This window comes from Methanocaldococcus infernus ME (genome assembly GCF_000092305.1).
Lineage (GTDB): Archaea > AGJL01 > Methanococci > Methanococcales > Methanocaldococcaceae > Methanocaldococcus > Methanocaldococcus infernus.
In genome coordinates, this window is the sequence record NC_014122.1 from 171,776 (window position 1) to 284,721 (window position 112,946).

General features: G+C 33.5%; 129 protein-coding genes, 2 tRNA genes and 2 CRISPR repeat arrays (2 of these 133 running past the window's edge). Of the genes, 49 read left to right on the plus strand and 82 right to left on the minus strand.

Annotation, left to right across the window (positions count from 1 at the left end):
* A protein-coding gene (gene modA, locus METIN_RS00895; protein WP_013099599.1) for a molybdate ABC transporter substrate-binding protein crosses the window boundary here: on the minus strand, positions 1-605 show its 5' portion. It extends 160 nt beyond the left edge of the window; 605 of the gene's 765 nt are visible here — the first part of the coding sequence; the start codon lies at positions 603-605; its stop codon lies off the left edge, out of view.
* A 114-nt stretch (positions 606-719) separates the two neighbouring features.
* Between modA and METIN_RS00900 the strand changes: the two genes are divergently transcribed.
* Complete coding sequence (locus tag METIN_RS00900) at positions 720-1,313, plus strand: MBL fold metallo-hydrolase (RefSeq protein ID WP_013099600.1); 594 nt, start codon at positions 720-722, stop codon at positions 1,311-1,313.
* On the opposite strand, the gene METIN_RS00905 is transcribed toward METIN_RS00900, so the two are convergent.
* The 3 genes from METIN_RS00905 to rpe are packed head-to-tail and all read right to left on the minus strand — an operon-like array spanning position 1,310 to position 3,801.
* The gene (locus METIN_RS00905) at positions 1,310-2,206 is read right to left on the minus strand and encodes a D-glucuronyl C5-epimerase family protein (protein ID WP_013099601.1); all 897 of its coding nucleotides are present in this window, start codon (positions 2,204-2,206) and stop codon (positions 1,310-1,312) included. The two genes, METIN_RS00900 and METIN_RS00905, sit on opposite strands and share 4 nt — an antisense overlap.
* Position 2,207: 1 nt before the next feature.
* Positions 2,208-3,149, minus strand: coding sequence for a transketolase family protein (locus METIN_RS00910; RefSeq protein ID WP_013099602.1), 942 nt, complete (start codon positions 3,147-3,149; stop codon positions 2,208-2,210).
* The gene (gene rpe, locus METIN_RS00915; RefSeq protein ID WP_013099603.1) at positions 3,127-3,801 is read right to left on the minus strand and encodes a ribulose-phosphate 3-epimerase; all 675 of its coding nucleotides are present in this window, start codon (positions 3,799-3,801) and stop codon (positions 3,127-3,129) included. Before rpe ends, METIN_RS00910 begins: the two co-directional genes overlap by 23 nt.
* Before the next feature lie 348 nt (positions 3,802-4,149).
* Here rpe and radA point away from each other — a divergent pair, with 348 nt between their 5' ends.
* The 4 genes from radA to METIN_RS00935 are packed head-to-tail and all read left to right on the plus strand — an operon-like array spanning position 4,150 to position 7,388.
* Complete coding sequence (gene radA / locus METIN_RS00920; RefSeq protein WP_013099604.1) at positions 4,150-5,112, plus strand: DNA repair and recombination protein RadA; 963 nt, start codon at positions 4,150-4,152, stop codon at positions 5,110-5,112.
* Entirely contained in the window at positions 5,109-5,747 is a 639-nt protein-coding gene (gene bioD / locus METIN_RS00925) for a dethiobiotin synthase (RefSeq protein WP_013099605.1), read from the plus strand. Before radA ends, bioD begins: the two co-directional genes overlap by 4 nt.
* Positions 5,744-6,598, plus strand: a complete 855-nt coding sequence (sucD, locus tag METIN_RS00930) for a succinate--CoA ligase subunit alpha (protein ID WP_013099606.1) — start codon at positions 5,744-5,746, stop codon at positions 6,596-6,598. The genes bioD and sucD overlap by 4 nt, the downstream gene beginning before the upstream one ends.
* Positions 6,599-6,614: 16 nt before the next feature.
* Complete coding sequence (locus METIN_RS00935) at positions 6,615-7,388, plus strand: isopentenyl phosphate kinase (RefSeq protein ID WP_013099607.1); 774 nt, start codon at positions 6,615-6,617, stop codon at positions 7,386-7,388.
* A 51-nt stretch (positions 7,389-7,439) separates the two neighbouring features.
* Here METIN_RS00935 and METIN_RS00940 read toward each other — a convergent pair whose 3' ends face one another.
* Positions 7,440-8,135 carry a PHP domain-containing protein gene (locus METIN_RS00940; protein ID WP_013099608.1) on the minus strand — a complete coding sequence of 232 codons (696 nt, stop codon included), beginning with the start codon at positions 8,133-8,135 and terminating at the stop codon, positions 7,440-7,442.
* 117 nt (positions 8,136-8,252) lie between these two features.
* On the opposite strand from METIN_RS00940, the gene METIN_RS00945 reads away from it, so the two are divergent.
* From METIN_RS00945 to rnhB, 6 genes are read left to right on the plus strand one after another with little or no spacing between them, the layout of a single operon-like run.
* The gene (locus tag METIN_RS00945; RefSeq protein WP_013099609.1) at positions 8,253-8,834 is read left to right on the plus strand and encodes an anthranilate synthase component II; all 582 of its coding nucleotides are present in this window, start codon (positions 8,253-8,255) and stop codon (positions 8,832-8,834) included.
* On the plus strand, positions 8,835-9,503 hold the full coding sequence (locus METIN_RS00950; protein WP_013099610.1) for a 6-hydroxymethylpterin diphosphokinase MptE-like protein: 669 nt from the start codon (positions 8,835-8,837) through the stop codon (positions 9,501-9,503).
* Positions 9,504-9,507: 4 nt separating this feature from the next.
* On the plus strand, positions 9,508-10,137 hold the full coding sequence (locus METIN_RS00955; RefSeq protein WP_013099611.1) for a metallophosphoesterase: 630 nt from the start codon (positions 9,508-9,510) through the stop codon (positions 10,135-10,137).
* 2 nt (positions 10,138-10,139) lie between these two features.
* The gene (locus METIN_RS00960) at positions 10,140-12,119 is read left to right on the plus strand and encodes an ATP-binding protein (protein ID WP_013099612.1); all 1,980 of its coding nucleotides are present in this window, start codon (positions 10,140-10,142) and stop codon (positions 12,117-12,119) included.
* A gap of 5 nt (positions 12,120-12,124) precedes the next feature.
* Positions 12,125-13,441, plus strand: a complete 1,317-nt coding sequence (locus METIN_RS00965; RefSeq protein WP_013099613.1) for a prephenate dehydrogenase — start codon at positions 12,125-12,127, stop codon at positions 13,439-13,441.
* Entirely contained in the window at positions 13,425-14,096 is a 672-nt protein-coding gene (gene rnhB, locus METIN_RS00970) for a ribonuclease HII (RefSeq protein ID WP_013099614.1), read from the plus strand. Before METIN_RS00965 ends, rnhB begins: the two co-directional genes overlap by 17 nt.
* 1 nt (position 14,097) lies before the next feature.
* Here the strand turns inward: rnhB and METIN_RS07515 are convergent, their stop codons facing one another.
* From METIN_RS07515 to METIN_RS01010, 8 genes are read right to left on the minus strand one after another with little or no spacing between them, the layout of a single operon-like run.
* Positions 14,098-14,898, minus strand: coding sequence for a DUF2085 domain-containing protein (locus METIN_RS07515; RefSeq protein WP_013099615.1), 801 nt, complete (start codon positions 14,896-14,898; stop codon positions 14,098-14,100).
* Positions 14,898-15,488, minus strand: coding sequence for a flavodoxin family protein (locus METIN_RS00980; RefSeq protein WP_013099616.1), 591 nt, complete (start codon positions 15,486-15,488; stop codon positions 14,898-14,900). Before METIN_RS00980 ends, METIN_RS07515 begins: the two co-directional genes overlap by 1 nt.
* Complete coding sequence (locus METIN_RS00985; protein ID WP_013099617.1) at positions 15,485-16,249, minus strand: aspartate dehydrogenase; 765 nt, start codon at positions 16,247-16,249, stop codon at positions 15,485-15,487. Before METIN_RS00985 ends, METIN_RS00980 begins: the two co-directional genes overlap by 4 nt.
* Before the next feature lie 24 nt (positions 16,250-16,273).
* Complete coding sequence (locus METIN_RS00990; RefSeq protein ID WP_013099618.1) at positions 16,274-16,531, minus strand: PRC-barrel domain-containing protein; 258 nt, start codon at positions 16,529-16,531, stop codon at positions 16,274-16,276.
* Positions 16,532-16,822: an MTH1187 family thiamine-binding protein gene (locus tag METIN_RS00995; protein ID WP_013099619.1), complete on the minus strand. Its 291-nt coding sequence runs from the start codon at positions 16,820-16,822 to the stop codon at positions 16,532-16,534.
* Positions 16,819-17,199: a DUF126 domain-containing protein gene (locus METIN_RS01000; RefSeq protein WP_013099620.1), complete on the minus strand. Its 381-nt coding sequence runs from the start codon at positions 17,197-17,199 to the stop codon at positions 16,819-16,821. Before METIN_RS01000 ends, METIN_RS00995 begins: the two co-directional genes overlap by 4 nt.
* 6 nt (positions 17,200-17,205) lie before the next feature.
* Positions 17,206-17,643, minus strand: a complete 438-nt coding sequence (gene pyrI, locus METIN_RS01005) for an aspartate carbamoyltransferase regulatory subunit (protein WP_013099621.1) — start codon at positions 17,641-17,643, stop codon at positions 17,206-17,208.
* Entirely contained in the window at positions 17,627-18,265 is a 639-nt protein-coding gene (locus METIN_RS01010; protein ID WP_048203273.1) for a protein kinase domain-containing protein, read from the minus strand. The genes pyrI and METIN_RS01010 overlap by 17 nt, the downstream gene beginning before the upstream one ends.
* Between METIN_RS01010 and METIN_RS01015 the strand changes: the two genes are divergently transcribed.
* Both METIN_RS01015 and purT read left to right on the plus strand, forming a co-directional pair.
* Complete coding sequence (locus tag METIN_RS01015) at positions 18,255-19,340, plus strand: DNA cytosine methyltransferase (protein WP_013099623.1); 1,086 nt, start codon at positions 18,255-18,257, stop codon at positions 19,338-19,340. The two genes, METIN_RS01010 and METIN_RS01015, sit on opposite strands and share 11 nt — an antisense overlap.
* A complete protein-coding gene (gene purT / locus METIN_RS01020) occupies positions 19,337-20,494 on the plus strand; it encodes a formate-dependent phosphoribosylglycinamide formyltransferase (RefSeq protein WP_013099624.1) in 1,158 nt (385 codons plus the stop codon). The genes METIN_RS01015 and purT overlap by 4 nt, the downstream gene beginning before the upstream one ends.
* Here the strand turns inward: purT and METIN_RS01025 are convergent.
* Genes METIN_RS01025 through METIN_RS01035 form a run of 3 tightly spaced genes read right to left on the minus strand, consistent with a single transcriptional unit; the run spans position 20,478 to position 21,563 of the window.
* On the minus strand, positions 20,478-20,729 hold the full coding sequence (locus tag METIN_RS01025; RefSeq protein WP_013099625.1) for a pro-sigmaK processing inhibitor BofA family protein: 252 nt from the start codon (positions 20,727-20,729) through the stop codon (positions 20,478-20,480). The genes purT and METIN_RS01025 overlap by 17 nt on opposite strands.
* Before the next feature lie 5 nt (positions 20,730-20,734).
* Positions 20,735-21,172 (minus strand): methanogenesis marker 5 protein, encoded by a 438-nt coding sequence (locus METIN_RS01030; RefSeq protein ID WP_013099626.1) that lies wholly within the window; start codon positions 21,170-21,172, stop codon positions 20,735-20,737.
* A 4-nt stretch (positions 21,173-21,176) separates the two neighbouring features.
* Positions 21,177-21,563, minus strand: a complete 387-nt coding sequence (locus METIN_RS01035) for a DUF2111 domain-containing protein (RefSeq protein WP_013099627.1) — start codon at positions 21,561-21,563, stop codon at positions 21,177-21,179.
* 52 nt (positions 21,564-21,615) lie between these two features.
* Between METIN_RS01035 and METIN_RS01040 the strand changes: the two genes are divergently transcribed.
* A complete protein-coding gene (locus METIN_RS01040; RefSeq protein WP_013099628.1) occupies positions 21,616-21,972 on the plus strand; it encodes a molybdenum cofactor biosynthesis protein MoaE in 357 nt (118 codons plus the stop codon).
* 10 nt (positions 21,973-21,982) lie between these two features.
* Positions 21,983-22,780 carry a hypothetical protein gene (locus METIN_RS01045; RefSeq protein ID WP_013099629.1) on the plus strand — a complete coding sequence of 266 codons (798 nt, stop codon included), beginning with the start codon at positions 21,983-21,985 and terminating at the stop codon, positions 22,778-22,780.
* Here the strand turns inward: METIN_RS01045 and truD are convergent.
* The gene (gene truD, locus METIN_RS01050) at positions 22,777-23,922 is read right to left on the minus strand and encodes a tRNA pseudouridine(13) synthase TruD (RefSeq protein ID WP_013099630.1); all 1,146 of its coding nucleotides are present in this window, start codon (positions 23,920-23,922) and stop codon (positions 22,777-22,779) included. The genes METIN_RS01045 and truD overlap by 4 nt on opposite strands.
* A gap of 26 nt (positions 23,923-23,948) precedes the next feature.
* Between truD and METIN_RS01055 the strand changes: the two genes are divergently transcribed.
* Both METIN_RS01055 and METIN_RS01060 read left to right on the plus strand, forming a co-directional pair.
* Positions 23,949-24,323, plus strand: coding sequence for a dihydroneopterin aldolase family protein (locus tag METIN_RS01055; protein ID WP_013099631.1), 375 nt, complete (start codon positions 23,949-23,951; stop codon positions 24,321-24,323).
* Complete coding sequence (locus METIN_RS01060; RefSeq protein ID WP_013099632.1) at positions 24,320-25,882, plus strand: hypothetical protein; 1,563 nt, start codon at positions 24,320-24,322, stop codon at positions 25,880-25,882. Before METIN_RS01055 ends, METIN_RS01060 begins: the two co-directional genes overlap by 4 nt.
* Here the strand turns inward: METIN_RS01060 and METIN_RS01065 are convergent.
* The gene (locus METIN_RS01065) at positions 25,879-26,712 is read right to left on the minus strand and encodes a radical SAM protein (protein WP_013099633.1); all 834 of its coding nucleotides are present in this window, start codon (positions 26,710-26,712) and stop codon (positions 25,879-25,881) included. The genes METIN_RS01060 and METIN_RS01065 overlap by 4 nt on opposite strands.
* Positions 26,709-27,335, minus strand: a complete 627-nt coding sequence (locus METIN_RS01070; protein WP_013099634.1) for a DUF116 domain-containing protein — start codon at positions 27,333-27,335, stop codon at positions 26,709-26,711. Before METIN_RS01070 ends, METIN_RS01065 begins: the two co-directional genes overlap by 4 nt.
* A 29-nt stretch (positions 27,336-27,364) precedes the next feature.
* On the opposite strand from METIN_RS01070, the gene comB reads away from it, so the two are divergent.
* From comB to METIN_RS01110, 8 genes are all read left to right on the plus strand, one after another.
* Positions 27,365-28,006, plus strand: a complete 642-nt coding sequence (comB, locus tag METIN_RS01075; protein WP_013099635.1) for a 2-phosphosulfolactate phosphatase — start codon at positions 27,365-27,367, stop codon at positions 28,004-28,006.
* Positions 27,994-28,680 (plus strand): ribonuclease P protein component 3, encoded by a 687-nt coding sequence (rnp3, locus tag METIN_RS01080; RefSeq protein WP_013099636.1) that lies wholly within the window; start codon positions 27,994-27,996, stop codon positions 28,678-28,680. Before comB ends, rnp3 begins: the two co-directional genes overlap by 13 nt.
* A complete protein-coding gene (locus METIN_RS01085; protein ID WP_013099637.1) occupies positions 28,677-30,185 on the plus strand; it encodes a radical SAM protein in 1,509 nt (502 codons plus the stop codon). The genes rnp3 and METIN_RS01085 overlap by 4 nt, the downstream gene beginning before the upstream one ends.
* Positions 30,178-30,921: a UDP-galactopyranose mutase gene (locus tag METIN_RS01090; protein ID WP_013099638.1), complete on the plus strand. Its 744-nt coding sequence runs from the start codon at positions 30,178-30,180 to the stop codon at positions 30,919-30,921. The genes METIN_RS01085 and METIN_RS01090 overlap by 8 nt, the downstream gene beginning before the upstream one ends.
* Positions 30,918-31,844, plus strand: a complete 927-nt coding sequence (locus METIN_RS01095; RefSeq protein WP_013099639.1) for a sulfotransferase family protein — start codon at positions 30,918-30,920, stop codon at positions 31,842-31,844. The genes METIN_RS01090 and METIN_RS01095 overlap by 4 nt, the downstream gene beginning before the upstream one ends.
* Positions 31,845-33,336: 1,492 nt before the next feature.
* Positions 33,337-34,254, plus strand: coding sequence for a sulfotransferase domain-containing protein (locus METIN_RS01100; protein WP_013099640.1), 918 nt, complete (start codon positions 33,337-33,339; stop codon positions 34,252-34,254).
* Between the two features lie 188 nt (positions 34,255-34,442).
* Positions 34,443-35,144, plus strand: coding sequence for a TIGR00703 family protein (locus tag METIN_RS01105; protein WP_013099641.1), 702 nt, complete (start codon positions 34,443-34,445; stop codon positions 35,142-35,144).
* Between the two features lie 15 nt (positions 35,145-35,159).
* The gene (locus tag METIN_RS01110) at positions 35,160-35,408 is read left to right on the plus strand and encodes a hypothetical protein (RefSeq protein WP_013099642.1); all 249 of its coding nucleotides are present in this window, start codon (positions 35,160-35,162) and stop codon (positions 35,406-35,408) included.
* On the opposite strand, the gene METIN_RS01115 is transcribed toward METIN_RS01110, so the two are convergent.
* The 14 genes from METIN_RS01115 to mvp all read right to left on the minus strand — a co-directional run bounded on the left by METIN_RS01115 (position 35,405) and on the right by mvp (position 49,894).
* Positions 35,405-36,922 carry a dihydropteroate synthase-like protein gene (locus METIN_RS01115; RefSeq protein WP_013099643.1) on the minus strand — a complete coding sequence of 506 codons (1,518 nt, stop codon included), beginning with the start codon at positions 36,920-36,922 and terminating at the stop codon, positions 35,405-35,407. The two genes, METIN_RS01110 and METIN_RS01115, sit on opposite strands and share 4 nt — an antisense overlap.
* A complete protein-coding gene (gene pfkC, locus METIN_RS01120) occupies positions 36,919-38,262 on the minus strand; it encodes an ADP-specific phosphofructokinase (RefSeq protein WP_013099644.1) in 1,344 nt (447 codons plus the stop codon). Before pfkC ends, METIN_RS01115 begins: the two co-directional genes overlap by 4 nt.
* On the minus strand, positions 38,238-39,335 hold the full coding sequence (gene pgi / locus METIN_RS01125) for a glucose-6-phosphate isomerase (protein WP_013099645.1): 1,098 nt from the start codon (positions 39,333-39,335) through the stop codon (positions 38,238-38,240). Before pgi ends, pfkC begins: the two co-directional genes overlap by 25 nt.
* The gene (locus tag METIN_RS01130) at positions 39,336-40,865 is read right to left on the minus strand and encodes a glycogen synthase (protein WP_013099646.1); all 1,530 of its coding nucleotides are present in this window, start codon (positions 40,863-40,865) and stop codon (positions 39,336-39,338) included.
* A gap of 99 nt (positions 40,866-40,964) precedes the next feature.
* Positions 40,965-42,806 (minus strand): methyl-accepting chemotaxis protein, encoded by a 1,842-nt coding sequence (locus METIN_RS01135; RefSeq protein WP_013099647.1) that lies wholly within the window; start codon positions 42,804-42,806, stop codon positions 40,965-40,967.
* Positions 42,807-42,878: 72 nt separating this feature from the next.
* A complete protein-coding gene (locus METIN_RS01140) occupies positions 42,879-43,403 on the minus strand; it encodes a tRNA (cytidine(56)-2'-O)-methyltransferase (RefSeq protein ID WP_013099648.1) in 525 nt (174 codons plus the stop codon).
* Positions 43,393-44,256, minus strand: coding sequence for a diaminopimelate epimerase (gene dapF / locus METIN_RS01145; RefSeq protein WP_048203277.1), 864 nt, complete (start codon positions 44,254-44,256; stop codon positions 43,393-43,395). Before dapF ends, METIN_RS01140 begins: the two co-directional genes overlap by 11 nt.
* A gap of 11 nt (positions 44,257-44,267) precedes the next feature.
* Positions 44,268-44,552, minus strand: a complete 285-nt coding sequence (locus METIN_RS01150; RefSeq protein ID WP_013099650.1) for a PRC-barrel domain-containing protein — start codon at positions 44,550-44,552, stop codon at positions 44,268-44,270.
* Positions 44,510-45,055 (minus strand): NTP transferase domain-containing protein, encoded by a 546-nt coding sequence (locus METIN_RS01155; protein ID WP_013099651.1) that lies wholly within the window; start codon positions 45,053-45,055, stop codon positions 44,510-44,512. Before METIN_RS01155 ends, METIN_RS01150 begins: the two co-directional genes overlap by 43 nt.
* Complete coding sequence (gene sepS, locus METIN_RS01160; protein WP_013099652.1) at positions 45,052-46,668, minus strand: O-phosphoserine--tRNA ligase; 1,617 nt, start codon at positions 46,666-46,668, stop codon at positions 45,052-45,054. The genes METIN_RS01155 and sepS overlap by 4 nt, the downstream gene beginning before the upstream one ends.
* Positions 46,635-47,684: an MnmC family methyltransferase gene (locus METIN_RS01165; protein WP_048203279.1), complete on the minus strand. Its 1,050-nt coding sequence runs from the start codon at positions 47,682-47,684 to the stop codon at positions 46,635-46,637. Before METIN_RS01165 ends, sepS begins: the two co-directional genes overlap by 34 nt.
* A gap of 4 nt (positions 47,685-47,688) precedes the next feature.
* The gene (locus METIN_RS01170) at positions 47,689-48,291 is read right to left on the minus strand and encodes a ThiF family adenylyltransferase (RefSeq protein ID WP_013099654.1); all 603 of its coding nucleotides are present in this window, start codon (positions 48,289-48,291) and stop codon (positions 47,689-47,691) included.
* 3 nt (positions 48,292-48,294) lie between these two features.
* Positions 48,295-49,290: a potassium channel family protein gene (locus METIN_RS01175; protein ID WP_013099655.1), complete on the minus strand. Its 996-nt coding sequence runs from the start codon at positions 49,288-49,290 to the stop codon at positions 48,295-48,297.
* A complete protein-coding gene (gene mvp / locus METIN_RS01180) occupies positions 49,277-49,894 on the minus strand; it encodes a hyperpolarization-activated voltage-gated potassium channel (protein WP_013099656.1) in 618 nt (205 codons plus the stop codon). The genes METIN_RS01175 and mvp overlap by 14 nt, the downstream gene beginning before the upstream one ends.
* Before the next feature lie 30 nt (positions 49,895-49,924).
* Here mvp and METIN_RS01185 point away from each other — a divergent pair, with 30 nt between their 5' ends.
* Together METIN_RS01185 and METIN_RS01190 are read left to right on the plus strand one after the other, a co-directional pair.
* Positions 49,925-50,434: a hypothetical protein gene (locus METIN_RS01185; protein WP_013099657.1), complete on the plus strand. Its 510-nt coding sequence runs from the start codon at positions 49,925-49,927 to the stop codon at positions 50,432-50,434.
* Between the two features lie 2 nt (positions 50,435-50,436).
* Entirely contained in the window at positions 50,437-50,949 is a 513-nt protein-coding gene (locus tag METIN_RS01190; protein WP_013099658.1) for a hypothetical protein, read from the plus strand.
* Between the two features lie 39 nt (positions 50,950-50,988).
* On the opposite strand, the gene METIN_RS07785 is transcribed toward METIN_RS01190, so the two are convergent.
* The 4 genes from METIN_RS07785 to pyrG are packed head-to-tail and all read right to left on the minus strand — an operon-like array spanning position 50,989 to position 54,989.
* A complete protein-coding gene (locus METIN_RS07785) occupies positions 50,989-51,330 on the minus strand; it encodes a M48 family metalloprotease (RefSeq protein WP_083771757.1) in 342 nt (113 codons plus the stop codon).
* Positions 51,306-52,562 carry a M56 family metallopeptidase gene (locus METIN_RS07790; protein WP_048203284.1) on the minus strand — a complete coding sequence of 419 codons (1,257 nt, stop codon included), beginning with the start codon at positions 52,560-52,562 and terminating at the stop codon, positions 51,306-51,308. The genes METIN_RS07785 and METIN_RS07790 overlap by 25 nt, the downstream gene beginning before the upstream one ends.
* A 1-nt stretch (position 52,563) precedes the next feature.
* A complete protein-coding gene (locus METIN_RS01205) occupies positions 52,564-53,382 on the minus strand; it encodes an SDH family Clp fold serine proteinase (protein ID WP_013099659.1) in 819 nt (272 codons plus the stop codon).
* A complete protein-coding gene (gene pyrG / locus METIN_RS01210) occupies positions 53,379-54,989 on the minus strand; it encodes a glutamine hydrolyzing CTP synthase (protein WP_013099660.1) in 1,611 nt (536 codons plus the stop codon). The genes METIN_RS01205 and pyrG overlap by 4 nt, the downstream gene beginning before the upstream one ends.
* Positions 54,990-55,130: 141 nt before the next feature.
* Here pyrG and METIN_RS01215 point away from each other — a divergent pair, with 141 nt between their 5' ends.
* The 4 genes from METIN_RS01215 to METIN_RS01230 all read left to right on the plus strand — a co-directional run bounded on the left by METIN_RS01215 (position 55,131) and on the right by METIN_RS01230 (position 58,091).
* A complete protein-coding gene (locus tag METIN_RS01215) occupies positions 55,131-55,838 on the plus strand; it encodes a V4R domain-containing protein (RefSeq protein ID WP_013099661.1) in 708 nt (235 codons plus the stop codon).
* A gap of 16 nt (positions 55,839-55,854) precedes the next feature.
* Positions 55,855-56,892: a CheF family chemotaxis protein gene (locus METIN_RS01220; protein ID WP_013099662.1), complete on the plus strand. Its 1,038-nt coding sequence runs from the start codon at positions 55,855-55,857 to the stop codon at positions 56,890-56,892.
* Positions 56,893-56,912: 20 nt separating this feature from the next.
* Positions 56,913-57,290: a response regulator gene (locus tag METIN_RS01225; protein WP_013099663.1), complete on the plus strand. Its 378-nt coding sequence runs from the start codon at positions 56,913-56,915 to the stop codon at positions 57,288-57,290.
* Between the two features lie 69 nt (positions 57,291-57,359).
* Entirely contained in the window at positions 57,360-58,091 is a 732-nt protein-coding gene (locus tag METIN_RS01230; protein WP_048203285.1) for a chemotaxis protein CheC, read from the plus strand.
* Between the two features lie 3 nt (positions 58,092-58,094).
* Here the strand turns inward: METIN_RS01230 and METIN_RS01235 are convergent, their stop codons facing one another.
* The 5 genes from METIN_RS01235 to METIN_RS01255 all read right to left on the minus strand — a co-directional run bounded on the left by METIN_RS01235 (position 58,095) and on the right by METIN_RS01255 (position 66,484).
* Entirely contained in the window at positions 58,095-59,852 is a 1,758-nt protein-coding gene (locus METIN_RS01235) for a ribosome biogenesis/translation initiation ATPase RLI (RefSeq protein WP_013099665.1), read from the minus strand.
* Entirely contained in the window at positions 59,849-62,422 is a 2,574-nt protein-coding gene (locus METIN_RS01240; protein ID WP_013099666.1) for a DEAD/DEAH box helicase, read from the minus strand. The genes METIN_RS01235 and METIN_RS01240 overlap by 4 nt, the downstream gene beginning before the upstream one ends.
* Before the next feature lie 24 nt (positions 62,423-62,446).
* Positions 62,447-62,665: a winged helix-turn-helix domain-containing protein gene (locus tag METIN_RS01245; RefSeq protein WP_013099667.1), complete on the minus strand. Its 219-nt coding sequence runs from the start codon at positions 62,663-62,665 to the stop codon at positions 62,447-62,449.
* Complete coding sequence (locus METIN_RS01250; RefSeq protein WP_013099668.1) at positions 62,646-63,821, minus strand: glycosyltransferase family 4 protein; 1,176 nt, start codon at positions 63,819-63,821, stop codon at positions 62,646-62,648. The genes METIN_RS01245 and METIN_RS01250 overlap by 20 nt, the downstream gene beginning before the upstream one ends.
* 158 nt (positions 63,822-63,979) lie before the next feature.
* A CRISPR array of direct repeats spans positions 63,980-64,608; the repeat unit is 30 nt; unit sequence GTTTCCATCCCCTTAGGGGCGTTATTTTAC.
* A 424-nt stretch (positions 64,609-65,032) separates the two neighbouring features.
* On the minus strand, positions 65,033-66,484 hold the full coding sequence (locus METIN_RS01255; RefSeq protein ID WP_013099669.1) for a replication factor C large subunit: 1,452 nt from the start codon (positions 66,482-66,484) through the stop codon (positions 65,033-65,035).
* Between the two features lie 25 nt (positions 66,485-66,509).
* On the opposite strand from METIN_RS01255, the gene ttuA reads away from it, so the two are divergent.
* The 3 genes from ttuA to METIN_RS01270 are packed head-to-tail and all read left to right on the plus strand — an operon-like array spanning position 66,510 to position 68,546.
* Positions 66,510-67,382, plus strand: coding sequence for a tRNA-5-methyluridine(54) 2-sulfurtransferase (gene ttuA / locus METIN_RS01260; RefSeq protein ID WP_013099670.1), 873 nt, complete (start codon positions 66,510-66,512; stop codon positions 67,380-67,382).
* Positions 67,379-67,984 carry an METTL5 family protein gene (locus tag METIN_RS01265; RefSeq protein ID WP_013099671.1) on the plus strand — a complete coding sequence of 202 codons (606 nt, stop codon included), beginning with the start codon at positions 67,379-67,381 and terminating at the stop codon, positions 67,982-67,984. The genes ttuA and METIN_RS01265 overlap by 4 nt, the downstream gene beginning before the upstream one ends.
* A 4-nt stretch (positions 67,985-67,988) precedes the next feature.
* Positions 67,989-68,546, plus strand: a complete 558-nt coding sequence (locus METIN_RS01270) for a zinc protease (RefSeq protein WP_013099672.1) — start codon at positions 67,989-67,991, stop codon at positions 68,544-68,546.
* On the opposite strand, the gene METIN_RS01275 is transcribed toward METIN_RS01270, so the two are convergent.
* From METIN_RS01275 to METIN_RS01285, 3 genes are read right to left on the minus strand one after another with little or no spacing between them, the layout of a single operon-like run.
* Positions 68,532-69,248, minus strand: coding sequence for a CheF family chemotaxis protein (locus METIN_RS01275; RefSeq protein WP_013099673.1), 717 nt, complete (start codon positions 69,246-69,248; stop codon positions 68,532-68,534). The genes METIN_RS01270 and METIN_RS01275 overlap by 15 nt on opposite strands.
* Before the next feature lie 2 nt (positions 69,249-69,250).
* A complete protein-coding gene (locus METIN_RS01280) occupies positions 69,251-69,460 on the minus strand; it encodes a hypothetical protein (protein ID WP_013099674.1) in 210 nt (69 codons plus the stop codon).
* Complete coding sequence (locus METIN_RS01285; RefSeq protein WP_013099675.1) at positions 69,438-69,782, minus strand: DUF2304 domain-containing protein; 345 nt, start codon at positions 69,780-69,782, stop codon at positions 69,438-69,440. Before METIN_RS01285 ends, METIN_RS01280 begins: the two co-directional genes overlap by 23 nt.
* A gap of 26 nt (positions 69,783-69,808) precedes the next feature.
* Between METIN_RS01285 and pyrB the strand changes: the two genes are divergently transcribed.
* A complete protein-coding gene (pyrB, locus tag METIN_RS01290; RefSeq protein WP_013099676.1) occupies positions 69,809-70,723 on the plus strand; it encodes an aspartate carbamoyltransferase in 915 nt (304 codons plus the stop codon).
* Here pyrB and METIN_RS01295 read toward each other — a convergent pair.
* Complete coding sequence (locus METIN_RS01295) at positions 70,695-71,576, minus strand: CBS domain-containing protein (RefSeq protein WP_013099677.1); 882 nt, start codon at positions 71,574-71,576, stop codon at positions 70,695-70,697. The two genes, pyrB and METIN_RS01295, sit on opposite strands and share 29 nt — an antisense overlap.
* Before the next feature lie 151 nt (positions 71,577-71,727).
* Between METIN_RS01295 and METIN_RS01300 the strand changes: the two genes are divergently transcribed.
* Positions 71,728-73,251 carry a homocysteine biosynthesis protein gene (locus tag METIN_RS01300; protein ID WP_013099678.1) on the plus strand — a complete coding sequence of 508 codons (1,524 nt, stop codon included), beginning with the start codon at positions 71,728-71,730 and terminating at the stop codon, positions 73,249-73,251.
* Complete coding sequence (locus METIN_RS01305) at positions 73,248-73,646, plus strand: 4Fe-4S binding protein (protein ID WP_013099679.1); 399 nt, start codon at positions 73,248-73,250, stop codon at positions 73,644-73,646. Before METIN_RS01300 ends, METIN_RS01305 begins: the two co-directional genes overlap by 4 nt.
* A gap of 517 nt (positions 73,647-74,163) precedes the next feature.
* Positions 74,164-75,841: a CRISPR direct-repeat array (repeat unit 37 nt; unit sequence GTTTGAATCGCCAGTCCATTAAAACAAGGATGGAAAC).
* A 43-nt stretch (positions 75,842-75,884) separates the two neighbouring features.
* Here the strand turns inward: METIN_RS01305 and twy1 are convergent.
* Positions 75,885-76,802, minus strand: coding sequence for a 4-demethylwyosine synthase TYW1 (gene twy1 / locus METIN_RS01310; RefSeq protein WP_013099680.1), 918 nt, complete (start codon positions 76,800-76,802; stop codon positions 75,885-75,887).
* Positions 76,799-77,470: a diphthine--ammonia ligase gene (locus tag METIN_RS01315; RefSeq protein ID WP_013099681.1), complete on the minus strand. Its 672-nt coding sequence runs from the start codon at positions 77,468-77,470 to the stop codon at positions 76,799-76,801. The genes twy1 and METIN_RS01315 overlap by 4 nt, the downstream gene beginning before the upstream one ends.
* Positions 77,471-77,494: 24 nt before the next feature.
* Between METIN_RS01315 and METIN_RS01320 the strand changes: the two genes are divergently transcribed.
* From METIN_RS01320 to METIN_RS01335, 4 genes are all read left to right on the plus strand, one after another.
* Positions 77,495-78,175, plus strand: a complete 681-nt coding sequence (locus tag METIN_RS01320) for a TrmJ/YjtD family RNA methyltransferase (RefSeq protein ID WP_013099682.1) — start codon at positions 77,495-77,497, stop codon at positions 78,173-78,175.
* Between the two features lie 4 nt (positions 78,176-78,179).
* Positions 78,180-79,178 (plus strand): RNA 3'-terminal phosphate cyclase, encoded by a 999-nt coding sequence (rtcA, locus tag METIN_RS01325; RefSeq protein WP_048203288.1) that lies wholly within the window; start codon positions 78,180-78,182, stop codon positions 79,176-79,178.
* Positions 79,171-79,575 carry an archease gene (locus METIN_RS01330; protein ID WP_013099684.1) on the plus strand — a complete coding sequence of 135 codons (405 nt, stop codon included), beginning with the start codon at positions 79,171-79,173 and terminating at the stop codon, positions 79,573-79,575. Before rtcA ends, METIN_RS01330 begins: the two co-directional genes overlap by 8 nt.
* Before the next feature lie 131 nt (positions 79,576-79,706).
* The gene (locus tag METIN_RS01335; RefSeq protein ID WP_013099685.1) at positions 79,707-79,904 is read left to right on the plus strand and encodes a hypothetical protein; all 198 of its coding nucleotides are present in this window, start codon (positions 79,707-79,709) and stop codon (positions 79,902-79,904) included.
* On the opposite strand, the gene METIN_RS01340 is transcribed toward METIN_RS01335, so the two are convergent.
* From METIN_RS01340 to METIN_RS01430, 19 genes are all read right to left on the minus strand, one after another.
* Positions 79,891-80,211 carry a hypothetical protein gene (locus METIN_RS01340; protein ID WP_013099686.1) on the minus strand — a complete coding sequence of 107 codons (321 nt, stop codon included), beginning with the start codon at positions 80,209-80,211 and terminating at the stop codon, positions 79,891-79,893. The two genes, METIN_RS01335 and METIN_RS01340, sit on opposite strands and share 14 nt — an antisense overlap.
* A gap of 5 nt (positions 80,212-80,216) precedes the next feature.
* Positions 80,217-80,849, minus strand: coding sequence for a hypothetical protein (locus METIN_RS01345; protein WP_013099687.1), 633 nt, complete (start codon positions 80,847-80,849; stop codon positions 80,217-80,219).
* A complete protein-coding gene (gene mobA, locus METIN_RS01350) occupies positions 80,821-81,405 on the minus strand; it encodes a molybdenum cofactor guanylyltransferase (protein ID WP_013099688.1) in 585 nt (194 codons plus the stop codon). The genes METIN_RS01345 and mobA overlap by 29 nt, the downstream gene beginning before the upstream one ends.
* 21 nt (positions 81,406-81,426) lie before the next feature.
* Entirely contained in the window at positions 81,427-82,386 is a 960-nt protein-coding gene (gene mtrH / locus METIN_RS01355) for a tetrahydromethanopterin S-methyltransferase subunit H (RefSeq protein ID WP_013099689.1), read from the minus strand.
* A 23-nt stretch (positions 82,387-82,409) separates the two neighbouring features.
* The gene (gene mtrG, locus METIN_RS01360) at positions 82,410-82,667 is read right to left on the minus strand and encodes a tetrahydromethanopterin S-methyltransferase subunit MtrG (RefSeq protein ID WP_013099690.1); all 258 of its coding nucleotides are present in this window, start codon (positions 82,665-82,667) and stop codon (positions 82,410-82,412) included.
* The gene (locus METIN_RS01365; RefSeq protein ID WP_013099691.1) at positions 82,668-82,892 is read right to left on the minus strand and encodes a tetrahydromethanopterin S-methyltransferase subunit F; all 225 of its coding nucleotides are present in this window, start codon (positions 82,890-82,892) and stop codon (positions 82,668-82,670) included.
* Positions 82,893-82,902: 10 nt separating this feature from the next.
* Complete coding sequence (gene mtrA, locus METIN_RS01370; protein WP_013099692.1) at positions 82,903-83,628, minus strand: tetrahydromethanopterin S-methyltransferase subunit A; 726 nt, start codon at positions 83,626-83,628, stop codon at positions 82,903-82,905.
* A 22-nt stretch (positions 83,629-83,650) separates the two neighbouring features.
* Complete coding sequence (locus METIN_RS01375) at positions 83,651-83,965, minus strand: tetrahydromethanopterin S-methyltransferase subunit B (RefSeq protein WP_013099693.1); 315 nt, start codon at positions 83,963-83,965, stop codon at positions 83,651-83,653.
* A 12-nt stretch (positions 83,966-83,977) separates the two neighbouring features.
* On the minus strand, positions 83,978-84,775 hold the full coding sequence (gene mtrC / locus METIN_RS01380) for a tetrahydromethanopterin S-methyltransferase subunit MtrC (protein ID WP_013099694.1): 798 nt from the start codon (positions 84,773-84,775) through the stop codon (positions 83,978-83,980).
* A gap of 28 nt (positions 84,776-84,803) precedes the next feature.
* Positions 84,804-85,496: a tetrahydromethanopterin S-methyltransferase subunit D gene (mtrD, locus tag METIN_RS01385; RefSeq protein ID WP_013099695.1), complete on the minus strand. Its 693-nt coding sequence runs from the start codon at positions 85,494-85,496 to the stop codon at positions 84,804-84,806.
* A 22-nt stretch (positions 85,497-85,518) separates the two neighbouring features.
* Positions 85,519-86,418, minus strand: coding sequence for a tetrahydromethanopterin S-methyltransferase subunit E (gene mtrE, locus METIN_RS01390; protein WP_013099696.1), 900 nt, complete (start codon positions 86,416-86,418; stop codon positions 85,519-85,521).
* 156 nt (positions 86,419-86,574) lie between these two features.
* Positions 86,575-88,236 (minus strand): coenzyme-B sulfoethylthiotransferase subunit alpha, encoded by a 1,662-nt coding sequence (mcrA, locus tag METIN_RS01395; RefSeq protein WP_013099697.1) that lies wholly within the window; start codon positions 88,234-88,236, stop codon positions 86,575-86,577.
* 30 nt (positions 88,237-88,266) lie between these two features.
* A complete protein-coding gene (mcrG, locus tag METIN_RS01400) occupies positions 88,267-89,052 on the minus strand; it encodes a coenzyme-B sulfoethylthiotransferase subunit gamma (RefSeq protein WP_013099698.1) in 786 nt (261 codons plus the stop codon).
* Between the two features lie 10 nt (positions 89,053-89,062).
* Positions 89,063-89,668: a methyl-coenzyme M reductase I operon protein C gene (gene mcrC, locus METIN_RS01405; protein WP_013099699.1), complete on the minus strand. Its 606-nt coding sequence runs from the start codon at positions 89,666-89,668 to the stop codon at positions 89,063-89,065.
* Positions 89,659-90,156 (minus strand): methyl-coenzyme M reductase operon protein D, encoded by a 498-nt coding sequence (mcrD, locus tag METIN_RS01410; RefSeq protein ID WP_013099700.1) that lies wholly within the window; start codon positions 90,154-90,156, stop codon positions 89,659-89,661. Before mcrD ends, mcrC begins: the two co-directional genes overlap by 10 nt.
* A 10-nt stretch (positions 90,157-90,166) precedes the next feature.
* The gene (gene mcrB / locus METIN_RS01415; protein WP_048203290.1) at positions 90,167-91,501 is read right to left on the minus strand and encodes a coenzyme-B sulfoethylthiotransferase subunit beta; all 1,335 of its coding nucleotides are present in this window, start codon (positions 91,499-91,501) and stop codon (positions 90,167-90,169) included.
* A 93-nt stretch (positions 91,502-91,594) separates the two neighbouring features.
* Entirely contained in the window at positions 91,595-92,611 is a 1,017-nt protein-coding gene (locus METIN_RS01420) for a flippase-like domain-containing protein (protein WP_013099702.1), read from the minus strand.
* Positions 92,604-93,635 (minus strand): homoisocitrate dehydrogenase, encoded by a 1,032-nt coding sequence (gene aksF, locus METIN_RS01425; protein WP_013099703.1) that lies wholly within the window; start codon positions 93,633-93,635, stop codon positions 92,604-92,606. The genes METIN_RS01420 and aksF overlap by 8 nt, the downstream gene beginning before the upstream one ends.
* On the minus strand, positions 93,610-95,370 hold the full coding sequence (locus tag METIN_RS01430; protein ID WP_048203291.1) for an acetolactate synthase large subunit: 1,761 nt from the start codon (positions 95,368-95,370) through the stop codon (positions 93,610-93,612). Before METIN_RS01430 ends, aksF begins: the two co-directional genes overlap by 26 nt.
* Positions 95,371-95,449: 79 nt before the next feature.
* Between METIN_RS01430 and trpD the strand changes: the two genes are divergently transcribed.
* The gene (gene trpD / locus METIN_RS01435) at positions 95,450-96,448 is read left to right on the plus strand and encodes an anthranilate phosphoribosyltransferase (RefSeq protein WP_013099705.1); all 999 of its coding nucleotides are present in this window, start codon (positions 95,450-95,452) and stop codon (positions 96,446-96,448) included.
* Here the strand turns inward: trpD and METIN_RS01440 are convergent.
* Genes METIN_RS01440 through arfB form a run of 5 tightly spaced genes read right to left on the minus strand, consistent with a single transcriptional unit; the run spans position 96,436 to position 100,096 of the window.
* Complete coding sequence (locus METIN_RS01440) at positions 96,436-97,161, minus strand: MJ0144 family RNA dihydrouridine synthase-like protein (protein ID WP_013099706.1); 726 nt, start codon at positions 97,159-97,161, stop codon at positions 96,436-96,438. The two genes, trpD and METIN_RS01440, sit on opposite strands and share 13 nt — an antisense overlap.
* Positions 97,151-97,948 carry a GTP cyclohydrolase III gene (locus METIN_RS01445; RefSeq protein WP_013099707.1) on the minus strand — a complete coding sequence of 266 codons (798 nt, stop codon included), beginning with the start codon at positions 97,946-97,948 and terminating at the stop codon, positions 97,151-97,153. The genes METIN_RS01440 and METIN_RS01445 overlap by 11 nt, the downstream gene beginning before the upstream one ends.
* Entirely contained in the window at positions 97,917-98,552 is a 636-nt protein-coding gene (gene trmY / locus METIN_RS01450; protein WP_013099708.1) for a tRNA (pseudouridine(54)-N(1))-methyltransferase TrmY, read from the minus strand. The genes METIN_RS01445 and trmY overlap by 32 nt, the downstream gene beginning before the upstream one ends.
* On the minus strand, positions 98,549-99,385 hold the full coding sequence (locus METIN_RS01455) for a PhoU domain-containing protein (RefSeq protein ID WP_048203293.1): 837 nt from the start codon (positions 99,383-99,385) through the stop codon (positions 98,549-98,551). Before METIN_RS01455 ends, trmY begins: the two co-directional genes overlap by 4 nt.
* Positions 99,386-99,427: 42 nt before the next feature.
* Entirely contained in the window at positions 99,428-100,096 is a 669-nt protein-coding gene (gene arfB, locus METIN_RS01460; RefSeq protein WP_013099710.1) for a 2-amino-5-formylamino-6-ribosylaminopyrimidin-4(3H)-one 5'-monophosphate deformylase, read from the minus strand.
* Positions 100,097-100,114: 18 nt separating this feature from the next.
* Here arfB and METIN_RS01465 point away from each other — a divergent pair, with 18 nt between their 5' ends.
* Genes METIN_RS01465 through METIN_RS01475 form a run of 3 tightly spaced genes read left to right on the plus strand, consistent with a single transcriptional unit; the run spans position 100,115 to position 103,142 of the window.
* Positions 100,115-100,837, plus strand: a complete 723-nt coding sequence (locus METIN_RS01465; protein ID WP_013099711.1) for a YchF/TatD family DNA exonuclease — start codon at positions 100,115-100,117, stop codon at positions 100,835-100,837.
* Positions 100,837-102,255, plus strand: a complete 1,419-nt coding sequence (locus tag METIN_RS01470; protein ID WP_013099712.1) for a bifunctional ADP-dependent NAD(P)H-hydrate dehydratase/NAD(P)H-hydrate epimerase — start codon at positions 100,837-100,839, stop codon at positions 102,253-102,255. Before METIN_RS01465 ends, METIN_RS01470 begins: the two co-directional genes overlap by 1 nt.
* Before the next feature lie 2 nt (positions 102,256-102,257).
* Complete coding sequence (locus tag METIN_RS01475; protein WP_013099713.1) at positions 102,258-103,142, plus strand: PHP-associated domain-containing protein; 885 nt, start codon at positions 102,258-102,260, stop codon at positions 103,140-103,142.
* On the opposite strand, the gene METIN_RS01480 is transcribed toward METIN_RS01475, so the two are convergent.
* From METIN_RS01480 to METIN_RS01495, 4 genes are read right to left on the minus strand one after another with little or no spacing between them, the layout of a single operon-like run.
* Positions 103,104-103,790 carry a stage II sporulation protein M gene (locus METIN_RS01480; RefSeq protein ID WP_013099714.1) on the minus strand — a complete coding sequence of 229 codons (687 nt, stop codon included), beginning with the start codon at positions 103,788-103,790 and terminating at the stop codon, positions 103,104-103,106. The genes METIN_RS01475 and METIN_RS01480 overlap by 39 nt on opposite strands.
* A gap of 1 nt (position 103,791) precedes the next feature.
* Positions 103,792-104,214, minus strand: a complete 423-nt coding sequence (locus METIN_RS01485) for a translation initiation factor IF-2 subunit beta (RefSeq protein WP_013099715.1) — start codon at positions 104,212-104,214, stop codon at positions 103,792-103,794.
* A 22-nt stretch (positions 104,215-104,236) separates the two neighbouring features.
* Positions 104,237-105,208: a flap endonuclease-1 gene (gene fen / locus METIN_RS01490; protein WP_013099716.1), complete on the minus strand. Its 972-nt coding sequence runs from the start codon at positions 105,206-105,208 to the stop codon at positions 104,237-104,239.
* Positions 105,209-105,210: 2 nt separating this feature from the next.
* Entirely contained in the window at positions 105,211-105,681 is a 471-nt protein-coding gene (locus METIN_RS01495; protein WP_013099717.1) for a deoxyuridine 5'-triphosphate nucleotidohydrolase, read from the minus strand.
* A 42-nt stretch (positions 105,682-105,723) separates the two neighbouring features.
* Between METIN_RS01495 and METIN_RS01500 the strand changes: the two genes are divergently transcribed.
* The 4 genes from METIN_RS01500 to METIN_RS01515 all read left to right on the plus strand — a co-directional run bounded on the left by METIN_RS01500 (position 105,724) and on the right by METIN_RS01515 (position 108,452).
* Positions 105,724-107,517, plus strand: coding sequence for a hypothetical protein (locus METIN_RS01500; protein ID WP_013099718.1), 1,794 nt, complete (start codon positions 105,724-105,726; stop codon positions 107,515-107,517).
* Positions 107,518-107,592: 75 nt separating this feature from the next.
* Positions 107,593-107,670: transfer RNA gene (locus METIN_RS01505), tRNA-Arg, on the plus strand.
* 20 nt (positions 107,671-107,690) lie between these two features.
* Positions 107,691-107,765 (plus strand) — tRNA-Glu (locus tag METIN_RS01510).
* A 54-nt stretch (positions 107,766-107,819) separates the two neighbouring features.
* A complete protein-coding gene (locus METIN_RS01515) occupies positions 107,820-108,452 on the plus strand; it encodes a protein-L-isoaspartate O-methyltransferase (RefSeq protein WP_013099719.1) in 633 nt (210 codons plus the stop codon).
* On the opposite strand, the gene truA is transcribed toward METIN_RS01515, so the two are convergent.
* From truA to cbiQ, 6 genes are all read right to left on the minus strand, one after another.
* Positions 108,445-109,221: a tRNA pseudouridine(38-40) synthase TruA gene (gene truA, locus METIN_RS01520; RefSeq protein ID WP_013099720.1), complete on the minus strand. Its 777-nt coding sequence runs from the start codon at positions 109,219-109,221 to the stop codon at positions 108,445-108,447. The two genes, METIN_RS01515 and truA, sit on opposite strands and share 8 nt — an antisense overlap.
* Before the next feature lie 25 nt (positions 109,222-109,246).
* Entirely contained in the window at positions 109,247-110,005 is a 759-nt protein-coding gene (phnE, locus tag METIN_RS01525; protein WP_013099721.1) for a phosphonate ABC transporter, permease protein PhnE, read from the minus strand.
* Positions 110,006-110,022: 17 nt separating this feature from the next.
* Positions 110,023-110,796, minus strand: a complete 774-nt coding sequence (gene phnC / locus METIN_RS01530; RefSeq protein ID WP_013099722.1) for a phosphonate ABC transporter ATP-binding protein — start codon at positions 110,794-110,796, stop codon at positions 110,023-110,025.
* Between the two features lie 59 nt (positions 110,797-110,855).
* Positions 110,856-111,761, minus strand: coding sequence for a phosphate/phosphite/phosphonate ABC transporter substrate-binding protein (locus METIN_RS01535; protein ID WP_013099723.1), 906 nt, complete (start codon positions 111,759-111,761; stop codon positions 110,856-110,858).
* 239 nt (positions 111,762-112,000) lie between these two features.
* A complete protein-coding gene (locus METIN_RS01540; RefSeq protein WP_013099724.1) occupies positions 112,001-112,828 on the minus strand; it encodes an energy-coupling factor ABC transporter ATP-binding protein in 828 nt (275 codons plus the stop codon).
* Positions 112,812-112,946, minus strand: partial view of a cobalt ECF transporter T component CbiQ gene (cbiQ, locus tag METIN_RS01545; protein ID WP_013099725.1) — the 3' end only. The gene runs 681 nt beyond the window's last position; 135 of the gene's 816 nt are visible here — the last part of the coding sequence; the start codon falls outside the window, past its right edge; its stop codon occupies positions 112,812-112,814. The genes METIN_RS01540 and cbiQ overlap by 17 nt, the downstream gene beginning before the upstream one ends.

The following is a 112,946-nucleotide window of genomic DNA, read 5'->3' on the forward strand; positions in this document are numbered from 1 at the left end:
TCAACCTTATTTTCATAACCTGTTACACTTGACTTCCACACTATTCCAGCATCAGCATCACCTTCAGCAACATAAAGAAGAACTTGGTTAACTGTAGCCCCCTTAACAACAATATTTTTCTCTATTTTTTCTTTTAGTGTTGGATAGTCTTTTCCAAACTTTTCCATGATTTTTTTAAAGGCTCTACCAATAGCTATATGCTCATCTCCAACAGCTAACTTAATATTAGGCTTAGCTAAATCCTCTAAACCTTCTATATGCTTAGGATTTCCTTTTTTAACAACAATAACAGGAATGTGCTTAGTTAAATTTGCATATTTTAAAATATAGCCCTTCTCTTTTAATTTTTCAACATAAAAATAAGCTCCAGGCATGAAGATGTCTCCTTCCTTGGTGGCTAAGATCTTAGCATATAGGTAGCCAGAGCCTGCATAGTCAAATTTAACCTTAACTCCATACTTCTCTTCAAACAACTTCCCAATCTCATCCATAGGCTTCTGCATCCCAGCCCCAACATAGGCATGAATCTCTTTCTCTTCTTTAGTAGTAGTACAGCCACAAATTAAAACTAAAAGAAGTAAAATAATAAGAAGGAGTTTCTTCAATATAGCCCACCTATATAGTTTATATAGTTTTCGGAATAAGGAAACTTATTTCCTATATAGTATAGAAAATTATATATAAAACTTACGGCAATAGTTTTCCTTAAAGGTGGTACTATGCTAAAGCTTCTATATAATGGAGAGCTAATAAGAGAAAATGATATCATAAAGAAAGCTTCTTCCTCAGTAACTCTAATTCAGACAAAGGAGCATAATATTATAGTAGATACTTCAACAAAGGATAAGAGAGAATTAATAATAAAAGAGCTAAATAAGCTAAATTTGGAGCCAAAGGATATAGATGTTGTCATCAATACACATAGGCACTATGATCACATAGAAAATAATGATCTATTTAAGGAAGCTATAGTTTATGCCTCTCCAAAGGAGTGTGTAGAGAGGTGTAAAGGCTGCTTAGTGTATAAAAAATTAGATGAGATAGAAGAGTTTGAGCCCATAGAGAACTTTAAAGATGATGAGATAACAATTATAAATACTCCTGGGCACACCTATGGCTCTATCTCTGTTATTTATAAAGACTATGTGGTTGTTGGAGATGCCATTCCTTTAAGAGATAATCTATTTAAAAATATCCCTCCAAGGGTTAGGGTTGATTATAGATCAGCTATGGGAAGCTTAAAGAGGATAAAGATGTTAAAAAAGAATATTGTTACTGGCCATGATGGAATCATCTATAAGGATGAGTATTAAGTCCATTTATTATAATATTTTAAGTAAATTTTATCTCCTGTTAAATTATAGAGAGTTAATAAGAGTTGCTTATGCAACTTCTCATAATGCTTATTACAGAGCTTATTAAGAGAGTCATAATAACTCCAAGTTCCAGCATCATATTGAGGGAGAAATGCTTTTATTGACTTTAATCCCTCTTCATATAAGAACTTAGCTTTTTCATTCCCTGTTTTGTTGGCAAACTCTCCTATCCAAATAACAGAGGTTATAAAGCCATTTAATACATAAGGAGGATTTTTAGAAGCATACTCTGGGAACCAGTAATAGCTTTCATTTCCAAGCTTCCTTATTTTTAATAATCCACCATTTTCAACTGGAACTGTAAAGGCATTTAAGGCTTCATTTGCTAACTTTAAATATCTTTTCTCTCCAGTGGCTTCATAAGCAAGATACAAAGTTTTTAAACATCCTGCTTGACAAAGAGATCCAGCCCAACCCTTTGATAAGTTGTAAATAGGAAAGTCAAAGTTATATCTCCAAATAATAAATGTTGTGCCATTAACTTCACAATGATCAGCCTGAGAAATTAAATACTCTGTTAGAAATAAGGCTCTTTTTAAATATTCCTGAGCCTTCTCAGGGTCTTTATCCTTTAGTTCAAAGTATTTATAAAAGCATCTTCTTGCCTCATCATTTACATTATGAGGAGTTATCTGATATCCTATATATTCTCCCTTAATAGTTCCATAGTAAGTAACTGGCATTAGAACATCTTCAACCTTAAAAGGAGTTGGATTTTTAAAGTACATGGAGCAATTATTAACTTCTTTATGACTTGAATATCCTAAGAGAAGTCCTGAAAGAAAAGAAATAGGAATAAGGAAAATTAAAAATAAAACTTTTTTATCCATTTTATCCCTTTATCCACTTTATAATTCTCTTAGCTATTCCCTCTCCATCTAAGCCATAGTATTTTAAAAGCTCATCAGCCTTTCCACTTCTTCCAAACTCATCAGGAATTCCTATTCTTAATAGCTTTTTCCCTCCAATCTCAGCTAAAACCTCTGAAACTGCTCCACCTAAGCCTCCTATAATGCTGTGGTCTTCAACAGTTACAATTAAGTCATTAGCCTCCTTTATGGCTTTCTCATCTATTGGCTTAATGGTAGCCATCTCTATGACTTCAGCATCAATTCCTTTCTCTTTTAATATTTCCTTAGCCCTTAAAGCCTCTGGAACCTCTTCTCCAGTGGCTATTATTGTTAAGTCTTCTCCCTCAGCCAAAACCTTAGCTTTTCCTAATTTAAACTCAGCCTCTTCCTCACTTTCATAAATAATTTCAGTATCTCTCCTTGGCATCCTTACATAGAAAGGTCCATCTATATTGGCTATCTCTCTAATTATATTCTTTGTATGGTAGTAATCAGAAGGAGCTATAACTCTCATGTTTGGGATAGCTCTCATTATTGCTATGTCCTCACACATCTGATGAGAGGCTCCATCTTCACCAACTGTTATCCCTGCATGTGTAGCCACAACTTTAACATTTAGCTTAGGATAGGCTATTAAATTTCTAATAATCTCCCAAGCTCTTCCAGAGGCAAACATGGCAAAGGAAGAGGCAAAAACTATTTTTCCAGTTGTTGCCAACCCTGCAGCCATTCCTATCATATTTTGTTCAGCAACTCCAGCATTAAAAAATCTGTCAGGGAATTTCTTAGCAAACATAGCTGTCTGTGTTGAGGATGAGAGATCAGCATCTAAGACAACCAAATTTTTATACTTCTCTCCAAGCTCAACCAATGTTTCTCCATAACCTTTTCTCATTCCTTTATATAATCCTGTCAATTTCATTTTCTCCACCTACACTTTCTCTTAAAGCTTTTACAGCCTCTTTTATATCCTCTTTTCCAAATATTGCTGAAGCAGCTATGATAGCATCAGCTCCAGCTTTTACTGCTAAAGGGGCTGTTTCAGTATTAATTCCTCCATCAACAAATATCTTAACATCATGCCCTCCTTCTACTATCATGCTCTTTAACTTCCTTATCTTCTTAACCATAATTGGAATAAACTTCTGCCCAGCAAATCCTGGCTCAACTGTCATAACCAAAACTCCATAGACTTCATCTAATATATACTCTATCCTTCCTATTGGAGTTGCTGGATTTAAGGCAACAATTGGCTTAGCTCCAATTTCATTAATCTTATTTATTATTCTAAATGGAAACTTAACAGCTTCAATATGGAAAGAGATATAATCCATATCTTTAAACTCATTTATGAATAGATCTACATTCTCAACCATTAAATGAACTTCCACTGGAAGAGAGGTTAGCTTTTTAACATGCTTAGCTATTCCAATTCCCATACTTATGTTAGGAACAAAGTGGCCATCCATCATATCCACATGGAAGAAATCTACCCCAGCCTCTTCAGCTTTTTTTAATTCCTCTTTCAAATTACTGAAATCAGCTGACAATATAGAGGCTCCTATTAAAACCAAATTCTCACCTTTTAGTAAAAATTTTAAATCCTAAATGCAAATTATGTAAGGTTTATAATTATAAAAATTTTAGTTGATATTAGGAAAATTTAAAAATTAAAAATTGTAGATAATACAATATAAAAGTGAACCCTATAAAAAAGATTGTCTAAGTTATCTTGGCTTATAATATCCTTAACCTTAGCTCTCTATTTTAAAAAGTAATAAGCCATAGAACAACCTAAGCTATTTTCTAAATTCAAAAATTAAAATTTACTTATCCAAAATGAATACTTTCATATAACACTAAGCCCTATATCTTCATGTCATAAGTATAATTTAAAAATCTACATATATTAAGGTGGTAGTATGGATGATCTAACTAAACTTCCTGGAGTTGGGCCTTCAACAGCTGAAAAGCTTAAAGAAGCTGGTTTTACTGATTTTATGAAGATAGCTACAGCTTCCATAGGGGAGCTTTGTGAAGCCACTGGCTTAGGGGAGAAGGCAGCAGCTAAGATAATAGAGGCTGCAAGAGAGCTATGTGACTTAGGATTTAAAGATGCCTTAGAAATTTTAGAGCAGAGAAAAAACCTATGGTGGTTATCTACAGGAAGTAAAAACTTAGACTCCATCTTAGGAGGAGGGTTAGAGAGCCAGTCAGTTATTGAATTTGCTGGGCCTTATGGTTCAGGGAAGACACAGATAGCACATCAGGCATGTGTTAATTTACAGTGTCCTGAAAGGATTATAGCTGATGAAAAACTTAAGGAAGAGATTTTAGATAATCCAAAGGCTGTTTATATAGACACTGAAGGAACCTTTAGGCCAGAGAGAATTATAGAGATGGCTGAAGCTATTGGCTTAGATGGAAAAGAGGTTTTAAAGAATATAAAAGTTGCAAGAGCCTATAACTCAGATATGCAAATGCTATATGCTGAAAAGGTTGAAGAGCTTATACAGAAGGGAGAGAATATAAGGTTGGTTATAGTTGATTCCCTAACATCTACATTTAGAACAGAATATACAGGAAGAGGGAAGTTAGCTGAGAGACAGCAGAAGTTAGGTAGGCATATGGCTACATTAAATAAGTTAGCTGATCTCTACAACTGTGTAGTCCTTGTCACCAACCAAGTGGCTGCAAGGCCTGATGCAATCTTTGGCCCAGCTGAGCAAGCCATTGGTGGGCATATAGTTGGGCATGCTGCAACATTTAGAGTATTTCTAAAGAAGACTAAAGGAGATAAGAGGTTAGCTCGTCTCTATGATTCCCCATACTTACCAGATGCTGAAACAACCTTTAGAATAACAGAGAAGGGGGTTCATGATTGATCTTTATAACTGGCACTGATACAGGAGTTGGGAAAACTTATGTCTCTTCAATTATTGGGAGAGAGCTGAAGAAAGAGCTTAATGTTGGCTACTTAAAACCTATAGAGACTGGAGGGAGAGAAGACACTTTAAAGTTAAAGAAGACTTTAAATTTAGAGGATCCACTGGAAATAATTAATCCAATAAACTTATCTCTCCCTCTATCCCCAAATATTGCCTTTGAAGTAGAAAATTATAATATAAGTTTAGAGGAAATACTGAAGAGGATTGAAGAGGCTTACAATTATTTAAAAAATAAGTATGATTTCCTAATTGTTGAGGGTGCTGGTGGAGTCTGTGTTCCTATTAAGGGGAACTTTTTAATGTCAGATTTAATAAAGTTTTTAGGGTTACCAGCAATAATAGTTAGTAGGCCAAACTTGGGAACTATAAACCATACTCTTTTAACTATAGAGCATCTAAGAAATAAAGGAATAGAAGTGAGAGGAGTTATTATTAACTGTATAACTCCACTTAAGGAAGTTCTCTATTATGAAAAAACCTTTGAAACCATAGAAGAGGTTGGAGATGTAGAGATTATAGGAGTTGTAGAAAGTGACAAATACTGGATAAGGATGGAGAAGGTGAAATATTGATTCTATTAAATGAGAAAACAAGGGCTATAGTCCAGGGAATCACTGGGAGACAGGGAAGTTTTCACACAAAAAAGATGTTAGAAGCTGGAACTAAGATAGTTGGGGGAGTTACTCCAGGAAAAGGAGGGCAAGAGGTTCATGGAGTTCCTGTTTTTGACACTGTTAAAGAGGCTGTAGATGAAACCAATGCCAATGCTTCAGTTATCTTTGTCCCTGCTCCCTTTGCTAAGGATGCTGTATTTGAAGCTATGGATAGTGGGATAGAGTTAATAGTTGTTATAACTGAGCATATTCCAGTACATGACACTATGGAGTTTGTAAATTATGCTGAAGACTATGGAGCTAAGATCATAGGCCCCAATACTCCTGGGATAGCTTCTCCAAAGGTTGGGAAGTTGGGAATTATCCCTATGGAGGTTCTCTCTGAGGGGAATGTAGGAATTGTTTCAAGGAGTGGAACCTTAACTTATGAAGTAGCCAATCAAATAAAGAGCTTTGGAGTTTCCACCTGTGTAGGGATTGGTGGAGACCCAATAGTTGGATTGTCATATGTTGATATATTAAAGATGTTTGAAGAGGATAAGGAGACTGAGGCAGTTGTATTAATAGGAGAGATTGGAGGCTCTGCAGAGGAGAGAGCAGCTGAGTATATAAAAGAGATGAGTAAGCCAGTTATAGCATATATAGCTGGAAGATCTGCTCCAGAAGGGAAGAGAATGGGACATGCTGGAGCTATTATAGAGGGAGGAAAAGGAACAGCTAAGAGTAAGATGGAAGCCTTAAAAAAGGCTGGAGCTTATGTAGCCAACTCTATCATAGACATTCCTAAGATATTGGAAGAAATTCTTTAAAATTTTTAGGGATAGAATGTTAGCCATCTTAAAGTTAGGGGGGAGTATATTATCAAATAAAAAAATTCCTTTCTCTGTAAATTGGGATAACTTAGAGAGAATTGGGTTAGAGGTTAGAGAGGCTTTAAATTACTATAGAGAGAAAGGGGAGAAGTTAAAGTTAATTATTATCCATGGTGGAGGCTCTTTTGGCCACCCTATTGCAAAGAAATATTTAAAGGAAGATAAGTTTTTAAACATGGAAAAAGGATTTTGGGAGATTCAGAGAGCTATGAGGAGGTTCCATAATATTATTTTAGACACTCTCCACTCCTATGATCTTCCAGTTGTTTCTATTCAACCATCTTCCTTTTCCTTCTTTGAGCATGGTAAGTTAATGTTTCCAACAAGAACAATAGAAGAGTTTTTAAAGAGAGACTTTATTCCAGTGGTTCATGGAGATATTGTTTTAAATTTAGATGGGAACTATAAAATTTTGTCAGGAGATCATATACTTCCCTACTTAGCTAAGGAGCTAAAGGCTGACATTAATCTACATGCTTCCAATGTTGATGGAGTTCTTGACAGTGAAGGAAAAGTGATAGAGGTTATAAATAAAAATAATATTGATAAAATCTTAAGCTCTTTAAGAGATGCTGAAGGCATAGATGTTACTGGAGGCATGTACTTAAAGGTTATGGAAACCTTTAATTTAAAAGTGAGAGCCATTATTTTTAATGGGAACAAAAGAGGAAATATTTATAAGGCACTGATTGGAGAGAAGGTAGGAACCTTAATAGATCCCCAATGATGAAAGTTACCCCCACTGATTGATGATGAAATCGGCACTAACTGAGGGGCACTAAATATTTAAGATGTTCCTTACCTTCTTCAAATACTTACTATAAATATCTTTATTTTTACTATCTCCCAACCTTCCAAAGAACCTCTTCCCCTTCCAAGAATTCTTTTCTACATTCTTATAAGAAAAAATTTCTTTCTTAACCTTCTTTAACTCTCTTAATAACTCTTTTGGATTTTCCTTATCAAAATCATCCACCAATAAATAAGCATTCCCTAACTCCCAAAAAAAGTGGGAATCACTTCCAAATGATACATAGAGATCATGTTTTTTAGCATACTCCAAAGCCTTTATGTTAGGCTCTAAATTTTTACATCTACTATTAAAGACTTCAACTATGTCAATATATTTTATAAATTCCCTGTCCTCTAAGATGTTGGATTTCCCTAAACTCCTTCCTCTTTTATAGTCAAAGGGATGAGGTAGACAAATTAATCCATCTTGCTCCTTAACTTTGTCAAAGGCTTCATAGATATTTAGCCCCTTAGGGATCTCTTCCTGAATAAAGAGGGCTAAGAACTCTCCTTTATCTGTGGCCACCTCTTCCCCAGAAATGGCAAAGTCAAGCTTTGTTAGATGGTTATGGTCACAAACTGCTGGTAAAATTTTATACTTTCTACAAAGCTTCCTTAAGAGCCAGATAGGGTTTAGGGAGCATTTACTTTTAATAGTATGGACATGTAAGTCTAATTTCATCTACTCTCTCCACCTTAAGAGCTTTTATATAATTAAACAATTTTTTAAATTTATAATAAAAGACTATTTATTATATTTTCTTAAGCTACAAAGATTTTTTATTATTTTGGTGGGAGGATGAGGGTTTTAATTATAGATAATATAGACTCATTTGTCTGGAACTTGGTTCAGTATGTTGGAACCTTAGGCTGTAAGGTTAAGGTTGTAAGTAATAAAGTAAGTTTGGAAGAGATTAAAAAGATTGACCCTGATAGAATCATTATAAGCCCTGGACCAAAGACTCCAAAGGAGGCTGGGAATTGTATAGAGGTTATTCAAGAAGTTGATATCCCAATCTTAGGAGTTTGCTTAGGGCATCAGTGTATTATAGAGGCATTTGGAGGAAAGGTTGGAAGGGCTGAGAGAGTTGTGCATGGAAAGGCAAGTTTAATAGAGCATGATGGAGAGGGAATATATAAAGATCTCTCCAACCCCTTCTTTGGAGGAAGGTATCATTCATTAGTAGCTAAAGAGGTTCCAAGGGAGTTAAAGGTTACTGCAAGGAGCTTAGATGACAACTATGTAATGGGAGTTAGGCATAAGAAGAGGATGATAGAGGGCTTACAGTTTCATCCTGAGAGTATATTAACAGAATCAGAAACTTTGAAGTTTCCTAACTTTGGGCTTAAGATGATAAAAAACTTCTTAGAGTGGGAGTAAATGTATTATTATGAGATACTGAAAGACTTTAACTTCAGCATGGAGAAAGATATTGAAAGTGCCAAAATTCTAAATTCAATGATAAAGAGAGATGAAGAGCTTCTAAAAGAGGTTGAGTCAATAATTAAAGATAGAGTGGTTTATGTTTATGGAGCTGGTCCCTCTCTATTGAGGCATATAGAATATTATAAACATCCTTTAGTTGTGGCTGATGGAGCCTGTAAAGCTTTTTTAGAGAATGATATTATCCCAGATATAATAGTCTCTGACTTAGATGGAGACCTAAATGCTTTAAAAGAGTGTAATAAAAAAGGCTCTATTGTTGTTGTCCATGCACATGGAGATAACATAGAGAGAATAAAAAGTGAAGTGCCTAAGTTAAAAGATGTTATTGGAACCCATCAAGTTCCTGATCTTAAGTTAGAGAATTTAATTTATGTTGGTGGATTTACTGATGGAGATAGGGCTTGCTACTTCTCTAAATACTTTGGAGCTAAAAAGCTAATACTTGGAGGCATGGACTTTGGAGAATTTATAACCAAATACTCAAGACCTAATTTAAAGAGAGATGTGGAGAGGGGAGATGAGATTAAAATTAAAAAGTTGAGGTGGGCTAAGAGATTGATAGAGCTGTTAAGTAGAGAGATAGAGATTGAATTTTTAAGGTGATTTTATGAACATATATGGGATAACCGACTTACATGGAAGGTTTCCAAGTAGGATAAGGGAGATGAGGGATAAGATAGATGTCTTAATAGTTTCTGGAGACATAACCCACTTTGGAGAGGGGTTAGAGGTTATAGAAAAGTTAGCTGAGCTATCTGACTATATGGAAGTTCTCTGTGTTCCTGGGAACTGTGATAACTTAGAGGTTGTTGACCTCTTAGAAGAGTATAAGTTAAATGTAGATGGAAGGGTTAAGAAGATAGAGAATTATAACTTTGTAGGAATAGGGGGAAGTAATGAAACTCCTTTCAACACACCCTTAGAGTTTAGTGAAGAAGACTTATATGATAAGGGTAAGAAGCTATGTAAAGGCTTAAAAAATATTATTTTAATTACCCATGCCCCTCCCTATGGCACTATGTTAGATTTAGTTGGAGAGAAACATGTGGGAAGTAAAGCCATAAGGAAGATTATTGAAGAAGAAAATGTTATTTTTAATGCCTGTGGGCATATACATGAGTGTAGGGGGATAGATAAGATAGGGAAAACAATAATTGTTAACCCCTCACCAAAAAGCTTTTTTGTTTATCAGCCAAGTAAGAGAGTTGTTATTTTAGAAGATTACATAGGTTTATAACCATGGAGGAATTTAGAGATAGCTTAGTTGAATTCTTAAGAAACTCTTACTTAAATGAAATTATAGAGGAGGAAAAAGAAGTAACAATAGATTTAAATAAGCTTTATCTTAGTGGCTTTATGGAGGTTGTTGAGTTCATAGTAAATAATCCCTTTGATGGGCTAAAGTTTATTGAAGAATGTTATAAAGAAGCCTATTTCATCTTAAAAAGTGAAACCTTAGATGAGGTTAAGATAAAATTTAAGAATATTCCTAAGATCTTTAGGGGAGAGAGGTTTAACATAAAGGATATTGGGAGTAAATACATAAATAAGTTGGTTGAGTTTGAAGCTCTCATTATCTTAGCCTCCAAGAGAAAACCTATTTTAAAAAAAGCTTACTACTACTGTGAAAAGTGTGGCTCAAGCTTAAAAGAAGAAATTGACATATTCAACTTCTCTGAGGAAAGGGTTTGTAAGTGTGGCTCAATAATGAAGCTAATTGAGGATAAATCAGAATTTACAGACTTTCAAGAGCTTAAGGTTCAAGAGCCTTTAGATCTCTTAGAAAATCCTGATGAGCCACCTAAGTATATAACTGTTATCTTGGAAAACTCTCCTGGAATCTATGCAGGAAGGGTTAGAATTGTAGGAGTTCCAATAAAGATAAGGAAGTCTAAGAAGTTGCCAGTCTATGACTTGGTTGTTAAAGCCTTAAGTTGTGAAGTACTTGATGGAGAAGTGAAGATTAAGCTCAGTAAGAAAGATGTGGAGAAGATAAAGAAGTTGGCTAAGAGAGATGATATAATAGATATCTTATCAGATAAGCTAATCCCTGAAATTAAAGGACACTCAATAATAAAGAAAGCTATCTTCTTACAGCAAATTAAGGGGGTTAAAAAACCTGGGAAGAGGGCTGATATTCATATCTTACTAATAACCGACCCTGGGATTGGGAAGACTGTAATGCTGAGAAAAATAGCAGAAATTCCTGGAAATATATATGGCTCTATCACCACAGCTACAGGGGTAGGGCTAACTGCAGCAGTTGTTAAGGAGAAGACTGAGATAGGGGAAGAGAGTTGGGTTATTAAACCAGGTTTGTTGGTAAAGGCTAATAAAGGAACAGCCTGTATAGATGAGCTAACAGTGAATAGAGATATATTAAGCTATGTCCTGGAAGCTATGGAGAGTCAAACTATCCATATAAGTAAAGGAGGAATCAATGCCAAACTACCAGCTGAATGCTCTGTCTTAGCAGCTTGTAATCCAAAGTATGGAAGATTTGACCCTGATAAAAGTGTATCTGAGCAAATAAATATTCCAGCTCCTCTATTAAGTAGATTTGATCTGATCTTTCCACTAAAGGATGTTCCAAATAAAGATGAAGATAGGGAGATAGCTGAGTATATAGTAGATTTACATAGAGCTTACTTAGATAAAGAGGTTAGTAAAAAGATGGGATTGGAAGAGTTTGAGGTTGATGGGATTAAGATAGATAAAGATTTATTGATAAAATATATTTTCTATGCAAGAGCTTTAAAACCAGTGATTAGCGAGAGGGCTAAAGAGCTTTTAATAAACTACTATGTAAATATGAGAAAGAAACACCAGATAACTGCAAGGCAGATAGAAGCAGCTATAAGAATAGCTGAGGCTCATGCTAAAGCTAAGTTAAAGGAAGAGGTTGATGAGGAAGATGTTAAAGTAGCTATCAATATTATAACTGAGTGCCTAAAAGAGATTGCCTATGATCCAGAGGAAGGAATTTATGACATTGATAAAATTGTAGGAATGTCAAGAAAAGATAGGGAGAAGGTAGAGATTGTTTATAATGCTATAAAAGAGCTCTCTAAGAGGAATGAGTTGGTTAGTTACTTGTCAATAGTGGAGATGGTTAAAGACAAAATTAAAGAAGAGGAGATAGACAGCATTATAAAGAGACTAATAAAGTATGGAGACATAGATGAGCCAAAGCCTGGGAGATTTAGAATTTTGGAGTGATTTAAATGAAAATCTCTATCATAGGAGGAACTGATGGGCTTGGGAAATGGTTGGCTAAGTTTTTGAAGAGTAGAGGATTTGAGGTTATAGTTACTGGAAGAGATATAAAGAAGGGTAAAGAGGTTGAGAAGGAGTTAGGAGTTAGGTTTTTAAATAACAATGTTGAAGCCGCTAAGTTGGGAGATATTGTTATTATTTCAGTTCCTATAAATGTCACTGAGAGGGTTATTAAAGAAGTAGCACCTCATGTTAGAGAAGGCTCTCTTTTAATGGATGTCACATCAATAAAGGAAATTCCTTCCAAGGCTATGGAGAAGTATGCTAAAGAAGGAGTTACAGTTATTCCTTCTCATCCAATGTTTGGCCCTACAGCTCCATCTCTTGAGAGGCAGGTTGTAATATTAACTCCTTCAGAGAAGCATAAAAAGAGTGAGTGGTTCAATAAAGTTTATAACTTCCTTAAGAAAGAGGGGGCAAGGGTTTATATCCTAAAGCCAGAGGTTCATGATAAAATTATGGCTGTTGTTCAAGGTTTAACCCACTATTCAATAATCTCTTTAGCTTCAACTTTGAAAGAGTTGAATGTAGACATTAAAGAGTCAAGAAAATTTGCCTCTCCTGTTTATGAACTCATCCTCTCCCTAATAGGTAGAATTATAGGGCAAAACCCCTACCTATATGCTGATATCCAAATGTTTAATCCAAGGATAGAGAAGATACATAAAACATTTATAAATGAATGTATAAAAATACATGAGTTAGTTAAGAGCAAAGATAGAGAGGGCTTTGTTAAGCTGATGAAAGAGGCAGCTAAGCACTTTGGTAATGAAGCTAAGAGAGGAGCTTACTACTCAGATAAGGCCATCTTTGCCTTAACAAGAGAGATAGAGGAGTTGAAGAAGAACATAGGGAAAGAGATAGCTGTGAAAAACTTAGACTCTGAAAATATACATATAGGGACACTAAAGGAAGTTGAGGATGACTATTTAACACTAAAGAAGAATGGGAAGGAGGTTAAGTTAAATATCTTAAGGACTGAGGTTTATTATAATGTTGATGAGATTAAAAAGAAGCTCTTTGAAAGGAAATACTTTGATATCTCAGTTTTATTTAACAAAGATGTTAATGAGAAGATTATTGAAGAGCTTTTAAAGAAACTATTTGACCTTGAAATTATTGATATATATGAGCTAAATGATAAGAAGAGTGTAACCTTTAGACTATATGGATATAGTAAAGAAGAGCTTAGAGAAAAGGAGAGGAAATTTAAAGAAATTATTAAAAATATTGGGGGGAGCTTGAGATATGAAGATAGGAGTTGATGAAGCTGGGAGAGGGCCAGTTATTGGCCCTTTAGTTGTGTGTGCCTATGCCTCAGAGGAGGAGATAGAGGCTGAAGATAGTAAAAAATTGAGTAAAGAGAAGAGAGAGAAGTTAAGGAAAGAATTGGAGAAAAAAGGAATTTTTGAAATTGTAAAGGTTTCAGCTGAAGAGCTTAATAGGTTAATGAAGAGTAAAAATTTAAATGAGATTGAGGTTGAGTTATTTGCCAAGGCTATTAAAAATTTGATAGAGAAGCATAACCTAAAGGATGTTGAGATCTATGTAGACTCTTGCTCTCCAAATAGAGAGAAGTTTAAGAGAAAGTTACTGAGTAAGTTGAGAGGCTTAAGTATAAAGGACTTGATAGTTGAGCATAAGGCTGATGAGAAGTATAAGGTTGTATCAGCAGCTTCAATTATAGCAAAGACTGAGAGAGATAGGGAGATAGAGGAGCTAAAAAAGATATATGGAGACTTTGGCTCAGGCTACCCTTCTGACCCTAAAACTAAGAGGTTTTTACTATATTATTACAATGAATATAGAGAGTTTCCAAGCATTGTTAGAGAGCATTGGGAAACCTGTAAGAGAATAAAGAAATCTTTAGAGTTCCCTCTTATCCTTAGCCTTATATCAGACTTAAAGCATAATAGATAAATTAAACCTCCCCCTTATCTTCAAATATTACATTATATAGTTCCAAGTTATATTTCTTAGCTTCTTGGTAAGCATCAAATGTACTCCAGATCCAAACACCCAAATAAGTGAAGAAACCAATACAAATAGAAAATAATATAAGGCTAATTATAGCTAAAGCTATCATTAAAACAGCTTTTCCAACATTTCCTAAGTATAATTGGCCTAATCCAGGAAATAGGAAAGAAAGGATAATAGCTAAAGCTTCAGACTTCTTAAACTTTTCATAAATTTCCATCTTTTCAGTATCTGATTTACCCTCAGCCAATTTTTTAACCTTTTCTAACTCAAACTTGTCCATAATATCCCTTAATCTTTTTATTAAATCTATGTATATTGGAACTATATAAAATATTGTTACTGAACCAGCTAAAAATCCTGTTATAAATCTTAGTAAGTTAAAGCTCTCCCTCAACCCAAGATATTGGGTTATCCCATCTATAGCCATTGGAGTTAGGGCTAAGATAAGATATATTTTTCTTGGCAAATTTGTATTTTCAAGTCTTTTTAAGAAAGGATAAATTAGTAAAGAAAGTAAAGCTCCTGTATATATCCCAAAGCATCTGGCACAGACAGCCATTTTATGGTTAAAGATGAAAAAGCTTCTCTCTGGAAGTTGGTGGCAGATTGGAGAATAGAGAGAGTAGAGAAGAAAAGATAAATTTTTAAAACCCAAGTAAGAGAGATAAGGGGCTAAGAGAATTCCAAGATAGAAGAGGAAAAAGAGGAATACAAAAATGAAGTAATAAGTTTTTAACTTCATTATTTCTTCTCTAATAGAGTTTTATAGAACCTATTCAGTGTCTTTCTTAAAGACCTCATTCCTTCTTCATCTTCCTTAACCCCTTCTTCCCCCCTATCCCTTGACCAAAATGTAGCTCCTAAGTTTGCTCCAAAGGAGCCACCACTTACTGGGATCATCTCATTTATTAAATAAAAGTCATGTATTGTCCTTAAAGCTATTTCCTGTCCTCCACACCTATCTCCACCAACAGCTATGCCCATCCCAACTTTGCCACTTAAAACCTTTGGGTTCTTTGCTACTAAAGCCCTTAATCTATCCATCAAAGTCTTTAACTGCCCTGTTACATTTCCCTGATAAACTGGAGTTCCTATTATTACACCATCAGCCCACTCAAGGGCTTTATAAACCTCTTCCATATCATCCTTAAAGACACAGCCCTCTCTCTTCTTCACACAAAAGTCACAGTGCCTACAGAAATTTATCTTCTTCTTATGTACTGTGAAGTACCTAACTTCAGCTCCTTTCTCCTTTAGATAGTTGAGAGAATAGTTAACTAAGTAATGAGTTCCTTCCAATCTTGGACTTCCACTGATTCCTAAGATTTTCATAGTACCACTATGTAATCATTTAGATCCTTTAATAATCTCAATAGGGAGTAAGCAGCCAACTTAGAGGTTTTAGGATTCTTTTCAAATGGGACATTCTCAACTCTAATATTAACCTTGGCTATCTCTCCTATAATTTCAATCTCATGGATATTTCTTTCTACACTTGGATCAGCTATAACCCAAACCTCAGCTGGAGCTTTAGCTGCTATTGAGAGGGTTACAGAGACATTAACATTAGCTGGAAACCTCTCAATGGCTTCAAAGACACTCCCTTTAAATAGTATCTTTCTCTCACCTATATTTAAGTTGAAAGCTTTAGGATTCTTTATAGTCCTTATAACAATTTTTTTAATGTCTCCAAACTTTAAAGCCTTTATAATGTCTAAGCCACCAATAGCCCCAGAGGGTAAGTAAACCCTTTTATTGAACTTCTTTGATAAATTATATAAATAAAGATATAACTCTTTATCTGCAAGAGCTCCAACACTCATTAAAATAACATCCTTTCCATTGGTAAGGGATTTTTCAGCCACTTCCTTCACAGCCCTGACTGAAGCAGCTTCAACAACTACATCTAAGTCTTCCTTAACAAGCTCATCTATGCTTTCACAAACCTTAGCTTTAGCTATCTTAGCCACTTCTTTAGCCTTCTCAAGATTCCTATCATAGACAGCTGTAAGCTCACAGTTAGCTTTTTTAATATTCTCAGCTAAAAAACTACCAATAGCTCCACAGCCAACTAAGCCAACTCTCACATACATCACCAAAAAAATAAAAAATAAAAATTATTGAATATTTGATATAGTTGGAGGTTTAATTAAAACAATATTTCCTATAGCATGAACTAGGTGATAAGGGATAACTACTTTTTTCATAGAATCAGGGACAATATCCTTTAAACAACCTTTATGTGCATCCTTTAAAACCAACCCTGAAACAGCTCCTTTTTTTTGGTCAATCATTACATCATAGATTTTCCCAACATAGATAGCTTTGGTTGTATAAACTTCCTTTCCTAATATGTCTGTAACTCTAATCTTCATTTACTCCACCTCTATAGCTTTTAACTTTCTTTCTATACTGTTTTCTTTATCTTTCCTATGGTCTATTTTCAGCTGACTAACAACTCTGTCAACATCTTCTAAAACCTTTAGATGAGCCTCTTTATAAGCTTTTATAACCTCATCAAGCTCTCCCTCAACAACAGTTCCCATAGCATTGGGGACAACCTTTAAGTTATACTTTTTAAGTACTTCAATAGCTTTTTTAACATACTTTGAGACACTTGGCCCTTTACCCATTGGAATGATGGAGATTTCAGCCACAACCTTCATAGTTTCACCAAGCCCTTATATGCATCTAACACTATTCTTTTCCCACTCTCTAACTTATCTATATCTATCCTATCTATTAAAGGAATTCCTCCTAAGATGGCTCCAGTAGCCACTATAGGCTCACATTCCTTATTTATAATTCCTTTAAGTATCCCTCTCTTAGCCAAGTCATAAATTACATAGGATCCTACAGTACTTCCCTTCCCATAAGGGAAAGCAAAGATCTTTCCTTTTAAAGACTCTCCATAAATGTCACTCTCTTTATCTATCACATTTCCCTCTTTATCTACTCCTCCTAAAAAAGAGAAGGGCTTTTTTGAAACTAATAGTTCAGCTTCAACATAACCTTTAGATATCACTCTTCCCTTTAGTATCATGATAAATCACTCAAAAATTAGCTTATTTAAGAATCTCTCACAATAATAACACCTAATTTTTAAAGGATTTTTGCTTTCAACTATGAACTCTCCTTTAACATTCTCATAGTGGGTTATACAGTTTGGATTTGTACACTTTAATATCCCTTCTATTTTCTTAGGGATTTGAGGCTTTAACTTTCTAACAACTTCTCCATTCTTTATTATATTGATTGTGACATCAGGAGATATTAAGGAGAGTTTATCAAAATCCTCCTTCTTTATTTCAACATTCTCTATTTTTAAAATATCTTTCCTACCCTTCTTCTTAGAAGGAACATTTATAGCCATGGTTACAAGAACATCCTTAGGAAGGTTTAGGGCTTTATATATCATCATTCCTTTTCCAGGGTCTATATGATCAATAACAACCCCATTTTTTATTTTCCTAACTTTTAGTTCCATAATTCCCACTTCTTTTATAGAGCTTAGCCAACCTTCTAATAAATAAGATATCTTCCTCTTCTAAATTTAAAGCTTCTTTAACTCTATTGGCTATTAGATTATCCCCAAAGAGTAAAGAGATGGCTGAAGTAAAATTTTTTGTAGTTCTCTTAACCCTACTCTTATCAAAGTCTATTATATAAACTCTATCTTTAGCAACTAAAAAGTGCCTTCCTCCTTGAATCTCTCCATGCTCAATTCCTAAGGAATCTAATCTTAAGCTTATTTTTAATATTTGTTCAACAACCTTTAAAATCTCTTCTTTACTTAAACTATTAATGATCTTCTTTAACTCAACTCCATTTATATACTCCATCACTAAATAGATATCACTATAAAAATAAACCTTTGGAGAAAACTTATATTCCTCAAGCATTTTTAATATCTCAGCCTCATGCCTAATAGTATTCTTAGGACTATCTTTTCTCATAACCTTTACAGCTACCAACTTACCTTTATAAATGCCTTTAAATACTATTCCCCTATGCCCCTTTCCAATAACATCTATAATTTTAACTTTCTTCTCAATCTCCTTTAACACTTTCTCATCAACTAAGTTCAAAGGTGAGATCATGAATCTCATAGACCTCTTCTCTGGTTGTGGTGGCTTCAGTAGAGGCTTCTCAGAGCTTGGCTTTGAGCCTCTTTTAGCTATAGAGCTAAATGAAGATGCAGCCTTTTCATATGCTTTAAACTTCAATGGAGAGGTTTATGAAAAAACCCCTGAAGGTTATAAGGTTAAGGAGATGAAAGGATATGTTGGAGAATACTCTTTTAAAATTCCAAGGGATGAGGAAAGTGTTAAGTGGCTGAGAAGGTTAGGAACCTTAAATGAAACAACAGAGAAGTTTAGCCCAATTGTATTAAATGAAGATATTAGGGAAGTGCATAGCTTAGATATTAAAAAATTAATTAAAAATAAAAAGGTTGATGTCATCATTGGAGGACCTCCATGTGAAGGCTACACAGGGGCAAATGCCAAGAGGGAGAAGAATCCTTTTGATAGGCTTTACAAGGATGAAGTTGGTAGGTTGGTTTTAGACTTTATTAGGATTGTTGGAGATCTACAACCTAAGATCTTTGTTATGGAGAATGTGCCAGCTATAAGAGATGTTAGGGGAGCCATCATAGAGGAGTTTAGAGAGGTTGGCTATGAAGATGTCTATTTCAACTTATTAAAAGCTGAAGACTATGGAAATCCATCAGTTAGAAGAAGGGTTTTTATATCAAACATAGAAATAAATCCTGAGAAGAGAGAAGGGAAGAATGTAATTGAAGCTATTGGGGATTTAATGTATAAGGGAAGAGATGTTCCAAACCATGAATATGCTGCTCTTCCTGCAAGGTATAGGAAGAAGGTTCATAACCTTGGCTGGGGGGATGCTTTCCTCTACTTTAAAGGAGCAAATAGAAGGTTAGGGAATTATATAAGGTTACATCCTTTAAAACTTGCAGAGACAGTTATGGGGAAGAGATACTTTATTCATCCATATGAAGATAGGCTATTAACTCCAAGGGAACAGGCAAGATTAATGAGTTATCCAGATCATCACCTATTTGCAGGAGGTTGGAGGAGCTGTTATAACCAAATTGGTGAAAGTGTTCCTCCCTGCTTAAGTAGAGCTATAGCTGAAGTTGTGAAGGAGGAGATAAGATGATTGGAACTCCACTATTCAATGGAAAAAAAATTCTTCTCTTAGGATCAGGAGAGCTTGGGAAAGAAATTGTTTTAGAGGCTCAGAGGCTTGGCTTAGAATGTGTAGCTGTTGATAGATATCAGTTTGCTCCAGCCATGCAAGTGGCTCATAGGAGTTATGTAACAGATATGAAAGACTATTCCTCACTGATGGCAATTATTGAGAGGGAGGAACCAGATTATATAGTGCCAGAGATTGAAGCTATTAACATAGAGGCTTTAAAAGATGCTGAATCCCTTGGTTATAAAGTAATTCCTAATTCTGAAGCTGTAGAGATAACAATGAATAGAGAGTTAATAAGAAGATTGGCTGCTGAGAAGTTAAAGGTTAAGACAGCAAGATATAGCTTTGCCAGCAACTTAGAAGAGCTTAAGGAAGCAGTAGAAAAGTTAGGATTTCCCTGTGTAGTTAAGCCAATAATGTCATCCTCTGGAAAGGGGCAAAGTGTAGTTAGAAAGGAAGAGGATATAGAGAAAGCTTACAGAATAGCAAGAGAAGGAGCAAGGGGGAGAGGAGATAGAGTTATAGTTGAAGAGTTTATAAACTTTGATTATGAATTAACCATCTTAACAGCAAGAACAGTTTATGGAACCTACTGTTGTCAACCTATAGGGCATGTTCAGGAGAGTGGAGACTATATAGAGAGCTGGCAACCTCATAGTGTTTCAGAAGAAGTTAGGAAAAAAGCTGAAGAGATTGCTAAAAAGGTTGTTGATAAGCTTGGAGGCTATGGAATCTTTGGAGTTGAGCTCTTTGTTAAAGGAGATGAAGTAATATTTAGTGAAGTCTCTCCAAGACCTCATGACACTGGAATGGTGACAATGGTTAGCCAGGAAATGAGTGAGTTTGAAATTCATATAAGAGCTTTCTTAGGTTATGAGATCTCAACAGAGCTTATTAAACCAGGAGCTACACATGTTATAAAGTCTAAGATAGAGAAGTTTGCCCCTAAGTATAAGATAAAAGAGATTCCTAAGAATGTTAAAGTTAGAATATTTGGAAAACCTAAGGCTTTAGTTGGTAGAAGGATGGGAGTGGTTTTAGCCACAGGGAAGAGTGTTGATGAAGCAAGAGAGATAGCTAAGAGAGTAGCTAATACTATTGAAGTCCTATAAGGTTGAGAAGAACCAAAATAAAGACTCCAACTATTCCTCCAATGGCCACAATTAACAAGTTTATGAGAGTTAGCTTAATATTAACAATCCCTAAAAAGTTTAAGATTCCAATTAATATTAGCCCAACAATTGTATTAACAGCTAAATATCTTATTATTTTAAAGGTTAGCCTAAATATAATAAGAGCTACAGCTATCACCAATAAAATTAAAATTAAATGCTCTAAGCCAAACATAGAAATCACTCTAAACTTTTTAAGAAGTTTGCTATTTTATTAACTAAGATTTCAGCCTCTTCTTCAGTTTTTGGAAACTTAACCCTTATTGTAGGAATTCCTTTTCTCTTCACCATATATAGAGTTAGCTCATTGGTTCTTGCACAGCCAATACATCCAAAGGCTATAGGAGCATCATCCATTATGATGGCTGCTTCAGCTTCCTCTATCAATGGGCCAATTAAAGCCATCCTTCCCCTAACTCCTGAAGGCACTTCAACAGCAGCATATTTTAACCCCTTCTTAGGCTCTTCATCAGTTATATTCATTGGAGGGCTATCAATTTCAGGATTTCTAACCAGCTTACCAACAACAATATTTAAGGTTAAAGGCTTATGGCCAAATCTCTCCACTAAATCAGTTAAGATTAAGCTATTTGGGGGGTAGATAAATATTTTTTTCATTTCATCACCTTGGGAATGCTTCTTCTGGTAGGAACTTGGCTAACTCAGGTCTTCTTGAAATAGCAAGGATTTCCTCAAAGATTCCAGCTGTTATATCTACAACCCCTATAGAGCCAAGTACTTCCCCATCTTTAACAATAGGAACTACAATAACAGGAACCCCTTTATAAGGGCCAGCTATAGGAGTAGCTTTTATAGTCTTTCCTGTTTTTATAGCTAACTTTAGCACATAACCCTCATAGTTCTCATCAACTATCTTCCCCTTCTCTACCCTAACCCCTGGCTTCTTTTTACTCCTCATAGCTACAGGGAGTTTGTTAACCAAGTGGTGAATTGCTAAAGCTAAATCTTTTATCTCCTTGGCATCAGCATCTTCAGATAACTTTATCATTGGGTGTCACCAAATAATCTATAATTATAATTTAAATCTTGGGGGATATATAATGATATTTGATAACCTTGAGGAATATAAAAAATATATTGAGAAGGTTAAGGAAGAGCTTAAGGGAGAGTATGGCTTTATCTTAAATAGCTCTGGGTATGTTAGAAAATATTCAGTTGTTGATGGGAGAAAGATAGAGGTTAATAGCTTAGATATAAATGTAAATTTAGAAATATTAAAGAATATTGGAGAAGAGATAAAAAAGAAATATAACTTATTGGAGTTGGCTATCTATCACAACAATGGGAAGCTTAAGGTTGGAGAGGAGATAGTTGATATAACCATATTCTCAAGACATAGACATGAGGCATTTGAAGCTTTAAAAGAGCTAATAAATGAGATTAAAAAGTATCACTAAGTGATTCTCTATGATAAAAAAAAGAGGAGGATACATCTTTACCTTAGAGGCTGTTATAGCCTCATTTTTAATTTTAACTATATTTTTTATGTTTTATGGAAGCTTTTCCCATAACTTCCAATCTACTTTAGAGAGTAAAAAAGAAACTGAGAGGTTTCATAAGGCCCTATATTTAAAAGATTACTATATAAAGAAATATTCTTTTCCTGGGTTGTATAGGGAAGATTATTTAAACTTTGTTAATAGCTTAGAGCTAACAGAGAAAACCTTTGATCCAATAAATAACATAAGTGGCTTTATTTTTTTAATAGAGAATAATAGTTATGACTCTCAATATAATGTAAATTTGCCAACTATTAAATTTAAATATATAACACTGTACTCTAATGTTAATGAACCTTGTAATTACTCATTAAGTGTTGAAAATAGCTATGTTACTTTTAAAGAAAATCTATATATTCCAAAAATTACTGGAGAAGAAAATACTAACAACTTCTACCTGTATGGAGGTTTAGGGGATCATATTTACTTCGAAGTTGATAATAATATAAGAGAGGTTTCAGCTAAGTTGGAGGATGGAGAGGGAGATGTAATTATAATGGTTAATAATATCCTATACAACCTTTATTTAAACTCAACTTATGAGAGAATAGATATTGAGCCAAGTTTAAAGGTTGGAGTTAATAAGATTGAAATTTTAAGCTCCCCTTCAGTTGTAGTCTTTAATATCACTACTGAAAATACAGGAAATGTTTATTATTTAACCCTCTCTCCAAGGAATATAACTTTTATTATTCCAATAAGTTAAAGAAATAGCCTTTTTATAACCATTGTAGCATAACTACCTTTCTTTAAAAAGTATTCTAACTCAACCTTTCTTTTCCCTCTGTAGATTTCATCCTCTTTAACTGAATATCTAAAGTCCTTTGGCTCCATTAGGATGTCTCTCCTTGTATAGACAAATTTCCCAAAGATTTTAGCTCTATCTAAGTCCTCTAACCTTATCCCTTCCCTCTTTAAAACTCTATCTATTATCTTCCTCTCCTCTTCATTATAGTTAGAGTCTAAAGCTATAGTTGGGAAATCTTTAAACTCCAGCTCTTCCTTAAGCTCCTTAAAAAATAGAAGGGTGCCACACTCATAGTTATAGTAGAGGGGTTCATTAACTTTATTTTTTAAAATTTCCTTTACACACTCATTCCATAGATAACTTTGATAAGCTGCTAAAAAGAGCTTTTTTAGTCTATCATCTATATATGTTAAAGCTTTCTTGAAGTCATTACTCTCTTTTAACTCTTTAATAATATTAACATAAAGCTTAGCTCTAATATCCTTATTCTTTATATAATCCCAAATTTTCTCCCAATCTCCCCAATGTTGGTTAACAAATCTTTTAAAATTCTTGATCCTCTTATTCTCAGATTTCTTATACTGAGTTAGAATAATCTTTAAAGCCTCTTCATAGTTTCCCTTAATTATCTCCTTAACAATAAATTTTTTATTAAAGACACTTCCAAACCTTTGGCTGTCAAAATAGTTAGGAATCTTTTCAATATAATTAACATTCTCATAGAATCTCTTTAAATGTTCTTCTCCTAAGTCTCTAACCACTATTTTAAATTTATTTCCCTCTAAGTCCCCAAGTTTTAAGAATCTGCTTTCTCCAACAAGTTCAAGCTTTAAATTCTTCTCATTTAAACTTAACTTCCCATACTTCTTAGGGATTGAAATATACTGAATTGTTAAAGCATGTCTATCCTTAAGCCCACAGTAGCCAATATCCTTTAAAGGAATCTTAAATTTCTTTGATATGTAAGAGAGAGCCTTTAAACACTCTATGTTTCTCTTAGTCAATTTATATAAATAGCACTTACTTCCTTTAACCTTATTCAGATCTAAAACTTCCTCAACAATAAAGTCTTCTGGCTTAACTCTTAACTTAACCTTCAAGTTTCTCACCTTTTTAGGTGGTAGTGATGAGAGTAGAAGAGAAAGAGCTATTTAAAGAATACTTTAAAAATTTAAGTGATAGAGAAAGAGTTATCTTTGAAGGAGGAATCTCCTTAGGAACTATATTTCATCAGTTTGTAGGCACTCCAGTAAGTAAAAATAGTAAGTATAGCTTAGAGAGAGCTATAGAAGAGGCTATAAAAAATCAGCCATGTGTTTATGATGTTAAGGTTAAAATTAATTATGATGGTGAGGAATATATAGAGTTGAGGGGAGATATGCTAGATGTTGAGTTAATGATAAAGGTTAATAATGTTTTAGGAATCTTTAGGCTTGAGTATATAGAAGAGTTAAACTATCCTTTAATGTATGTAAAGGAGATAAAGGAGGTTAGAGAATGAAGAAGATAATTTTAATATTTACAGCTTTACTTCTCCTCTCCTTTAATTATGCTCTTCAATACAAGTATGCAAGCTCTAAACCTGTAGAAATTGTTTATATTAAAAATTTGAGGAATTTAAGCTACTCTCCATACATTGATGATAAAGCTTTAACAATCTTCTATATCCCTCTCCCTGATTATGTCCTTGAAGATTGGTATAAAAAAGTTGAGGATGGAGTTTATGAGATTAAAGAAAATAAGTTAATATTTAACTTCAAGCCAAACCTCTCAGAGAAAAAAACCTTAGATATCATAGGAAGATATATTAAAGCCCATGGAGGAACCTTTGTTTATATTGACAAAGCTCCAGCTGGATACAAAGGGGTTTTAGGAACTGGAGTTATATTGAGTGGCTTAGAGATAAGTGATAATGGAGACTATGGCTTAGATGTGGCTAAGAGGAAGTTAAGGGTTAATTATAATGAGATTGATAAAATTAAGGCTTTAAAGGTTTCAAAAGCCCTTGGAATAAATATAAGTTATATAGTCACTGGAGACTCTGGAGTTAAGCTTGTAAAAGAAACTTTCCCAAACCCTTCAGAGATAGGAGAGATTATAGGGGTTTATTGGTTCCCCTATAGGGGAGATAACTACACTCACCTACAGTATAAGCCAGATGAACTTATAAACTTAATTAAAAAAATTTATCTTGCAACAGATGATATAGTTGGGTTAAGCTACTATCCAATTCCTCACTTAGATAAAGCTCCATACACCTTTAGAAATGATCCTATTGGTTATTACTATCCAAAGGTTATACACTACAATCCAAGTATTAAGGATTGGGAAGAGGGCTTAGAAAGTGAGAATAAATACTATCATGCTGTTTCTGATGAGCCATATTGGGATGAAAAATATGAAGAAGTGTCAAAATGGTACTATGAAGGAAATCCTGTACCTTTAGTTAATGAGAGCAAGATGTGGGAGAGATACAAGTATTTCTCAGATTGGTATGTTAAGAACTATGCCTATCTCTTAGCTATTGGTTGTGATGCACTCTACTTAGAAAGCTCAGATAAGTATTTATTAAACTTAATCTTAGGAAGGGCTGATAGTGATTCAAAGATAGTGAATATTAAAAATCTAACTTCTTACTTAATTGTTCCTGGAGAGAGAGGGTTTAAAATAGAGGATGGAGTTCCAATAATAACCTTCCCATCCCTCTGGAATGAAAGTTATGGAGCAACAGTTATTAATGATGTATATATTAAGCCTGATGATGACTTTGGGGTTTATGTAGCTAAGTTGAGTAGTTATAACACAATGTTTATTTATAAGTTGAAAAGAGAAGGAATAAAGGTTATGTCATTTAAAGAGTTAGCTAATTGGTTAGAAAGATACTATAGAAACAGTGTTTATTTAAAAAATAATACTATTGAACTTAAAGATTACAAAGGGTTTAAGGTTGTTATTTACACAAACAAAAAGATAAAAGAGGTTTATCCTGAAAATTCAACAATAATCTATTTGAAAGATAAAATAATAGTTGAGAATGCTAAGAAAATTGTTCTCTCCTAAAAGTCTATTGGCTGATACTTTCTTTTTATTTCTGGGACCTCTGAAAAAGAGTCATACTTTACATTACTTAAAATAAAGCCATCCATCTCTTTTAGCTGAACCAAGAGACAGCCTTTAATTGTGACATTAGCCTTAGAAATCTTGTTCATCTCATCCACTAAAAAGAGGAGATCTTTAATACTTCCTAATCTATTTTTGTCAATCTTTAACTTTTCTATAATTTTGTCATTATAGATAATTAGGTGATGAACCATAATTTCATCTACATTCAACTTAGCTATCTCCATTAAATCCTTCTCATTTACTCCTGGTAGATAGATAGCCCTAACAATGGTGTGAAAATACTTTGAAGCTAACCTGATATTCTCTAAAACTTTATCAACAAAGTTTTTTCCATAAAGCTCTTTATATTTACTTATTGAACTCAAGCTTATCATAACTATGTCTAATCCTAAATCCTTAAACTCTTTTAATAACTCTTCATTTAACAAAACTCCATTTGTTTGTAGATCAACCCTCAAACCATAACTTTTTCCAAGCTCTATTCCCTTCTTAACCCCCTCAATATCTAATAAAGGCTCCCCATACTGTGAGATAGTTAAAGCTTCAGCTTTGTCTAAGTCTCCATATAAGCCTCTTCTAACCTTCTTTAGTTTTGAATAACAGAAAGGGCAATTTAAATTACAGGCTTGGGTAAGCTCTAAGGAGGGATGATGCTCAGGATTCTCTATCTCTAAGTTTAGCCCTTCACAGCCAATACAGTGCTTAACCACCTTTAACCTCTTAACTATTCTCTCAAGTTTTTCAGCAGTTTCACTTCTTAGTATCATTTCAATCTCTCCAATTTATATATTAGCTCATTCTTATCTATGACTGTCTCAAAACAGCCATCTTTTAGTAATGCTAATCCCTGAGGAGCTATTCCCTTTCTACTTAACATATTCATGCCAAAAAATAAATCTCTACTACAGGCTACACCAAAGACTGCATCAGCCCTTTCTTTTAAAAGAATTCTCTTTAAAAAGGTTGATCCTGGGACAATATAGACTTTAAAGTTCAGTTTTTCAGAAATCTCTAAGATTTCTCCAATCACACATTTTTTACACTTAACACAGATTAAGCCATTATTATTTAACTTAGCTGGGCACTTATTATTTCTTAAACAGTGTGGTAAAATTAAAAGTTTCTTTCTTGCATTCTTAAACTTCTCAAAGTAAAACTTATTGTAAAGTTCAACTCCTATTAAATAAAAGAGATTTTCAGCATCAAGCCATGAGAAAAACTTAAAGATTATTGGATAAAAGTTATCTAATAGATAGATAGCTAACTTAGGAAAAATTAATTTATTTCTCTTAATAAGGAGGTAGCCAGTGATGAAAACAATTAATATAGAGAAGACTAAGAAGATAATGAAGGCTAAGGTTATCAATCCTAATAAATATATGATATCCATAGGAAAACACCTTCTTAGGGGGAGAAAATATGATAGATATAGGAGGGAATCAAAAGGTTTCTGTTGTTGTAGATATTTTAAGATTTTCCTCAACAGTCACAACTTTACTTACATTTGTAGATGAAATATATATAGCTTTATCTGAGAGGGAGAAAGGGATTTACATAGGGGAAAAGTTTGGAGTGAAAAGAGAAGGCTATGATTATGGAAACTCCCCTATTGAAATCTTGAAAAATAAGGAAGAAATTTTAGAGAGGTATGAGAGAGGAGAGAAGATATTTATAAAAACCACAAATGGGACAAGGGTTTTAGAAAGTTTAAAGGCTGAAGAGATATATATAGGAAGTATCTTAAATGCTGAAGCTGTTTCTAAGGTTTCTAACAGCTTCTCCTTAATCCCCTGCCATACTTTAAAAGGCTTTGCCATTGAAGACTTTATAGGTTGTGGAGTTATAGCCAAATTTAGAGAGGACTTAGATGAATCTGCCTTATCTGCTAAGCTGTTAGCTGAAAGAGATTATAGAGAGGTTATAATAAACTCAAGATCAGCTCAAAATTTAAAAGATTTAGGGTATGAGAATGATATTTACTTCTGCTTGTTAGAGAATCTATATGATATTGTTGGAAAATATGAGAAAGAGAAGAAGAGGATTGTAAGATGTATGATATAAATAGATTAGAGAGGAGAGAAGAGTTAGAGTTATTAAAAAAACTTAGATGGAAGGGCTTTGTCTATTACATGTATGACACTGAATTTAGCTTAGAGAAATTTGAGGAGGTTAAAGACACTGCAGAGTCTTTAAATTTAAAGGTGTTTAGTGGAGTTAAGATAAGGGCTGAAAAGGTTAAAGAGTTGAGAAAGAAGATAAGAAAGTTTAGAAAGAAGTGTCATATAGTTATGGTTGAGGGAGGAAATTTAAAGATAAATAGGGAAGCTGTGGAGAGGCATGAGGTTGATATCTTATCAACTCCAGAGTTGAATAGAAAGGATAGTGGAATCAACCATGTCTTAGCAAGGTTAGCCTCTGAGCATAGGGTAGCTATTGAGATAAATTTTAATGAACTTCTACATAAAGATGGCTATGAGAGAGCAAGGACAATAAACTTTTTTAGAAGAAATTTGATGTTGGCTAAGAAGTATAAAGCTCCAGTAGTAATTTGCTCAGATGCTAAAAATATTTATGAAGTTAAAAGCTTATATGACCTAAGGGCTTTTTTAAACACTCTCACAGAAAGAGAATTTGCTAAGGAAATCTTACTTTATAATAAAAAGATCTGTGAATTTAGAGAATATCTAAGTAGAAAGAATGTTATTAGATATGGGGTAGAGGTTGTTGAGGAATGAGAGCTTTAATCTTAGATGGCTACACAGATGAGCCAGCTGGGTTAGGGGTTCCTCCTTATATTGGGACATATCCAAGGTATGCCTATGGAGTTTTAGATAAGTATAGAGTTGAAACTGACTACATAACAATAGATAAATTTAGAAGCTCAAAGATAGATTTAGAGAAGTATGATTTACTAATCTGTATCTGTGGCTTTCACACCCCTGGGAAGTATTTAAATGCTAAACCAGCTGATTTAAAAGAGATGGCTATTATAGCAAGTAAATTTAATGGAATAAAGATTTTAGGAGGACCAGCAGCTACAAGGTTTGGCTCTTCTCAGATTGGAGGGACATTGAAGGATGAGAAGAAGTATAAAGAGGTTTTTGATATAGTTGCTGAAGGAGACTTAGAGGCTGTTTTAGAAGACTTTTTAAAATTTGGCTTGGAGAGAGTTGATAATAAAAGATATAGAAGTTATGAAGAGCTTAGAGAGATAGCTATCAGAGGAGCTAAGATAGTTAAGAAGCATCCAAACTTTCCATATATAATAGCTGAGATTGAAAGCTATAGAGGTTGTCCAAGAGCTTTATCTAAAGGTTGTTCCTTCTGTGTAGAACCAAGAAGGTTTGGCTTACCAAAATTTAGGGATGAGAAAGATATCTATGAGGAGGTTAAAGCTCTCTCTGAGGAAGGGGTTAAATTCTTTAGAGTAGGGAGACAGCCATGTATTTACTCATATAAAGCTATTGATACAGAGAAGGAAGAGGTTCCTAAGCCAAATGTTGAAGCTATAGAAAAGCTTTTTAAATCCTTAAGCTCTCTAAAGCCAAGGGTTTTACATATAGATAATGCTAACCCTGCAGTGATAGCAAGGCATGAAGAAGAGAGTAGAGAGATAACAAAAATTTTAGTTAAATATTGCACCTCAGGAAATGTTGCTGCCTTTGGGGTGGAGAGCTTTGATGAGAAAGTGATAAAAGCCAATAATTTATTAACAACTCCAGAGGATACATTAAAAGCTATTGAAATTTTAAATGAGATTGGTGGAGAAAGAGGAGAGACTGGCTTACCTAAGCTATTGCCAGGGATAAATTTATTGTTTGGCCTAAAAGGGGAGAGCAAGAAAACTTTTAAAATAAATTATGAATATCTAAAGCTAATATATGATAAAGGGCTAATGCTGAGAAGGATAAATATTAGGCAAGTTGTTCCCTTCTATAGCACAGATATTAGCTTAAAGGATGTAAAGAAGGCTGAGAAGAGGAGAGAATTATTTTTATGGTTTAAGAAGAAGATTAGAGAGGAGATAGATAACAAAATGCTAAGGAGAGTAGTTCCAAAGGGAACCATATTAAAAGATGTTTTTATGGAGGTTAAGAAAGATAACTTATACTTTGGGAGACAGTTTGGAAGCTATCCTTTACTTGTTGGAGTTAAGGATAAAGTGGAGTTAAAAAAATTCTATGATGTTAAAGTTGTTGATTATGGAATGAGATCTATAACTGGGGAAATATATTTATGAAAAAGTTTTTCTAAACTATACAAGAAAACAGTGGGACTTAGAGCCTGAAGAACTTATGGGAGTTACTGATAGAGTTCCTATTTTAATATCAAGAGATGATAGATATTTTCAAGATAAATATCAAGTAATGCCTAAAGAAGGTTATACAAAAATGTTTGAAAGAATGTTAAGTAGTAAAAATATTAAAATTATGCTAAACACCGATTATAAAGAAATAGTTAAAATTGATTTTGATGAAGGGAAAGTTTATTTGTTTAACAATGAGTTTAAAGGAATATTTATATATACTGGAGAAATTGATTATTTTTTTAATTACAAGTATGGAAAACTACCATATAGAAGTTTAAGATTTAAGTTTATTGAGTTAGATAAAAAATTTTATTTAGATACTGCTACTGAAAATTTTCCTAATGAATATGAATTTACGAGAATAACAGAGTTCAAGCACTTTTATAAAAGTGTTAATGATGGGAATATAAATAAAACTATTATAGTTGAAGAATATCCAGAAAAATATAATGAAGAAAATGAACCTTACTATCCAATTCCAAAAAAGGAATATTTAGAAATTTATGAAAAATATAAAAAAGAAGTAAGTAATCTAAATAATAAATTCAGAAATATTAAATTTTATTTTGTTGGAAGATTGGCAGAGTATAGATATTACAATATGGATAAGGTTGTAGAGAGAGCTTTAGAAGTGTTCGAAGAAATAAAAGAAGGTGAAAAAAAATGAAAGATAATACTGAATCAAAACTACCTAATTTTTTAATTGTAGGAGCTGCCAAAAGCGGTACTACATCTCTTTATCATTATTTAAAAGAGCATCCTGAGATTTATATGAGTCCTATAAAGGAACCCAAGTTTATTACTTCTAATTTTTTAAAGTTTCCATTTCAAGGAATAGGTGATCATCTTGTAGAAAGAAGCATAATTAAAACATGGGAAGACTACACTAAACTATTTTCTAAGGTAAAAAATGAAAAAGCTATTGGTGAGGCTAGTGCAGATACCCTATACTACTATAAGAACAGTATAAAATACATTAAAAAATATTTAGGAGAACCAAAAATAATAATAATTTTACGTAATCCAATAGATAGAGCATTTTCTGCTTATTTACATTTACTAAGAGATAATAGGGAATACTTAACATTTGAAGAAGCTTTAAAAGTAGAAAAAAAGAGAATAAAGCTAAATTGGGATTTTATATGGCACTATAAAAATGTAGGATTCTATTATAAGCAGGTAAAAGCATATATGAAATATTTTTCAGAAGTTAAGATATATTTATATGATGACCTCAAAAAAGATACTCTTAAAGTTGTTCAGGACATATACAAATTCTTAGAAGTTAATGATTCATTTGTACCTACAAGTATAAAAATAAAGTTTAATGTTTCTGGTATTCCTAAAAATAGATTTTTGCATCGTTTTTTAACACAACCCAATCCCTTAAAAAGTGTTATTAAACCTTTTGCGAAAGCTTTGATCCCTAAAGACATGAGAGAAAAGATCATGAATAAACTGATCCAGATAAATCTTGAAAAGTTACAAATGAAGCCAGAAACAAGATCATACTTAAAAAATCTTTATAGAAAAGATATATTACGACTACAAGATGTAATTGAAAGAGATTTATCTCATTGGTTAAAATAAATAATCTATTGTTCTACAGATCATGTGCTCGTAATTAATATGTATACTATCTTCATGAGGTTGTCGAAAATTAAAAATTGATTATTATTGATTTATTACTTGATATTACTCTTATTAAAGTTTGTATGTTGTGAACTATCTATATTATATTAATACATTTCATTCTCCAATCTTACTGATAATTTTAAGTAGATTTTTTCCGTCTTGACCATATCTACTATCCCAAACAGCTGAAGTTATAGAAATTAAACCATAATCTTTATAATAACAAAGCTAAGATTGAAAGTTTATCATGAATTTGTTTTATTTAACCTTCTTTTTTGTAATATACATCAATCTGTTTATGGTAGCTCCGGTAGAATCTGATATATATAGCTTATCTGAACTTTTTAGAAGTTTATCAATTATTTCGTAAGTAATAGGGAGAATTTTAGATAAATCTTCTAAAGTAATTCTTTTAAATGACCTACCAAACGTAGAATGGTCAATATACGGATTAAACAGAGTTTTTGACAATGTTTCTAAATCTCTTAAACTTATTTTAAGGATAAATTTTATAATAAAGGCTGATATATACTGATTATATGATAATAAAGGATTTCTACCGACTCTACTAAACTTATTTTTGGATTCACCAAGTTAGTTATGGATAAAATTAAAATACAAGTTTGACGTAAATCAAAAAGTGAGCATCTTCTGTCCTATTTTTTCCAGTACTATTTTTACATTTTTATCCGCTCATACATTTTATTATCTCTTTAACTATATTCCATAATTTCATAATTTTTCGACAACTCCCTGATGTTGGTAAAGTTAAAATCGTGCAGTGTTGATAGAAAATCAGAAAAAACCTAAGTATTTAGTTTCTACATACTATAAAAAGAAGATAGAAAGCATAATAAACGAGTATATGATGGAATCAAAGATAGAAAAAAACATAGAAGGAATAAATCGATTTTAGAAATCGAAGAAAACCATCTAACGTCCAAAAAGAGCAACATTGAATTTGTTAGATTTATAGCAATAGTATTAAACTGTATAAAATATTTAAGCCTAAATACGGATTATCGTCTTATAAAGCGATTAAAGGTGTAGTAAAGAACTAATAAAGAAGGAAATATCGTGATCACACTGTCAGTTAATACATTTTTCATCTTTTTAGAATGAATAACTTTATATACTCTGAAGACACTTATAAAGACTAGTTTATAGAAATATCATTTATATTAAGATAACTCTAAATGAACATGAGCGAAAAAATTAATTAATAGCAAATTAGAAATAATGTATTTTGAGATATAATGATATAACAAAGTCTCTAAAACATAAAAAATTTAAGAAATTTAGTATTTAATACAAACTTTATTAAATTTATACTATTTAAAGTAATACATTTAAGTAATACACTCTTAACAATAACTCTTATATTAAAATTTAAAAATTATTAGGTATCATTTCCCAAAAAAATAGAACACAATATTTGGTAGATATTATGAATCTCAAAAATAAAAAAGTTAAAGTTCCTAACCTTTTTATAATTGGTGCTGCAAAATCAGGAACAACATCATTTTGTAATTGGATAAAAAAATCGGATAAATTTTATTTTCCAAAAGGTCTAAAAGAACCACTGTATTTTTCAAATGCTCCAAATAAAAATGTAAAAACATTAGAAGAATACATATCATTATATAAAAATAGTAAAGACTATCAAATTTTAGTAGATGCTAGCGTTATTTACTTTCATTCACCAAAATATACAATTCCAAAGTTAAAAGAATTTTATGGTAAAAAATTTCAAGAGTTGAAATTTATAGTAATATTAAGGGATCCAATAAAAAGAGCAATTTCAGAATATCTAATGGCAGTAAGAGAAGGTTGGGAAACGAGGGAATTTAATGATGTAATAAATAGTTTTCTTAAGGGAAATGATGAATATTATTTCAAAAATAGTTTATATTGGAGACAATATTTAGAATGGATCAAAGAAGTGAACCCAAGTAATATAAAAATAATAATATTTGAAGAATTAATAGAAAATAAAAATGTAATTATAAAAGAACTTGAAGAATTTTTAAACATTAGTTTAAGTGAGTTATATAATGAAGAGATTCCAAAAATTAATTCTGGAGGATTATTTAAAAATGAATTTTGTAAAATACTATATCATATTTTATATAACAAAAAGTTAATCTCAATTGTAAAAAAATCTTTGCCTGAACCATTTTTATATAAAGGAGACCTTTTAATTAAAAGATATATATTAAAAAAACCAGATTATAACAGCATAATCAATAAAGACAATCTAGAAAAACTTAGAAAAATACTTGGTGAAGATGCAAAGAAACTTGGAGAGGAATTAAGTATATTAAATAAAATTGTAAAATATTGGAATTTTACCTTAAACAAGTAATAAGGGTGAGAATTTCTTCTGTCCTATTTTTTCCAGTACTATTTTTACATTTTTATCCGCTCATACATTTTATTATCTCTTTAACTATATTCCATAATTTCATAATTTTTCGACAACTCCAGTTTCAAAGAAAGTTTTTTATAGAACTTCAAAGACATATTATATAAAAATCTTAAGCAGGTGAGAGCTTGGTAGTGGATGCTAAGCAAGTAGAAATAATAAACACCTTGGTCTTTGAAACCCTTGGAAATCCTGAGAAAGAAAGAGAGTTTAAGTTAAAGTCCCTAAAGAAGTGGGGGTTTGACTTAATATTTGGTAAGATTGATGGAGAGGAAACATACTTTACAGTTGAGATCGACACTAAGAAGGCTGGAGACAAATTTAAAAGAGAAGAGAAGGAATATGAGGTTATAGAGGTTTTAGAAGAGCTTCCTAAGAACTCTGAGTTATATGCCCATATAGAGATGGAGATGGGAATCTCTTACATAGTTTGCCAACTGAGAGATGAGGATGGAAACAACATAGAGGTTTTAAGAGTTCCAGCTGGCTCTTTGTTAATGGCCTTCTTCAAGAAGAATAAGTTAAGCAACCTAATAAAAACCATAAGAAACATTGGGATAAGCTCAGAGTTCTTCATGCAAAATGGAGCTGGTGGGAAGCCTTATAGCTATGAAGAGCTTCCAAATGTTGCAAGAAGATTTATAAGAAGTGTTAGAAAGGTTGAGAAGGAAACAGGCTTTGGTAGGTTAGCTTTTGCATACTATGGAGAAACAAAGGATGGAGAGCCAAGATATTGGTTAAGCTGGTTACTTCCAACCATAGCCTTGTTTGACTTAGACATCGCTAAAAAAGCTGATCAGGCATTAGGAATATTAAAGATAAAAGATTAAAGGAGGTAGATAAAAATGATTTATGGAATTCTTTTAAACATCCCTGAGAAGTATGCTAACAAGTATGAAGATTTGATAAGGAGAATTATAGGAGAGGGGATAGCAAGAGGAGACATTCTCTCCTTCTGTGAAGCAAGATATGAGGGAGATGTAGCCTTTGTCATGTTAGCAAGGTCAAGAAGAGCAGCTATGAAGGTTTATGAGCAATTAAAAGAGCATCCAATCCATGTTAAGGTTATAGAAATTGAGGGTAAGGGAGATTAAAGATTCCAGAAGTCATTATAAAATAGTGGGAAGTCTTGGTTGTACTTTTTTCCTATTTTTAGGGCTATCTCTGCTTTACTTAACTCTCTTCCTAAATACATACAGTGAGAGAAAGACTTAACCAAGTTCAACTTTAATATGGTGTCACAGATCTCCTTAGCTTTTTTTCCTCTAATAGATAGAATTGGCTTATTCTTCTTAAAGTAAGTGGCAACTATCTCTCCTCTCTCTCTATCTATTTGAATTTTAAAGCTTCCTCTATCTAATTTAAAGTTTTCTTCCTTAGCATAGACCTCTTCTACATTATAGTTAATAAATTGCTCATCAAATTTTTTATCCTTGTATAGAATTAAGTTATATCCTATATCCTTTGGAAAACTCTTTCTTTTCTTAGAGATAAAAAGTAGCTTGCTTGCTATCTTCAGCTCTTTAATTGAGAATTTACACTTTGGGCTTGCTTCAGGGGTAAAGATAATGTTAGCTCCAACCTCATAGGCTAAGGCTGTGAGGAGAGCATTAACTCCATGGCTATCAACATCAAAGAGTTCAGTAACATTCCCAGCTCCAAAAAAGAGAGGGTAGGAGAAGAGGGATTTAACCTTTTTATAGATAACTAAGCTCTCAAAGAAACCATGATTTATAGGCTCTAAGATAGGATCAATAATAATCTTATCAACTTCATTTTTCTCCAACAACTCAACTAAGTTTTTTAATCTCTCTATCTTATTTCCTTTAGGGATAATGACAATAGGAACATCATAGTCTTTAATCTCATTTATCAACTCTCCAATATTGTCAGGGGAAATACTTAATACTAAGTCAATCTCATGCTTTAAAGCCTCTCTTATCTCCTCAGGGTTTAGAGTATCTATACTTATAGGCTTATCTGTCACATCCTTGGCTATCTTTACTATCTCTCCCACTCTGTCTTTAAAATTTTCACCACTAACCATCCCTAAATCTATCATATCAGCTCCACTGAGATCATAGTAAATAACTTTCTTCTCCAGCTCTTCCCTCTTTAAGTAAGGAACATGAACAATTTCTCCTAAAACCCTTATAGGGAAAGAATCTCCTATCTTTAAATTTTTAATTTTAAATTTTTCCTTTTCTTTTTCACTCTCCTCTATAAGCTTTTCACTTTCCTCCAAGATGAGTTTATAAAGCTCTCTATCAGCTTCATACTTGGGAGATAAGTTAATTTTGTCAAGGTTTTTTAATAGTATTGGAATATCTATAGCTTCTCTTGTTGATTTATAACACTTAATTCCAGTTTCTTCTTCAACTAAGCTAAAGTCTCCTCTTGTTAAGCCAGTGACTAAGATAAAATCATATAGCTCAAAAATTTTCTTCCCTTTTCTCTTCTCAATCTCCCTTATCTCTCTAATAACAAGTTTTGGAGTTAAAAAAGCAGCTACATCAAGGTTAGCTACATGAACATCTACAAAGTTAAAGTTTTTTACAGCCTCTTTAACCTGATTCTCAGCCAACTTTCCAGTGATGATTAGGATCATAAAGACTTCCTCTTCTTTATAGAGGTGTAATAGACAAAGGCTCCACTTGATACTGTATCTCCTAAACCAACTGTTGACTTTGGATTTTTAACATATCTTGAAGGAACTGAAACAATCTTTAAGTTATCTTCCTCATAAGCCTTTAGGAATAGCTCTTTATACTCATTGTATGGAACATTTAGTCCAACTTTTAAATCTTCCTTCTTTTTGATGTCTCCAAGCTTTGCCTTAGTGGCTGCTAAGATGGTTGAGAAGTCTAAGCAATTTTTAAGCTCTTCTAAGCTTACCTCTTCTTTAGTTAGCATTAAGATATAGTAGAGAGTATGAACCTGAACAACTTCCAGGTTTTTAAACTCATCTAAGATAATTTTACATCCCTCAATAACATCCTCTATTTTACTCTCTTTTAAGATTATGTCTGATAATTTCTCATAGCCTATACTGTGTAATACATTAGCCAACTCTGTCTCATCCATCCCTACACTGTCAACCTCTCTTAAAATGTAGTTTATCACTGCCTCTCTAATTTTTAAGTTTGGGATGGAGGCAAATTCTAAATGGGTTAAAACTCCCTCTTTTTTTAAAGTTTTTATATCTTCTCTATCTCTTTCAAAGTAGTCTATATATGTAGTTCCATCACTATACTCCTCCTTAATCCCCTGAAATCCTGATAGGAAAGAGCAATCAATCATTTTAGCAAGCTCTTTTAAAAACTTTCTTACACTGTTGTCAAAGCACATCCTTAAAGCTTCAGGCCTTGAGGCAACTATAAACCTTGTTGATGCCTTAGCTTTAATCTTCTCTTCTCCCAACTTAAAGGTTAATCCCTCTTTAAACTCAAAAATTCTATTAATTTTTGTTAGCTTATCTTTTTTAACCTCTTTAACCTTAATTAACTTTAACTCATCATTCCCTATTGGATACACTAAGTTGTTAGAATCTATGAACATCCTACTCAATCTCTCTGAAATTAGAGGAGTGTAAAAGATAACTCTCTTTAACCCTAAGACAGCCATTAGGTTAGAAACTATCCCTGCCTGCCCTCCTATCTTTTCCTCATCATACTTGAAGGAGTTGAACCAATCATTAAGCTCTTCATTCTTTAATGGAACTTCAGCAGGTTTCCCTAACTTTATACTTAATATTAATCTTGCTATGAAATCTAAAGGTTCATTAATAGCCCTTGGATATTCCTCTATTTTTTCCCTTATTTTTTCAGGAGGGTAGAGAGAAATTAAGGAAGAAATAAATTCTTCATTAACATATTTGATAGCATCTATATTAGCATTGTAAGCTGTTAATAGACTAACATCCTTTATTTTCTCAAGATACTCCAACATATCCTCTTCTCCTCCTCAACTGCTGGCTGGTTAAATGGGTTAATATTGTAAAGAACTCCCATAAATGCCACTTGGATCATATAGAAGTATAGTAAAGAGCCTAACTCTTCCTCACAAACCTCTTTAAGCTCAACTGTAATATTTGGCACTCCTCTATTGGTTAAGGCTTTTTCAGTAGCTAACTTCTCAGCTTTAATAATTTCAGAATACTTCTTAGCATTTTCAAACTCTATCTCAACATCTTCTCTATAATTATCAACAGTTAAGAATGTTATTACTTTATCTTTCTTACCATCTAAGTAAAGTTGTAAAAGGGAATGCTGATCCTTAGCTCCAATAGACAATAGAGGAGTTATTCCCAACCCATTCTTTCCTAAGCTCTCTCCTACTAACTGTTTATACCACTCTCCAAAGTATGTTAAGGCTTCAACATAGGTGAAGAGAACACTTATATCCCTTCCCTCTCTCTCATGTAAGTAGTGTATGATGGCATTTTTAATAGCTTCATGCTTCTCATCTATTTGGTCAAGAGCCTTAGCCCCTTTTAACAGCCTCTTTACATCAACTCCCACAGCTGAGAGAGGAGCTTTCCCCACAGCTGTAAATATTGAGTATCTTCCAGGAACTTCTTCAGGGATATTTAAAACTCTATAATTATTTTTCTTGGCTATCTCTAATAACTTTCCTCCATTTGTGATAAAGATAAATTCTTTAACTTTAACCTTCTCTTTAACCAACTTATAGTTAATTAGGGTTTCAAGTGTATTCCCAGACTTACTTACAACATAAACCTTAGGGTTCTCTAAGCTCTTTATCTTCCTTAGAGTACTTTCAGGGTCAGTATTGTCTAAAAAGATGGCTTTACACTCTGGGTTTAAGGCATAGTAAATAGTTTCAGTTCCTAAGATAGAGCCACCCATTCCAATAACTAAGATTTCATCATGAAACTCTTCTTCAACCTCTTCTTTATAGATGGTTTCTCTTATTGGAGAGAATAAAGTTAAAAATTTATTTAGCTCTTCAGAGTAATCTTTATTAATATCTATCATACAATTTTTAAAGTCTACCTTCACTTAGATCCCCTCCACATAGTACTTATAGATAGCTCCTCCAAATAAGCCTATATACTTCCTTATAGACCCAGAGTTTTGCCAGCTGAGGTTTTTAAGGACATGATGATAACAGTTTCTCATCATCATTGAGAGTGGAGAATTTTTATGATATGGATCCCTTGGACAGGTTCTATAATTTAGATATTTGCAAACTTCATCTATCCTATAGAAGCTCCAGTTTAAAGCATGCTCTAAACCCCATCTTAGCCCAAGTTTATCAGGAACCTTAAAAAGAACTCCTGTAGCTCTGTCAAAGTTAGGCTCTTCCAATGGGTTTGGAGAGAGAGGAATTATTGTATCCTTTAGCCCTCCTGTCTCTGTAGCCACTACTGGAGTACAGTAAGCCATTGACTCCATCTGAACCAAGCCACAAGGTTCCCAGTAAGAAGGCATCATAGTCCAGTCACTGCTTGCATAGATGATGGAGGTTAAAGGAAGACAATAGCCAATGATAGCCATGACATTATCAAGTTCTCTACAAAGCTCTTTTAGCCTTTCCTCTATCCCTCTTTCCCCTTTTGTTAGGAAAATAAAATTAACATCATGCTCCTTTAAAAACTCTGGGAGTGTTTCAAAGATAGTATTGAACCCTTTCTGATAAGTTGCTCTTCCAACAAATCCTATTAATGGCTTTTTTATATCTCCCTCTAAAGAGCCATAAACTTCCAAGTTTTGGAAATACTTATTCCAATCATTTATATAGTCAAAGATTCCACCCTTGTAGATCCAAGCATACTTAATTTTTGGTTTAATATCATGGGCATCCTCAGCTGTGTAGGGAGAGATGTAAGAGTAGTCAAGGGGATTCAACTTATTCTCTGAGAGAATGAGCATTCTATCAATAATTTTTATGGGGTCATAGACCTCTATATCAATTCCATTCAAAATTCCTAAGAAAATTTTATTGTCTATATTTATCTTCCCTCTGATCTCTTCAGCATGGCTTGGGCTTACTGTATTTATGGCTGAGCTATACTTTATTCCCAAGTCTAAAAAGGTTAGGACTTCTCCTTTGTACTCAACTAACTCTCCCTTAAAGGCTTCATTATGTATAGTTAAGGTTGTTGGTAAATTTAAAAGATCTTTGCACTTTGCAAGGGCTAAGCCACACATCCAATCATGGCCAGAGACAACATCAACATCTTTATCTTTTAGATATTCAACAACAAGTTCTGAAAAAATCTCATACTTTGTTGGATCCCAAACATTTAAATTATTTATTTTCTCATTGCTGAAAACTGTAATGTCAAAATTTGCTTCAGGATGCTTACACTTTAAGACATCAAAGGAGAATTTAACATTCTTATATTTTATTTCAATCTCTCCAATATTTTCATGGATTAATTTAAAATATTTTCCATAGTGGTTAAGTGTAAGAACCTCAACCTCACAACACTCTTTTAAAAACTTTGGCAGATCTCTCATCACATCTCCTAACCCACCATAGGAAACAATTGGAGTTATAGTAGGGGCTAAAATAACAATTCTCATAATAACACCCAATAACTAAGTTAATAGATAAAGTAAAATTAGCTAATGATATTAAATTTAGTGCCAATATTATAAAAAAGTTAAAAAAAAGTTAATAATTTAAGTTTTAAACATTTCAACATATTTCTTTAAGTCATCAGCTATCTTAGTTATATTCTCAATAGCCTTACTTGTGTTTTCAATAGCTCCGTTCAACTCTTCAGTTGAAGCTGTTAATTCCTCAGCGGTGGCAGCGAACTCCTCTGAAATTGAAGCGACATCTTGGACATCTCTTAAAGCTTTTTCAACATTCTCAGTTACGTTTTGGACAGCTTGTTTAATAACTTCCATTTTCTCATGAGCTTTATCAACAGCCTCTTTTATCTTTAAGAATGCGTTATTAACCTCATCTATAGCAACAACTCCTTTATCAACTTCATTCTTTCCAGTTAATCCTAAGTCTATAGTTTTCTCTATAGCCTCTCTTATCTCTTCGACCGTCTTATTGATGTCGTCTACAGACTTTCCAATCTCTTCGGCTAAGCCTTTAATTTCACTTGCAACTACAGCGAAACCTCTTCCAGCCTCTCCAGCTCTTGCAGCTTCAATAGATGCGTTTAAAGCTAATAAACCTGTTTGCTCAGCAATATCTTTAATTAAAGCTGTAATCTCATTAATCTTCTGACTCTTCTTACCAAGCTCTTCTAACGCTCTTCCTAATTCATCAATAACGTTAGCTATTCTTTGCATTGTTTCTATAGCGTTTTCAACCTTCTCAACCCCAACCTGAGAAGCTTCTTCTACAGATTTAACAGCTTCAACTCCTTCTAACGCTGAGTTATATGACTCGTTAGCTAATCTATTAACATCTTCTAACTCCTGAGTTATATCTTGTAACTTATTAGACTGATCTGTTGCAGCTACAGCAACTTGGTTAGCAGCATCGGCAATTTGATCAGAGGTTTCTTTTAATCTTTCCATCTCCTCTTTTATGTTGTTTAATTCTGTGTAAAGTCTTTTAGACACATCTTTTAGATTCTCAATAATTTCCTTAATTTTGTCAAGAGATTTATTAATAATTTCTTCTATTCCTCCTTTCTTCATAACTTTCATTCTTACAGTTAGATCTCCATTAGCAAAGGCCTTCATAACCCTCTCTATTTCTTTGAATAAATCCAATAACTCTTTTTCTTTCTCCTCTTCTCTCTTTAAATCTTCTAATAAATTATTATAAATTTGTTTAACATTTTTGAATATATCAGCAATTTCATCCTCTCCAGAAACTTCAAGTTGTTCAATATCCTTTAAATCCTTCTTAGCTAATTTTTGTGTAAATAGATCTAAAATTTCTAATCTTCTTATTATGAACTTGTTAATTAATATTATTGCTACTACAATTACAATTATAGATAAAGCTGATAATGCCATAGAAAGAGTTTCTATGAATGATAATTTACTATTATAAAGTTCTTCATACATTACAACAGCTTTATGCATCTCTTTAAGTAAGTCTAAGTTGTTATTTTCAATATATCTTAAAGCTTCTTTAAACTCTGGATCATCCCTATTCTTAGTGGCTACTGTTTTAACAGCATTATAATAAGGCTCCCACTTTTTCTTAACAACTAATAACTGTTCCCTAATCTCAGGAGGGGCTGGATAAAACCCTCTTTCAGGATTACCATTTATTAGATCATTTAGATTCTTCTCAAAAGTTTTAGCTCTCTCTAATATATCTTTTTTATAGTAATCTTCATCTATCCCCAAAGCTATAAATGCAGCATCTTTAGCCATTATTTGGGTTAAAGCTCTTTGTAATCCTGCAGTATTTATTATAGCTGCATCCTGCTTAATATCATCATGTACTTTAATTGTTGCAAAAGTTAAAGCAAGGTTAATAACCAACAAAACTAACAAAATTGTTATCAACCTACCCTTTACAGTCTTTAAAAGCTTTATCACAAAAGTCACCCCCTATACATAGAGAGGTTTATCTATATATTATTCCAATAGTCTAAAATAGTATATAAGTATTTAGTCCTTTTTCATGACAACATTTTTCCCTTTTTCAGAAGGAATCACTTTTATTTTAGCATTTTCAAACTCTCTATATAGTGTCTTTCCTTCAAATAATCTATCTAAAAAAATAGCTAAAGCTGCTATCTCAGAATGTGGCTGATTGCCAATAGAAACATTAAAGTCAGCTAACTCATAAACCTCTCTTGGCACTTTCTCAGCACCAACAATAACCAATATATTGTCAAATTTTTTTATTTTCTCAATGGCTTTATCAATTCTCTCCCCATACATGGTTAGATGAACAACAATTCCATCCTTCTTAAAATCTTTTATATAGCTTCTCCAATTCTTGACAACCCTAAATTTAAAATCTCCTCCCCAGTTTTTCACAATTTTCTCAACACTTTTCCTTACATGCTCATCTTCTTCAGTAAAAATAATTTCCTCAGCTCCCAAGGCTCTGGCTGTTAATGCCACATGGGTAGAGACTCTTCTATCCCTATCTCCCCTATGTCCAAGTCTTAAAACCTTAACCCTCATAAGCTTCCCTAAACATAACCCCATCATAAACCATTACAGCATCTCCTTTCATATAAGCTCCATCATCTTTAATCTCTATTTCCAAGTCTCCACCATCTAAGTGAACCAAAACCTTATCTTTTGTAAATCCTAATCTATTGGAAACAACTGCTGAAGCTGTTGCTCCAGTACCACATGCCATAGTATAGCCAACTCCCCTTTCCCAGGTTAGTATCTTAATCTCTTTATCATTTAAAACTTTAACAAAATGAACATTTATTCTCTCTGGGAATATTGGAAGATTTTCTATTTCACTTCCAATTACATCTAAATGCTCTCTAATCTTCTCTAAGTCATCTACAAAGATAATGGCATGTGGGTTTCCAACACTTACAGCTGTTATATTAACCTCTTTCAAATAGGGATTTTTTAGCTCAGCCCTTTCATTTATAAACTCTTCCTTCTCACTCTTCACTGGAATATCTTTACATTTAAATGAAGGCTTTCCCATATAAACCCTTATCTTCTTAACCCTATCATCTTCAACTTCAAGCTCACAAACCCTTAATCCAGCTTTGGTTTCAACCTTTAGAGGATTCTTTTTTAAAATTCTCTCATAGACATACTTGGAAAAACATCTAATTCCATTCCCACACATCTCTGCCTCAGAACCATCACTATTAAAGATTCTAAATTTAACATCATAGTTATTAGAGCTTGGCTTTTGAATAAAGATAACTCCATCAGCCCCAATGGAGAATCTCCTCCTACAAACCTTCTTAGAAAACTCTTCTTTATTTTTAACCTTCTCTCCATCAAATTCATTAATCACAATATAGTCATTCCCAAGGGCATGCATCTTAGTAAATTCCAAAGCCATCCCTCTTAGTCTTTTATTACTTTAACTACCTTAGTCTTTATTCCCTCCCCCTCTAAGAGCTCTTCATTTATGACTACAACATCCTTTATAGAATTAACCAACTTATATGGAATTAGAACATTCTTCCCTTCCTCAATATCTAAGATACTTCCTTCAACTGGTTTTACTTCAATAAATACTAACTTCCCATCTTCATCATTGAAGATTAGATCTACAACTTCACCAATAATACTACCCAAGCTTCCAATTATCTTTTTTCCCTCCAAAATTCTCCAGGGCATCTTTTCCATATCTTTCCACCAACCTTTTTTAAGTCTTCAGGAGTGTTTAAATTAACAATATCTTCATAAATATTTAAAATCTTCTCTTTTTGATAACCATCTTTTGGTGACACTATATTTAACCCTATAGGCTTGTTGTAGTTAAGCACTGTTAAAGCTTCATATTCATTAGAAAAGCTACTAATAATTTTATTTATTATTTTATAGGTTAAGCCATAAATATCTGAGGGAATGACTAAAAAAGGATCATCAAAAAATTTAAAACAATAATTTATATCCTCTATAAACCCATTCCCAGGAGTCTCTATTATCTTATCTTTATAACCCTTCTCTAAATATCTTTTAGTTTCAGGAGTGTAGGGAGAAACAGCTATATAAAAGTCTTCAACTTCTGATTTTTTCACTTCATCTAAGATGAGATCAATTAAAAATTTATTTTTTATTATTATTAAGGGTTTTTCAACATATCCTAACCTCCCCCCTTTTCCACCAGCCATGATTAGGGCTTTCATCTTATGTACACCTTAGCATTTAAGAATACAGGCCCCCTAACATCTATAACCTTATTCTCACCCATAATTTGTTTTAAGGCTAAGTCACTAATCTTTAAGTTTATATCACTTAATCCTCTAACTATGGTTACTCTAAAATTGAACTCTTCTATGTTAGAGAGTAGAGCCTCTTCAATCTTAGAAGTTAGCTTAAACATAATTCCATCAATATATCTTATCCCTGTACTAACTCCATCAGCCAATATCTTACTTATTAACTCCTTATATTCCTCCTTAACACCCTCTAAGCTCTTAGGAACTCCATATATTGAGCCATCATAAACATAAACCTCATTTAATGCTGATGGTCCCAACAATCTTTTATTTTCTTCTTTTTCAAATAACTCTACTGTTATTTCCCTCTCAACACTATTAAACTCAATATTCTCCTTAATCACTATAGATACTGGACTCTCCTTATCCTTATTTCTTATAGCTTCATCAATCAATTTATTGGTTAAGTTATATAGCTCATCTAACACTGGGACATTATCAACCTTTATCTCCTTAGCCAACTCTCTATCACTCAACCTTTGCCTATAAAATTGAGGATAAACCATTGCTCTAACATCTTCATAGTTATACAATATCATGGCTAACCTCTCAACTCCTAAACCAAGGTTTAACACAGGGACATCTATCCTATAGTTTGCCAATGCCACTGGAGAATAGATTCCAAAGGTAGCCACTTCCAACCAGCCAAGCTTTGGATGATAGGCATAAACCTCAGTCTGAGTCTCTGGAGTGTAGTATTTACTCCTCTTCTCATCAGGCTTAAATTTAAATCTTTTAAAGCCAAACTGTTCTAAGAGAGCTTCAGCTATTGCCATTCCATCATCAACACTAACATCCTCAGAAGCCAAAACACAAGAAGCTGAGTGATAACTCATTAAATGACTCTTATCCTCTCTCTGCTCTCTTCTAAAACATCTATCTATTGAAAATAATTTTATTGGCAATTCTCTATTCTTTATTAGGCTACTGAGTGTTATAAACCATCCTGATGTCATGTGACTTCTTAAAGTTAGCTTACTACTCTCTGGCTTTAGCTCCTTAAACTCTGGAAAAGCCTTTTCCAAAATTTTTAGGGAGAGCTCATCACTTATATTTAGAGCTTCAGCTATCTTATAGGTTAAGTCATCTCCATCTATAGCTCCCTTCTTATAGCTGTGTAAAACTCTCCTTAAACTTTCAGCTTTCTCCTCATTTAACTTAACCCCCAACTCTTCAATAATCTCTATTTTCTCTCTACCTAAACCAACATCTGGCCTTGGTAAGCCAGCAAGGTAGAAACATCTGTCAAGGACAGCCATAGCTTCAGGGCCAAACTGCTTATAGATATCTTGCTCATCAACAATAATAGGGTTTATAACCTCTTCAAAACCTAACCTTAGATAAGCTTCTCTCAATCTTTCAATGGTTTCCATAACAGGATGTGGTTTTCCATAACTTAGCTTAATCCTTGGATACCTCTCATTAATTCTCTTCTCCTTTATCAACTTCTTAGTTTCTATCCAAGCCTTTTCAAAGTCTTTCTTTGCTAATTCAGATACTTCCTCAATATTGAATCCCATCCTATCACTTCTGACATCCTCTTTATAATCTCTGTTGAATTCCCTCTCTCTTTTTGGATTTTTAAGATCTTCTCACTAACTTTCCCAGCTCTAATCTTTTTTGTTGGTATGTAAATATTCTTTTTAATCAATTCATTTTTTATTTCCCTCTTAATTTTCTCTCTATACTCTTTAATCTTTTCCCTACTCCATGATAAGTTTTTATCTATATATGGGATGGAGTTTATAGATAAAGCTATTAATCTCTCATCAACCTCATTTATTCTCTCCTCAGTGCTTTTCTCTTTATAAGCTAAGGTTATCCCTCTCTTCCTCTCTGGACTTTTTCTCTCTACTATTATATAGTTAGATTCAACTAAAGCTCTTCTAAATGGGATAGAGGAGGAGTAGGAAACTAAAACTCCCTCTTTATTTAAGTGGCTATAGAGCTTTTTTAAAAAGTTGTATGTGTAAAGAGTAGGATCTCTCTTTGGAGAGAAGGCATCATGAAAAATTATATCATAGTTGTAAAGGTTAATTTTCCTTGCATCAGCAACATCCAAAATAATGTTTTTATATTTACTTTTGTATGAATAACCAAGCTTATTTAAAAAATATTCCCTTATCTTATCTTTAACTATCTCATGCTCTTTAAATGGAATCTCCAAGAATAGAGATAGGAAGAGAACTTCCTCACAGATCTCTACCATGTGTATCTTAGCATCTTTATTAAAGTGCAGAGCTGAAACAGCATTATATGTTAAGCCTGAGCAGAGGTCTAAGATAAAAGGTTTCTTTTTATATTCAAGCTCTGTTGGTTTAACAAACTTATAAATAGCCTCTTTTAAGGATCCCATAGAAGAGTGCATCTTTTCATTTTCATCCTCAGCCTTTAATGTAAAAGTTCCATCTTCAGTTTTCACTAAAAATTTCTTTATCTCCTCTAAGATTCTCACTTTTAGCTTCTCTTCATTATCTCCATCATAAATAGGGATATACTTCCTAATTACTTTAAGAGCTTCCCTCTGTGGTAGCATAATTTTAACCATAATAAAGATATTTTAAGCAGAGAATAACCATTTTTTTGGCTATCTCATCTAATGTATAAGGGGTTATTGGTTCCCCATCTTTAATAAACTTTCTTGTTCCCACAACAGTGTGGTTTTTAACACCTAACAGCTTAGCAGGCCCCTTAGTGTATTGGCTATCATCAATGTAAACCTTCTCCTCTATTCCAAAGACACCATTTGAGCCTATAGTTTTAATTCCCCTCTCATGACAATAATTTACTATCTCTCTTGTTATTGGTATTGTATTTCCTCCAGCTATGCAAATGATAACAACATCTCCCTTAATAAGGTGTAAGTTATCTTTATTTATATTAGTCCTATAGACTTCAGCCCTCTCTCCAAAGAATCTTTTAACAAGATCAACCTTATACTCTCCAACCTTTCCTCCAAGTCTTCTATGAACAATATCATTCTCCTCAATCTTTGCTGAGTCAAAGAGATAAACCTTTTCAGCCCCTCCTCTATGAACCTCTAAGAGGTTGAAGGCTACTCTAACCCCCAACCTTCCACAGCCAATTATTGAAACCTCTCCTCTTGGCTTTAATTTTTTTTCTAACTCTTCAACTTCATCCATGGATTACTCCCCTAAGTATTTCTTTAACTTATCCAACTGCTCACAGGTTCCAAATGCATAAATAATATCTCCAACATTCAGCTTTAACTCAGGTGGAGGGTTGGTTATATATTTTCCATCCTTTACAACCACCAGTATAGTAGCTCCAGTTTTCTCTCTAATCTTGGAATCTTTTATAGAGACTCCATCTAACTCTTTATTTTTAACTTCAAATCTTCTAATTTCCATGTCTTCCTTTGTAGCCACTAATGAATGGATAAACTCAACAATCTCAGGAGATATTGCCAACCTTGCTATTTCCATTCCTCCAACAGTGTAGGGGCAGACAGCTCTATCAGCTCCAGCCTTTATTAACTTGTCTAATGTAGATGGAGCATCAGCTTTAGACACAATAAAGATATTTGGATTCAATTTTTTGGCTGATAATGTTATAAAGACATTCTCAGCATCTGAGCCCACAACAGTTATTAAACCTTTAGCCTTCTTTATCTTAGCTTTCTCTAAGGTTTCATCCTGAGTAGCATCTCCATGGATACAGAGAAAGTTAGGATTTTTTTCTATTTCCTCCTTTAACTTCTCTTCATCTTTATCTATAACTATATAAGGAATATTATTCTTCTCAAGCTCATAAGCTACTATCCTTCCAAGCCTTCCAAAACCACAGATAATATAATGATTTTCCAACTTTTTTATTCTATCTCTCATCCTTTTCAGCCTAAAGTATCTTTTAAAATGCCCCTCTATAAAGAAGCTGGCAACATTACTTAATGTATAAGCTACAGCCCCAACTCCAGCAAAGATGTAGATGATAACTGAAAGCTTTCCAAGAAAGGTTTTGGGGGTGTAGTCTCCATAACCAACTGTGGAGATGGTTACAACTGCTGTATAGAAAGCAGTGAAAAAATCCCAATGCTCTGTAATACTTAAAATTAAAGATTCTAAGAGGATAATAGAGAATATAGCTAAAATCCCAACAATAATTTTCTCATGAGTTTCCATCTTCTCCTCTTAAAGCCTTCTGTATAGATGTAATGATCCCTGAGATAAATAAAAGGACAGAAAAGATAATAATTAACTTCCCAGCCTCAGTTTTTGGGGTTATATCTCCATAACCAACTGTTGTTATTGAGATGGTTGTAAAGTAAAAGGCATCAAAGAAGTTATTTATTTCTGGATTAACCTCACCCTCAAAAACCCAGATAAAGCAGGAAGATATAAAGCAGAGAATTAAGAGAGTTAGAAAGTTAATAACCTCTGGATACTTCTCTATCTTCCTTATTTTTATAATTCTAAGCAAAACTAAGATTCTTATCAAGTTGATAAGCCTTAAATTAACTAAAACCTTTGAGTAGAAAATATTTAGGGTGTAAAGAACAAAAGCTATAATAACTATAGTATCTATAATATTATAAATATCTTTAAAAAACTCCTTTTTGCACTTAGCCTTGTAAAAATTGTAAAGAGTTTCAAAAGTGAAGTAGAGGATAGCTATATAATCCAAGATAAAAAGAACTTGAGAATGTATATGATAGGTTGAGAGTATAAAGGAAATAGCTATCTCCAATGTGAAAATTAAGCTTAAAAGTTCTTTAATTTTTCCCATTGTAACCACCAAAAAAGAGGGAGGAGTTATATGTTAAGAGAGCTTGTTAAAAGAAGTTGGGAACTTATTGAAGAGGAAGAGAGGATTAGATACATTGATGAAGCATTTTTAGGCTCTTTGATCACCCTCCTATTGGATAACAATTTTGTTCTAATTGAAATTAAAACTATGAATGAATATAAAAGCTTAACCTTTGAACACTTAGACAGTTGGCTTAGGGTTAAGTTAGATATCTTCCCCAAAGAGCATAGCTTAGCTGAGTTTAAAACTGTAGGATCAAGAGCTTTATTAAGGCTCTCTGTTGGAGCTCCTTCAAAGCTTGAGAAGTTTTTAAAGTTTGGAGTTAAAGAAATACTTTCTTCAAGGCTTGGGAGTGTTGGCTCTATAGTTTATGACTATGACAATTACTACACCTATGTAGGTGTAACTTTATATATACTAATAAATGACTACATAGATGAAAATCTTAACATAGACTGGGAAAAGCTAAAGAACTTCTTAAAAGCTATTGAAGAGCTTACAGCATACTTAGAGGGATGAAGATGTTTAACATTCTAAGAGAAATTAAACATAGTAAAGAGTTAATTAGTGCAAAGGATGAGATTTTTGTAGGAGAGCTTATAAGATACATGTATAAGAATGGAGGCTATCTTATAAATATTAGCTCTTTAGAACACTCCCATAACTTAACATTTAAGTTCAAAAATTCTAAGATTTATAAGTTGAATGTTTCAGTTGAGAGAAAGGTTGATGGCTTAGCCTCCAAGCTTATAGGTTCTCAAACCTTACTAACCTTAGAGGTGATCAAAAAGAAAGAGTTGGTTGAGCCAGAGGAAGTTATTAAAATGATAGGGACTGATTTAAAAAACATGTTGAAAGTTCCTTTATTTGGGCAGGTTAAGATTGATCATGACTTAAATTATATTAAGGCAAGAACTACCTATATAATTGACTTAAATAAATTTATTCATGAAAAGGAAGTTAATAAGGAAGAGCTGGAGAAGGAGATTGAAAAGATTATAGGGACTTTAATTGAAAGTTTAGAAGAGGTTTAAATTTATTCTCAAGTAAGTTAATTTACTAAATTTCTATTCTTATCTTCTATAATATTTTTCAATAATTTCCTCAACCTCTTCCTCAGGGATGTTAAATTTCTTTGCTATCCTCTTTAGCCTCTTTTCTAATGGAGGGTGTCTATAAAACATATTTAAAAATCCAAAGCTCTTAGGGAGATAGTTGGAGGAGTGTAACTTACATAAAGCCCTAATATATGTTTTAGCTCCAACAGCTTTAGATGCTAATAGATCAGCTTCAGTTTCAAGCTTTCTAATAAAGTAGCTTTGAACTAACTCTATTAGCACATAGATAAGACCAAATAAGACTATTAATATTGGCTCCTCAACATTAAACTTTAATAGGAAGTAATAAACTTTAATAGGAAGTAATAGAGGATTGAGAAGATAATAATGGTTATAACTATATTCCCAAGAAAGCCTATTTTAACATGTATCTTCTTCCTATGTGCTAACTCATGGGCAATTATTCCTTTAATTTCATCTTCATTTAAAGATTCAAGTAATTTAGTGGTTAGGACTAACCTCTCTCTGAACAATCCTTTTATATAAGCATTTGCCATTGGAGATTTTATAACCTCTATTTTCTTAGGAGGAGAGACATTTAATTTTTTACTAAGCTCATTGGTCCAAGATTTAATTCTTTCATCAGCTTCCTCAACTTTAACAAATCCAACTTTTTTAAAGAGAAGATCAATAAGTTTATAGTAGATGTTAAAGATAATTGAATAGAAGATGATCCAAAATGAAATTCTTAAGACAAAAGGAAGATTATAGAACTCTTTCTTAAATGGCTCTATTATCTTTTCTGACATCCCACTAATTAAGAAAATAAATACCCCAACTATTGGAAGAACTATTATGATTAAAACAATAAGGGTTTTTAAATACTCTTTTCCTGTAACCTTTTCATCATAAAAGTTGCTTATCTCTTTTAAGTTTATAAAGATTGGGATAAAGACGATTAAGAACACCACTAAAAATAAGGCAGGAAAAATAATAGTTGGAGAGATATTTAGGAAGTAAGAGAGTAGTAAAGGAGAATCACAAACTATTAAAGAAAGTAGGAAAAGAATAGCAATAACTATAGAGTTAAGAAATAATAGAGAGTTATATTTTTTTATAACCTTACTCTTTTCCTCTACACTCAATGGCTTGGATTTAAAGAGAGCCTTAATTTTCAAGCTTATTAATATAGTTGAAACTATCATTATAAGAAAAAGTGCTATACAGAGTATAATTATTGGAAGGTTGAGAGAATACTTAACCCTTAAAATAGAGCCATTTAGAGAATAATCATTAATCTTTAGAAATTTGGCACAGCTTACTTCATTTAAAGTTAGGTTACTAAGATTTTTAAAGTTAAAGGTTAAAATTTCCCTCTTTTTATCTAATGGAACCTTCAAAGAATAAAAATAATTAGAGTCTTCTTTAAACTTATTTAATTCTAAGTAGGAAAGGTTGGAGATTATGGGAGAGATATTATTTTTAGACTCAATCTTAATCCAGCCATAGCTATCTAAATTGACACTAACATTTATAGAATAAACTGAGTTAATTAGTAAAAGTATAAAAATTAGCTTTAAAGCTCTCATCTTATTCCTCTTTCTTCTTGTAAGGTGTTGGGATGTAATAAACAGATGGCCTATTTCTTCCAGCCTGTGGATAAAGTTCTAAGAGCTTATAAACCTTCTTAGGAACATTAGTATCTATTTCCAGCCCAAGCTCTTTTAACTTACTAACAGTTAGAGGATAGTCATGTGTCCATCTTCCCTCTGTTAAGATCTTAGCCAACTCTTTAGCCTTCTCTTCTCCATACTTATCTTTTAACAGCTCATAAACAAAATCTTCCATCTGCTTTATAGCTTTCTTAGCAACATCATAGAGAACTAAAAATTCATCTGAAACCTTCTCTCCTTTTTTGTAGTAAGTCTCTATAATAGAAGCTGCTGGATATTGGCCGAGTTGAGGATCAACTGGGCCAAGGACAGCATTTTTATCCATAATTATCTTATCAGCAGCTAAAGCTATTAATGTTCCTCCACTCATGGCATAGTGTGGAATTATAACCCTTGTCTCTGCCTTATGCTCCTTCAATGCTAAAGCTATCTGCTCTGCAGCTAAGGCTATCCCTCCTGGAGTATGTATAATTAAATCTATTGGCATATTGTCAGGGGTTAACCTTATAGCTCTTAAGATCTCTTCACTATCCTCTATAGTTATATACCTATATATTGGAATTCCAAATAAGCTTAGTATCTCTTGCCTATGTATAAGAGCAATAACCCTACTCTTCCTCTCCTTTTCAATTTCCCTTATACACCTTAACCTCTTCATCACTCTAATTCTCATGGAAAATTCAGGATATAAGAAGAGGAGAAAGAAGAGGATAAAAAAGAAAAAGTCACTACTCATTCTTTCCCTCTCCTTAGGCATGCTTTAACTAAGCCATCAAATAGAGGATGTGGCTTATTAGGCCTTGACTTGAACTCAGGATGTGCCTGAGTAGCTACAAAGTAATCATTGTTTAGCTCAATGAACTCAACTAACCTACCATCAGGAGAGGTTCCAGAGATGATTAAGCCATGCTTCTCCAATATTTCATGATACTCTGGATTAACCTCATATCTATGCCTATGTCTCTCATAAACCTCCTTTCTCCCATAGAGTTTATGAACCAATGTTCCCTCTTTTAAAATAGCTTTATAAGCCCCTAACCTCATTGTTCCTCCTTTCTCCTTAACTTCCTTTTGTTCTGGAAGTAGGTCAATAACAGGATGCTTAGTCTCTGGATCAAACTCTGTTGAATTAGCCCCTTCTAAGTTACAGACATTCCTTGCAAATTCAATAACAGCACACTGTAGCCCCATACAGATGCCTAAGAAAGGAATGTTATTTTCTCTTGCATATCTTATAGCATTTATCTTCCCCTCTACCCCTCTCTCTCCAAACCCTCCAGGAACTAATATTCCATCTAATTTATTCTCTTCTCTATACTTATCCAAGATTTCCCTATAATCCTCTCTCTCCAAGTGTTCAGCATGTATCCAATTTATATTAACTCTTGTATCATTCTTAGCCCCAGCATGTATAAGAGCTTCAATAATACTTAGATAAGCATCCCTAAGCTCAACATACTTTCCCACTATCCCTATTGTTATTTCATTCATTGGGTTTATAACTCTATCAACAAACCTCCTCCAGTCTTCTAAGTTTGGCTTCCTATCTTCAAGGTTTAACTTTTTAGTTATTAACTTCCCCAAACCTTCCTTTTCTAAGTTTAAAGGGACTTCATAAATAGTTCTTGCATCTCTTGCCTCTATTACAGCCTCTTTATCTACATCACAAAATAAAGCCAATTTTTCCCTAATCTTATCATTTATTGGTAGTTCTGTTCTACATATTAAGATATCTGGCTGTATCCCAATACTCCTTAACTCCTTAACACTATGCTGGGTTGGCTTAGTCTTCAGCTCTCCAGCAGCTCTTATGTAGGGAAGGAGAGAGACATGGATATATAAAGTATTCTCTTTCCCCAAATCCTTCTTCATCTGTCTAATAGCCTCTAAGAAGGGTAAGCTCTCAATGTCTCCAACAGTTCCACCAATCTCAACAATTGTAACATCATAACCCTTTCCCAACCTCTTGATCCAATCCTTAATTTCATTTGTTATATGAGGAATAACTTGAACAGTTTTTCCTAAATACTCTCCTCTTCTCTCCTTTGTAAGAACATTCCAATAAATTTTTCCTGTTGTTATATTATTATCCCTTGTTAAATTCTCATCTATAAATCTTTCATAATGTCCCAAGTCAAGATCTGTCTCTCCACCATCTTCAGTTACAAACACTTCACCATGCTCATAGGGAGACATGGTTCCAGCATCTATTTGTAAGTAGGGATCTATCTTTATCATATTCACTTTAAACCCTCTTGATTTCAGCAATCTTCCAATAGATGCTGCTGTTATCCCCTTTCCTAAAGAGGAAATAACTCCACCAGTTATAAATATAAATTTCATAATCCTTCCCACCTTAAATTATAAAACTTTTTATATAACAAAGCTTTACAATTATTACAAAAACTTATTTAAAATAATAAGCAGCTTTTTCCAACGTTTATAGTGTTATGTCAATTAAATTATTTAATAAGTGTGATTTGAATGAGTGTTAGCGCAACACGAATCGTTAGGATGTTGGAGATTATTGATAATAAAGCTAAATTTATGGGTATTAAATTAACAATGATAAGGAACTTATTAGAAAGATACAAAAACAATAAAGAATTAATTAAAGAGGTTTTAAAACTCACTGAAGGGAAAAGATTATATGACTTAATCTTAGAAGCTTGTCCTGAATTGAAGGAAGTGGTTGATGAAATAAAATATGAAGAAATCTATGAAGAAGAGAAAGAAATTATTAAAGAGGAGATTGAATCTTTTAGCTTTGAAAATAGAATTAGTCTTATGGCATATATAAAGGATCACCTAAGGGATATGTACTTTGGAACAAATTCAAATAAAATTTTTTATGAGATAGGAAAAAACTATGCTTTAAAATGTAATATCAAAAGTTATGAAGAGATGGAAGAGCTTATTAAGGAAGAGTTTGGAGAGGTAGAAATTATAAAGGATGATAAAGATATTAAAGTTATAATAAGGGATAATAAAGAAGCTAAAAATTATGTATCTTCTGAGCCTGTTTGTTGTATTGCCAGTGGTGTTATCTCAGGATGCTTAGAAAGTATATATAATAAAGAGTTTATTGTAGATGTGTTTGAAGAAAAGTGTATAGCTAAAGGAGATGAATATTGCTTATTTATAGCAAAGAAGTCAAGAAAATTAATTAGAGAATTATTTGATAAATATTAAAAAGAGGTTGAGAGTGATGCCATCAAAACCTAAGGAGATAGCAAGGTTCAATGGAAAGGGAATATTATTAAACCAATATACTATGAAAAATCCTGCTCTAAAATGGGAGAAGTTAGAAATTATATTATATGAGGATCACTTTGAATTTATTTTCCCAAATAGAAAAATTAATGTTGAAATCCAATATGTTGAAGATGTTGGAGCTGAGTTACCAAGGAGAGCTATAGAAGTTGCTAAGGCTTCTTTAGAAGATATTACTTACCACTCCTCTATAGTCTATAAGTTACCAAACTCAGACAAAACAATGGTTGGTTTTGCTCCAGAAACATCAATATATGGAAGAAAGCCAATAGAGATATTTTTAAACCATGTCTTCCATGTTCTCTTAGATAAGAAACCCTGTAAAATCCAATATGCTGCAATTAAGGGAGGAACCTTAGATCCAAATGTAAAATGGGAGGATGGTAAGTTTATATTTGTTAAAAGAAAATCCTCATTAATAAGTGCTGATCTCCTTGCTGTTGTTGTTATCAAGGATGGAAAGCCAAAGGCATATAATATATTCACAAATATAGAATCTATTAGAATAAAGAATAAGCTTGTTGATGACAAAGAGGAGGAAGTATTAGAGATAAAGCAGGTTAAGAATAATGAGAATATTACTTCATACTTATATGTCCCAGCAAGGGAAAGGTTGTTTGTTTTAAGGTACATATATACATTAACAAAATACAAGAATGTAGTTAAAGATCTATTACCAAAAACTGAAGATGAAATAGCTTCTGAGTTTGCTGCTGAAGCCTTCTCTGGAGACAAAATAAAGAGTGAGCTTGAAAAGCTTACTCCAGAAGAGCAAGAGATTCTTATGGCTTTATATACAGGGATCTCTTCATTAGAGCTACCTAATGTTTTAAATATGGATGTTGATGAAGTTGAAAGGATACTTGATGACTTGATAGAGAAAGGTTTATTAACCCTTGTAAGAATTAGAAAAGAAGTTGAACTTTCAGAGAAGGGTAGAGCAATAACAAACTATATAGTCTCTAACTTCTAAAAAAGTAAGGAGGGATTTCAATGGCAAAGATAGTAAAAACCTTAGTTGTTGATGACTCAGCATTTATGAGAAATATATTAAAGAAGATATTAACTTCCACAGGTAAGTTTGTTGTTGTAGGAGAAGCTTCAAATGGAAAAGAGGCAATAGAAAAAGCTAAAGAGCTTCAGCCAGATTTAATAACTATGGATATAGTTATGCCAGAGATGGATGGGATTACTGCAACAAGAGAGATAAAGAAGATCTTACCAAATGTAAAAATAGTTATGTGTACCTCCATTGACCAAGAGAAGAAGGTTATTGAAGCCCTTGAAGCTGGAGCTGATGGTTACATAGTTAAGCCATTCCAAGCTCAGAAGGTTATAGAAGAGCTTAATAAATTGTTCCCTGATGAATAAAATTTTTTATATAGCATAATAATAAATCTTCTTAAGTATAAATCTTTCTATTTTGTAATGGGGTTGATTATGAAATATGGAAAAGTTGAAATCTCACCAAAGTCTTGGGAGATCATTGTGAAAAATATTATTGAAGATACCTTAGGGAATGGAGAAAGTAAAGGGAAGATAGATTTAGAGAACTTATCAAAAATTGAAGAAGTTGGTAAGTTTGCTTCTGAGAAGGCCATGAGATTTATCTCAGATATGACAGGTTATAAATCATGTCTCAAGGTTTTTAATGTTAGGCTAATAACCCCATCAGAGATTATGGAAGAGTATGGAGATGAGAAGAGAATCTTTACTAAAATAGACTTTTCTGGAGATATAAAAGGGTCAGGGATATTAATATTCTCTGAAGAAGATGCTATTAAGTTGGCTAAAGCTATGTTGTTAGGCATGGGAATGGAATCAGATAGTGATGAAATGGATGAGATGAAAATATCAGCTATAAATGAGATCTGTAATATTTTAATTTCTGCCTATGTTGATTCTTTTGCAAACTTTATGAAAACCTCTCTAACCATGACTCCTCCAGAGTTTATAACTGGCTCTGGAAAAGAGGTTTTAAAGAAAATTTTTGAGAAGTATAATATAGGGGATGAAATAATCTTAGCATTTAGATCAACTTTACATGTTGAAGAGGTTGGCTCACAGTTTGATGTCCTTATAGTGTTACCACAGGAATCTGTAACCATGATCTTTGAGGCTATAAGAAAAGGAGAAATTAATGATAAGCTCTCTGTAAAGTATGACCAATAATTTTTATTCATAGTAATATTCTCCCTTCTCCTTCTGCTCTCTATCCTTTTGACTTCCCTCTTTATTAGCCCTTGGCCTTCCTGTTTCAGGATCTCTCCTAAAGGTGATTTGCATCTCTTTTAAAAATCTATTAGCTCCTTCCCTCTTATTCAATGGCTCACTTCCCTTCCCATAAATTCCTGGCTCTCCTGAGAATACTATGAATCTATCTGAGATATAGTCTTGGAAGAGGATGTCATGATCAACTACAAAGATTCCAGCCTCTTTTTCATCAGCTATTCTTCTAATAACCTTAGAGACAGCTAACCTTTGCTCAACATCTAAGAAGGCTGATGGCTCATCCAATAAATAGATGTCAGCATCTCTACTTAAACATGCAGCTATAGCTACTCTCTGCAACTCTCCACCTGAAAGCTCTTTAACTTCCCTATCCAATAGTTTCTCAAGCTGTAAAGGGTTGATAATCTCTGACTTATAATAGGAGGAGTGTATATTAGTTATTGAGCTTAGAAGGTCTTCAACAGTCCCATCATAGTCTGGAGTTATATACTGTGGCTTGTAAGAAACTTTGATATCTTCACTAAATACTTCTCCCTCATCTGGCTCTATAACCTTAGCTAAGAGCTTGATAAAGGTAGTTTTTCCTATCCCATTAGGGCCTAAGATCCCTATAACTTCTCCCTTGTAGATTGTTCCTCCTTTAACTTCCAATTTAAAAGATCCAAGAGACTTTTTCATATCAGAATAGCTTAATAAAATAGGCCTATTTTTGTAATCTATAATAGCTCTCTTTTCAAAAACAATAGGCTCTTTTCTAAATCTTATATTCTCATCCTTTAACTCTCCATAGAGATATTCATTTATTCCCACTCTAACACTCTTTGGTAGTGAAACAATTCCATAAGCTCCAGGAACCCCATACATGATATGAACATAATCAGAGAGGTAGTCAAGGACTATTAAGTCATGCTCAACAACAACAACCTTTTTTAACTCCCTAACAAGCTTAGCCATGTTAAACCTTTGCCTTATATCTAACCAAGAGGTTGGCTCATCAAAGAAGTAAATGTCTCCCTCTCTTAAATAAGCTGCAGCTATAGCAACTCTCTGCAACTCTCCACCAGAGAGTTTGTCAAGCTCCCTATCTAAGATATTTTCAAGCTCAAGCTTTTTAACAACTTCCTCAAACTTTCCTCTCTCATCTACCCTCTTTAAAATATCTCTAACCTTTCCCTTAACAACCTTTGGCAAGATGTCAACATACTGAACCTTATGAATAGCTTTTACTTTCCTCTCTTTTAGCATTTCAAAATAACTTTGTAACTCTGTTCCTTTAAATTTTTCTATCACCTTATCATAACTTGGCTCTTCATCATGTTTTCCTAAGTTAGGGATTAATTCCCCTGCTAAGATCCTTAATATTGTACTCTTCCCAATAGCATTTTGCCCAATGATTCCAACAACCCCATCCCTTGGCACAACCAAGCCAAAGAGCTTAAACCTATTCTGTCCATAGGAATGGACTATCTTACTCTCATCAAGCTCTTCAGGTAAGCCTATAATTGATATAGCTTTAAATGGACATCTCTTAACACAGATCCCACAGCCAGAGCATAAAACCTCTGAAATAACAGGCTTTCCAGTGTCTTCATTAATCTCTATTGTTTTCTCTCCCATTCTAACTCCAGGACAGTATTTTAAGCACTCTAAGGAGCATTTTTTTGGCTGACATCTCTCATAGTCAATTATTGCCAATCTCATCCTTCTCCCTCCAGTAGCTGTTTTAAAATTTCAATAGCTTGCCACTTGCTTAAAAATTCATTGAAGTTACCACACTTTGTTGATAAGATACATTTGGGACATCCATAATAGCAATTGCAAATATTTAAGTGTTTATAAACCTTCTTTATTAAGGTTTCACTATACTTATAGAGAAGTTCAGAAAGCCCAGAACCTCCTTCATTGGCATCATAAATAAAGATAATGCTCTTTCCTAAATAAGGAGCCTTAGGATAAGAGCTATAACTCCTTCCTCCAAGTTCTTTACTATTAACAAAGGCAAAAATAGGAGAAAGTTTTATAAAAAGATGCTCTATAGCATGTAGCCCACTAATAACCCCATCCTTACTTTCAATAATGTTGAAAATTTTATAAACTATCTCATCAGAGGCTTTTAATCTCTTACTATAAAGAGCTTTTTTAATTCTATTCCTTATATAGTGAGATGTAGCCCCTAAGAAGAGATTATATAAAGATCTCCTATTAATCTCTGAGTAAAGCTCTATAGCCACCTCTTTATAGTCATCATCCAACTGACTGAAAAAGATATCAAACTCTCTCTTAGGAATTTGCTTTATTGAATTTGGGAAGATTAGATAAATTCCCTCAGTTTCAAAGATATGCTCTCTCTTAGGGAAGGAAACTACTACCTTTCCTAACCTTTTTAAATATTCAACCTCCAAATCTTTGAAGTAGTTAGAATTTTTTAATTTCTCTATTAAATTTAGATATTTTTCAACCTCTCCATCAACTATAAATTTTGAGATAGTATTAACTATCTTTAACCTTCCTCTACAGATCTTAATTCCCTTAAATTCTTTCTCATCATTAACCTTTAATATGGAAACCTCTTCCTCAGAGAGAGGAGAGCATTTAACATTTATATTTAACTTTAATGATGAAAGGAAGTGATAATGCTTATTACTCACAACATCAAGGATTAGATAAGCTTCTCCTCTTGAGTAATAAACCATCCCAGGGAGTAGAGAAGAGTAAAATTCTTCAATTGGCAGAACTTCAACCAACTTTTTCTCTTCCTTTAACTTATCTATGTAACTTAAAATCTCCTTCTCATCATAATCCTTTATTTTCTCATCTACAAAGCCATTAACTAAGTAATAGCTGTCATCTCTTATATTTCTAAGAGAGTTATATTTCACATCTTCTAAAGTGGTGACATATAACTTATCCTTTATTCTAACAAGCTTGACCTTTCCCTCTATACTTAGCTCCTTCAAGATACTCTTTTCAAAGTCATTGAATTTATCAATACTTATATATCCATGCTCTTTTATCATTAGTAGTATGTGTTTCTTGGCTATTAACCTATTTTCCTTAGTTATTGGTAAGTCTTCAATAATTCCCTTAACAACCTTCTCAGAGAGCTCTTCAACATTCTCTTTATAATAAATGTCCAAACCATCCTTTCTTAGTATGATAGCATTTATTGCTTCCCTATCTCTTCTCCCAGCTCTACCAAATCTTTGGATTAAAGAGAAGATGCCAGTTGAGGGAATTCCATAGTTAATAACTGTATCAACATCTCCTATATCTATTCCTAACTCTAAAGCATTTGTGGTTAGTAAAACTAAATATTCTCCCTCTTTAAATTTCCTCTCTATCTCTCTCCTATCCTCATGGGTAAAGGTTCCTCTGTAAGTTATTATCTTTTTTAAGCCCCTACTAAGTAAAAATTTTAATATCTCCTCAGTTTTCCTTCTTGAATCAAAGAAGGTGAGAGTTTTTATATTTTTACTTATTAAATAGCTTAATATCTTCCCTAATAGGTCTTTCTCATCTATATTTTCAGAATAAAAGACTAAAAAATATTTCTTTGGGCTTGGATTGTAGGCTTTACTTATAACTTCAAAGTCTCTCTCAAAAAGAGTTTTTGTAAAGCTTTTAGGATCCTTTAATGTTGCTGATAGAGCAATAATTTGAGGCTCAGTTAGGGAGAGAAGTCTTTTAAAGACATAGCTAACATTTGCCCCAAAGACACCATTGTATTCATGAATCTCATCAACAACTAAGTATCTTAGATTATCTAAGAGCCATCTATATCTTTCTCTAAATCTCAATATTTGGAAGTGTAGCATGTCTGGAGTAACTATTAATATCTCTGGTTTCTCCTCCAAGATTTTTAGCCTCTTACTGTATGAAGTGTCTCCAGTCAAAACCTCTATTTTTAACCCTTCATTGATTAGCTCTTTAAATTTCTCAATAATATATTTAAATTTTTCATATTGGTTATAAATTAATGCTCTTGTTGGGAAAATTAATAGATATTTATCTTCCCTCTCACTGAGAAAGTTGTCTAAGATACTTAGCCTAAAGACTTCACTCTTTCCACTGGCTGTAGGTGTTGTTAATAAAATATCTCTACCTTCATAAAGAGCTTTTAAAGCCTCAACCTGATGCTTATACAACTTAAAATTTAGCTTCTCAAGAAGAGCATTAACTTCTTTATTTTTGAAGTTGAATTCTCCAAAAACTCCTTCTCTCTTAGGGATCTCCTTAGAATAAATAATATATTCTTTAAATTCTTTAATCATGGATCAGCCCTTAAAAAATAGTAATTAAGGATTTTTAAGCTTGATAACCATTTTCCTATTGTCTTTTAAGACATCTACTTTATCCTCCCTTGCCAACCAGCCTATAGCCATCTTTATAACACTTGGGCTATATCCTTCTTTTCTTAATATTTTTTCCAACTGAGATAAAGTTTTCTCTCCCTCAAGTAAAATATTATATATTCTTCCAGCAGTTTCTCCAATTTTAGCCCAAAGGTTTTCCATAGCTCATCATCTCTATAGCCTTTTTATAGACTTTAACAGTTTCCTTAGCTATATTTATCCAACTGTATTTAGTATAAGCATCTTTCTTGGCATTCTTAACTATATAGTTTCTTAAGCCTTCATCATCTAAAACTCTACTAACCCCCCAGGCTATAGACTCTGGATTCCCTGGATAAACCCAGATACCATTATATTCATGCTGTATTATCTCCCTCAACCCACCTACAGAACTTGCCACCACTGGGCAGCCAGATGCCATGGCTTCAAGGGCCACAATTCCAAAAGGCTCATAGATGGAGGGGATTACAGTTAGATCAGCTGAGTTATACAAATATTTTAACCTCTCCCCATTTACAAATCCTAAGAAGTTAACCTTATGCCCAACATTTAGCCAGTTACAGAGGTCTTTTAAATAGTTAGCCATATCTCCATTTCCAGCTATAACTAACCTTATATTATACTTACTTAAAAGTATTGGCATAGCTCTTATTAAATACTCAACCCCTTTCTGATATGTTAGCCTTCCAACATATAAGAGCATGATCTCATTGTCATGAACTCCTATTGATCTTCTAAAGTTTATCTTCTCCTCATAACTTAAATTTAGATCAAACTCCTCAGGGTTTATTCCATTGTATATAACATTAACCTTATCCCATGGAGTTGAGAAGATAGAACAAACTTCTTCTTTTAAAGCCCTACTTACAGTGATAACTTGACAAGATTCATAGGTTGAAAGCCATTCTAAATGATGGATGAGGGAAGAGTCTTCAGAATTTATTCCTCCACATCTTCCCATCTCAGTGCTGTGAATAGATTGAACATAAGCTATCTTCCTATTATGCTTTAAGTTAGCCCCTACAAAGTGTGTCATCCAGTCATGACAGTGAATAACATCATAGTCCTTATCAACAATTCCTACCTTTTTCTCAAGCTCTTCAGCCATCAGTAAAATTCTTGTTAGAAAGTGGCTATGGTAAGGAGGAGAAACTCTATATATGTTAACTCCATTTATAACTTCATCCCTATCACCCACAGTGATAACATCAACCTCTTCCCCAATCTTAGCTAAAGCCTCAGCTAACCCCTTACAGTGTATGGATAAACCCCCTACTATGTTAGGTGGATATTCCCAAGTCACTATACAGATTCTCATATTTTCACGAAATTCGTAATCTATATTATATTATGGTGTCCGGTTCTTGTTTATATAACTTTATATAATGGCTATTAGGTTTATTTATATCTTATTTTTGAAAATTTGATTTTATATATTTAAATATATAAATATAGTTGGGTAAAATAGTGATTAGAGTGTTTATCCCCTAAGGGGCGTTATTTTACTTGCCTAAATTACTACTATTGACGAAACACTTCTCGTTTCCATCCCCTAAGGGGCGTTATTTTACTTTATTAGGGTTAAAGAAAATGGATTTATATGCGATTATGTGGTTTCCATCCCCTTAGGGGCGTTATTTTACAGAATTTAAAAGTGTTATCATCTACGGAAAGAAAAGAGTTTCCATCCCCTTAGGGGCGTTATTTTACTTTGAACGAATTCAGAAATAGAGCAATAATAGAATGTTTCCATCCCCTTAGGGGCGTTATTTTACGATGTGATATTCAGAATAAAACTACCTGATGGGTTTATGTTTCCATCCCCTTAGGGGCGTTATTTTACTTAAGACATTATATGATGAACTGCCTAAAATAAGTTTCCATCCCCTTAGGGGCGTTATTTTACCTGGAGACTTCTGAAGCATTAAAGGCTCAGCTTGGTTCGTTTCCATCCCCTTAGGGGCGTTATTTTACGAATTTTCAGTTATATTTGAAATTTCAATCACTGCGTTTCCATCCCCTTAGGGGCGTTATTTTACTTTAATCTTTTTTGTGATGCTAACTTAATTGCATATGTTTCCATCCCCTTAGGGGCGTTATTTTACAAGGCAAAATTTTGCTTATTTATAACATTCGCTCTTATAGTATATAAGCTTTATCCTAACCAACAGGCTGAAGGTTAGGTTCTCCCATTTATTTAAAAAGATCTGAAGTTTGATAAAAACCTTTACTTTCCTTAATACTAAAATAAAACCAAACCTCAAAACCAAAAACAAAATTTCCAAAGGGAAAATAAAATTCTAAAAATAAATAACCCAAAAAACTAAAAAAGCCCAATAATTCACAAAAACCGAATATTCAAATTAATAACATTAAGCTACCCTCCGAAGCTAATTAAAAACCAAATAAAAATCAAAAAATCCCACCTAAAAACAACAAAAACCTAAAAACAAGAACTTCAAACAAGACACAACCTAAAAACCAATAAGAATAAATAAAACTAAGATAAAAATCATCAAGCCACTTTATTCAAAAGAAAGCATCTAATGTTAACTGCTTTTTCTTCTCTTTCTTATCTTCTTTTGAAGCTTCTTTCTCTTTTTTCTCATCTTTAGGCTCTTCTTTCTTCTCTTCCTCTTTCTTCTCCTTCTTAGTTTCTATTTTTTCCTCTTTAACCTCTTTTTCCTCTAAATGCTCCTTCTTCTTAACCTTGGAAGTCTGTTCTTTAACTCTCTTTTTCCTCAATTCTCTCATTATTTTAATAATCTCATTGGCATTCTTAAACAACTTCTTTATCTCCTCTTCAGTCAACTCATAGTATAGACAGAGATCAGCAGCCATCTCTGGGTTATGTTCAGCTATCATCTTTAAGCTTTCAAGGTCAAATCTAACCCTCTTGGTTGAGCCATGAGATTTTTCCCCAATCTTTTTTAAAATTTTCTTTAAAAACTCTCTTTGCTCTTTTGTTGAAGAGAGTAATCTAAAGATCTTAGGATATTTATAGGGTGTCCATTTTCTATACTTCTCTTCTTTAGATAAGGCCACTCCAGCAGTCATTAGGTTAGTGGCATACTTCCAAAAGCTATAGTTTTGCCTTCTAACAGCTCTTCCAAGGAAAAGATCAGCTTTTGATAAGTAGTCATAAGCTCTTTCAATCTCCTCAAGCTTCTCATACTCATAAGGAATATTTTCAGCTAACCACTCTATTATTACATCAGGGGTTTCATCAACATCTATTAAGGCAGTTGTGGCCACTTTATAATTTGTAGTCTTCAAAATTATTCTTAAGGCATCAAAGATATTTTTCTCCCTATTCCTCTCTGGAAGGGATTCAACAGCCTCAATAGTTAGATCTCCTGAGAGGGCTAAGGCTTGGAGATCATTAATAGCACTTCTCAAATCTCCAGCTGAGTGGCTTGCTATAACTTTTAATACTTTATCATCTACATCCAACCCTTCCTTTTCAGCAATAGCTTTTAATATCTTATAAATCTCATTAACCTTTAAGGGCTTTAACTCTATAAGTTCAACATGAGGTAACAAATTTTTTAAATTTGGGCTATAGGCATCATTGGCTGTCATAATTATAGGGTTCTTACTCTCCTTAGCTATCTTTATTAACTCTCCAACTCCTCCAGCATCTTCCTTTCCAGAGATTCCATCAACCTCATCCAAGACAATAATAAACCTATTCCCTAAGATAGACTTAGAAACTGCTGACTGCCCTATAATTCTTCTAATCTCTTCTCTACTCCTTCTATCACTTGCATTCAACTCTATTACATCAAAGCCATAGTCATTAGCCAATGCATAGGCTAAAGTAGTCTTTCCCACCCCTGGAGGACCATAGAGAAGAATGGGCTTCTCCTTTTTTCCCTTAATAAAGCTCTCTATCCATCTCTTTAATCTCTCTTTAACCTTCTCATGCCCAACAACATCTTTTAATGACCTTGGCCTATACTTCTCAATCCAGTTTAACATAACTAACACCAATAAAAAGGGTGAGATGTTGAAGTGCTTCTGTGGTAAGGAGAGTTATATAAAAGTTACATATCCAAAGGTTAAATACTTATGTAAAGAGCATTTTATAGAATACTTTGAGAATAGAGTTAAGAGGAGTATAGAGAAGTTTAAAATGCTAAGTAAAGATGAGAAAATCTTAGTCCCAATCTCTGGAGGAAAGGATAGTCATGCAGCAGCATATATATTAAAAAAACTTGGCTATGATATAGAGCTTTTCCATATAAACCTTGGAATCTCTAACTTCTCAGAGATATCATTAGAGAAGGTTAAAGAGCTCTCCAACTTTATAAATGCTAAGTTACATATTGTTAACCTTAAAGAGATAACTGGAAAAACTATAGAAGATGTTAAGGGAAAGAAGTGTTCAATCTGTGGAATAACTAAAAGATACTTAATGAACAAGTTTGGTTATGAGCATGGCTTTGACACTATAGTGACTGGCCATAATATGGATGATGAACTCTCTTTCATGTTAAACAATCTCTTAGGCTGGAATATAAGATATCTTGCTAAACATCTTCCAGTGCTTCCAGCACATGACAAGTTTTTAAAGAAGGTTAAGATTTTCTACGAGATTGAGGAGAAGTATATAAAGGCTTATGCTGATGCCCTAAATATTCCTTACACAACAGTAAAGTGTAAGTATGCAAAAAAAGCTATAACTATAAGGCATAGGGAATATTTAAATAAACTTGAGGAAGAGAAGCCAGGGATAAAGTATCACTTTCTCTATGGTTATTTGAAAAATAGGGAGTTATTTGAAGTAGAAAAAGATTTCAAGTTTAGAGAGTGTGAGATCTGTGGTATGACATCAGCATCTAAGATCTGCTCTTTTTGTAGAGTGTGGAGAAGATGAAAAAGAAGAAGCTTGAGATGCTCTTAGACTCTTTAAAACCTCACCCAAACCCTAAGGTTGAGCTTGAACAGTATACAATCAGTGGAAGCTTAGCCTCTGAACTCCTCTTCTTAGCTCAGAAAGATTTTATAGGTAAGACTGTCTTAGACCTTGGCTGTGGTACTGGAAGGTTAGCTATAGGGGCTAAGCTCTTAGGGGCTAAGAGAGCTGTGGGAATAGATATAGATAGAGAGAGTATAGAGGTAGCTAAAGAAAATGCTAAAGCCCTTGGGGTTGATGTAGAGTTTATATGTAATGATGTTAGAAATATAAAAAGGGAGATGTTTGATGAAGAAGTTGTAGTTATACAAAACCCTCCCTTTGGAGCTCAGAAGAAGGGTTCTGATAGAATTTTCTTAGAGAAGGCTCTTGAGTTAGGGGATGTGATATATAGTATTCACAACTACCCAACTAAAGACTTTGTTGTTAAGTTTGTTGAGAGCTTAGGAGGGGAAGTAACCAACATCTATAAAGCAAATTTTAGAATTCCAGCCATCTATAGGTTTCACAAAAAGAGAGCTTTGGAAATTCCAGTTTTAATATTTAGAATTGTAAGGAGGTAAAGAGATGTTCTCAGAGAGGGAATTAAAAGATTTGATAATTTCAGTTATTATGATAGCTATCATCTTTGTCTACCCTCATATAAGTTTAACAAATATTTTAATAGCTCTCCTAACTGTTGGTTTGGGCTTTATATTTCATGAGCTTATGCATAGAGAAGTTGCCAGAAAGTTTGGAGCTATTAGTGAGTTTAGAGCTTGGTATGAAGGTTTAATTATTGGTTTAATATTGAAAATGATACTTGGAGCCACATTTATAGCCCCTGGAGCTGTCTATATTTATAAGGATTACTTAACTGTGGAAGAGAGTGGAAAAATAGCACTTGCTGGACCTTTAGCAAATATTTTATTAGCTATTCTATTCTTTCTCCTAACCTTAACTCATGGAAATTATTTACTAAATATTATAGGCTTCTTTGGCTTTCATGTAAACCTCTTCTTAGCTGGCTTTAACCTCTTACCAATCCCTCCATTTGATGGAGAGAAGGTTATTAGATGGAACCCTCTGATTTGGGCAATCTTTGGAATTCCTTTATTAGCCTATGTCTTCCTAAGGCTCTTCTAAGAAGCTCTCAAAGTGACAAGTAGTTTTAAACTCCTTAAGAAGCCCAACATTTACATTTAGCACACTCTTTAAATATTTTAACAAGAAATATTTTAGTTCATCATCAAGGGAGAGATATGAAGTTACCTTCTTTCCCACAACTGACTGAGTTATTCTCAAATAGCCATTTTCAAGATTTACATCTTTTATTTTTGAGAATATGTCATAGTATTCTTTATCTCTTGTTTCAAATAAAATTTTTTCTTCAATTTTTGTTATAAAATTAACCTTAATTTTCTTCTTAACTAACTTTAGTTTTCCCTTTTTCCATTCATCACTCTTTTTTATATTATACAGAACTTCCAACTCCTTATCCAAAATAAATTTATAGAGAATTTCTTTTAAAACTGATTTGACTGGAAATTCTCCATAGATAGAGCTTTCAACACCAAAGGCTATCATAGCAAGGTCTTCTTCAAATGGGATAACTATTGAAGAGATGTTATAAGCACCTTCTAATGTAGTCTTTATTAAATACCTAACCTTCTTTGGAACTTTAGAGTCAATATCTATTATATCATTAAATTCAGCCTCTAACTCTTTATTTTGAAACTCAAAAACTATTTTACTATCATCAATAAAAATATCTAACTTTTCCCATCTATCAAATAATGTAATTTCTTTTCCTCTTTTTAAAAAAAATCCCACTCCTGAGAATTTCATAATTATCCCATTATCTCAGAGATCTTATTCAAAATTATTTTATAGTCAGTTATTTTAGTTATGTCTTTTTCTTCTTTTAATCTCTTATTTACAATTTCCTTTAGCTCTTCTAAGCTATTTACTCTATTAAATAACTCTTTTATCTCTTCAATATGAGAGACATAGGGAAGAATCTCTATTAGCAACTCATTAATCTCTTTTCTTTGGCTCATATCTATCCCTTATAGCAATCTCTCTAACAATTTTAGTTATCTCCCTCTCCAATTTTTCTAACCTTGCATATATCCTATAAACTAAGTAGAACAATAAAATAATTGATAAATATATTATAACATCAACCCCTCTCCCAACTCCTAAGACTGTTGCTAAATAGCTCATAAAATTTGGGAAGATAACTATAAGTAATGCCAGCAACCAAACAAATAACCAAAATATTCCTTCCTCAAGCTCCATAGATTTCTTTTTAATTTGCTTAATAACCCTTGTTAAAGCAAATAAAATTATTATTAAGCCAACTATTTGAATAAGTTCCAAGCTTACACCCCTTTTAAGGTGAGATTGTGAAGCATTTAATATCAATGAGAGATATAGAGAGGGAAGAGATTGAAGAAATTTTAGAGGAAGCTAATAGGATGGAGAACTTATTAAACAATAAAAAGCCTTTGAAACTTCTTGAGGGGAAGATATTGGCAACTATTTTTTATGAGCCATCTACAAGGACAAGGCTTAGTTTTGAAACAGCTATGAAGAGGTTGGGAGGAGAAGTTATAACCATGGATGCTAAAGCTTCATCAGTGGCTAAGGGAGAGAGTTTAATAGACACTGTTAGAGTAATCAGTGGCTACTCAGACATTATAGTCTTAAGACATCCAAGAGAAGGGGCTGCAAGACTTGCAGCTAAGTATTCTTCAGTCCCTATAATAAATGCTGGTGATGGAGCTAACCAGCATCCAACACAGACATTATTAGATCTATATACAATAAAGAGGGAACTTGGGAAGATAGACAATATAAGGATAGCCTTTATTGGAGATCTGAAATATGGAAGGACTGTTCATTCATTAGTTTATGCTCTCTCACTATTTAATAATATTGAATTCTTCTTTATTTCTCCTGAAAACTTAAAGATTCCTGAGGAGATAAAAGAATATTTAAGAAGAAGAGGGTTAAGATTTAAGGAAACTAAGGAGTTTATTGATGAAGAAATAGATGTTCTATATGTTACAAGGCTACAAAAAGAAAGATTTACTCCAGAGGAGTATGAGAAGGTTAAGGGAAGCTATAAGATAACTAAGGAGTTTGTTGAAGGGAAAAACTTTATTATTATGCATCCTCTGCCAAGGGTAGATGAGATAGATTATGAAGTTGATAATCTACCAAATGCCAAATACTTTAAGCAGAGCTATTATGGAATTCCTGTAAGGATGGCTATCCTTTATAAGTTGCTTAGAGATTCTGATAAAGCTCTCCAGTGATAGTTTTTAAGATGTCTGTCCTTGTTATGATTCCAAACACTTTATTATTATCAACTATTATTAACCTTCCAACATTGTACTTATTCATAATCTTTAGAGCATCATAAATTTTCACATCTTTATCAACAGTTATAATGTCTTTTTTCATAACCTCCTTAACTTTTTTATCTATTTTATTGATATTCTTTATAATATCTCTAACTGTTAAGATGCCAACTAAATTATTATTCTCCATAACAGGAGCTCCACTTATGTTTTTCTCAGCAAAGTATTCAGCAGCTTCTTTTAAGCTCATATTGGGGGTTAAGTAATACTTTAAAGGATTTCCTATATCTGAAACTTTAAGATTTGGGATACTGCAGACACTATACACATTCATCAGCAATATTTTATGAATGTCATCTCTTCCTATCACTTCTCCAGTGATCACTATTTTATTGTGATAGGTGGGCCCAACCTTAATAATGTCTCCAACATTGAACTTTTTAGTGTCTCCTTCAATATAGATTTTAGAGGAACAGCTTTTCTCATGGGAAACTGTGTCAAACTCTATCTTAATAACCTTCACTCCATCAATTTTTACATTATTCTTATATATTGGAACTATTATATCCCCTTCATCCTCAATTCCCAATGCTCTATATGCCTTACTTGTTGGTATATAGCCACCCTTAGGTCCTGGGACACCATCAACCAAGTCTAAAGCTCTCAGAGCTTGCATTTGATTTCTTATAGTTCCTGGATTTCTCTTTAGCCTTAAGGCTATTTCAGTCCCTTTAATTGGTCTATTCTTTTCTCTATATAAGTTAATAAGCTCACTTAAAATTTCCTTCTGAATAACAGTTAGCTCCATAACAACCACTTAATTATAAATGATTATAAATTATATTAGTTCTTATTTTATATAGAGTTATTGATATGGTTCTAAAGATAAGTTAATAACAAAAGTTATTATCATGGCTTTTCATAAATTTTTAATTCTAAAAAGCTACTAAGGGAGAGGTATGAAAACAATAAAAGAAATAAATGAAAAAATAAAGAAAGGAGAGGCTGTAGTGGTTACAGCTGAGGAAATGATTAAGATAGTTGAAGAGGAAGGGGCTAAGAGAGCTGCTGATTATGTAGATGTGGTTACAACTGGAACCTTTGGAGCTATGTGTTCCTCTGGAGTGTTTATAAACTTTGGCCATTCTGACCCTCCAATAAAGATGCTTAAAATTTATTTAAATAATGTCCAAGCCTATGGTGGCTTAGCTGCTGTTGACACTTACATAGGGGCTACCCAACCAAATGAAGATCCTGATATAGATATAGACTATGGAGGAGCTCATGTTATTGAAGACCTTGTTAGAGGAAAGGAAGTTGAGTTATATGCTGAAGGTTATACAACAGATTGTTATCCAAGAAAAGATGTCTGTGTTAAGATTAGCTTAGATGATGTTAACCAAGCCATTATGGTAAATCCAAGAAATTGCTATCAAACCTATGCAGCTGCTACAAACAGTAGGGAAGAAAAAATTTACACTTACATGGGCATTCTCTTACCAGAGTTTAACAATGTCCACTACTCTGGAGCTGGGCAATTGAATCCTCTACAAAATGACTACAATCCAGAGACCAAGACTTTTAACACTATAGGAGTTGGAACAAAGATCTTCTTAGCTGGAGCTGAAGGTTTTGTTATTGGAGAGGGAACTCAGCACAACCCTCCATTTGGTACTTTAATGGTTAAGGGTAACTTAAAAGAGATGTCTCCTGAATTCTTAAGAGCTGCAACAATGCCTAAGTATGGACCAACCCTCTATATTGGAGTAGGAATACCAATTCCAGTATTAAATGAAGAAATAGCTAAGAGAACAGCTATAAGGGATAGAGATATAGAAGTGCCAATCTATGACTATGGTGTGCCAAGGAGAGAGAGACCATTAGTTGGAAAAACTAACTATGAAAAGTTGAGAGATGGGAAAATAGTGCTTAATGTTGAGATTGATGGGAAGAGAGTTGAGAAAGAGGTTAAGACTGGACCAGTTTCAAGCTATAAAAAGGCAAGAGAAGTTGCTGAGGAATTGAAGAGAAGGATTTTAGAAGGCTCTTTCTTACTAACTGAGAGAGTGGCTCCACTTGGTAAGGGAGAATTTAAGCCTATGAGATCACCTATAACCTTGGTTAGGGATGTAATTAAGAGAGAGCCAATAGTTGCTAAGTTAGGGATCAGTATTGAAGAGGCTGCTAAGATATTGATGAACAATAATATTAACCACTTACCAATAGTTGATGAGCATGGGAAAATAGTGGGAATTGTAACCTCATGGGATATAGCTAAGGCAGTGGCTGAAAAGAAGAGGAAGATTGAAGAGATTATGACAAGAAATGTTGTTACAGCAAGGAAAGATGAGCCTATAGATGAGGTTGCAAGGAAGATGTGTAGATATGACATTTCTGGCTTGCCAGTGATTGATGAGAATAATAGAGTTGTTGGAGTTGTCACTTCAGAAGATCTTTCAAGGTTATTAGGTGGTAGGAAATGAAAAAGAGAATTTACTACTGGACAAATCCAGAGTATATAAATAAGCCAGTTATCTCAGAGACTATCTTAAAGACAGGGATTAATATAAATATCTTAAAGGCCAAGGTTGAGCCTCAGGAGGCTTTTTTAATCTTAGAGCTAATTGGAGATAAAGAAACTATAGAGAAGGCTTTAGAGTATTTATCCAAGTATGGAGAGCTTGAGGAGATAAAGAAAGTTATAAAGAGAGATCTTGAGAAATGTGTCCATTGTGGTTGCTGTGTAACCCAGTGTCCTTTAGATGTCATTTATATTGATAAAAGTGACTATAGTGTAGTGTTTAAAGAAGAAGAATGTGTTGGTTGTAAAAATTGTTTAAAGGCCTGTCCATTCAAGGCTATTGAGATCTTAGGATGAAACCTTTAGAAGAAACTTTTAGAAAAAGCTCCATCTGAAACTTTTAGAAAAAGTTTCATCAAAAGAGTTAGCTTGATGAGTTTTTATTTTTGTTATTAATTATAAACTTTTAGAAAAAGTTTCATCAAAAGGGTTTTTTGTTATTAATAAGTTTATTGTGGTTATTAACTTTCCTAATTAAGTTTTCTTGCTTTTATATAGAGGTTGTTGGAAATTGGTACGAGAAAATTGGGAAAAAGTAATACTGATTTTTTCGTTGGAGAATTGTGATTTTTTAGTTTGTTGGATTGTTTGCTGTTATTTTATTGGTTTTAGGTTTAATTAGACTTTATTTTTAGTGAAATATGGGTTAATTGTTGAGCTTTGTTTTAACGGTTGTGCATAGTATTTTTAAATGGAGGGAACAATCTTTCTTACTTTTATATAGGGGTTCAATAATCAACCAGTAAGAAAACTCGGGTTTAAAAAGAAAGTTTTTTATAGGAGTTTTGATATAAAATAAGGACAGACATTAAGGGTTTGAATCGCCAGTCCATTAAAACAAGGATGGAAACTAAATTCTCCAAGGTCACAAATGGTTTTAAACGCGTGTTTGAATCGCCAGTCCATTAAAACAAGGATGGAAACTCAGTGATTCTTTGTAAGATGTATGTGGAGATACAGTTTGAATCGCCAGTCCATTAAAACAAGGATGGAAACAATTTATCTTCTAATATATCTTTTGCGTAGTATGATAGTTTGAATCGCCAGTCCATTAAAACAAGGATGGAAACAGTCGTTTCTTGCTAATTCCCAACTATATATATAAGTTTGAATCGCCAGTCCATTAAAACAAGGATGGAAACACCCCAAATCAATTATCACATCGACTAAGTGTGGGGTAGTTTGAATCGCCAGTCCATTAAAACAAGGATGGAAACTGTTCACTTTTCTCAAGTAACTTCAAGAGTTTCTGGTTTGAATCGCCAGTCCATTAAAACAAGGATGGAAACTTTCCCTCATACTCAAACTGATACCCAAATCCCCAACTGGTTTGAATCGCCAGTCCATTAAAACAAGGATGGAAACACCCCAAATCAATTATCACATCGACTAAGTGTGGGGTAGTTTGAATCGCCAGTCCATTAAAACAAGGATGGAAACTGTAAATACTGTAAATTATCATTAGATACATACGATAGTCATAAGATATAGTTTGAATCGCCAGTCCATTAAAACAAGGATGGAAACTATACTATAACCGCTAAGTAATTAACCGACAAAAGTTTGAATCGCCAGTCCATTAAAACAAGGATGGAAACAGTATAGATGGTAAAGAGCAGGAATGTCCTGAAATTGTGTTTGAATCGCCAGTCCATTAAAACAAGGATGGAAACCTGTTATCAGTCCTTTTTTTCTGAGATATTGCAAGTTTGAATCGCCAGTCCATTAAAACAAGGATGGAAACAATTACGGGTATTTTACAACAGCAGTAAGCCAAGCCAGTTTGAATCGCCAGTCCATTAAAACAAGGATGGAAACTGAGTTCATCTTTTCCAGATCTTATAATATCTTCAATATGTTTGAATCGCCAGTCCATTAAAACAAGGATGGAAACAAACATTCATAATAAAACCTCTTCCAGCCATTCCTTGTTTGAATCGCCAGTCCATTAAAACAAGGATGGAAACAGCAAGAATTTCTTTTCTAAATTTTCAGCATTGAAGTGTTTGAATCGCCAGTCCATTAAAACAAGGATGGAAACAGCTCTTCTTTGAGCTTTTCTAATGTCAATTTTAGAGAGTTTGAATCGCCAGTCCATTAAAACAAGGATGGAAACTAAATCAAATTTATTGATGCTTCTATTATTGCCTTGTTTGAATCGCCAGTCCATTAAAACAAGGATGGAAACGTAAAGTTTCCAACGTTAGCATTAAATCAATTGGAGAAGTTTGAATCGCCAGTCCATTAAAACAAGGATGGAAACTTACTTTTGAGAACTTTTTTAATAACGAAATTAAAGATTATAGTTTGAATCGCCAGTCCATTAAAACAAGGATGGAAACTTACTTTTGAGAACTTTTTTAATAACGAAATTAAAGATTATAGTTTGAATCGCCAGTCCATTAAAACAAGGATGGAAACCTAACTATCACATCTATATTTATGAATTCATCAAGTTTGAATCGCCAGTCCATTAAAACAAGGATGGAATCTACAAATAAATCCAAATCTATTAATAACATAAAAAATAAAAACTTAAATCTTCACACTAACATCCTTATCCTTATTCACCAGTAGAACAACCCTACTTTCCTCACAGCCATCAGCTATTTTATATCTACTATTCTCCTCAACTTTCTTAGCTAACTTTAAGATTTCATCATAACTAAGCATATGCTCCTTTTTTAATCTTCTCTGTGAGTATCCAACATGCATATATGACTTCAGCTCAATAAAATCAACATTTGCCAACTCATAGAGGGGAATAAACTTTTCTATATTAGTATTATAGTTCCTAACTAAAGTGGTTCTTATACAACTTCTCTCCTTTTTATCTAAGATATTTAAAGTCTCTAAGATGTGCTCCCAAAACTCTTCCTTTCCTCTACAAATTTTTTTATAGCTTTCTAAGTCATAGGCATCTAAGGAGATATAAAGTTGAGTAGGCTTAATCTTCTTAATAACCTCTGTCAATATTCCATTAGATACTAAGAAGGTTGTAAAGCCCTTATCTTTAAATATTTCTATTAATTCATCTATGTAAGGGTATAGGGTTGGCTCTCCTGAGAGAGATAAGGCTATATGCTTAGGATTTAAAGCCTCTTCAAACTTTTTCTCTCCAACTCTATCCAAGATTCCTTTATAACCCATTATAGCCTTTTTATGAAGCTCTAAGATTTTCTCAGCTACTACCTCAGGCTTTTCCCACTCTGGGCTTGGGAATTCATCAATGTCTAAATCTCTTGGTAAAACCCTCCAGCAGAAGATACAGCTCTGCTGGCACCAAATAACTGAAGGGGTGCACTGGACACATCTATGGGTTTCTATCCCATAAAACTTAGACTTATAACAATCTTTATTATAGAGCATCTTTTTCTTTAGCCAGCCACAGAGCTTAACTCCAACATGCTTATAAATTTGATACCTCTGCTTTCTTAAAATTTCAAAGATCATGGTTTATCAACCAACCTAGCCTTTTTTATATGATAGATGCCCCAAGTTTCATGCCACTCTATCTCTCCCTCTATAATCTCTATTCTCTTCTTAAACACAGGAGAGTCTAAAACAAAGGTTTCAGCTTCTCCTCCTTCAAAGGCCTTATGAATTCCATATTTCTCACAGAGCTTTATTAAATCATCAATATTACTTTTATCTATCCTTTTCCCTAACCACTCTTTTCCCAAGCCATAGGCATAGACTCCAACTATAATAACATTAAATAGCTCTGACACCTCCCTTAGGATTGACTCTGGCTCTCTCCCCCAAAGAGGAGAGAAGGATTTTAGCTTAAGCTCTTCACAAACCCTATCAATTCTTTCCTTCTGGTATTTACTTGCTATAGCTCCTGTTACAACACCATCTATGTCAAGCTCTCTTAAACCTTCCTTTAGATCTTCAACTTCCTTCTCCTTCTCTCCTTTAGTATATATCTTCACCAAGGGAATACCTACAGCCTTGGAGCTTAGCTCAGTTAAATGAACATTTGGAATGTGAAACATATAGCTCTCTTTATTTTCACTCTCAACATTAACTAAATATTTAACATTAAACTTATTCTTGATAGCCCAATAGAGAGCATAGTTAGAATCTTTACCTCCAGAGTAGAGAACAGCTACATCCATAATAAATCACCAAAAGGTGGGATCATTATAAAGGTTATCTTAGTCCATCCTAAATATGGTGGAAATGTTGGAAGTGTAGCAAGGGTTATGAAAAACTTTGGGTTCAAGGAGTTGAGGATTGTTGGGGATAGAAAGATAATAAATGATGAAGCTAAAATGATGGCTGTCCATGCTAAAGATATATTGGAGAAAGCCAAGTTCTATGAAACCTTTGACAGTGCTATAGAGGATTTAGACTTTATCATAGCCACTTCTGGAGCAAGGGGGGGAGATAGAAATTTAAAGAGGGTGCCAATAACTCCAAGAGAGTTGGCTGAGAAGATTAAGGAGGTTAGGGGAAATATAGGGTTAGTATTTGGAAGAGAAGATGATGGTTTATACAATGAAGAGCTTGATAAATGTGATCTTCTTGTTTCCATCCCAACCTCTGAGGAATATCCTATAATGAACCTATCCCATGCTGTTGCTGTGATCCTCTATGAACTCTATATAAGTAAGGTTGGCAATAAATTTTTAGACATAAATATTAGAGAGGCCTCTAAAGAAGATAAGGAACTTTTAATTAAAAAGTTTAATGAATTCATAGATAAAAAGGATATCCCTGAACATAAAAAAGAGTTGTGTAAAATAATATTTAAAAGATTAGTTAATAGAGCCTTTATCACAGGAAAGGAAGCTTGGACCCTAATGAGTGCATTTAAGTGAAACCATGTTAATTATTGATGGCTCTGAAGGTGGTGGCCAGATTTTAAGAACAGCTATAGCTTTATCAGCACTGACTGGGAAAGGGGTTAAGATAATAAACATTAGGAAGAAGAGGAAAAATAGAGGGTTAGGGAAACAACATATAGCCTGTGTTAAAGCCTTAAAAAAGCTCTGTAATGCTGAAGTTCATGGACTTTACTTAGGCTCTGAGGAGTTAATATTTATTCCCTCTAAGCTCACTCCTAAGGACTTTGAGATAGATATAGGTAGTGCTGGCTCCATCTCTTTGGTTATCCAAGCCCTTCTCCCATTAGCATTAGGGATAAAGAAGAGCTTTACAGTTAAAATAAGAGGAGGGACAGATGTTAAAAATGCTCCTCCAATAGACTATTTAAAAAATGTAACCTTAAAAATTTTGGGAAGATTTGGATTAGAAACTGAGCTAAAGGTTATTAAAAGAGGCTTCTATCCTGAAGGAAATGGGATAGTGGAATTTAAAGAAAAGCCTTCAAAGATAAAGAAAATTTGTTTAGTTGAGCACTCTGGATCTAACCTTGTTGAAGGTCTCTCCTATGTTCAAAATTTAGATGAAAGTATAGCAAGGAGGATGAGGAGAAAGGCTATTGAACTACTAAATAAAAATAAATTAGAGTGTAATATTAAAATTGAAGTCTCTAAAGGAGTTTCCACTGGAGCTGGGATAGTGCTATGGAATGACACCCTTGGCTCCTCCTGCCTGGGAGAGAAGGGGTTAAGAGCTGAGATAGTGGCTGAGAGGGCTGTTAATTTCTTACTTGAGGAGAGGAGTAGTGGTTTGGCATTAGATAGATATATGGGAGACCAAATTATTCCCTTCTTAGCCTTCTCTGGAGGAGAGGTTGGGGTGTCTAAGATAACAGATCATACTATTAACAATATAAAGGTTGTTGAGCAATTCTTAGATGTTAAATTTACTATTGAGAAGTATAAAAATGGCTACTTAATCAGGGGAGAGCATGTTTAAATACTTTGAAACTACAGCAGACTTAGGAGTTGAAGCCCTTGGGGAGAGTTTAGAAGAAGCTTTTAAAGAGGCTGCAAAGGCTCTTTATAATATAATGGTTGATATAGACAAGGTTGAGAAGAAGGAAGTGGTGGAGTTTGAAGTGGAAGGAGAGGATTTAGAAGAACTATTATATAATTTTCTAAATGAGCTTCTTTACTACACAGATGTCTATGGCTTGGTTTTTAGTGACTTTGAGATAGAGATTAAAAATAATAGGTTGAAGTGTAAAGCCTATGGAGAGAAGATTAGAAAGGAGCATAACATAAAAGAGGAAGTGAAAGCTGTCACTTACCACAAGATGGAGGTTAAAGAGGATAATGGCTTATGGAAGGTTAAATATATAGTTGACCTATAATTTTTTATATCTCTTTTAAAGATAATTTTATGAAAATTAAAAATAACTTAAGTTGATAATAACATTGTCCAAAAATTTTATATAAAATAATAAAAATTTTTATTTTTGTAATACCACACTGTGGTGGTAGGATGGATGATCTTGACAGAAGGGCTATAAGTTTGTTAATAAACTCTACAACTCTAAACTATGATGAAATGAAGGATGTTTTAAGGGAACTAAAAAAGATGGCTAAAATGAAGAAGAAGGAATTTAAGGATTATAGTGTTAGAGACATCTTGGACTACTGGGGAACCTTAGCTTACAAAGAGAGTTTTAAATTAATTTAGGCTGGGTAACATAAATTAACTCTCCTGCATAGATATCAGTCTCCTCTATTTTCTCTATATTATCTCCTAAAAACTCAACTCTATAAATTTTCTTAGGCCTTGGAAGTTCACCAAAAGTTATTATTTCTCCTCCTCTATAGCCAGGGAACTCTAAATTTAGATGTTGGCATATCATTCTTATTTTCTCCCTATGGGTTAAATAATTTCTTCTGTTGAACTCACCTATCATATATTCTATGTCTCTCTCAAACTCTACAACATAATAATATTTAGAATCATAAAATATTCCAACATTTCCCCTAAACATTATCCTCATCCCTCAGTAAGCTTAAAAATTTCCCTAAGCTCTTTGAAAATTTTATTTTCATCTTTTTCCAATACTTTATCTAAAATAAAAATGTTAAACTCTTCACTTATCTCCTCCTTCTCTAAATTCCCACAGAAAATTTTAGTTGTGGCCATAACTCCAATATCTTGGTTTAGCAATTTAACAATTCCATAGAATTTTAGTAGCATATTTAGGGTTATATTTCTATCTTTACACTCAAAGATATATAAATTGTTATTAACCCTTGCCACTATGTCAATTTCAGTGATACTTTTCCCATTGTACTCAACATTTAAATTTCTATAGACTTCTCCATCTATATTAAAATATTCAAAAAACTTCTTTATTAAAAAGTATGTCCAAAGCTCAAATAATGTTCCCTGTGGAAGAGTATCTAATTTATAAAGTAAATTAGCTCTTCTTAAAAGAGAGTTGAAGGTTTCGTCATCATTAAAACTTCTCTCCATTAAATGCTTTCTAAATTTTGGCTTGGATAAAGAGAGATAAAAGAGCTCTTGAATATCCACATGGCCAGAGGGAGAGATCCCTCTTAAGATATAGGATTTTACTTTAATATTTTTATTTACCTCATTTTTTAATAAGATGTTTAAGGGCATCCCTTAACTCCTCAGGGGTATTAATATTTATAAAGACATTTTTAAATTTTTCAGCATCTACATATAAAGGATTTAGTTCTCTAATGAGATATATAATTTTTCTTTTATCTTCTAAGATTAGCTTATTCAAATATATCTTAGAGTCTTTCCTATACAGAGAAAAAAGAGGCTCAATAAACCCATTTCTATGCCTTGGGACTATACATTTACAACCTCTCTTTTCAGCAAATTTAATATTTGCTATTAAATAATTTATAAAATCTTCAGTCAAAAAAGGACAGTCACAGGGTAGAACTAAGTACCACTCTGAGTTTAAAGTCCTCATCCCAGATAAAATTCCTGCAAGTGGGCCAAAGTCATCAATTAAATCAAAGCTTAAAAAATTATTATATTTAAATAATAAGTTTTTTGAGGTGACTATGGTGTAGGGAATTTTTAACTTCTTCAAAATAGAGATTGGATAGTCAATTAAATACTTATCTCCAAACTTTTTAAATGGCTTATTTCCTCCTATTCTCTTTCCCTTCCCTCCTGCTAAAATAATAGCTGAAATCATAAAAATCAAAATTAATATTAATTAGAGAAGCTTCTTGAATGGATGGAAGTCAACAGGCTCTATTCCTAACTCCTTAGCAGCCTCAGCTATGGTAGCATCAATCATAGCAACAGCTGGGAAGACAACTTGAGCATCATCTATAGGCCCATATAGAACAAAGTCTCCAGCTGCACAGACTTGCATTAGTGTAGCTCCAACATCACAGACAGCTCTTATTTCCTTAGCTAACTCTCTATGTCCTTCTTCTCTTAACTTCTTTCTGAACTCTCTTAACCAATCCCATGCTGATGGGATGTTGTGAATTCCACTTCCTACTGGGTAACCAAATAAAGCCTTAACTGCAAATGAGGCTCTAACTGCAGGCCCAGCTCCATTACCCAATGGAGTGACTGCTGTATCAATGAATAATTTATCAATTCCAGCCTTTTCAGCTAACTCTAACATTCCCTTATCTGTTGTCTTTCCACCATTTGTTAAAACATTTATCTTACCCTCAACAGTTGGATCCATTGGGTCAAAACATAAAACTATAGATGCTGAGATGTCACTCTCTACCAATGTTTGATATTCTGGCTCTTCAATGGAAACATTGATAGAGTTGTAAATACACTGATCAGCATATCCTGCCTCTGTAGCTCTCTTAGCTGCTGCCATTCTTGCCTCTGCTGATGTAGAGTCTAACAACACTGGCCCATCCCAAACCTCAACAACAAAATCAACATACTTAGTTAAAGCCTCTGGAGTACCTCCAAACACTTGAACCCATGCAGGATTTCCAGTAACATCTTCCATTTCAGCCTGTTTATTTATTAAATCCTCAGCAGCTGCTTTATCAAAAATTCCCTTTCTTTCATCTTCAACTATCTTATGTCTTGCATAGAATATAGTTCCAGATAAAGCTGTTGGATACTCCCCTGGCTGACCTCCACACTTTCTTCCAGCTACTTCATAAACAAACTGTTCCTTGTCAAACTTAAACATAACCTCTCACCCTTTTTCTATTTTTATGGCTTAACAACTTGAACCTTTATACTTAAGAGTTCAACAATCTTTATTAAAGCTGGTAAAATATAGGATAAGATAATTCCAATAACCAAACCATATAAAATTCCTATATCTCTACCTACCTTTTTCCCAGCAATTTGGAAAAGCTCAGCATTGGTATTTTCAACCTTTTTTTCTAATTCATCTAATCTTTTTTTAATTTCCTCAAAATCCTTAGGATCCATCATAACTTGGGGAATTTTTTCATCATTAGACATTTACATCCCCCCACTCATCTTTAAGTAAATATATAATATTAGTGGAATTCCAAACAATACTAAGGCAAAGATAGCTCCACAGATAGCTCCTTTTAATCCATAATGTTCTATTCCACTCTCTAACCCTCTATTTCTTGTTATTAAGCCTACTTTATACTCAAGCTCTTCCATATAACTTTGAATTGAAGAGATGTTAGGCTTGTTTGTGATCTCTATTTTTGCCATCTTCTCACCTTTATAACATTAGAATTCCTAAGAACACTAACATAATAAACAATCCTGCAGCTATTCCCTGAATTTTTCCATTATAGTATCCAGATTGCCACTTAGCTAATAAACCATTATAACCCATTTCAGCTCCAATTAACCTTATTCTACTCTCAACTATGGCTATTTCAGGAGTTATTGGCTTTACAACCCCTTCTTTTCCTTCTTCCTCTCCTCCACCACCTTCTAACTGAATAATGTAAGGGTCTTCATCTATAGCCCCTGGATCTTTAGATAAACACTCCTTAATAGCCTGAGTTATCTTACCAATATCTTCACAGTCAATTAAATCTATAACTTCAACTATTTGCCTTCTGAATCTTTCAACAGCATCTTTATCAACATTCTCTAAGAATGGGATAGCCCCTTTAGCTCCAATAATTTGCCCACTGTCATCTATTCCATTCTCCCATAAGGCCTTAAAGCACTGTCCAGTTATATGCCCCTGAACTTCTGAACCACAGAGGATCATGAATCTGATATTTGGATTTGAGATATAGTTGGCTACAACCTTCTCTATCCCTAAGTTTTCTGTATGGCAAGGCCCAGCAATAGCTGCTCCAGCTTCAATACAGGCTTGTTCTAACCCATGGGATCCAAGGGTTACTACACCAACACAGCTCTCTGGATTACCAACAACATACTCTCCACTGACAATAGGCCATCCTGGAGCTGGTTCCTTTTTGTTAGCCATTTCTACTCACCTAAAAAATTTTTTAGAAGTATTTAACCCCTATAATAATTGCCAACAAAGATAATAACCCTAAAGCTATCCAGAAACCAAAGAAGAAAGGTTTAAAGATCCCAGACATAGCATAGATATAGTCTCTATTTGGAAATGAATTTAATGGTGGTTTTCTTGGATCTAAAGAGTCTTCATAAGCTTGAACCAACTTCTCCAACTTATTTAACTCTTCCATTATTGGATTTACATCAACAAATAATATATCTCCAAATCCTTTGGTAATTTCTCCTGTTTCTACATTATAAACCAAAGGAATCTTTTCATCAATTAGAACATAAGCTGGCATCTCCTAACCCCTCTACTGTTCTTTTTTAGGAATTTCTGGAACTTCTAAGACTGCACAGGCATCATTTAAGGACATCTTAACAAACTTAGTATAAACTATAGCCCATAGTATAATTGAAACTACTATTGAAAGTAAGTCTAACTTAACAACTGAGAAGATGAACCAAGTTAATAGCCCACAGGCTACAGCTAAGGTTAATGTCCTTTTATGGCTCTCATCTGGCCCTAAACAGGCATTGAATGGATGTAATATAGCCATCCCTGGAGCTATGAAGGCTAAGGCTATAATTCCACTCTTAACTGCAGCATCTACATAAATTTTAGGATCTAATGAGCCAGCATAAGCCACTGTAAAGCCAAGTATAGCCATAGCTCCAGCTATAGATAAGAAAGTCATACTTCTAACCATAATTGGGATCTTCATTCCTACAGGATTAACTGTTAATTTACCAACAATAACCCCAACAATGGCTGATATGATAAGAGTTAATATTGGAGCTGCTAAGTAAGTAATCCCTAAAGCCTTTGGAATTAAGATCCCTGCTAAAGCTGCTAAGGTTCCCATCCCTAAACTGATCATACCAATAGATGGAACCCCTGTACCTAACCCATAAGCTGCTACCTTTCTAACAGTGTTAGCTCCAGCAACACATGCAGCAGCTGCTAATAAACCACCGACTAACATGGATAAACCATAAGGACTTAGAAAGTGAGCTAAATAACTACCAATTAAAGATAAACCAACACCTACAGCCATGATTTGCTCTTCTGGATATAACTCAGCTGCATGACCTCCTCCACCATGAGACATATAACCACCCTATATAAAATTTTTAAATTTACAAAGACATTAGTATTAGGACAATTGCACATAATAAAGAGGCTACTAAAGAGGCTATAACTCCATTAGGCATTTTCTTAAACTTAGGATCATGGAACCCTTCTATTGTTCCTCCTATGTTGTAAGATGCAAGAACTGCATTAATGAAGAAGAAACCAACTGCTAACATCCCTGCAAGCTCTGGAGAGAAACCTAAGTTTAGTAAAGCTATGTAAGTTAAAGCCCCTCCAATCCCTCCAAGAGCAGCTCCTATTAAACCAGAGACAAAACAAACTGTTGGAATTCCATGTCCTGTTGTACCTGGAGTTATATAATCTTTCTGAGGATCCTTTGTTATTGGGTCAACTTCACACTTATCTGCTGCTGGTACAACTCCAACCCCAAAAACATAGATAAATTGAGCTATTAACATTGTAACTCCCAACATGATCATGGAACTAACAGCTCCAGAGAGCATGATTAAAGCTATTCCAGTTGGAGATAAGCCAACTATGGAAGACATGACAGCAGCTCCTAACAAGCCTGTAAAACCTGCTCCTGCAGCAAGCTGGGTTGTCCCAGTACCAACCCCTGTAGATGTAGCCATAGCTGCTGGAGCCCCCCCAACAGGGATGAAATGGACACTTGCATTAATAATAGCTCCAGCAATTGTTATCCCAACCAAAGGAAGAGCTAAAGAGATAGGATCCATTTTTCCACCTCAAAAATCTTTTTTATTTGTATGGGCCAAACTTCTCCCTTGCAAACACTTCCACTTTTCTGTTGACAATTGCCAATATAACAACTATTATTAATCCTATAACTATAGAGATAACTGATGAAATGATTGGATCTTTTTGCTCTAATATATTCCCTAAAACTCCTCTCCATCCATCTAAGAAGACTATTAGCCCAAAACAAATTCCTGTTAGAACCCCTCCAAGTCTGGAACAGAAGTAAGAGGAATCCATACTGTTCCTTAAACCATACTCAGCTTTTATATCAATGTCTCCATGGTTAGCTACTGGAACCCCTCCACCAAAAGGATACTTCTGATACTCTCTCTCAGCTCCATAGTGGACATCTCCAGTTGAGGAACCAATTGCTCCAACTGTAATACCAAATATGAAGGCTATTAATGGTAGTGGGAATGGATTTCCTAAGATTGTATTAGCCAAGTAAGCCATTAAAACCATACAAAACACAGCAATAAAACCATGTCCAACAATAGGGCCTATATGAGACATAACAATATCCCAATATACTGGCTGGCCAAAGTTCTTAGATTGACCTACAATTCTTCCTAAGTATGCTGAGATGGCATAAGCTCCATGAACTAAAGCTGCTACTCCAGCTCCAATAATTAAGGCTAAGACTGGGTTAAATCCAGCTTGTATTATAGCATAAGCTATAGATCCAGCAACTGCAACATATAAACCATAGGAAACTGGTTCCCCAGAGATAGCTTTGTTGTAATATCTATGGATATTTCCCATCTGTGGAGCTAACTGAACCTGAGAGTTAGGGTTTGACTGAGATCCAACATCTGACTCTAAATCCTCTGCACAGCCAGCTATTGTTGCTAAAGCTCCACTTAATGCCAAGGCTCCAAGAGTTATTAACAAAGTATCCACAATCTCACCCCTTTTTAATGAGCTTTGAGTATTATATGCCTAATATTTAAAATTTTCCAAATTTTCTGTTAAAATTAACCTTAAGAATACTAAAGTAGACTTTATTATTTGTTCTCATAATTAAAACAAATGAGGGCTATTAAAAAAAATAAAGGTTTAGTGAGCAGGGATAATTGGATCTCTTTCTCCTGCTGGTTCAAACTCTCTAAGTGCACCTCTTGCAAACTCTTTTCTTGGGTATCTGAAGTCAAATATTAAGGATGGGTCAGCAAATGCTACCTTAATTAATGGGTTTAATGCAAATGCGTCTCCTCTTCCAGAGTGGGCAGCTTGTGTAATTCCAGCATATTCTCCTTGGTGTCCGACGTTCATTGCATAGTTTGGATAGTTTGGCCCTCTTAACTCTAATGGTGATCCTTCATCGTTTCTGAAGGATAATGAGTTAGCAGCTCCACACTGGTCTTGTAAGTCGTAACCGTAGAATCCTAACCTGCTGTGGTATTCTTTATGTAATATTTGACTTAAGTACCATCCGTTTAATCCAGCATTACTGTTTCCTGTAGCTAAAGCTACGCTAATTCCAGAAGCTGCAGCTGTAACAGCTGCTCTTTGTGATCCTCCGAAGTGGTCTTCTAATAATGCTGGGTAGGTGTCATACTGTTCTAAAGCGTATAGTGTAACTTCTGTAGCTATGTCTTCAACAACGTCCATTGTTGGCTTAACAGAGTTGCATCCTCCATATTTCTTGTTTATGTAGTCATAACCATAGTAGCTGAAATCGTCTAAGATGTCATCAGTATAGGAAGCTGTAGCGTACTGAGTGAATCCAACCCCTCCAGACATGTAACTTCCTAACCATATTTGGTCAAATAAAGCAGCTCCTGCAGCGACAACCTCTAAGGATTGTTCTACAGGATCATCTGAAACTCTTGTTGTTTGAACAACGTCAGCTAAGACTCCAAAGTACATTCCTCCTGGTTCATTTGGTCCTCTTGCTCTTCTTGCTGGTAAGAAAGTTGCCATCTGAATAACGTCAGCGTGCTTAGCTGCGTAGGAGAAATCAGCTATAGCAGCTTCTCCAGCACATAACTTATAAGCTGTAATGAATGACATTCCTATCTGCATTGCACTCCATCTTGCTATTGTACCTCCATCACAGACTCTTCCAACTAATGTAGGAACTCTTGAAACTTGGTAGGTTCTCTTACCTATAGCCTTCTTTATTTGCTCAGCCTGCTCTTCTGGGAACAACTTGTTAATGTCAATTAAGAATCTCTTATCTATCTCATCAGCTAACTCATCATCTCCTGTAAATATCTTAGCATAACAGTCCCAAACTAATGCTGGGTGAACTTCAACCATGTGTTCCTGAACAACTGCCCCTCCTGGGAGAGCGTGGTTGATAACTTCCATATACTCGTTTATAGTTTCTGGAGTAGCCTCTACCCCTAATCTCTTCTCTAAGACAGCATGAGCTGTATCCATTCCAACGATGACAGTTCTTCTTATATCATCCCACATTTGCTGAATAGCTGCGTTGTTCATGAAGTGTAAGTCGTCTCCTTCAACAATAGCATCTGTGTTAGAAACTTTATAAGGCATTAATTTTCTCTGTCCTAATGGAACCCCAATATCTGGGTTGTAGAATGGAATTCCTCCTCTCTTCTCTATTAACTTCTGAGCAGCTTCAACGAACTCTCTCTTTCTTGCAGACTGTCTCCATCCTCCAAAGATGTAGAACTTTGTATACTTCTCTCTTGGATCCTCTTCAAACTTCTCCTTTAATGCCTTTAAGAATAATCTTTTCTCAGCTTCCATCTCTATCACCTCAAAAAGTTATTTTTTGGTTTATAAGAACTTCTCAATGATGTCATCCTGTGGCATGAACCCTCCTAAGGTTCTTGCTCTGTGAATTCTCTTGATAACTATTAAGAGTTCTTCATCATCTCTTAATGGAACTCCATCTTTTCTATATATAGTAGTTATCTCCTTTAACTTCTCCTCTGGTAATGGCTCTCCAACATCAACAGGCTCATCTAATGGTCTTCCAACTTGATCTTTTACATAAACAACATGTCCAGTTTTCTCATCATAAACATATCTCTGTAAAGCATCAAACATTAAACCATTTTCATCCAACCTTAGAGAATGTCCATGAACTGTAGCTCCTCTAATTCCACATCTTGCTGGGTCATAGAAAGCTGTATCTAATAAGAAATTCTTAGATATAGCTTCTAAATCACTCTCTCTCATTTCAATAACTTGCCTTCCTGACAATGTACCAGTATCTACTCCTCTGAATCTCCACATGTAGGTTCTTGCTCTATCATAAGGCTGAGCTGGAGCAAAGTACATGGAATCAGCAAACTGTATATATCTTATTCTATGTCCTTCCTTAGCTCCATTTATTGGCTCTACTAAGTCTCTAACATAATCCTCTGGTAAGTCCATCTCTTCCAATGGTGGGTGAACAGTCTTATAATCCTCTCCTGGCTGTCTGTGTCCCATTATTTTAACAACATCATCATCTGGGATATCTCTCAACTTCTCCAACTGAATCTCTGGATTCATGTGCTTTCTTCTGTTCTCAGCTATCTTTGTACTTCCTGGATAAAACTGTGGCTTGTATGCCATTCCTATCACCTCAACTTAATTTACTTAAGTGGTACTTTATTTTATTTATGATCTCATCAATCTTTGACTGAGGACAGGATTCTCCTCTAATTACTCCAGTGACTATATCAACAACTGTACCCTTAGTTTTAGGGTTTAGAGGAAGTATATCTCTTGTCTTAACCCCATACTTAGCAAGATCCTCCATATCTACAGGAGCTTGGCAAACTATTATTGTAGGAATTTCAACATACTTAAGGAAGAGGGCTGCTTTATAAACTATATGGCTAATGACATTACCAAAGTGCACTATGCAAAGCTTATGCCTATTTATCTGCTTAGCCTCCTCTGGCTTTATTCCAAAGGTTGATCCTAAAGAACCCCTTGGAGAATCTGCTGGAATTCCAGAGCCAGCGTTAAGCACAAGGACACTTGTCTGTATTCCAACTTCCCTAATTCCATAAGTTATTTCACAAACTGGTTTAGTTATATGCCTCCTTCCAGGAGACATTGCTACAACAACAACATCATTTTTTAAAGCCTCTGCTAAGGTTCCTCTCTGAGCTAAACCTCCACCTTCAGCTAAACCCATTACAGCCCTACAGTCAATAATTTGCTCAAATCTTCCTACTGGCATTCTTGATCATCACTTTCCTTTTCAACAACTGCTAAGCTATCCTTTAACCTACTTCTTGGATCAATCATTCCTATTAATCTTCTGTCAATTTCATTAATTAACTGAACTCCCTTCTCTCCATACTTTAAATAGTCTGTGACAGTTGGCTTTTCTTTCAAGAACTTACCAACCTTAATATCATAACCAAAGGGAAACATCTCTTTACAAATCTCCTCTATCTTTTCAAGTTCAGAGTCATCAGAGAGAGTTACAATAAACCTACCTGCCATCACTGTTAGCTCAACTGGAACTCCTTTAACTTCAATTATCTTCCTTTCACTATGATTCACTGGTAGGCCTCTTGCAGGGCCATAATATACAACTTTTGGTAAAGGTTGCCCATGGATAACTACTCTTTCAACAGTCTTTAAGTCATAGAGTTTATTTAAAAATTTTTCAGTGGTAGAGGCCTTAAGATATCTATGAGGGAAGATCTCAACTTCTATCATTTAAGACCACTTAAATTTTGTCTTTAACTTCTAAAGCTCCCTTTATAACATATTTTAATGGTTCTCTAAATTCATCAATTGCTCCAAAGACAGTTCCAATTAAAGCTGAGGTTCTCTCTGGTGAGAACATCTGAGTTCCTGCATCTAAACACATTGCTGCAGCAACTGGTGGGATAGCAAATCCTTTGGAGTGTCTTGTAACTATGTGGTTTCCATTGAATATTCCAGGACCTCCTCCACCATAGATGGAGTGGGAGAAGAAACTGAAACCAACAGCTGTACCCTCAGTTCTTCCAAAGTCTACTCCTGGAAGTCCAGTTTCATACTCTAAGATGTCATTGTAGTATAAGATGGTTGAAGCTACACCCTGAGCAGCTCTTGCAGCTCCAACGTTAACAATAACAGCTGCTACTAAACCAGCTGCAGCATAAGCGTTCCACTTGGCTATATCAACTGGTCTATATAACTTAAATCCTGAGGATAATGTTTTATCCTCCTTTATAACTCCATCTTCTAAAGCTCTGTCTAATAATGAAGCTATAACTGTCCCAACAGTTCCATTCTTACCATTTTCTTTAACTAAGTCTATAACTAAGTTATTTGCATTTAATCCTTGGTAAGCTAAACCTAATAAGTGTAGTCTTTCAAATGCTCCTATAGCATCTCCCATTTCAAACATTGCAGTTTGCTCCATTATAGCGGTGAAAGCTACAGCGTTCATAGTATTCTTCTTAGTACAGGCAACAAAGTGGTTAACCATAATATTTCTTAAAGCATATCCTGGACACTCTAAGGTTAATGGATTCCCTAAGAGAGCTGAAATGTTAGCTCCTTTCATTGTAACATCATGAGGATATCCTCCTAAAATAGCTGCATGGATCATAGGAGCATCAAAGAGATCAACATCAAAGGTTCTTATAATAGCCTCTTTTAAAGCCTGAGCTGTAACTAAGGTTGAAATTGTATATTCTGCAGCTATATCTAACCTCTTTGATGGAACCTGAACAGCCATTTGTTTACCATCATTAATTAACTTGATGGAGGTGTCATCATCCTCAGAAACTCTTAAGGTTTTTTCTACATACTCAGCTATGGTTTCAGCATTTTCAACAATTGGTAAGTCTAACTCTCTTCCTAATATCTTACAGCCCTTACCTCCAACCTGTCCAGTTCTTAAAGCATTTTCAATTCCTGCTAAGTTAACTGCAACAGTTCTCTTAACATCCTTAACTAACTTTTGAATTGTTGGGTTGTATAAAGGGCTTATAGCTTCTAAAGGTACATTTTCCTCAACTAACTTTCCCTTTTCATCATACAAATCAATTGTATCCTTATACTTCATCAATCTCACCCTAAAATGGTACTTCTCAATAACTATTAAACTAAAGTCTATATATATCCCTTTTGTTATTTTGAATGGAATAGTAAATTTTATATATTATTTTGATTTGGGGTTCTCAAGCTTTTTTAAGTAGAGGTAGGAGAAGTAGCCTAATATGGTTGGGATTAAAAAGGAGATGATTCTATCTAAGATGGTTACTCCAGCAGATACTGATGGAGGAATGTTAAAGAGAGTTGAAGAGAGGATTATAACAAGATCAGCACTACCAACCCCTGCAGGAGTTAGGGAAAAGATTCCACTTAAGAAGGTTACAAAGTAGATAATGGCTACTGAGATTATAGAGGTGAAGCAATTTAAGGACAAGAAGAATAAATAAAATTTTATAACATCAACCAAGTACCAAAAAATTGTTAAAATTATAGCTATAATTAAGTTCTTATCCTTCTTCTTGTCTTTGAAGTGGTCAAGGGATCTATAAAATTTCTCAATCTCTTCTAAAACTCTGCACTCATCTATATCTCTCCTTAAAATCCTACAGGAAAAGGAAACAATCTTTATAGCTATTCTTGTTAGTAACTTCCTATTTAAAATCAAGTAAGCTATCAATCCTATAAAAATTAAAAAGAAGAGCCAAGCAGTAAGAAGAATGCTAATGTGAACACCAGAGAGCATAAGTAAGAGGATAACTGTAAAGGACATAATTAAAAAGATTAATGTGTCAATGAATCTCTCAACTATCACTATAAAAGCTGATTCTCCTCCAGAGATGTTATAGAGCTTATGTAAATAGTACATCCTTACAGGCTCTCCCCCTCCTCTCATGGAAGGAGTTGTATTATTTACAAATTGTCCTATGAGGGTTATAAGAAAGAGAGTTTTAAAAGAGATATTATTGTAGTTAGCAACTTTTAAGATATATTTACACCTTAGAGTTAAAATTACAAGCCCTAAGAATTGTAAAATTAGGGCTAAGAGAATGTAGAGAGGATTAGCTTTTAATAATATGTTTATAATTTTATCTATTCCAATGACATACAAGATAACTAAAATTATTGAGATTCCAATGAAAAATAGGAGAATAGTTTTCTTACTAACCTTATGTTTATTACTCATAGTTGGTCACATATTTTATAATCTCTTCAGCAACTTCATGAGTTTTTAAAGAGCCTCCAAGGTCTTTAGTAACCTTCCCTTCTTCTATACAGTGTTTTATAGCCTCTCTAATAAGGTTTCCTTTTTCTTTCTCTCCTATGTAGTCAAAGATCATAGCTACACAGAGTATAGCAGCCATTGGGTTAGCTATTCCCTTCCCAGCTATGTCTGGAGCTGAGCCATGGACAGGCTCAAATAAAGCCTTTCTCTCTCCTATGTTAGCTGAAGGAGCTAAACCAAGGGAGCCAAGTAGTAGAGAAGCTTCATCTGATAAGATGTCTCCAAACATGTTAGTGGTTACAATAACATCAAACCTTTCAGGCTCTTTTATTAGTAAGTAAGAGGCTGAATCAACCAAGTAGTCATCTGCCTCTATCTTATAATTTTTAGCAACCTCATAGAAGGTTTTTAAAAAAAGCCCATCAGTAACCTTTAAGACATTAGCCTTGTGTATACAAGAAACCCTTTTTCTCTTATTTTCCTTGGCATATTCAAAGGCAAACCTTACAATTCTCTCAGAGGCTTTTTTTGAGACAACTCTATCAGCTATAGCTATGTCATAAAGCTCTCTCTCAAATCCTACATAGAGATCTTCAGTATTCTCCCTTATAATGACTAAGTCTACATTTTTAACATCTAAAAATTTATTTTTTCCTAAGTAGCCTTCTAACCTTAAAAGTCCAAAGTTATTTATTGGCCTAACATTGGCATATAAATTAAAAGTTTTCCTCAATGTTAATATTGGGCTCTTATAATCCTTTACCCCCTTTGGAGAGGTTACAGCTCCAAATAAGATAATGTCAGATTCTTCAGCCTTCTCCAATGTTTCCCTTGGAAGGAACTCTTTACATCTTCTATAGCACTCTAAGCCAGCATCTCCTTTAAGTATCTCAAAGTCTCCTAATAAGGTTAAGAGTTTAACAGCCTCTGGGATAACCTCTTTTCCTATCCCATCTCCTTCAATAACTAACACTTTCCTTTTCAATTCTAACCCTCTCTATATCCTTGAATTTAATACTCTTAACTCTTGGCTCAACCCTTTCAGGCTTAACTATATTTGTTAGCTTATCTCCAGGAGGAACCATAGGAAGAGCTTCAGCAGGATCTATAACAATATCTAAAAGATAAGGTTCATCACTTTTTATAGCCTCTTCTAACTTCTCCCTAATCTCATCTGGAGAGCTTACCCTATCAGCTTTAACTCCATAGCTTTCAGCCAATCTGACAAAGTCAGGACTCTCTCCTAAGTGCACTTCACTCTGCTTTTTGTTGTAATAAAGGTTTTGCCACTGATAAACCATTCCTAAGGTTCTGTTGTCAAAGACACAAATAACCACTGGAATATTGTATTCAGCTACTGTAGCCAACTCCTGAGAGTTCATTAAGAAGCCTCCATCTCCAGTAATACATATAACCTTATTTCCTGGCTTAGCCACCTTTGCCCCTATAGCTGCTGGAAAACCAAAACCCATAGTTCCCAATCCACCTGAAGAGATTAGAGACCTTGGACACTTAAATTTAAAGTAGTGGGCTATCCACATCTGATTCTGTCCTACATCTGTAGTTATTATAAACTTTTTCCCTTCTAAGAGAGACATAAGCTCTTTAACAAACCTCTGAGGTTTTATTGGCTTATCATTAAAGTCCATCATTGGAATTGAGCTTTCTTTTAAATATCTTATTCTCTCTAACCAACTCTCTTTAACCTTTATATTCTCCTTGGATAAACCCATCAGCATTGATCTTAAAACATTCTTAGCATCTCCAACTATTGGAACATCTACTCTAATATTCTTCCCAATCTCAGCTGGATCTATATCAATGTGTATAATCTTAGCATTTGGAGCAAACTCTTCAGGATTTCCTACCACTCTATCAGAGAATCTACAGCCAATAGCTAAGATGAGATCAGCTTCAGTTACAGCATAGTTAGCTGCTTTAGTTCCATGCATCCCTAACATTCCAAGGGAAAGAGGATGATCCTCTGGAAATGCTCCCTTACCCATTAGAGTAGTGGCCACAGGAATCTTTAAAAGCTCTACTATTCTGTAAAGTTCTTCATGGGCTCCACTTATTATAACCCCTCCACCAGCAATAATTACAGGTTTCTCAGCTTCAGATAGTAATCTAATGGCTTTCTTAATCTGTAAAGGATGACCAACAGTCTTAGGCTTGTATCCAGGAAGATCTACCTTAGCTGGAATTGGATACTTCTCTAAATCTATCTCTCCTGTCTGAACATCCTTAGGAATATCTATATGTACTGGCCCAGGCCTTCCTGTTGTAGCTATCTCAAAAGCTGCTCTAAAGGTTTCTGGAATTTCCTCAGGCTTTTTCAGCTGAAAGTTATGCTTAGTTATAGGCATGAATAAGCCAAGGGCATCAATCTCTTGAAAGGCATCATTCCCTATTAACTTTGTTGGCACCTGTCCAGTTAAAGCAATGACTGGGGAAGAGTCAGCATAAGCTGTAGCTATTCCAGTCACTAAGTTAGTAGCCCCTGGCCCAGAGGTTGAGACACAAACTCCAGCCTCTCCAGAGGCTCTGGCAAATCCATCAGCTGCATGGGCTGCAGCCTGCTCATGCCTTGTTAGTATATGAATTAAATCACTATCATAGAGAGCATCATAAAATGGTAAAATTGCTCCACCAGGATAACCAAAGATGATTTTAACACCTTCTGCCTCTAATGCCTTTATTATTGCTTCTGCACCTTTCAATACTATCACCAAAAAATGATTTAAGAGTTGAACTAATTATTAGAAATTTTATATTAAAAGTTTTCATGGTGATTAAATAATGATGTTAAGTAAGTTGGTTGAATTTAAAGACTTAACCTATGAGGAAGCTGAGAAGTTAATGAGAGATGTGATGAGTGGGAATATAAGTGAGATAAGGTTAGCAGCTATTTTAACTGCCTTAAGGATGAAGGGAGAGAGTGTTGAGGAGATAACAGCCTTTGCCAAGGTTATGAGAGAGTATGCAACAAAGATATATCCAAATGTTGAGAAACTTTTAGATACTTGTGGAACTGGAGGAGATAAGTTAAATACTTTTAACATAAGTACAGCAACAGCCTTTGTAACCTCTGTTTATGTTCCAGTGGCTAAGCATGGGAATAGGGCAGTGAGTAGTAAAAGTGGTAGTGCTGATGTTCTTGAAGAGCTTGGAGTTAATTTAGAGGTTCCACCAGAGAGAGTTAAGGAATCAATAGAGAAGATAAATATAGGCTTTTTGTTTGCCCCTCTCTACCATAAGGCTATGAAGTATGCCATGCCTGTTAGGAGAGAGTTGGGAATAAGGACAGTATTTAATATCCTTGGCCCATTAACAAATCCAGCCAATGCTAACTATCAACTCTTAGGAGTTTTTAAGGAAGAGCTAACTGAAAAGTTGGCTAAGGTTTTAAAAAACCTTGGAGTGAGAGGAGCCTTAGTTGTCCATGGCAATGGGATGGATGAAATAACAACCATTGGGAAAACAAAAATTTCAGAGTATAAGGATGGAAGGTTTAGAACTTACTATATTGAGCCAGAGGATTATGGAATTAAGAGGGCTAATTTAGAGGATATAAGAGGAGGAGATGCTAAGGAAAATGCTAAAATTATTAGAGATATCTTAGAAGGAGAAGAGGTTGGAGCTAAGAGGGATATAGTTGTTTTAAACTCTGCTTTCTCACTGTATATAACTGAAGAGGCTAAAAATGTTGAAGAGGGGATAAAGAAAGCTAATAAAGCTATAGACTCAGGAAAAGCTTTAGAGCAGTTGGAGAAGTTGATAGAGTTTTATAGCTTATAGATCCAATCTATCTTATTTTTAAGTACAGCTCTTGCCACTGAAATTAGGTTAGAATATTTTAGCATCTCCTTAGCTCTCTCTAAGGAAGTTATTGAATTATTCCCAATAATTGTTTTATCTTCAAAACTCTCTCTTATTCTTTTTAACCCTTCTATGTCAGGATAATCCTTTCCAGGGTAGAAGCAGTCAACATGTAAGCCATCAAAATACTCTCTTACTAAGGACAAATTTTTAATTAACTCCTCTGTTTCTATGTAATTTAGCCTAATCTTTAAAAAAAGTGGCTTGTCTAAAGAATAAAGTTTCTCTAAGAAAGAGCTTAATAGCTTAACATTCCTTAAGAGTTCTTGCCCTATCCCTAACTCAGTAATTTCTCTCTGCCTGCAGTGACAATTTAATTCTATTATATCAGCATGCTCAGAAATAATCTTAAGCCTTGGAAGAGCTTCGTCTATGTTTAAAAACCTAACATTAACTGAAACTAAGCCAAAGTCTATTTTATTGATTTCATTAACTATATAGCTATCAAAATCTTTTAAAGGGATTGAGAACTCTTTTCTTCCTCTCCCCTCTATTCTCTTACTTGCTAAGTATGTAGCCTTATCTAAGTTGTAGCCTCCAATTGTATATATATAAAATAATCCTCTATACTTCTTACAAAAGTCTCCATCTGTAATGCCAGCCATTGGGGCTAAGACAACTTTACAACCCACAGGATTTCCCCTTTCTTAGCACTTCTTTAAAAAATTTGTCATTTTTCAATATACATATGTTTTTATCTACTCTCTTCCCTCTTATCTCCTCTAAACCAATATCTGCTAAGTTTGCTGCCTCTTCAGCACTCTTCCCTATTCCAACTCCTGCTTTTAGATCAAGGTTTAGCTTTTTATTTATATTATCAAATATTTTTATATAATCTTCTTCATTCATCCCATTTGATGGAGCCATGAAATTATCTCCACCAATAAAAAAGAGAAGAGCCTCATATTTTAAAAACTCTTTCATTAACAAGAGCTTAACCTCATTAACTTTAAGATAGGTGTCATAGGCTGAATAAACATCTGTAAATGTGCCAGTTACATTATTTATATCTATATGGGCTATCTGAACATAGCCATTTACTAACTCATTGGCAACATCTAACACTTCTCTCCTATTACTATCTTGGGCACTACCATACTCTTGTAACGTCTTTGTTGCAAGCTTTTGAGCTTCATAAGGAGTTTCTGCTGAAGCTATAGCCATACTTATAGTAAATGGATATCTATTTCTTACACTCTCCTGTATCTTCTTATGAACCTCTAAGCTGATCCCATTGGTTATAGCTATTAGATTGTCAAACCTTGTATAGAACACTAAGCCCCCATACATGCCAAACATTAAGTTAAGGTCTTCATAAAGCCTACTCTGTAAAGCTTGTAAGTCATTCTCTCTTCTTGGATTTGGTGTTACTGTCCAAGGCCCATAGTTATCTATCTGAATAACTGTAATTTGGATCATCTCCTATCCCTCTCTTGTCTAAGACATTATGAACTATAACAATACAGTGGTTAGCATGTAACTCCAATGGAGAGACAGAAACTTTAATAGCCTTATCTTTAAGAAAGCTTTCATCTTCCTCCAATAAACCAATATGATCCCCTAAAATAAAAACTGGCTTTTCTATACTAACCTCTTCTATTGGCTTTCCTTCTTTATGTAAGTAATATATATTTTTTCCTTCACGAATTTTTTCCATTACCAAATCTTTAAATCCTATTTTCCTCACATATATCCCAGGAGTTGACTCTATCCACTCTTCTTTATTTTTAGAGTCTAAAAATTTCTTTAGAGCTTTTTTAATAAAAATAGCAATATTCCTCTCATCAGGGGACACTTTCTTCAACTCTGAGCCAACAAATTTTATACACACTGGAGGATTTGGAGGGCCACAGAGGATGGAGTAAAAGATAGTGTCTCTTCTAATGTCATGGGATAAAAAGAGAGAGTCACTAATACATCTGCAAACCAAGTCAAGCCTTCCACAACTTCCTGGTAGATCTTTTAAATTTATCTCAGGGGAAGTTATAGTTTTATTAGCTTTAAAGATAAATTCCCTTGTCATCTCTTTAACCTCTCTGGAATTGGAGTTCTTGGAATGTTGTGATAAAGCTCTAAGGCATACTCAACAATATTAACACATCTATCCCCAAATCTTTCAACATCTTTATAGAACATTCCAAACTGTATATAAAAATTTAAATCCTCTTTTTTCTTCTCCAAAACTTTATTTAATAGTTTATTTAATACACCATGCAGCTCTTCCTCAAGTTTATAAATGTCACTTTCCTTCTTCTTCTCAACAACAACACTATAGGATTCTTCTAACATACTGTCCAAAATTTCAAAGATTTTAGTAACATCTTCTTCCATATCCTTATCTATATAAAGACCATGTAAGATTTCCTCTGAGATGTTTGCTAAATAATCTCCTAATCTTTCTAAGTTTGAGGCTATCTTAGAAAAGGTTGAGATATACTTTTCAGGCAAGTACTTGGTTGTCTGAATCTTTAATAAAAGCTCTATCTCCTCTTCTAACTTATTTAGTGAGTAGTCCTTAACAATGATATCTTCAGCTATCTTCTTATCTCCCTCTTTCAAAGCTTTATAAACCAACTTTAAGTTATTCTTAATCTCTTCCTTCATCTTTCCCAGTATAGTGTAGATCTCCTTAACTATCTGATTATCTTCAAAATCTAAGTTTAAGAGATGTAGCTTTTTCATATCTATAACATAAGGATGCTTCACAATTCCCTCATTTATTAAGGGCTTTAGAAGCTTAGCTACATATCTTCTACTGATCCCTAACTTTTCAGCTATCTCATCCTGTGTTTCTGGAGCCTCTTCAATAATTATCTTTAATATGGCTGCTAAAGTAGCATTTTTTCCTCTTAGCATAATCTCACAATTCATAATTTATGACAATTTATTCTAAAAATTTTATAAAAAGTTTGTTATCTCATTGACAACCTTGTTTATAAATTCATCCAATAACTTTTTTCCAAGCTCTTCATCTATCTTAACTCCTTCCTTCTCAACTCTCTTAGCCTCTTCATCTATCTCCTTGTTTTTTTCTCTTGCCTCTCTCAATCCAACCATCCCAATCTCAGCATAGTTCTCAGGCTTATGCTCCTTCATCTTCTCCTTGTTGGCTATTCCAATTACATAACCAATAGAAAGCTCTTCAGTGGCAGCATGGGTTAGAGGGAAGGATAAAAATTTTATTTTTATATTTATTAGGTTTTCAAGCTCTTTAATCTCTTTCTCAGCTAATATATTCCCTCCATGACAATTAACAATAATTACTTTTTTTATTCCAATCCTCTTAGCCCAGGTTAGTAAAAAGGTTAAATACTCTACAATATCTGAAACCTTATTATGTATCCCATGCTTAACATAGCTATACTCTGTTGATGGAATTACTGTTCCTAAAAATTTGGCTCCAGTTTTTATACAGGCCATCAGTGAGACATAAGAGGCTATCTTAATATCTGTATCTATTGGTAAGGCTGAACCATGGTTTTCTAAGTAAGAGCCCATAGCTATAACTCCAATCTCATGAACCTTCTCATTCAATATTTTTCCACCATTTAACCTTAATATAGTCATCACCTTTAGGTGAGCTTTATGTACTATGTAGATAGTCATTGTCATATAGAGGATAAGGCATTTAACAAAGTAAGAGATTCCCTAATCAAGGAAGATTTAAAGATTATAACCAGTGGTGTAGGCTTGGGAGGAATAAAAAGAGCTTTGGAGTGTTATGAAAAATATAATATTTATTTAACCCTTGGCTTCCATCCAGCTGATGTTAAGGCTGATGATAAAATTATAGATAGATGTTACAACATAATAAAAGAGAATAGGGATAAAATATTAGCTGTTGGAGAGATTGGGATGGATATTAAGAGAGAGAACTATGAAAGGCAGAAAGAGGTGTTTTTAAAATTTATGAACTTAGCTATAGAAATCAATAAACCTATTGTCTTACATGCCAGAGGGTTTGAGGAAGAGCTTTTTAAGCTATCTGAGACAAAGGCCATGTTTCACTGTTACAGTGGAAGTTTAGAGTTGGCTAAAGATATAGGAGAGAGTGGGAATTTAATATCTCTCTCCACCTTAGTCTGTTTCTCAAGCCATCATAAAAAGTTAGCTGAGAAATTGGATATTGACTATTTAACAACTGAAACTGACTCCCCTTACTTATCTCCAATAAAGGGAGAGAAAAATAAGCCTGAGAATGTTAAGTTAGTTGTTAGAGAGCTTGCTAAGTTAAAGGAGATGGATGAGGAAGAAGTTAAAGATATCATTTATAAGAATACTTCTAAGTTCTTTGGGAGGTGGTTATGATGGAATTATTTTTCAAATTAAAAGAGAAAATCAAGGAGAAAGAAGTCTTAGAGCCTTGGGAGATGAATATAATAGATGAGAATGCTGAATACTTAGGGGTTAAGAGGATTCAACTAATGGAAAATGCTGGAAGGGCTGTTTATGAAGAGGTTAAGGATTTTGATGGAAAAATCTTTATCTTCTGTGGAACTGGAAACAATGGAGGAGATGGCTTTGTAGTAGCCAGATTCTTAGGGAGAGGGGAAGTTATCTTACTTGGGAAAGAGAGTGAGATAAAGAGTTATGAGGCAAGAGAAAACTATAAAATTTTAAAAAATCTCTCATTGTTTGGAAGTATAAAAGTTAGAGAGATCAAGAGTGCTAAGGAAATAGAAGATGTTTTCCAAGCTCTTAGAGAGGGAAAATCTTTAGTTATAGATGCAATGCTTGGAACTGGGCAAAGAGGAGAGTTGAAAGAGCCATATAAGAGTGTTGTTGAAGAACTCAATAAAATAAAGAGAGAAAATAAAGAGCTTTATATAGTAAGTGTTGATGTCCAAACTGGAAACTTGGAGAGTGACTTAACAGTAACATTTCACAAAAGGAAGAGCATAAATAAAGGTAAAGTGATAGTTAAAGATATTGGAATTCCTAAAGAAGCTGAGTATATAGTTGGCTATGGAGATGTTAGAGCTTTAAAGTTAGTAAGGGGAGAACATAAAGGAAAGAATGGAAAAGTTTTAATTGTAGGAGGTTCAAAAGATTACTATGGAGCACCTATCTTATCTGGTTTATCAGCACTTAAGGTTTCTGATCTTGTTGGAATTTTCTCTGTTGATCATGTTATAAGAAAGGTTAACTATCCAGAGCTTATAACTTACAGTGTTGAAGGAAACTATTTATGTTTAGAGCACTTAGACTATCTATTAGAGGTTGTTAAGAAGTATGATGTTGTTGTCTTAGGTAATGGGCTTGGAGTTAATGAAGAGACTAAGGAGTTTGTTAATTCCTTACTTGAGAAGCTAAATAAAGTTGTGATAGACGCTGATGCTATAAAGTTGATTGACTATGAGAACTTCAAATTTAAGGAAGGTTATGTTTTCACTCCACACAAGAAAGAATTTGAATATATAAAATTTGAGTTAGATGAGTTGGAAAGTACTATCCTGCTAAAAGGGAAAATAGACATTATATTTAACAATGAGAGCATAAAAATAAATAAAACTGGAAATGTTTTCCTAACTAAAGGAGGAACTGGAGATATCTTAGCTGGTTTGGTTGGAGGTTTATTAACTAAAAACTCTTCATTCCTCTCAGCCTCAGCTGGAGCCTTTATAGTGGGATATGCTGGAGATCTCCTATTGAAAGAAAAGTCTATCTACACTCCAATGGAAGTTATTGAGAAGATTCCTGAAGTATTCAAAATATTTGGTGTTTAATAATGTATGGAAAAGCTGATCTTCATATTCATTCTAAATACTCTGGCATAGGGAGGTTAGGGAAGCTAAGATTCTTAGACTCTATTGAAGAGCCAAGAGATATAGTTAAGACAGCTAAAAAGAAAGGCTTAGATGTTATAGCCATCACTGACCATAATACAATAAGAGGAGGCTTAGAAGGAAAGAAGTATGAGAAAGAGTTTGATATAGAGGTTGTAGTTGGTAGTGAGATCTTAACAAAGGATGGAGAGATAATAGGGCTATTTTTGAATGAAGAAATTCCTAAGGGACTTTCAGCTGAGGAAACTATAGAGCTGATTAAAGAGCAGGGAGGTTTAGCTATAGCTCCTCATCCTTATAGCCCAATCTGTAAATCCTTAAGAGATAAGATTTTTGAGCTAAACTTGGATGGGGTTGAGGTTTTCAATGCCTACCATAGGGATGGAATCATAAATAACTTAGCCCTAAGGAAAGTTTCTGAAAATTATCATAAGAATCCTTTAGCCTTCATTGGAGGTAGTGATGCTCATATAGTTCAGATGATTGGCAATGCCTACACAATCTTTCCAGGAAGTAGTGGAGAAGAATTATACAAAGCTATAAAAAAGAAGAATACAGGTTATTGTGGAAAGAACACCCCTCTCTATCAGGCAATACTTTGGAGTTATAAAATAGTGACTCACTCTGAAAAGAAGTTAATAAAATCCCTATACAAGAAAAATGTTAATCTCTTAGATTACTGCTTAGATTCACTTAGATTCTACAAAAAGCTATTTATTATCTTAGCTGGAGCTATCTATATATTTACTCCTCTCCCTATAATCTCAGGAGTTGTTGGAAACTATTACTTAAAGTTTAAAGCCAAGAAGATAGCTAAGAACTATTGAATATCCTTCAACAACACTTAAGTTAGAGTTATATATAGCCCAATCAATTGGCTCTAAGAGAGCTGCTAAGGAGATGAAGACAAGGGAAAGAAAGAGCAATAAAATTTTAATCTTTTTTAAGCTCTTTTTGTAATAGAAAGTTTTAGCCAACTCTAAGCCAAGAACTATAGCTATAGAAAAACCAAAGAATTCAAAGAGTCCATGAGGAATTATATAAAAGATAGCTGAAAGAGGAAGCTTATAACCAACAATCCCAGTTATTGGGTTAAGGACAGAGAACAAATATAGAATTGAAAGATACTTAAAGAACTTCTCCTCATCTTCATCTCTACTGAGATATCCAAAAAGAGCAAAAACCACTACAATAATTAGGCAAGATAGAAAGTTTGAGAGTAAGTAAGAGAGAGCGTAAGATAAGTATGGGTTATTTAAAGAGGAGCTAACTGTGCTATGAACAACTGAATACTTGGCTGTCCCTATCTCAGCTACAATATTAACAGACTCTTTAACTGGAGGAAAGAGCTTTAAAGAGAGATAATATATAAATTTACCAAAAAAGAAGGAGATGAAGAAGCCAATCCAGCAGAAGATATAGGTTAAGAAAAGCTTTTTATGTAAAGGAAGGTTAAAGAATTCCTTAAATCTCATATTAGATCATCCTTATAGGCCTTATGGCTCCACAGGCTGTACATTTTAGTAAGTGTACTCTTCCCTCCTTAATGATCTTAGTATCTGGCTTACCACACTCTCTACAGATGACATACTCTCTTAAGAAGTCTTGAATTCTTGCCTTTAAAAGCTCTGGGTTAATTTTTCTTTGTAGTACTAACCTTCCACCTTCTATATTCCCAGCACTACCAGTTTCTTTTAATAAATATTTTGCAAAGAAGTTTTCATCTCTATTCATAGCCTTAGCTAATTGGCTGAAGTTTCTTATTATGGTTTTATTCCCCTCTATCAATATCTCTATCTCTGGGAGCTCAAATCTGTCCTTCTCAAACACATAGTCAGGAATCTGTTCTCTTGCTCTTTTTAATAAGGCTTTATAGTCATAGTAGTCAATCTCTTCCATTTGCTCTCACCAAATAAATTTTTTATTTAAACCAACTATCTAATGTCCTCTGCTTAGTTTTACTAACTATTAGATTATAAAGTTTATCCACATGTTTCTTAACCCTCTCATAGTTAAAGTCATGCTCTTCAACCAAAAATTTTATTAACCCTTCTTTATCTGGCAACCTTAAATTTAAGCTATAGTCATCAGTAACTCTTGGATTTTTAAAGATATTTTTTATTTCTTCATAGTTTTTAACCTCTTTCTTTAAAATGTCTTTAGCTACCCTTGCTCTAACCATCTCATAAGCTCTTTTAAATCCTATCCCTTCTATCCCCTTAGGATTATAGTCAGTTCCCATCATAATAGCTATGTCTATTAGATCATCTAAGCTTATCCTTAAATTTTCTAACACTTCATTAAGCTCAATTAACTCCAACTCATCCTTAGTTGTTGTTAAATTCCTAACAACCCTTGGAGCTCCATATAATAGAGAGTCATAATCTTGACTAACCACTGCCCAAACATCTCCTTTCTTAGCCATATAGCTGGCCTGAGCTTCCCCCTCTGAAGGAGCTTGAACATAGGGTATGCCCATTAAGCTTAGTAAGTATTTACAATTCTCAATCATATCCTTATTTACATAGCTTAACCTTTTAAAGTATCTTGCTCTTTCAATCTCATCCTGAACCTCTCTTAACTTCTCTTCAGCTTTCTTCTTCTCCTCTCTCCTCTTCTCCCTTGTCTTCTCTTTTAACTTAGGAGGCTCTCCATCAAAAACCCAAATTGGGATAATATCATTTTCCAATAACATGATGGTTTTGTAAAATATTCCATTGTATGCTGAAGTTATTCCTCCTCTCTTATTTGTTAAAGGAGAGCCATCTTTTAATCTAATTGAGGATAAGAATTGATAAATAGCATTAAATCCATCTATAGCCAACTTTTTCCCTTTAAGATCATTAAAATCTATTCTTTTCTTAGGAATGTAGTCACCTAATTGAACTCCCATGACTATCTACCTTTATATATTCCATTATATAACTTCTCTACACCCTCACATTTAACAAAGACAATTTGACAAAGTCTTGCATATCTATGTATAGTTATTGGCTTCATTACATTCAGTAAATACTCAGGCCTTCCCTCATAGCCAGGATCATGAACAGCTGAGTATATAGTGGAACCCATCCTTAATAGAGAGCTTCTTGGATAAACAAAGGCTGCCACATCTTTAGGGATCTTTATATATTCAGCAACCTTGATAATATAGATTCCTTCACTTAGCCTTATCTTCTCATTCTCTTCAGAGTCAAAAATTTTAACATAGTTAGGAATTCTCCTCTTCTCATTGCTAAAGTCTATCTCTCCCTCTCCTTCTAATTTATAAATTTCTTTAACTTTTAAATCTATACCACACTGCTGTATCTGTTCTTCCTTAACATGCTCTATAAAGCTCTTTGCCTTCCTTGGGCCTATGATCATGGTAAAAACCTTTAAATATTATTATGAAAAATAGTTAAGTTCATGGTTGATGTCATAACATTTATTATATTAATATTTTTAATGTATTTAATAAATCCCTTAAAGAATGAAGAAAAATTTATTACAACTCCATTTTTAACTGTTTTTTATATAATTTCATTATCCTACTTATTATCTACTTTAAATATAAAAATGTATAAGATGATATATATAGCAATTCTTTCTATAATAGCTTTATATTTAGCATATAAAGGAAAATTAGAACCTAAATTACATGTTCCTAATAAGTTAATGTTAATTACTATATTAACTTTAATTTTTGCATTTTTAATTTTACCTAAGTATCCTTGTGACATGTGGGATAGTCAAAATCATTTCTACAAGGCTAAAGCTATAATTTTAGATAAAACTATTTTTTATAGTTACAAAGATTTTGCAGGTTATTTAACATATCCATATTATCTACTATATCCATCAGGATTTCATGTTTTAGTATATATACTATCTAATTCTTTTTATGATATCCCTTATTCTGCTTATTTCTTAGAATTTTTTATATTGACTTTATATGTATTTTCTATATACTACATAGGAGAAAGTATAAACAAAAATTTAGGATTTTATACAGCTTTATTTGTTCCTATCTGCTTTGAATTTTATAGAGTATTTTTAAGAACATTATTCCCCAATGCTTTAGGATTTGCCATATTTTTGGTTCTTGTAGCTCTTTTATTAAGATATAGGAGTACAAAAAATACCATATACTTAAAAATTTTTAGTTTAGGAACTTTTTCTTTAATATTCACACATACTTTTCCATTTTTAATGTTGTTTTTATTTTTGTTATCTTTAACAATTCATGATCTAATTAAAGGGAGAAAAAAAGAAGTAATTAACTATATTATCTACTTCTTAATTTCTATCTTTTTAGCTTTAATGATAATTAAAATTAATGAATACAGATTTCATGATAATAAATTAACTAAAGCTATAGAATCATATTCAAAAATGAAATTTTTAAAAAATGAAGATATTATTTTAGACTGTATTACTATCCTTGGAGGCTTAGGATCTTATTATATAGTTAATACTCTTTTAATATTAATTTGTAATATTTATGTAAGCTTTGAATATTTCCTTAAATGTTTAATTTTAGCAACAATTTATTTTTTATTATTTTTATTTGGGTGCATATATTTCTATAAAAAAGAATATTCATTTTTAATTACATATTCAATACTTATGATATTGTGGATCATAAATAATCAAGTGTTTGGAATATATATCCCTTTTTATTCAGCACTTTATAATTCATCAAGATGGTTTCTCAATTTTCAAATTTTCTCTCCTGTATTTTATGGAGCTGGACTTTATTATATAAGAGAAAAAATTAGTAAAAAATTAGCAGTATTATTTTTAGTTGTTTTAATGTTGGGACATATTCATTCTAACATATTTCATCATCCATTTTATTGGAAATTTTATGTAGTCAATGATGGAGTTATTGAAGCCTTTAAATTTATAGACAAAAATCTTAAAAATGAAACTATATTAAATTTTGGTCAAGATAGTGGCCAGTTTATTCCAATATTTGCAAATAACAAATGTACATTTTCTTATGTAAATAAACACTGGAGGGGTAAACATGTATCTTATATTCAGCAACTAACGTGGGAAGGGAACTATAAAGAATTCATAAATTTCTGTAAGAGTAGTAATATTAGTTACGTATTCATATCAATAAATTCTAATGTAAACAAGACATTTTTTGAAAATAATAAATATTTTGAAATTATCTTTAGAAATAATTCAACAATGTTAGTTAATATAAAATAAACCAAAATATATAAATCCAAAAAATAGAAAAGTATATATATCACTTTTTCTATTCCTATTTTTGCTGTTTTGTGAGGACCCGTAGCCTAGCCTGGATAGGGCACCGGCCTTCTAAGCCGGGGGTCGGGGGTTCAAATCCCCCCGGGTCCGCCACTTTGTTAACCTCTTTTACTGCTCCGGTGGTGTAGTCCGGCCAATCATGCGGGCCTTTCGAGCCCGCGACCCGGGTTCAAATCCCGGCCGGAGCATTATATCTTAATTTTATTTTAATTTTTATCTAAAGATTTAAATATTGTGATATTATGGATAAATATGAGCTTATTGAGAAGCTAAAGAGAGAGGGTTATATAAGAAGTAATAGTGTAGAGGAAGCTCTTTTAAAGGTTCCAAGGGAAGAGTTTGTCCCAGAACATTTAAAAGACTATGCCTACTGTGACACCCCTTTAGAAATTGGTCATGGTCAGACAATTTCAGCCCCTCATATGGTTGCTTTAATGTCTGAGCTTTTAGAGCTTAAGCCAGGGATGAAGGTTTTAGAAATTGGCACTGGCTCAGGCTACCATGCAGCTGTCACTGCTGAGCTTGTGGGAAAAGATGGGTTAGTGGTTAGCATAGAGAGAATTCCAGAGCTTGCAGAGAGGGCTGAAAAAACCTTAAGAAAGTTAGGTTATGATAATGTAATAGTTATAGTTGGAGATGGCTCTTTAGGATACAAGCCCTTAGCTCCCTATGATAGAATTTACTGCACAGCTGCAGCTCCTTCTATCCCTAAGAGTTTAATTAGCCAACTAAAAGATGGAGGAAAAATGGTTATCCCTGTTGGGAAGTATATGCAAAAGCTAATACTATTAGAGAAGAGAGGGGATAAGATTATAACCAAAGACTATGGAGCTGTAGCCTTTGTTCCACTCATTGGAGAAGAGGGATTTAAATAAATTCATTCATAGTCTTGGCTATCCCAAATTTCATTATATATTCCTTATATCTCTCAAGCCAGAACTCTTTAAATTTTTTTATTGAGTAATTGTCATAATTATAGTTTATATCAACCTTAGCCTCAACCAAAATTAAGCCCTCTGCTGGGAAAGTTATAACCCCCTCTCTATAGTTAGGATCAAGAATCTTATCTACCCACTCTAAGCTCTTCTCTTCTCTTCCTATTAAGTGCAAAAGCCCTACAATTTTCCTAACCATCTGCCATAAAAAGCTCTCTCCAACAACATCAACCTCTAAGAAAAAGCCATAATCATTAATTTTAATGTCATATATTTTCCTTATAGGGCTTTTCTCTTTACTTCTATCTCTCTTACTTAAGTTATGAAAGCTATGCTCTCCTATAAGTTTCTCTCCTGCTTTTCTCATTAACTCAAGGTTGTAGTCAAGATTTGGCATAATATATCTATAGTGCCTATATTGGACTTTTGGGATCTCCTCTATCTCCTTATATCCTAAAATCCATATGCCAAATTTCTTTAACTCATGGTTTATATAGCTAAGAATTGGCTCTTTCTTTAACTTTAGAATAACAAAGTTTCCTAAGGCTGAAACTCCTTTATCTGTCCTTCCTCCACTGTAAATAATTTTTCTCTCCTCTAAGAAATTTAGCTTCTCTAAAGTATTTAAAAGTTTATCACAAACAGTTTCCTTATGTGGTTGCTGTTGAAAGGAATATCTTCCATCATAAGCTATCTTTAAGATGTACATAATAGAAACCTTCAATTTGTTAAACTTAATTCTCAACTAGTATTTTCTTACGGATATATGATGATATTTTTTCTACTCCTAATAATATTATAAATATAAGTAATAGTATTGCAAACACGTTATCATATTCAAATACTCTAAATTTTATAATAAACTGAAATCCTAATCCTCCAACCCCAAACATACCTAATATGATTGCAACTCTAATATTATGATCGAAAGCATACATAACATAATTTACAAACGAGGGCATAACTTGTGGAAAAACTCCATATATTAATTTTTGAAAATATGTTGCTCCACAGGTCTCTAATGCTTCTAAAGGTTTTGGATCTATTTCTTCTATAGATTCAGCAAAAAATCTACCTATCATACCGGTAGAATGTATTGCAATAGCAAATATTCCCTGAGCAGCTCCTAAACCTACAGCAGGAATTAATAAAAAAGCCCATACAATATCAGGTATAACTCTTGCTATCATTATTATTACTCTTGATATTTCATATACAATTCTATTAATAGTCATATTTCTTGAAGCTAATATTCCCAAAATTATTGAGAAAATTATACCTAATATAGTTCCAACATAGGCTATTGCGATTGTTTGTATTGTAGGCTCTATCAATTCAGATATGTATGCTATATTAGGAATTCTCATTAATGTTGTTATTTTAGAAAGTTTTAAGAAATCGTTGATAGTAATACCCAAGTAATTCATAAAAATTATAAACATTATTAAATTTGCAAAAATACTAACTAACCAAATTTTGTTAATTCTATTCATAATACCACTTTCTAATTTTATTTTTTGCTATAAATTTTTTTAATAATACCTTCATCAAGATTTTTTGGAGAGCCATAATATACTACTTTTCCGTTTGATAGACCAAGAATTTTATCGCAATATTTTTTAGCATATTCCAGTTGGTGTAAGCTGATTATAATTGATATATTATCATTTTTAGATATTAATTTAAACAATCCTAAAATCTCTTCGGAAGTTTTAGGATCTAAATTAGATACAGGCTCATCAGCCAGTAAGACAATAGGTTCCATGGCTAATGCTCTGGCTATTCCAACTCTTTGCTGTTGTCCTCCAGATAGTTTTGATACTTTACTATTTATTTTGTCGCCTAATCCTACTTTATAAATACAGTTTTTAGCTATTTCTACATCTTTTTGTGGAAAATAACCAAAATATGTCCCTATTCTATATATAATACCTCTTTCGTTTATATGGGGCAATCTACCTATTAATACATTTGTTAATACTGTTGTTCTTGGTATTAAATTAAATTGTTGAAATACCATTCCTATTTTTTTTCTAATTTGATTTTTATTATTGGATTTGTTTTTATCAAATACAATTTTTTTATTATCAATAATTATCTCCCCAGAATCCGGAGTTTCTAACCCAATTAAACATCTTAATAATGTTGTTTTACCTGCACCACTTAATCCTAAAATTCCTATTATTTCGCCATATTTAACTTTAAAACTAACATCTTTTAAAACTTCTTCATTACCAAAAGACTTTCTTAAATTATTTACTATAATTGAATAACCATTCTTCATGATATAAAACACCGTAAATTTATTTATTGAAAAATAAAAATAGTGATTAACCAGACATTTTATAACTTACCTAATGCTTTGGCAGCATCTTCAATAATTTGATAATCTTTTGGTGAAGCTTCAACATATCCAATTACCTTACCACCAGATATTTTTAAAGCTTCTTCTTTACTCATGGATAAAAAAGTATTCTTTATTTTTTCCCTAACATCTTTTGGAATTGTGTCTATCCTATATACCCAAGGATATCCTGGTATAGGATCTGATTTCCATATTATTATATTTGTTTCATTAGAGATCAATCCTTTTTCAATCATTACTGGATAAGTCCTATCATTATCAGCTCCAGCATTCACTCTACCTTCTTTAATTGCAAGTTCTACGGCATCATGTCCTCCTGCAAAAATTATCTTTTTAAAATCTTTTTCCGGATTAATCCCTGCTTTTAATAATGCATAATATGGAATTAGATAACCAGAAGTTGATTTTGGATCTACAAATGCAAAGGTAATTTCTTTAGCATGTTCTTTTAAGGTTTTTAAATCTTTAACACCCATATCATATGTCTCTTTATTGACTACAATAATACTATGATATGTTGGCTTTCCAGTTTTTGCAGAAACCTCCATAACAAATGGCACTATATTAGGGTCTCTATAATGAGCTGACACATAAGTAAAAGGTCCTAAATATGCCATATCAGCTTGTTTATTTAAGAGGGCTTCTACAGCTGCAGTGTAATCAGGAACTAAATTAACTTTAAATTTATATCCTGTAGCTTTTTCTAATTTATTGAATAAAGGTTCCATGTCTTCAAGCATTTTGGTAGGATCTTCATCAGGGATCATCACTACTCTAATAACTTTTTCTTTTTCAGTAGATGTAGTATTTCCAATACATCCAGCAAATATAGTTATAAATAATATTCCAATTAATATAGATATATTCAAAACTTTTTTATTCAATTTATCACCTATTAATTTTTTTAATATCGGTTATAGGATTAAAAATAGAGCAAAGTAATACATATAAATTTCTATTTAGACTTTCTAATAGCTAAAAAATTAGCAAATATTCTAAATTAAATGTAATTCAACGTTTTACAAAAATAGGTTTAAAATTTTCATATGTTTTTTAAAATACTACCGCAAAATATAACTTTATATAAGCCTTTACTTAAACATTTTAATAGAAATAGAAGCCTTCAATTTATTAATTCCTTTAATATTTTCAGCCCTTCATCAACAGTTAAAGGTACTTTATCTATTTTAAATCCTTCCTTCTTTAGAGTCAAAAATAGCTTTTGCAAATCTCCAATATCTAAATTTAGGCCCTCCAAATCTAAAGAAAATATTCCATCAACATCTCCATCATATACCAATTCTTTGTTTATTATACAACATCTATCAGCTAAATGTAATAAACTTAAATCATGTGTCACTATAACTAAAGTTTTACCATCATTCTTAAGATTTCTAATAATGTTAACTAATTCTCTTCTACTTTTAGGATCTAAAAAAGATGTTGGCTCATCCATTAATATAACTTCAGGATTTAATGCCAACACACAGGCAAGGGAAACTTTCTTTTTCTCTCCACCACTTATATTATAAGGATGCTTATCTTTTAGATGATATATATTTAACTTTTTTAAAGTTTCTTCAGCTATCTTTATAGCCTCTTCTTTATCATAAATTTGAAGAAGGGAATATAAAACCTCATCAAAAATTGTAGGGTTAAAAAGCATAATATCAGGATTTTGAAAAACAAAACCTACTGATTTTCTAAATTCCTTATTAAAGTTTGGATCATAGATTTTTCTCTCATCTATTTTCATGTTTTTAAAATAAACTTCTCCCTTAGTTGGTAAAATAAGAGCATCAATAATTTTTAAGAGAGTAGTTTTCCCAGCACCATTGGGGCCTAAGATTATTAAAACTTCATTTTTATAGATCTTAAGGTTTATATCTCTTAAAACTTCATGCTCTCCATAGCTATAATATACATTTTTTAATTCAAATAATGTTTTCATGTCCCCACCATAAAATAATTATAATTAATATAATTAGTAAGAAAAACAATATATCTATAAACTTAATTTTATAGTTGTATCTTGTGTAGATGGAAAATAAAGAACCTCTTGACTGTAT

Bases quoted from the DNA above. Each gene is read 5' to 3' on its own strand.
- METIN_RS00900 (WP_013099600.1), top strand. From the start codon at position 720: ATGCTAAAGCTTCTATATAATGGAGAGCTAATAAGAGAAAATGATATC.
- METIN_RS00905 (WP_013099601.1), bottom strand. From the start codon at position 2,206: ATGGATAAAAAAGTTTTATTTTTAATTTTCCTTATTCCTATTTCTTTT.
- METIN_RS00910 (WP_013099602.1), bottom strand. From the start codon at position 3,149: ATGAAATTGACAGGATTATATAAAGGAATGAGAAAAGGTTATGGAGAA.
- radA (WP_013099604.1), top strand. From the start codon at position 4,150: ATGGATGATCTAACTAAACTTCCTGGAGTTGGGCCTTCAACAGCTGAA.
- METIN_RS00935 (WP_013099607.1), top strand. From the start codon at position 6,615: ATGTTAGCCATCTTAAAGTTAGGGGGGAGTATATTATCAAATAAAAAA.
- METIN_RS00940 (WP_013099608.1), bottom strand. From the start codon at position 8,135: ATGAAATTAGACTTACATGTCCATACTATTAAAAGTAAATGCTCCCTA.
- METIN_RS00945 (WP_013099609.1), top strand. From the start codon at position 8,253: ATGAGGGTTTTAATTATAGATAATATAGACTCATTTGTCTGGAACTTG.
- METIN_RS00950 (WP_013099610.1), top strand. From the start codon at position 8,835: ATGTATTATTATGAGATACTGAAAGACTTTAACTTCAGCATGGAGAAA.
- METIN_RS00955 (WP_013099611.1), top strand. From the start codon at position 9,508: ATGAACATATATGGGATAACCGACTTACATGGAAGGTTTCCAAGTAGG.
- METIN_RS00960 (WP_013099612.1), top strand. From the start codon at position 10,140: ATGGAGGAATTTAGAGATAGCTTAGTTGAATTCTTAAGAAACTCTTAC.
- METIN_RS00965 (WP_013099613.1), top strand. From the start codon at position 12,125: ATGAAAATCTCTATCATAGGAGGAACTGATGGGCTTGGGAAATGGTTG.
- rnhB (WP_013099614.1), top strand. From the start codon at position 13,425: ATGAAGATAGGAGTTGATGAAGCTGGGAGAGGGCCAGTTATTGGCCCT.
- METIN_RS07515 (WP_013099615.1), bottom strand. From the start codon at position 14,898: ATGAAGTTAAAAACTTATTACTTCATTTTTGTATTCCTCTTTTTCCTC.
- METIN_RS00980 (WP_013099616.1), bottom strand. From the start codon at position 15,488: ATGAAAATCTTAGGAATCAGTGGAAGTCCAAGATTGGAAGGAACTCAT.
- METIN_RS00985 (WP_013099617.1), bottom strand. From the start codon at position 16,249: ATGTATGTGAGAGTTGGCTTAGTTGGCTGTGGAGCTATTGGTAGTTTT.
- METIN_RS00990 (WP_013099618.1), bottom strand. From the start codon at position 16,531: ATGAAGATTAGAGTTACAGACATATTAGGAAAGGAAGTTTATACAACC.
- METIN_RS00995 (WP_013099619.1), bottom strand. From the start codon at position 16,822: ATGAAGGTTGTGGCTGAAATCTCCATCATTCCAATGGGTAAAGGGCCA.
- METIN_RS01000 (WP_013099620.1), bottom strand. From the start codon at position 17,199: ATGATACTAAAGGGAAGAGTGATATCTAAAGGTTATGTTGAAGCTGAA.
- pyrI (WP_013099621.1), bottom strand. From the start codon at position 17,643: ATGGAACTAAAAGTTAGGAAAATAAAAAATGGGGTTGTTATTGATCAT.
- METIN_RS01015 (WP_013099623.1), top strand. From the start codon at position 18,255: ATGAATCTCATAGACCTCTTCTCTGGTTGTGGTGGCTTCAGTAGAGGC.
- METIN_RS01010 (WP_048203273.1), bottom strand. From the start codon at position 18,265: ATGAGATTCATGATCTCACCTTTGAACTTAGTTGATGAGAAAGTGTTA.
- purT (WP_013099624.1), top strand. From the start codon at position 19,337: ATGATTGGAACTCCACTATTCAATGGAAAAAAAATTCTTCTCTTAGGA.
- METIN_RS01025 (WP_013099625.1), bottom strand. From the start codon at position 20,729: ATGTTTGGCTTAGAGCATTTAATTTTAATTTTATTGGTGATAGCTGTA.
- METIN_RS01030 (WP_013099626.1), bottom strand. From the start codon at position 21,172: ATGAAAAAAATATTTATCTACCCCCCAAATAGCTTAATCTTAACTGAT.
- METIN_RS01035 (WP_013099627.1), bottom strand. From the start codon at position 21,563: ATGATAAAGTTATCTGAAGATGCTGATGCCAAGGAGATAAAAGATTTA.
- METIN_RS01040 (WP_013099628.1), top strand. From the start codon at position 21,616: ATGATATTTGATAACCTTGAGGAATATAAAAAATATATTGAGAAGGTT.
- METIN_RS01045 (WP_013099629.1), top strand. From the start codon at position 21,983: ATGATAAAAAAAAGAGGAGGATACATCTTTACCTTAGAGGCTGTTATA.
- METIN_RS01055 (WP_013099631.1), top strand. From the start codon at position 23,949: ATGAGAGTAGAAGAGAAAGAGCTATTTAAAGAATACTTTAAAAATTTA.
- METIN_RS01060 (WP_013099632.1), top strand. From the start codon at position 24,320: ATGAAGAAGATAATTTTAATATTTACAGCTTTACTTCTCCTCTCCTTT.
- METIN_RS01065 (WP_013099633.1), bottom strand. From the start codon at position 26,712: ATGATACTAAGAAGTGAAACTGCTGAAAAACTTGAGAGAATAGTTAAG.
- METIN_RS01070 (WP_013099634.1), bottom strand. From the start codon at position 27,335: ATGGATATCATATATTTATTAGGATTGATAACCTTAGCCTTCATTATC.
- comB (WP_013099635.1), top strand. From the start codon at position 27,365: ATGATAGATATAGGAGGGAATCAAAAGGTTTCTGTTGTTGTAGATATT.
- rnp3 (WP_013099636.1), top strand. From the start codon at position 27,994: ATGTATGATATAAATAGATTAGAGAGGAGAGAAGAGTTAGAGTTATTA.
- METIN_RS01085 (WP_013099637.1), top strand. From the start codon at position 28,677: ATGAGAGCTTTAATCTTAGATGGCTACACAGATGAGCCAGCTGGGTTA.
- METIN_RS01095 (WP_013099639.1), top strand. From the start codon at position 30,918: ATGAAAGATAATACTGAATCAAAACTACCTAATTTTTTAATTGTAGGA.
- METIN_RS01100 (WP_013099640.1), top strand. From the start codon at position 33,337: ATGAATCTCAAAAATAAAAAAGTTAAAGTTCCTAACCTTTTTATAATT.
- METIN_RS01110 (WP_013099642.1), top strand. From the start codon at position 35,160: ATGATTTATGGAATTCTTTTAAACATCCCTGAGAAGTATGCTAACAAG.
- METIN_RS01115 (WP_013099643.1), bottom strand. From the start codon at position 36,922: ATGATCCTAATCATCACTGGAAAGTTGGCTGAGAATCAGGTTAAAGAG.
- pfkC (WP_013099644.1), bottom strand. From the start codon at position 38,262: ATGTTGGAGTATCTTGAGAAAATAAAGGATGTTAGTCTATTAACAGCT.
- METIN_RS01130 (WP_013099646.1), bottom strand. From the start codon at position 40,865: ATGAGAATTGTTATTTTAGCCCCTACTATAACTCCAATTGTTTCCTAT.
- METIN_RS01140 (WP_013099648.1), bottom strand. From the start codon at position 43,403: ATGAGGGTTAAGGTTTTAAGACTTGGACATAGGGGAGATAGGGATAGA.
- METIN_RS01150 (WP_013099650.1), bottom strand. From the start codon at position 44,552: ATGGAAAAGATGCCCTGGAGAATTTTGGAGGGAAAAAAGATAATTGGA.
- METIN_RS01155 (WP_013099651.1), bottom strand. From the start codon at position 45,055: ATGAAAGCCCTAATCATGGCTGGTGGAAAAGGGGGGAGGTTAGGATAT.
- sepS (WP_013099652.1), bottom strand. From the start codon at position 46,668: ATGGGATTCAATATTGAGGAAGTATCTGAATTAGCAAAGAAAGACTTT.
- METIN_RS01165 (WP_048203279.1), bottom strand. From the start codon at position 47,684: ATGCTACCACAGAGGGAAGCTCTTAAAGTAATTAGGAAGTATATCCCT.
- METIN_RS01170 (WP_013099654.1), bottom strand. From the start codon at position 48,291: ATGGATGAAGTTGAAGAGTTAGAAAAAAAATTAAAGCCAAGAGGAGAG.
- METIN_RS01175 (WP_013099655.1), bottom strand. From the start codon at position 49,290: ATGGAAACTCATGAGAAAATTATTGTTGGGATTTTAGCTATATTCTCT.
- mvp (WP_013099656.1), bottom strand. From the start codon at position 49,894: ATGGGAAAAATTAAAGAACTTTTAAGCTTAATTTTCACATTGGAGATA.
- METIN_RS01185 (WP_013099657.1), top strand. From the start codon at position 49,925: ATGTTAAGAGAGCTTGTTAAAAGAAGTTGGGAACTTATTGAAGAGGAA.
- METIN_RS01190 (WP_013099658.1), top strand. From the start codon at position 50,437: ATGTTTAACATTCTAAGAGAAATTAAACATAGTAAAGAGTTAATTAGT.
- METIN_RS07790 (WP_048203284.1), bottom strand. From the start codon at position 52,562: ATGAGAGCTTTAAAGCTAATTTTTATACTTTTACTAATTAACTCAGTT.
- METIN_RS01205 (WP_013099659.1), bottom strand. From the start codon at position 53,382: ATGAGTAGTGACTTTTTCTTTTTTATCCTCTTCTTTCTCCTCTTCTTA.
- pyrG (WP_013099660.1), bottom strand. From the start codon at position 54,989: ATGAAATTTATATTTATAACTGGTGGAGTTATTTCCTCTTTAGGAAAG.
- METIN_RS01215 (WP_013099661.1), top strand. From the start codon at position 55,131: ATGAGTGTTAGCGCAACACGAATCGTTAGGATGTTGGAGATTATTGAT.
- METIN_RS01220 (WP_013099662.1), top strand. From the start codon at position 55,855: ATGCCATCAAAACCTAAGGAGATAGCAAGGTTCAATGGAAAGGGAATA.
- METIN_RS01225 (WP_013099663.1), top strand. From the start codon at position 56,913: ATGGCAAAGATAGTAAAAACCTTAGTTGTTGATGACTCAGCATTTATG.
- METIN_RS01230 (WP_048203285.1), top strand. From the start codon at position 57,360: ATGAAATATGGAAAAGTTGAAATCTCACCAAAGTCTTGGGAGATCATT.
- METIN_RS01235 (WP_013099665.1), bottom strand. From the start codon at position 59,852: ATGAGATTGGCAATAATTGACTATGAGAGATGTCAGCCAAAAAAATGC.
- METIN_RS01240 (WP_013099666.1), bottom strand. From the start codon at position 62,422: ATGATTAAAGAATTTAAAGAATATATTATTTATTCTAAGGAGATCCCT.
- METIN_RS01245 (WP_013099667.1), bottom strand. From the start codon at position 62,665: ATGGAAAACCTTTGGGCTAAAATTGGAGAAACTGCTGGAAGAATATAT.
- METIN_RS01250 (WP_013099668.1), bottom strand. From the start codon at position 63,821: ATGAGAATCTGTATAGTGACTTGGGAATATCCACCTAACATAGTAGGG.
- METIN_RS01255 (WP_013099669.1), bottom strand. From the start codon at position 66,484: ATGTTAAACTGGATTGAGAAGTATAGGCCAAGGTCATTAAAAGATGTT.
- ttuA (WP_013099670.1), top strand. From the start codon at position 66,510: ATGTTGAAGTGCTTCTGTGGTAAGGAGAGTTATATAAAAGTTACATAT.
- METIN_RS01265 (WP_013099671.1), top strand. From the start codon at position 67,379: ATGAAAAAGAAGAAGCTTGAGATGCTCTTAGACTCTTTAAAACCTCAC.
- METIN_RS01270 (WP_013099672.1), top strand. From the start codon at position 67,989: ATGTTCTCAGAGAGGGAATTAAAAGATTTGATAATTTCAGTTATTATG.
- METIN_RS01275 (WP_013099673.1), bottom strand. From the start codon at position 69,248: ATGAAATTCTCAGGAGTGGGATTTTTTTTAAAAAGAGGAAAAGAAATT.
- METIN_RS01280 (WP_013099674.1), bottom strand. From the start codon at position 69,460: ATGAGCCAAAGAAAAGAGATTAATGAGTTGCTAATAGAGATTCTTCCC.
- METIN_RS01295 (WP_013099677.1), bottom strand. From the start codon at position 71,576: ATGGAGCTAACTGTTATTCAGAAGGAAATTTTAAGTGAGCTTATTAAC.
- METIN_RS01300 (WP_013099678.1), top strand. From the start codon at position 71,728: ATGAAAACAATAAAAGAAATAAATGAAAAAATAAAGAAAGGAGAGGCT.
- METIN_RS01305 (WP_013099679.1), top strand. From the start codon at position 73,248: ATGAAAAAGAGAATTTACTACTGGACAAATCCAGAGTATATAAATAAG.
- twy1 (WP_013099680.1), bottom strand. From the start codon at position 76,802: ATGATCTTTGAAATTTTAAGAAAGCAGAGGTATCAAATTTATAAGCAT.
- METIN_RS01315 (WP_013099681.1), bottom strand. From the start codon at position 77,470: ATGGATGTAGCTGTTCTCTACTCTGGAGGTAAAGATTCTAACTATGCT.
- rtcA (WP_048203288.1), top strand. From the start codon at position 78,180: ATGTTAATTATTGATGGCTCTGAAGGTGGTGGCCAGATTTTAAGAACA.
- METIN_RS01330 (WP_013099684.1), top strand. From the start codon at position 79,171: ATGTTTAAATACTTTGAAACTACAGCAGACTTAGGAGTTGAAGCCCTT.
- METIN_RS01335 (WP_013099685.1), top strand. From the start codon at position 79,707: ATGGATGATCTTGACAGAAGGGCTATAAGTTTGTTAATAAACTCTACA.
- METIN_RS01340 (WP_013099686.1), bottom strand. From the start codon at position 80,211: ATGTTTAGGGGAAATGTTGGAATATTTTATGATTCTAAATATTATTAT.
- METIN_RS01345 (WP_013099687.1), bottom strand. From the start codon at position 80,849: ATGCCCTTAAACATCTTATTAAAAAATGAGGTAAATAAAAATATTAAA.
- mobA (WP_013099688.1), bottom strand. From the start codon at position 81,405: ATGATTTCAGCTATTATTTTAGCAGGAGGGAAGGGAAAGAGAATAGGA.
- mtrH (WP_013099689.1), bottom strand. From the start codon at position 82,386: ATGTTTAAGTTTGACAAGGAACAGTTTGTTTATGAAGTAGCTGGAAGA.
- mtrG (WP_013099690.1), bottom strand. From the start codon at position 82,667: ATGTCTAATGATGAAAAAATTCCCCAAGTTATGATGGATCCTAAGGAT.
- METIN_RS01365 (WP_013099691.1), bottom strand. From the start codon at position 82,892: ATGGCAAAAATAGAGATCACAAACAAGCCTAACATCTCTTCAATTCAA.
- mtrA (WP_013099692.1), bottom strand. From the start codon at position 83,628: ATGGCTAACAAAAAGGAACCAGCTCCAGGATGGCCTATTGTCAGTGGA.
- METIN_RS01375 (WP_013099693.1), bottom strand. From the start codon at position 83,965: ATGCCAGCTTATGTTCTAATTGATGAAAAGATTCCTTTGGTTTATAAT.
- mtrC (WP_013099694.1), bottom strand. From the start codon at position 84,775: ATGTCTCATGGTGGAGGAGGTCATGCAGCTGAGTTATATCCAGAAGAG.
- mtrD (WP_013099695.1), bottom strand. From the start codon at position 85,496: ATGGATCCTATCTCTTTAGCTCTTCCTTTGGTTGGGATAACAATTGCT.
- mcrA (WP_013099697.1), bottom strand. From the start codon at position 88,236: ATGGAAGCTGAGAAAAGATTATTCTTAAAGGCATTAAAGGAGAAGTTT.
- mcrG (WP_013099698.1), bottom strand. From the start codon at position 89,052: ATGGCATACAAGCCACAGTTTTATCCAGGAAGTACAAAGATAGCTGAG.
- mcrC (WP_013099699.1), bottom strand. From the start codon at position 89,668: ATGCCAGTAGGAAGATTTGAGCAAATTATTGACTGTAGGGCTGTAATG.
- mcrD (WP_013099700.1), bottom strand. From the start codon at position 90,156: ATGATAGAAGTTGAGATCTTCCCTCATAGATATCTTAAGGCCTCTACC.
- METIN_RS01420 (WP_013099702.1), bottom strand. From the start codon at position 92,611: ATGAGTAATAAACATAAGGTTAGTAAGAAAACTATTCTCCTATTTTTC.
- trpD (WP_013099705.1), top strand. From the start codon at position 95,450: ATGATGTTAAGTAAGTTGGTTGAATTTAAAGACTTAACCTATGAGGAA.
- METIN_RS01445 (WP_013099707.1), bottom strand. From the start codon at position 97,948: ATGATCCAAATTACAGTTATTCAGATAGATAACTATGGGCCTTGGACA.
- trmY (WP_013099708.1), bottom strand. From the start codon at position 98,552: ATGACAAGGGAATTTATCTTTAAAGCTAATAAAACTATAACTTCCCCT.
- METIN_RS01455 (WP_048203293.1), bottom strand. From the start codon at position 99,385: ATGCTAAGAGGAAAAAATGCTACTTTAGCAGCCATATTAAAGATAATT.
- arfB (WP_013099710.1), bottom strand. From the start codon at position 100,096: ATGACTATATTAAGGTTAAATGGTGGAAAAATATTGAATGAGAAGGTT.
- METIN_RS01465 (WP_013099711.1), top strand. From the start codon at position 100,115: ATGTACTATGTAGATAGTCATTGTCATATAGAGGATAAGGCATTTAAC.
- METIN_RS01470 (WP_013099712.1), top strand. From the start codon at position 100,837: ATGGAATTATTTTTCAAATTAAAAGAGAAAATCAAGGAGAAAGAAGTC.
- METIN_RS01475 (WP_013099713.1), top strand. From the start codon at position 102,258: ATGTATGGAAAAGCTGATCTTCATATTCATTCTAAATACTCTGGCATA.
- METIN_RS01480 (WP_013099714.1), bottom strand. From the start codon at position 103,790: ATGAGATTTAAGGAATTCTTTAACCTTCCTTTACATAAAAAGCTTTTC.
- METIN_RS01485 (WP_013099715.1), bottom strand. From the start codon at position 104,214: ATGGAAGAGATTGACTACTATGACTATAAAGCCTTATTAAAAAGAGCA.
- fen (WP_013099716.1), bottom strand. From the start codon at position 105,208: ATGGGAGTTCAATTAGGTGACTACATTCCTAAGAAAAGAATAGATTTT.
- METIN_RS01495 (WP_013099717.1), bottom strand. From the start codon at position 105,681: ATGATCATAGGCCCAAGGAAGGCAAAGAGCTTTATAGAGCATGTTAAG.
- METIN_RS01500 (WP_013099718.1), top strand. From the start codon at position 105,724: ATGGTTGATGTCATAACATTTATTATATTAATATTTTTAATGTATTTA.
- METIN_RS01515 (WP_013099719.1), top strand. From the start codon at position 107,820: ATGGATAAATATGAGCTTATTGAGAAGCTAAAGAGAGAGGGTTATATA.
- truA (WP_013099720.1), bottom strand. From the start codon at position 109,221: ATGTACATCTTAAAGATAGCTTATGATGGAAGATATTCCTTTCAACAG.
- phnE (WP_013099721.1), bottom strand. From the start codon at position 110,005: ATGAATAGAATTAACAAAATTTGGTTAGTTAGTATTTTTGCAAATTTA.
- phnC (WP_013099722.1), bottom strand. From the start codon at position 110,796: ATGAAGAATGGTTATTCAATTATAGTAAATAATTTAAGAAAGTCTTTT.
- METIN_RS01540 (WP_013099724.1), bottom strand. From the start codon at position 112,828: ATGAAAACATTATTTGAATTAAAAAATGTATATTATAGCTATGGAGAG.